Source organism: Streptomyces spirodelae, assembly GCF_017676385.1.
Classification (GTDB): domain Bacteria; phylum Actinomycetota; class Actinomycetes; order Streptomycetales; family Streptomycetaceae; genus Streptomyces; species Streptomyces spirodelae.
The window spans coordinates 1-115,343 of the sequence record NZ_JAFFZN010000003.1; the positions used below are offsets into that span (position 1 = coordinate 1).

The following is a 115,343-nucleotide window of genomic DNA, read 5'->3' on the forward strand; positions in this document are numbered from 1 at the left end:
GGATTGGCGGGCTGTGGCGCGCCAGTCGATGGAACGGGTGTCGTCGCCCGGCACATAGTCGCGGACGCTGTCGAACTCGGTTCCTTCCCCGCGGGTCAGGATGCTGGTGCGGCCATCGAGTTCTCGAAGACGTACCAGCTTTGCGGGCAGGTGCTTGCGGCTGGGAAAGGCGGGGAGGACGCGGACCGTCCAGGGAACGTGGTGGTGGCCTTGGCGGGCGGCGAGTCCGAGCGGCCCGAACGAGCGGACGGTGACGCGTTGGGCCTTGTGGTCGCCGCGCCGGGTGGGCTGGAGCGTGGTGGTGACACGGCGCCGCTCGCCGGGAGGGATGTGGAGCTCGTGCCGACCGGGGTGGGGTGCGGCATCGGACGGCCAGCTGCTCGGAGGCCAGGAATCTCTGAGATAGGCGCGCAAGGGGCGACGGGTGGGATTGCTGATCACAAGAGAGGCGAGCATACGTTCGCCAAGTCGAACTGAGGTATCACCGCTTCGAGTGAACAGAAGCCGATTCACTGGCGCCGCCAGCAGCAGGTCCACGACGATGGCAAGCAGCAACGGAAGTTCGACAGCGAGGAGACCGGTCCAACTGGGCAGCACGAGGCCCACGATGAGCGTTCCCAGTGCCGCTATGAGCGGTGTTCTGCCGGTGAAAGCCATGGAAGGGGTCCGGATCTCTCAGCGGGGAACCTGGGTGTGGGCCAGGATCGAGTTGAGGACGCTGTCGGCGGTGACGCCTTCCATCTCGGCTTCGGGCCGCAGTTGGATCCGGTGTCGCAGCGTGGGCAGGGCGAAGGCTTTGACGTCGTCGGGAATGACGTAGTCGCGGCCGGTGAGCCAGGCCCAGGCACGGGCTGTGGAAAGCAGAGCGGTAGCGCCTCGGGGGGAGACACCGAGGGAGAGTGAGGGGGATTCGCGAGTGGCACGGCAGATATCCACTATGTAGCCGGTGACCTCGGAAGACACCGACGTCTGCGTGACGGCTGCGCGCGCGGCTGCGATCTCGGCGGGGCCCGCGACAGGACGCACGCCCATCCCCGGAAGGTCTCGGGGGTCGAAACCTTCGGCATGGCGGGTGAGGACGTCGATCTCGGTCTCGCGTGAGGGCAGTGAGATGTTCAGCTTCAGCAGGAAGCGGTCGAGTTGTGCTTCTGGAAGCGGATAGGTGCCCTCGTACTCGACCGGGTTCTGGGTGGCGGCAACGAGAAAGGGCTCCGGAAGTGAGCGTGGCGCGCCGTCGACGGAGACCTGGTGTTCCTCCATGGCCTCCAGGAGCGCGGCCTGTGTCTTGGGTGGAGTGCGGTTGATCTCGTCGGCGAGAAGGAGGTTGGTGAATACCGGGCCGGGCTGGAAGGAGAACTCGGCGGTTCGGGAGTCGTAGACCAGCGATCCGGTGACGTCGCTGGGCATCAGGTCCGGGGTGAACTGCACACGTTTTGTGTCGAGTTCCAGAGCTGTGGCCAGTGTCCGCACGAGGAGGGTCTTGGCCACGCCGGGTACGCCCTCGAGCAGGACATGGCCCCGGCACAGCAGCGCGACGACGAGCCCGGTGACCGCTGCGTCCTGTCCTACGACGGCCTTGGAGATTTCCTGGCGCAGGGCTTCGAGGGCGCTGCGGGCGCTGTCAGAGGAGGGGGCGCTCACGAGGAGATGTCCTTGTCTCTCGGTGGTCGTGGCAAGTCTGAGGGGGAGGTGAAGTGCTGTTCGAGCTGGTCGAGGCGATTCGCGAGCTCCAGTAGCGTGGCGTCGTCCTGAGGAGGTGGCCCGAAGAGAAGCTCTCGCAGGATGGGCTCGTCGAGTGGAGGCCCGTCACCGAGGGGGGAGCGGCCTGATGCCTGGCCGACCAGGGCGGGGATCAGTACCTCGATGAGGTGGGCCTTGGTAAGGGGCACTCCGAGCAACGGCGCGAGGTGGGCGCGGGTGGCGGCGCGCAGGGCGTCGGCTGCGTGGCCGCGGTCGTTGGCCTTGCGGTAGAGGCGGGACCGGCCTTCGGTGGCCTCGGCTGCCGGAATGGTGACCGGCAGAGGTTCGGTGACGAGGGGGCCGAGGCGTCGGGCCCTCCATACGGCGGCGAGGACGGCCGCGAGGGCGAGCTGAATGGCGGCCCACGACCAGCCGCGGGGCAGGAGATCGAAGAAGCCGCGTTCCTGGCCGTCGGCGGGAGCGGCGTCGGTGGGCAGGTACCAGAGGAGGTGTGGGCGGGAGCCCAGGAGTTGGAGGCTGAGAGAAGCATTGCCGTGGTCGGCGAGGTGTTTGTTGCGGAGAGGGTCGGCGGCGCCCAGGAGAACGGTGTCGCGGCCGGCTGACGAGGGGAGGCGCAGCAGGTTGGCGCGGCCGTCGCTCAGATAACAGCTCTCGGCCCGGCCGGCGTTGGTGGTGTAGCCGTATCCGCCGAGGTCGGTGTCGCCCGCACGGCGGGCGGCGGGGAAGTCGCAGTCCGGCGGTGTCGGCCGGACGGGGGCCCGGCCGGTGGTGCGTATGCCGTGGGTGAGGGCGGCGGTTGCTGCGGGGCCGGGGGCGAGGAGGACGGTGCGGCCGGAGCGCCTGGTGGCTGCACGGATGTCGCTGAGCTGGCGCTCGGAGAGGGAGTTGGGGAAGGGAACGAGGAGAGTGGTGTCGGGTCCGGTCTGTCGGCGGGCGGCTGCGGAGGTGTTGAGGACTGTGGTGTGTACGCCACGGTCGGTGAGGAGCCTTGAGAGGGCCTTGCTGCCGTAGGGGGTGGCCGAGCGGGGGTCGAGTGAGCCGGTGTGTTCACTGGAGCGGAGGGCGGCGAGGGTTACTCCGGCCAGCGCGAGGACGGTTGCGGCCAGGAGCAGGCCGCGGGCCCGGCGCCACAGGTGGCGTGCTGTCGGTGACGTCCATGTAGGGGCGGTTGCCGAAGGGGAGTCAGGGGCTCGCGGGGTCGTGGTGGTGGGAGCCGTGGTCATCAAGCAGGCCCTCCGCGGTCGGCGGGGCCTGGGGAGGCGAGGGCCGTGGGCTGAGCGGGGATGGTGTGAAGGAGGGTGTGGTCGAGGTCGCGGAGGAGGGTGTAGGCGGTCTGGTCGGCGGCTCGGCCGGCGTAGGTGACCTCGTCGAAGGAGCGTGCTGCGGCGCGGGGTTGGTCGGTGTAGCCGGTGAGGACGGTGCCTGCCTCGGCGGCGGCTTCGTCGGCGGTGCGGCCCGGCCGTGGGTCGAGCAGCGCGCGTTCTTCCAGGGAGCGGACGAGGGCCCGCATCCGTTCCTGGACGGCCGCGCTCCAGTGGCCGGCGGCTGCGTGCGCCTCGGCAGCGGCCCGGTGGCCGGCTGCGTTGGCGGGGCGGTTGGTGAAGAGGGGAGTGGTGCCTGTGGTGGGTGCGGGGCGGAGCTTGCCCAGGCGTACGCGGAGGGCGATGAGAAGGAGGACGAGGAGGAGTGCGAGGGCGGTGAGTCCCACCCAGCCGCCCGGGGCGACTCCCGTCGCGGTGCTGAGCAGGTCGGTGAGGCGGTCCCACAGCCAGTCGAGGGCGCGCTGGAGGAAGCTGGGGTCGTGCTCGTGGTATTCGGGCCGGGACAGCTCACGTTCGGCGTCGTGGAGCGCCGGAAGCCGGGGGGTGGTGACGGGGGCGCCGTTCCCTTCACCGGTCGCCGCCCGGTGTAGGGCTGCGGTGTGGCGGGCGAGGGCGCCGACATGTCCCCCCGGCATGCCGTCAGCTTCCCGGGGCCGTGGGGCCGGGGTCCTGGTGGTCGAAGCCGGGGACGCCCGCCGCCCGGGCCAGTTCGAGGTCGAGAGCCTCGCGGCGGATGCGCTGGTCGAGGTAGAGGAGGGCGGTGATGCCCGCGCTCAGGGGGAGGGAGACGGCCGAGGCGAGGACGGAGCCGATGCCGCTGATGATCAGGGAGGTCCAGCCAGTGGCGGCGGCCGGGTCGGTGAGCGTGTCTCCACCGCTGACGAGGGCGGAGATGGCGGTGGCCGGCACCGAGACCACAAGGGAGATGGCGATGACGAGAAGGAGGGCGAGGAGCTGAATCCCCAGGATGCGCCACCAACTGCCGCGTACGAGCTTGACTGAGCGGCGCATGGAGGCGAAGAGGCCCTGCTTCTCCAGCATCAGGGCCGGGGGCGCGAGGCAGAGCCGGACCCAGACCCAGGCGGTGAGGGCGATGCCGGCCAGCAGCCCGAAGAAGAGAAGCAGCACCGCAGGACCGACCGGGCCGGCGGCGGCCACGAGGATGCCCGGAAGCAGGCAGCCCAGGAGGACGAGGCAGACCAGGAGGGGAATGAGAATCAGCAGGCCGAACAGGCGCAGGAGCTGAGGGCGGGCGTCACGCCAGGCTTCACCGAGAGTGACCTGGCGGCCCAGGACCGCGCGGCTGACGACCACGGTGAGCAGGGCAGTGGCGATCACGCTGCCGAGCATTCCGACGACCCCGGTCACGCCGACGGTGCCGAGCGTGCCGGAGAGGGCGTTGTTCAGGTCCTCGCTGGTCGGGTTGTCGTTGTTGGCGAGGGCTTCGAGTTCACTGGTGTCGCCGAACCAGAAGCGCAAGGTGATGACCGAGACCAGTTCGGTGAGGACGGCGACGGCCAGGGAGATGCCCAGGGCGGTGCGCCAGTGGGCGCGCATGGCGCTGACGGAGCCGTCGAGGATCTCACCGACGCCCAGCGGGCGGAGCGGTATGACGCCGGGTTTCGCGGCGGGCGGGGGCGGGGCCCAGCCGGAGTTCCAGCGGTGGGCAGGGCCGGGACCGGGGGGTGGGGCGGCTCCCCAGCCGCCGGTCGGGCCGCTCGCTCGGCCGGGGTGCTGCCTGGGGACCGGGCCGCGGCCCTTTCGCAGGCCCCTGCCTTCCTCCTGGGCGCCCAGCGGCCAGCCCTGGGGCGCGGCGGGGGGCTGGTCGGCGGCCCAGTTGCGGGGGCGGTCGTCCTCGGTGGGGCGGGGTGTCTCCTCGGATGTGGTGCGCTCCGTGCCGTCGCCCTGGGTTCCCTCGTCATCCTTTCCGGGCGTGCCGGAGGGTTGGGGGTCGGGCGAGGGGGATCCGGGCGAAGCCCAGCCCGGGGAGTCGTTCACGTGAGGTCACCTCGTATGGGTAGTCCCGTGCCTGGTGGGTTGCCATCGTGCCACGGGGCGGGGCCGGCGAGGCCAGCCGGGAGCGGGCGACGCTCTTCAAGCGACCTGCGCTGAGCAGGCAGACTGGACGGATGGCTGAAGAGTGTGTGCCCGTCATCCGTTATGAGGAGTTGCCGGAGGGGCCGGTTGTCGTGCTCCTTGACCAGACGCGGCTGCCCGCGGAAGAGGCCGAGCTGGTGTGCACGGACGTGCCTGCCCTGGTGGACGCGATCTGCTCGTTGGCGGTGCGGGGCGCACCGGTGCTGGGCATCGCAGGCGGGTACGGCGTCGCGCTGGCGGCGGCGCGCGGCTTCGACGTGGCGGACGCGGCGGAGCAGCTGGCACACGCTCGGCCGACGGCGGTGAATCTCGCGTACGGGGCACGGCGGGTGGAGGCCGCCTACCGGGAGGCGCTCGGTGCGGGCCGCGGGGAGGCGCACGCGGCCGCGCAGGCGCTGGCGGAGGCCAGGGCGCTGCACCGGGAGGACGCGGAGGCGAGCGACCGGATGGCGGAGCACGGGAGTGCGCTGCTGGCAGAGCTTGTGCCCGGCGGTGGGATGCGGGTGCTGACGCACTGCAACACCGGGCGGCTGGTCTCGGGCGGGAGCGGCACGGCGCTGGCCGTGCTCAAGGCGGTGCACCGGGCCGGTGAGCTGCGGCGGCTGTGGGTGGGGGAGACGCGGCCGCTGTTGCAGGGTGCGCGGCTGACGGCGTACGAGGCGGCCGAGGAGGGGATGGCGTACAGCGTGCTCGCGGACGGCGCGGCAGGGTCGCTGTTCGCGGCCGGTGAGGTGGACGCGGTGGTGGTGGGGGCCGACCGGATCGCGGCGGACGGTTCCGTGGCGAACAAGGTCGGGACGTATTCGCTGGCGGTGCTCGCAGGGCACCATGGGGTGCCGTTCGTGGTGGTGGCTCCGGTGACGACGATCGACCTGGACACGGCGTCGGGCAGCGAGATCGAGGTCGAGCAGCGGGCGGTGTATGAGGTGACCGAGGGGCCCTGGGCGAGACCGCTGGGTCCCGGGGCGGGCCCTGGCGGGGGGCCGGGGGGAGGTCCGGGCCTGGGCCCGGCGCTGGCTCCGGTGGGGGCGCACGCCTACAATCCTGCGTTCGATGTGACGCCGTCCGCGCTGGTCACTGCCGTGGTGACGGACGAGGGAGTGGCCTCCCCGGTGACGCCCGAAGGGATCGCGGAACTGTGTTCCACATCACGCATGAGGGCGTCGCGGTCGGCTGATGGGATGATGAAGTCATGAAGGGACGCGTCCTTGTCGTCGATGACGACACCGCACTGGCAGAGATGCTCGGCATTGTGCTGCGCGGAGAAGGCTTTGAACCGTCGTTCGTCGCGGACGGCGACAAGGCGCTTGCCGCCTTTCGGGAGACCAAGCCGGACCTGGTGCTGCTCGACCTGATGCTGCCGGGGAGGGACGGCATCGAGGTGTGCCGCCTGATCCGCGCGGAGTCCGGGGTGCCGGTGGTCATGCTCACGGCCAAGAGCGACACGGTTGATGTGGTGGTCGGGCTGGAGTCGGGGGCTGACGACTACATCGTCAAGCCGTTCAAGCCGAAGGAGCTGGTGGCACGTATCAGGGCTCGGCTGCGCCGGTCCGAGGAGCCGGCGCCCGAGCAGCTGGCCATCGGCGATCTGGTGATCGATGTGGCCGGGCACTCGGTCAAGCGGGACGGGCAGTCCATAGCACTGACCCCGCTCGAATTCGATCTTCTGGTGGCGCTGGCGCGCAAGCCGTGGCAGGTCTTCACCCGTGAGGTCCTGCTCGAGCAGGTGTGGGGCTATCGGCATGCCGCGGACACCCGCCTGGTGAACGTCCATGTGCAGCGGCTGCGCTCCAAGGTGGAGAAGGACCCGGAGCGGCCGGAGATCGTGGTGACCGTGCGCGGCGTGGGCTACAAGGCCGGGCCCAGCTGAGATGACCCGTAACACCGCACCGCATCGTGCCGGTGGGGGTCGGAGCACAGGCCGCGAGTCCGATATATCCAAATTCGGGCGTCTGTGGCGAAGTGGTGTTCTTTTCTCCGACGGCCTCCTCCCAGAGGGCGCGACCGGTCCTGGTGCGCGCCCCATGGTGCGTTTCTTTGTGCGGTGGGTACGCAGGCCGCTGCTGCCGGTGATGCGGCTGTGGCGGCGCAACATCCAGCTCCGGGTGGTGGTGGCCACCCTGCTGCTCTCCCTCGCGGTCGTGCTGCTGCTGGGGCTCGTGGTCATCGGGCAGGTCCGCAACGGCCTGCTGGAGGCCAAGGAGCAGACTGCGCAGAGCCAGGCATCGGGAGGGTTCGCCGCCGCCGAGCGGATGGCCGACAGCGCGGAAAGCGGGCCCAGCGGCGAGGACAGCATCCGCGGCAGCAGGAGCGCCCAGAACTCGGGCACCTGGCTGAACAACCTGGTCGAGCAGCTCGCCAGCAGCGGCCAGGGCGTCTATTCGGTGGTGGCGCTCGGCTCCGAGAACAGCGAGTCGCCGTTCCTGGGCAACAGCAGCCTGACCACGCGCGGGCCGCGGTTCTCCGGTGACATCCGCCCGGAGGAGAGCGTCCCAGCGGACCTGCGCAAGGCCCTGGACGACGAGCCAGGGCCGCACCGCCGCTACGCGCGGGTCTACCGGCAGGACCACAGCAGTGACCCGGCGCTGATCGTCGGAAAGCGGCTCAACGACGCGCGCGGCAATCCCTACCAGCTCTACTACGTCTTCCCCTTCACCCAGGAGGAGGAGTCGCTGAACCTGGTCAAGGGCACGCTGGCGACGGCCGGAGTGTTCGTCGTGGTGCTGCTGGGTGCGATCGCGTGGCTGGTGGTGCGGCAGGTGGTGACGCCCGTACGGATGGCGGCCGGGATCTCCGAGCGGCTGGCGGCCGGGCGGCTCCAGGAGCGGATGAAGGTCACCGGTGAGGACGACATCGCCCGTTTGGGGGAGTCCTTCAACAAGATGGCCCAGAACCTCCAGGGCAAGATCCAGCAGCTGGAGGAGCTGTCCCGGATGCAGCGCCGCTTCGTCTCGGACGTCTCGCACGAGCTGCGGACGCCGCTGACGACGGTGCGCATGGCCGCCGATGTGATCCACGAGGCGCGTGAGGACTTCGATCCGGCGACCGCGCGCTCGGCCGAGCTGCTGCTCGGACAGCTCGACAGGTTCGAATCGCTGCTGGCCGATCTGCTGGAGATCAGCAGGTTCGACGCGGGCGCCGCCAACCTGGAGGCCGCCCCGGTGGATCTGCGCGATGTGGTCCACCGCGTGGTCGAGGGCTGTGAGCCGCTCGCCGAGCGCAAGGGCGGCAGGATTCTGGTGCGGGGCGACGAGCAGCCCGTGATCGCGGAGGTGGACGGCCGCAGGATCGAGCGGGTGCTGCGCAACCTGGTCGACAACGCCGTCGAGCACGGTGAGGGCCGTGACGTCGTCGTGCGGCTGGCGACCGGGGGCGGCGCGGTGGCGGTGGCGGTACGGGACTACGGTGTCGGCCTCAAGGAGGGCGAGGCGGAGCGCGTCTTCAACCGCTTCTGGCGCGCCGACCCGGCGCGGGCCCGTACCACCGGGGGCACGGGGCTCGGGCTGTCGATCGCGCTGGAGGACGCGCGGCTGCACGGCGGCTGGCTGCGGGCCTGGGGCGCGCCGGGGGACGGTTCGCAGTTCCTGCTCGTCCTGCCCTGCACGGCCGGAGAGCCGCTGCGCGGGTCGCCGCTGCGGCTGGAGCCGGAGGACTCGCGCAGAAAGCGGCAGCAAGCACGCGAGCGGCAGCGGCCGGCCGCCGCGTCGGTGGGCGCCGCGTCGGTGTCGGCCGGACGGACCGGCGAGGGCGTACGGAACGACGAGCGAGTGAGACGGTCCGGAGAGGAGCGCGGATGACGGCCGCCGACGGGCGCACGAAGCGCGGGGGTGGCGCACGGCGGCGCCGCGCGCTGTTGGTGCTCGCCACGTGCGGAGCGCTGCTGGCCGGCTGCGCCTCGATGCCGGACGGGGGCAACGTCAAGCACGTCAGCTCCTCGCACGGCAACCAGGGCGACTCACAGGTGCGCGTCAACGGCGTCAGTCCGCAGAAGGGGCAGGTGCCGACCCAGATCGTGCGGGGCTTTCTGGAGGCGATCACCAGCGACGAGGCCAACTTTCCGACCGCCCGCGAATATCTGACGCGTCACCTGGCGCGCCGGTGGGACCCCTTCGCGTCGACGACGGTGCTCTCGGACGGGCCGAGCGCCGCCAAGGCACCGCGGCACAGCAGACGCGCCGAGGACGGCTACTCCGTCGAGGTCTCCGGCTCCCGGATGGCCGAGGTGGACGACAAGCACGCGTACTCGCCCTCCAAGGGCGACTACAGCGAGGTTTTCCACCTGGTCAAGGTGGACGGGGAATGGCGTATCGACGAGATGCCGGACGGCCTGGTCCTCGGTGAGTCCGACTTCCAGCGCATCTACCGCCCCATCAATACGTACTACTACGCGGAGCTCGGTCCGGACGCGGAATCGATCACGGACGGACAGAACGTGCTCGTAGCCGATCCGGTCTATCTGCGTCGGCGCATCGACCCGGTCACCAAAACTGTCTCCGCGCTGCTCCAGGGGCCCTCCGGCTGGCTCGACCCCGTGGTCGCCTCCGCGTTCCCGCGCGGCACCCGGCTGGCGCCCAAACAGCACCTGTCGGTGGACGACTCGGGGGTGCTGCGGGTACGGCTGAACGCCCGGGGAGCCAAAGCCGGGGGCAAGCGCTGCGTGCGCATGGCGGCGCAGTTGCTGTACTCGGTCCAGGACCAGGCATCGGCGAAGGTCAGCAAGGTCGAGCTGGCCGGCCCCGAGAACAACGACATGTGCGCACAGACGCGCGAACAGCTCACCGCCTTCCAGCCCGGTCGGCTCAACGGCAGCGCCAAGAGGGCGTACTTCATCGACGAGAACCACCGGGTCGCCGCCTTCCAGCGCAAGAACGAGTCACCGCGCCCGGTCCTGGGACCGCTGGGCAGCGGACAGGTGGAGATGGGCGCCGTCGCCGTCAACCGCATCGAGAGCGAGGGCGCCGCGGTGACGCGCGGCCGGCGCGGACTGTATGTCGCCTCCCTGGACGGAGGCAGCGCGAACACCGCGCTGGGCGCCCCGATCCTCATCAGCAAGGCCAAACGTGAGAACGACAGGCTGACGGCGCCCAGCTGGGACGGGCTCGGAGACCTGTGGGTCGCCGACCGCGACCCGGACAACCCACGGTTGCTGCGGCTGCGCACCGGCAAGGAGCACCCCGACGAGGTACAGGTACCGGACCTGGGCAAGGACGAGCGCATCGAGTCGTTGCGGATCTCCTCAGACGGGGTGCGGATCGCGCTGCGCGTGCGGGAGCGGGACGGGCACACCTCGCTCCAGCTCGGCCGCGTGGTACGCGGTGGCACGGTGAAGAAGCCCGTGGTGACGGTGGAACGGCTCCGGCCGGTGGCACCCCAGTTGGTGGATGTCTCGGCGGCATCCTGGGCGGGCGGCAGCCGGCTCGTGGTGGTGGGCCGGGAGTCCGGAAGCGTGCAGCAGCTGCTGTACATGGAGACCGACGGCTCCGTCTCGGACCAGCCGACGCTGCCCGGCATCACCGATGTGACCGGGGTCGCCGCCTCGGAGGACGAGAGCAAGCCGCTGCTCGCCGACTCCGAGGACGGGATCGTGCGGCTGCCGCCCGACGCGACCTGGAAGATGCTGACGGACAAGGGCTCGGCCCCCGCCTACCCGGGCTGATCCGGCAGGCTCTGCGTCGGGGTGGCTGCCAGACGCCGCTGAGCTGCGGCAATTCCGGCCCCGGGCTCGGGGATTCGAGCCGGGGCGGCGGCTGCTCGGGAAGTTGTCCACAGGGCTGGTGGCAGTCCGCGCCGGATGCCAGAGTGGGGTCATGCCGAAGTCCTGGCAGGGACTTCGGCGGGAAATCGCAGGTCTGGTGCTGCCCATGGGGTGCGCCGGTTGCGGTCGTCCGCTTGAGCGGGACCGCTTGTGCGACGAGTGCAGCAGCGTGCTGAATGGCGCGGTGCCGCGGCGGGTGTGGCCCTCGCGCGTACCGTCCGGACTGCCTCGGGTGTACGGAGCGCTCACGTACACCGACGAGGCCCGAGCCGCGCTGCTCGCTCACAAGGAGCGCGGTGCCCTCGGGCTGGCCGCGCCGCTGGGAGCGGTGCTCGCGGGCGCCGTTCTGCTGGCCTCGCACGCGCCGGAGACCCCCGTGCCTGCCTCCGTGCCCACCGCCCCCGCTCGGCGCGGGCCGCCCTCCCGGGACGGCGGCTCGTCCCCACGGCGCCAGGCGCCGGTCACCCTTGTGCCGGTGCCCTCCATGCGCCGGGCTGTCGCGGGGCGGGGGCACGACCCGGTGCGGCGCATGGCGCGGGAGGCCGCGCGGGTGCTCAGAGGGGAGGGTATGGCGGTGCGGGTGCTGCCCGTGCTGCGCCAACGACGCAGGGTCGTCGACCAGTCGGGGCTGACGGCGGCCCAGCGGACCGCGAATCTTGCCGGAGCCCTGGAGATGGTGCCAGGCGGCGCGCGGCTGCTGGACGCGGCCCGGGTCGTGCTGGTGGACGATGTGATGACAACAGGTGCGTCGCTCGCTGAGGCGGCGCGGGCGTTGGGAGGAGTGACCTCGGCCGCGGTGCTCGCGGTCCGCTCGGACGGGTGAACCCGGTATGCGGAAAGTTGCCCCGGGTGACCGGGCGGAACTATCGGATCGCCGGCATCGTTGCAGGTGGTACCAGGGATGTCTCCTCTGATCGGAGGTACGTGCCGGTAGGGGGTGCCGCGCCTCCCCCACTGGAGGTACGTTCGGATTGGGTGGCGATCTCTCCTCAGGGGGAGAAGGAGGTGAAACTCGCAAGCCGACCTCGAGCCGGAGAGCCAACGGCGTGAGGGCCGAGCCTCCGGCGTCAGTGCACCAAGGACGGTCAGCACTGGATGTGGGACCGTCCGGGAACGGAGTTCTGCGTGGACATCGTCGTCAAGGGCCGAAAGACAGAGGTGCCCGACCGGTTCCGCAAGCACGTGGCCGAGAAGCTGGAGAAGGTTCATAAACTCGACGGCAAGGTGATCAACCTCGAGGTCGAGGTGGCCAAGGAGCACAATCCCCGGCAGGCCGACCGTTCCGACAGGGTGGAGATCACCTTGCGTACGCGCGGACCGGTCATTCGTGCGGAGGCAGCGGCCTCCGACCCGTATGCGGCGCTCGACCTGGCCACCAGCAAGCTGGAGGCCCGGCTGCGGAAACAGGCCGACAAGCGCCGCGTCCACCGCGGTGGAGCCCGCACACCGATGAGTGTGGCGGCCGCAACCGCCCACCTCGCGTCGGAACTCAACGGAGAACTCGACGCGGCCGCCGGATCGGTGGCCGCTCCCCCCGAGGCCGACGGCCAGCCCGTGGTCACCCGGATGGGGCCGCTGGAGGTGCGTGGCGAAGGGCCGCTGGTGGTCCGGGAGAAGACGCACGCGGCCGCACCCATGACGCTGGACCAGGCGCTTTACGAGATGGAGTTGATCGGCCACGACTTCTATCTGTTCGTCGACTCCGAGACCAAGCAGCCCAGTGTCGTCTATCGGCGGCACGGCTACGACTACGGCGTGATTCATCTGGAGCCGGACCCGTTCGTCCAGGAGCCGCCACACGGAGCGGGCGGAGCGCTGGGCGGCTGACGCGGAACGGGCAGCAGCCCAGCACGGGCCCGGCGCACCCCCTGTGCGCCACAGGCTTGATGTTCACGCCCCCGGCCGGTATCGAAACCCGGCCGGGGGCGTCGGCATGAGTAACATCAAGACCCACGCCAATCGCCTTTGGTCGTAGCGGGGTTGGTGGCAGACCAGGGTGCAGGGGGAGGAACGATGGTGGACAGCTTCGGGCCCGTGATGCCCATGCCCGACGCACACCCGGGCCCGGGCGCTGATCAGGAGCCGCGCGAGCGGGAGCGGCGGCAGGAGCCGATCAGGGTGCTGGTCGTCGACGACCACGCGCTCTTCCGGCGCGGGCTGGAGATCGTCCTGGCCCAGGAGGAGGACATCCAGGTCGTCGGGGAGGCCGGGGACGGGGCCGAGGCGGTGGACAAGGCGGCGGACCTGCTGCCGGACATCGTGCTGATGGATGTCCGGATGCCGAAGCGGGGCGGGATCGAGGCGTGCACCTCCATCAAGGAGGTGGCCCCCAGTGCGAAGATCATCATGCTGACGATCAGCGACGAGGAGGCCGACCTCTACGACGCCATCAAGGCAGGCGCCACCGGATATCTGCTCAAGGAGATCTCCACGGACGAGGTCTCCACGGCGATCCGCGCGGTGGCCGACGGGCAGTCGCAGATCAGCCCGTCCATGGCGGCGAAGCTCCTCACCGAGTTCAAGTCCATGATCCAGCGCACCGACGAGAGCAAGCTGGTGCCCGCACCCAAGCTCACCGACCGGGAGCTGGAAGTGCTCAAGCTGGTGGCCACGGGCATGAACAACCGCGACATCGCCAAAGAGCTGTTCATCAGTGAGAACACCGTGAAGAACCATGTGCGCAACATCCTGGAGAAGCTCCAGCTCCACTCCAGGATGGAGGCGGTGGTCTACGCGATGCGGGAGAAGATCCTCGAAATCCGCTGAGGCGGACCGGTCAGCAGCCCAGGGCGTCCAGAGCGGCCCGCAGCCGGGGGCGCAGCTCCTCCGGGGCGCAGCGCTCCACCCGCACCGCGTCGCAGCCCACCCACTCCGCGGCCTCGCACAGCGCACGTGCCATCGGCTCCACGGCCTTGGCGCTGTCCAGTGAGAGCTGTCGGGCCACCAGCGTGGTCCCCTCCCTGGCCGGGTCGACACGGCCGATCAGCTTGCCGCCCGCCAGCAGGGGCATCGCGAAGTAGCCGTGCACCCGCTTCGGCTTGGGGACGTACGCCTCCAGGCGGTGGGTGAAGCCGAAGAGTCGCTCGGTGCGGGGCCGGTCCCAGATGAGGGAGTCGAAGGGGGAGAGCAGCGTGGTGCGGTGCCGCCCGCGCGGGGTGCTCTCCAGCGCCGCCGGGTCGGCCCAGGCGGTCCTGGGCCAGCCCCGCACCTCGACCGGGACCAGTCCGGTGTCCGGCAGCACCGCTTCGACCTGCTCGCCCTTGAGCCGGTGGTAGTCGGCCAGGTCGGCGCGGGTGGCGACGCCCAGCGCCGAACCCGCCTGCGCCACCAGGCGGCGGAGGCATTCGTGATCGTCCAGGGTGTCGTGCAGCAGCGCCTCGGGGACGGCGCGCTCCGCGAGGTCGTAGACGCGCTTCCAGCCGCGCCGCTCGGTGACCACCACCTCGCCGATGTCCAGCAGCCACTCCACCGCGATCTTGCTCTCGGACCAGTCCCACCACTCGCCGCCGTTGCGCCCGCCGCCGAGCTCCGCGGTGGTCAGCGGCCCCTCGGCGGCGAGCCGGTCGCGGACGGCGGCGCAGGAGCCCTCGCGGTCCTTCATCTGGTGCCAGCGGTGGCCCCGGGCGCGGAAGGCGCGGCGGCGGAAGGCGAAGTGCGGCCACTCCTCGACGGGGAGTACGCACGCGGCGTGCGACCAGTATTCGAAGCTGTGCGCGTCCGTCCAGTACGCCGACTCCACAGCCTGCCGTCCCACCGCGCCCAGGCGGGCGTAGGGCACCAGTTCGTGCGACCGGGCCAGCACCGAGATGGTGTCCAGCTGTACGGCGCCCAGCCGACGCAGCATTCCGCGCACTCCGGACCGCCGCTCCGGGGCGCCCAGCAGTCCCTGGGCCCGCAGGGCGATCCGCCGGGCCTCGTCGGCGGAGAGGGAGATCCGTGGCGTGGGGGAGGGGCCGGCGGTCGGAACGGTGGTGGTCGGCAGGCCAGTCGTCATGCGGCCCACCATAAGTGCGGCCACTGACAGTGGACTTCCCCGGCGTCAGGCCCTCGACGGCAGATAGGGCGTCTCCAGCCCGTACCCCCGGTCCGAGGGGAGCAGCGCGGCGATACGGGCGTCGCGCCGTGTCCCCCTGTGCACGATGCGTGCCCGCTGGATGCCCTCGTCCACGAATCCGAGCCGCAGCGCCACGGCGTGCGACCCCGCGTTCTCGACCTGGGCCACCCACTCCAGGCGCTCCACCCCCAGCGCGGTGAAGGCCCACTCGACGACCGCGTGCCCGGCCTCGGCCGTGTAGCCCTTGCGGCGGTGGTCGCGGGCTGTCCAGAAGCCCAGTTCGGCCTGGCGTTCGGCGGTGCGCAGCAGCTCGAGCCGGACCAGGCCCATGGAGCCGACCAGCTCGCCGCCGTGGGTGAAGAGGCCGAAGTTGTACATGGTGTCGTCCCGCCAGCCTGCCGGGCACGTGGTCCGGACGAACTCCTCGGCGTCCTTGCGCGTGTAGGGCTCGGGCACGGGGACGTAGCGCTGGATGTCCGGATCGTCACATGCTGCGGCGAGTGCTGCCTCGTCCCGCTCCTCGAAGGGGCGCAGCACGAGCCGCTCGGTGTGGAGTGTGAGGGGTTCCATAGCCTGATTGTGCCGTCGGGCTTCCCGGCACCTTCGGGCGCTCCGGCACGTTGGGGGTACAGGGGCAGTCGTCCCTCGCATACGATGGCCGGTGCGGTATTGGCCCTCGGCAAGGAGAGGACCTCGGTGATCACTCGCCGGATCCGGTGATCTTCGCCGAATCCGCAGCCACCATCCGCACTGACCGTGCAGACCGTGCCAGGCCCGACCGGCAAGGAGCCACCCTAAGTGTCCGTCTTCGGCAAGCTCATGCGTGCAGGTGAAGGGAAGATCCTGCGCAAGCTGGACCGCATCGCGCGGCAGGTGAATTCCATCGAAGAGGACTTCGTCGACCTGTCGGACGCCGAGCTGCGGGCACTCACGGACGAGTACAAGGAGCGGTACGCCGACGGCGAGAGCCTGGACGACCTGATGCCGGAGGCATTCGCGACCGTCCGCGAGGCCGCCAAGCGGGTGCTGGGCGAGCGGCACTACGACGTGCAGCTGATGGGTGGCGCGGCGCTGCACCTCGGGTACGTCGCCGAGATGAAGACCGGTGAGGGCAAGACGCTGGTCGGCACCCTGCCGGCGTATCTGAACGGGCTGTCCGGCGACGGCGTGCACATCGTCACGGTCAACGACTACCTGGCACAGCGCGACTCCGAGTGGATGGGCCGTGTGCACCGCTTCCTCGGACTGTCGGTCGGCTGCATCGTCGCCAACATGACCCCGGCCGAGCGCCGCGAGCAGTACGCGTGCGACATCACCTACGGCACCAACAACGAGTTCGGATTCGACTATCTGCGCGACAACATGGCGTGGTCGAAGGACGAACTGGTCCAGCGGGGACACAACTTCGCCATCGTCGACGAGGTGGACTCCATCCTCGTCGACGAGGCCCGTACTCCGCTGATCATCTCCGGCCCCGCCGACCAGGCCACGAAGTGGTACAGCGACTTCGCGAAGCTGGTCAAGCGCCTGGAGAAGGGCGAGCCCGGGGACCCGCGCACCCAGAAGCCGGAGACGGGTGACTACGAGGTCGACGAGAAGAAGCGCACGGTCGCCATCCACGAGTCCGGCGTCGCCAAGGTCGAGGACTGGCTGGGGATCGACAACCTCTACGAGTCGGTCAACACCCCGCTGGTCGGCTACCTCAACAACGCGATCAAGGCCAAGGAGCTCTACAAGAACGACAAGGACTACGTCGTTCTCGACGGCGAGGTCATGATCGTCGACGAGCACACCGGCCGTATCCTCGCCGGCCGCCGCTACAACGAGGGCATGCACCAGGCGATCGAGGCCAAGGAGGGGGTGGAGATCAAGGACGAGAACCAGACGCTCGCCACGATCACCCTCCAGAACTTCTTCCGCCTCTACAACACCCTCTCCGGCATGACCGGTACGGCGATGACCGAGGCCGCCGAGTTCCACCAGATCTACAAGCTCGGCGTGGTCCCCATCCCGACCAACCGGCCGCTGGCCCGCAAGGACCAGGCCGACCTGATCTACCGCACCGAGGTCGCCAAGTTCGACGCCGTCGTCGACGACATCGTGGAGAAGCACGAGCAGGGGCAGCCCATCCTGGTCGGCACCACCTCGGTGGAGAAGTCGGAGTACCTCTCCAAGCAGCTCACCAAGCGCGGCGTACCGCACCAGGTGCTCAACGCGAAGAACCACGAGCGCGAGGCGCTGATCGTCGCCGAGGCGGGCCGCAAGGGCGCCGTCACGGTCGCCACGAACATGGCGGGCCGCGGTACGGACATCAAGCTCGGTGGCAACGCCGAGGGCATGGCCGAGAACGAGCTGCGCGAGCGCGGACTGGACCCGAACGAGCACCCGGAGGAGTGGGCGGCCGCACTGCCCGCCGCGCTGGAGAAGGCCGAGAAGTCGGTGAAGTCCGCCGTGGACGAGGTCAAGGAGCTGGGCGGCCTCTACGTGCTGGGCACCGAGCGCCACGAGTCCCGCCGGATCGACAACCAGCTGCGCGGCCGCTCCGGCCGTCAGGGCGACCCGGGCGAGTCCCGCTTCTACCTGTCGCTGGGCGACGACCTGATGCGGCTGTTCAAGGCGCAGATGGTCGAGCGCGTGATGTCGATGGCGAACGTGCCCGACGACGTCCCGATCGAGAACAAGATGGTGACCCGCGCCATCGCCTCCGCGCAGTCCCAGGTCGAGCAGCAGAACTTCGAGATCCGCAAGAACGTCCTCAAGTACGACGAGGTGCTCAACCGGCAGCGCGAGGTCATCTACGGCGAGCGCCGCCGCGTCCTGGAGGGCGAGGACCTGCACGAGCAGGTGCGGCACTTCATGGACGACACGATCGAGGCATACGTCCAGGCCGAGACCGTCGAGGGCTTCGCCGAGGAGTGGGACCTGGAGCGGCTGTGGGGCGCCTTCAAGCAGCTCTACCCGGTGCAGGTGACCATCGAGGAGCTGGAGGACGCCGCGGGTGACCGCGAGGGGCTGACGGCCGACTTCATCGTCGACGCCATCAAGGACGACATCCACGAGCAGTACGACAAGCGCGAGAAGGAGCTCGGCTCCGAGATCATGCGTGAGCTGGAGCGGCGCGTGGTGCTGTCGGTGCTGGACCGCAAGTGGCGCGAGCACCTCTACGAGATGGACTACCTCCAGGAGGGCATCGGTCTGCGCGCGATGGCCCAGAAGGACCCGCTGGTCGAGTACCAGCGGGAGGGCTACGACATGTTCCAGGCCATGATGGACGGCATCAAGGAGGAGTCCGTCGGCTATCTGTTCAACCTGGAGGTCCAGGTCGAGCAGCAGGTCGAGGAGGTGCCGGTGGAGGAGGCGGCCCCGGCGCCGTCCCTGGAGAAGGAGGGCCCGAGCGACGCCGTGCCGGCCGGCGCGGGCGCCGGCCCGGCCCCCGCGATCCACGCCAAGGGACTGGACCAGCCGCAGCGCCCCGACCGGCTGCACTTCTCCGCTCCCACCGCCGAGGGCGGTGTGGTCGAGCGCGACCTCGACACCACGGACACCGGTGCCCCGGCCGACGGTGCGGGTGGCGGTCCTGTGCGGTCGCCTGCGGACGGGCTTACGCGGGCCGAGCGGCGGAAGGCGCAGAAGGGGCGCAAGAAGCGCAAGTAGCACGTAGCGCTGTTGGCGTTGATTGATGCGAGGGGCTGGGCACGTGGTGCCTGGCCCCTTGTCGCGTTTGTGGGTGCCCCTTGCTGCGGAGTGCGGGCTGCGGGGGCTTTGTGGGTGGGCGCGCCCACGCGGGGGAGCCGCACATGGACACAGCCCCGCGCCCCTGACGGGGCGCGTGTGGTCATGGCCTGGTGTCCAGTTCGATGGCTGTGCAGCGCCAGCGGTTGTCGGGGCACCATTCCAGGCGGAAGGCCATGGCGCGCTGATGGGCGCCGGTGGAGATGCGGGCGAATGCCTCGATGACACCGGCCCTGGGCTGGGTGCCGCGGGCCTCCAGTACGGCGGGGGCCGTGCGGTCCGCGCCCCGGGGCCGGAGCGGGGCCTGCGGCGCGAGCGCTGTCAGGCGGTCGTAGGCCGGGCCACGGGCGTAAGCGAGGAGCGTGTGGACGGGGCTCTGGCCGCTGAGCACCAGCAGCAGGCGGTGTGCGAACCAGAACGGGGGCCGGCGCTCCCGGGCGCGTTGCGCCGCGGCGCGCAGTGCCGCGTCCGCGGGGCGGCGGCTGTCGCGCCGGGTCGGGGGCCGGGACGGCGCGGTGCGCGGGGTGCGCCTGCGCGGCTGGCGTCCGGATGCCGACTCGGAGACGGGCGTCGTCATGGGTCCCCCGTGGAGGTGTGCCGGGCCCGGGCAGATCGATACCGGGCGGTAACTGGCTGGACGGCAACGGTTGTAGCGGTGCGGCGCTGCGTGCCGCAATGTGCGGGGGTGGGCGGGTCGGGGGGCCGGGAAAGTTCCCCTATCTGGGGGAGACGGGCGCTGTGTGTTGCCTTTGCGCGATCTCTACCTGCGGGTTTGTACGGCCGCTGGGGAGGGCGGCGGGGACGGTGGGCCCGTATGCTGACGGGGCATACGGTCCCCGGCGATACACGAAAGCGGCAGCCCATGCGTGTCTATGTCCCCCTGACCCTGCCCGCACTGAGCGAGGCACACGGCGCGGGCGAGCTGGGGCCGGCGCCCGTCGAGGCGTACGCGGTCACCCCCGGGCTGCGCGAGTGGTGGGGTGCGGAGGACGAGGAAGAGCTGGAGTACGCGGCGCTGCGGCAGGCGGCGGCCGCCTCCCTGCGGCTGCTGGCCGAGCAGTACGAGGCCGCGCGGCGCCGGGTGGTCGTGGTTGCCGAGGCCGCCGACGCGACCGTCTCCGTTGCCGAGGGGGAGACCGGCGCCGGGGAGGAGACCGGGCCCTGGAGCGGAGACGACGAGAGCGCTGTCGGCCGGGTGCGGCTGAGCGCCGCCGTCCCGCTGACCAAGGCGGCCGCGGTCCACCTCGACGCAGAGGACGCGGTCGAGGATGTGACGGCGGCCCTCGGCGCGCTGTCCCCGGCCCTGAGCGGGGATGAGAAGGCACAGCGGGTCCTGGAGCGTGCCGACGACCACGAACTGCTGTGGTTCGCGACTCAGGAGATCCCCGCTCTGGTCGGCTGACCAGCGGTTTCGCTCCGTTTCGCGGTCCGGGGCCGGTAAAAGCGGCTGTCGCGTTGTCAGTGCCTGCCCCTACGGTCTTGTGCATGGTCCTCGGGCGAAAACAGGAGTCCGCACACATCGTGTGGGACTGGAACGGCACACTTCTCCACGACATCCACACAGTCCTCGAAGCCACCAACGCGGCGTTCGACGAGCTCGGTCTTCCGGCCATCACGCTGGAGAGATACCGGGAGATGTACTGCGTCCCGGTGCCCCGTTTCTACGAGCGGCTGATCGGCCGGGCTCCCACCCGGAACGAGTGGCTGGTCATGGACGAGACCTTCCACCGGCACTACTGGGCCCGGATCGGCGACGCGGGCCTGGCCGAGGGCGCCGCCGAGCTGCTGGCGGCGCGGCAGGCGGCGGGCCACACCCAGTCGCTGTGCTCGCTGGCGCCGCATGAGCGGCTGCTGCCGCTGCTGCGTACATATGGCATCGACGGGCACTTCGTACGCGTCGACGGCTCGGTGGGTCCTTCCGGTGGCGGCAAGGCGGCCCAGATGGTGCGGCACCTTTCGGAGCTCGCCGGTGTCGAGCCCGGCCGGACGGTGGTGATCGGTGACGCCGTGGACGATGCCCTGGCGGCCGCGCACGCGGGCGCCAGAGCGGTGCTGTTCACCGGCGGCTCCCACAGCAGGACCAGCCTGGAGGAGGCCGGGGTCCCCGTGGTCGACACCCTGCACGAGGCCGTGGAGACGGCGGAGCGACTGGCGGCACGAGCGGATGAGGAGGCTGCCGGGGCTGAGGCGGCCGGGACCGAGGCGGCCGGCGCCGAGGCGTAGCGGACGGTACGGGGGCGGGTGCCGGGAAACGCAATGGGTCGGGCGCCGGGCTGCTCGGGGGGAGTGTGTCAGAGGTCTCCATGGCCGGCGGCCCCGGGCTGGAACCACAGACGATGCCGGTACCGTCTGTGTCGACGTGCCCCCTGATCGCCGCTTTGCCGAGAGTTTCCCCGGCCCTTCCCCCACTGGCCGGATCGGCGAAGATGATCTCGGTGCGCTCGCTTTCTGTACAAATGAGGCCCATGACGCGCCGGTGCCCATGGGCGATAGCCTTACCTACGTGATCAGCGCGATATCCACCGGAGGATCCGCCCTCGGGCGCCCCTCCGTACAGCGCCCCCCGCAGGACAGCGGGCGGGGCGCCGCTGGTCGTCTCTCCCGGCACAGCGGCGGACCCGAGCGGACACCCCGCGCCATTCCGGTGCCGTGCCTTCATTTTCCCGACGTCACGCAACGGCGCGCGACAGGAGCCAGAGGACATGCAGAGCAAGCTGGATGAAGCAAAAGCCGAGCGGCTGGCGGAAGCCGCTCGGGTGGCCGATCAAAGCCCGGCCCAGGGACGTCACCCGGTCCAGGGGCCCCGCGACGACGCCCTTGGCGCGTATCTCCAGCGGTACTACCTGCACACGGCGCCGGAGGACCTCGCCGACCGCGACCCGGTCGACATCCTCGGAGGCGCACTCGCCCACTACCGTCTCGCCGAGGAGCGGCCGCAGGGCACGGCCAATGTGCGCGTCTACTCGCCGTCGATCGACGAGAACGGCTGGTCGTGCACGCACTCGGTGGTCGAGATCGTCACCGACGACATGCCGTTCCTGGTCGACTCGGTCACCAACGAGCTCTCCCGGCAGGGCCGCGGTATCCATGTGGTGATCCACCCGCAGATGGTGGTCCGCCGGGATCTGGCCGGGAAGCTGCTGGAGGTGCTCTCCGTCGGCCGGGACGACATCGCGCAGATGCCGGACACCCAGCTGCCGGACACCCGGGCCACCGGGACCGAGAAGCCCATGGGCAGGAAGAAGGGCAAGGTCCGGAAGGCCGCGGAGGGTGAGCTGCCGCACGACGCGGTGGTCGAGTCCTGGATCCATGTGGAGATCGACCGCGAGACCGACCGCGAGGACCTCAAGCAGATCGCCGCCGACCTGCGCCGCATTCTCTCCGATGTGCGGGAGGCCGTCGAGGACTGGCAGAAGATGCGTGGCGCGGCCCTCCGGATCGCCGATGAGCTGCCCGGCGAGCCCACCGACGAGCTCCCCCAGGAGGAGATCGAGGAGGCCAGGGAGCTGCTGCGCTGGCTGGCCGACGACCACTTCACCTTCCTCGGCTACCGCGAGTACGAGCTGGACGTCGCGGGCGGGCGCGAGGGCGGCGACGGGAGTGAGGGAGGCGAGGAGCTGAGCCTCGCCCCGCTGCCCGGCACGGGTCTGGGCATCCTGCGCGCCGACCCGCAGCGCACCACGGAGGAGAGCCACCCGGTCTCGCCGTCCTTCAACCGGCTGCCCGCCGACGCGCGGGCCAAGGCGCGCGAGCACCGGCTGCTGGTGCTCACCAAGGCGAACAGCCGCGCGACTGTGCACCGCTCCTCGTACCTGGACTATGTGGGCGTCAAGAAGTTCGACGAGGCGGGGAACGTCATCGGGGAGCGCCGCTTCCTGGGCCTGTTCTCGTCGGCCGCCTACACCGAGTCGGTGCGCCGGGTCCCAGTCGTGCGGCGCAAGGTCGCCGACGTGCTGGAGAGCGCGGGCTTCACACCCGACAGCCACGCCGGGCGTGACCTGCTGCAGATCCTGGAGACCTACCCGCGCGACGAGCTGTTCCAGACCTCGGTCGAGGAGCTGCGGGCGATCGTCACCTCCGTGCTCTACCTCCAGGAGCGCCGCAAGCTGCGGCTCTTCCTGCGCAAGGAGGAGTACGGGCGGTACTACTCGGCGCTGGTCTACCTGCCCCGCGACCGCTACACGACCGCGGTGCGGCTGCGGCTGACCGAGATCCTCACCGAGGAGCTGGGCGGCACCAGCGTCGACTTCACCGCGTGGAACACCGAGTCGGTGCTCTCCCGGCTGCACTTCGTCATCCGGGTGCACCCCGGCGCCGAGCTCGCTGAGCTGACGGACGCCGAGGTCGAGCGGATCGAGTCCCGGCTGGCCGAGGCGGCCCGCTCGTGGGCGGACGGCTTCAACGAGGCGCTGATCGCCGAGTGCGGCGAGGAGAAGGCCGCGGAGCTCTCGCAGAAGTACGCGCGCGCCTTCCCCGAGGGCTACAAGGCCGACTTCCCGCCGCGCGCCGCGGTCGCCGACCTCCAGCGCCTGGAACAGCTCGTGCGCGGTGGCGAGGAGAACGACTTCGCGCTGAGCCTGTACGAGCCGGTCGGCGCGGGCCCCGGCGAGCGCCGGTTCAAGATGTACCGGACCGGCAGCCCGGTCTCGCTCTCGGCCGTGCTGCCGGGGCTGCAGGCGATGGGCGTCGAGGTGGTGGACGAGCGGCCGTACGAGCTGCGCTGCACCGACCGTTCGCACGCCTGGATCTACGACTTCGGGCTGCGGATGCCGGACGGGCAGCGCGGTCTGGAGGAGGAGACGCGGGAGCGCTTCCAGGAGGCGTTCGCCGCGGTGTGGACAGGGCGCGCGGAGAACGACGGGCTGAACGCGCTGGTGCTCTCCGCCGGGCTGACCTGGCGGCAGGCGATGGTGCTGCGCGCCTACGCGAAGTACCTGCGGCAGGCGGGCGCTCCCTTCAGCCAGTCCTACATCGAGGAGACGCTGCGCGGGAACGTGCACACCACGCGGCTGCTGGTCAACCTGTTCGAGGCCCGGCTGGACCCGGCGCGCAGGTGGGCAGGGCACGAGCTGACGGACGGCATCCTGGAGGAGCTGAACGGGGCGCTGGACCAGGTGGCGAGCCTGGACGAGGACCGCATCCTGCGCTCCTTCCTCACCGTCATCAACGCCACCCTGCGCACCAACTACTTCCAGCGTGACCCGGACGGCGAACCGCACACCTATGTCTCGATGAAGCTGGACCCGCAGGCCATCCCGGACCTGCCGGCGCCGCGCCCCAAGTACGAGATCTGGGTGTACTCGCCGCGGGTGGAGGGCGTCCACCTGCGGTTCGGCAAGGTGGCGCGCGGCGGTCTGCGCTGGTCCGACCGGCGCGAGGACTTCCGCACCGAGATCCTGGGGCTGGTCAAGGCGCAGGAGGTCAAGAACACCGTCATCGTCCCGGTGGGCGCCAAGGGCGGGTTCGTCGGCAAGCAGCTGCCCGACCCGGCCGGCAACCGCGACGCCTGGCTGGCCGAGGGCATCGCCTGCTACAAGACGTTCATCTCGGGCCTGCTGGACGTCACCGACAACCTCGTCTCCGGCGAGGTCGAGCACCCCAAGGACGTGGTGCGGCACGACGAGGACGACACCTACCTCGTCGTCGCAGCCGACAAGGGAACCGCCACCTTCTCCGACATCGCCAACGAGGTCGCCGTCTCCTACGGCTACTGGCTGGGCGACGCCTTCGCCTCCGGCGGTTCGGCGGGCTACGACCACAAGGGCATGGGCATCACCGCGCGCGGTGCCTGGGAGTCCGTCAAGCGGCACTTCCGGGAGCTGGGCCACGACACCCAGACCGAGGACTTCACCGTGGTCGGCGTCGGTGACATGTCCGGTGACGTGTTCGGCAACGGCATGCTGCTGTCCGAGCACATCCGGCTGGTGGCCGCCTTCGACCACCGGCACATCTTCCTGGACCCCGACCCGGACGCGGCCACCTCCTACGCGGAGCGCCGCCGGCTGTTCGAGCTGCCCCGCTCCTCCTGGGCGGACTACGACGCCAAGCTGATCTCGGCCGGCGGCGGCATCCACCCGCGCAGCGCCAAGTCGGTGCCGATCACCCCGCAGGTGCGCGAGGCGCTGGGTATCGAGTCGGGCATCACCAAGATGACCCCCGCCGAGCTGATGCGGGCCATCCTGAGCGCCCCGGTCGACCTGCTGTGGAACGGCGGCATCGGCACCTACGTCAAGGCGTCGACGGAGAGCGACGCGGACGTCGGCGACAAGGCCAACGACGCGATCCGGGTGGACGGCCAGGACCTGCGGGTCAAGGTCGTCGGCGAGGGCGGCAACCTCGGCTGCACCCAGCTCGGCCGGATCGAGTTCGCTTCCAACGGCGGACGGATCAACACCGACGCGATCGACAACAGCGCCGGCGTGGACACCTCCGACCACGAGGTGAACATCAAGATCCTGCTGAACTCCGTGGTGGCCGACGGCGACATGACCGTCAAGCAGCGCAACGCCCTGCTGGCCGAGATGACCGACGAGGTCGGCGAGCTGGTGCTGCGCAACAACTACGCGCAGAACGCGGCGCTGGCCAACTCGCTCGCCCAGGCCCCCAGCCTGCTGCTGGCCAGCCAGCGGCAGATGCGCAGGCTGTCCAAGGAGGGCAAGCTCGACCGGGCGCTGGAGTTCCTGCCCTCGGACCGGCAGATCCGGGAACGGCGCGGCAACGGCCAGGGGCTGACCCAGCCGGAGATCGCCGTGATGCTGGCCTACACGAAGATCAACATCACCGGCGAGCTGATCACCACCTCGCTGCCGGACGACCCGTACCTCGAACGGCTGCTGTACGCCTACTTCCCCAAGGCGCTGCGCGACCGGTTCGGGCAGCAGATCGCGGGCCACGCGCTGCGCCGCGAGATCATCACGACGCTGCTGGTCAACGACACGGTCAACACCTCCGGTTCGACCTTCGTGCACCGGATGAAGGAGGAGTCGGGCGCTTCCACGGAGGAGATCGTGCGGGCCCACACCGCCGCACGCGCCATCTTCCGGCTCGGCGACATCTGGGACGAGGCCGAGTCGCTGGACAACAAGGTCGCGGAAGGGGTCCTCACCGACATCCGGCTGCGCTCCCGGCAGCTCGTCGAGCGCGGCACGCGCTGGCTGCTCAACAACCGCCCGCAGCCGCTCGCGCTGGCCGACACCATCGAGCTGTTCTCCGACCGGGTCGAGGAGGTCTGGGCCCAGCTGCCCAAGCTGCTCAAGGGCGACGACCTCAAGTGGCACCAGCGGGTCTACGACAAGCTGTCGGGCGCCGGTGTCCCGGCGGACCTGGCGCTGCGTATCGCGGGCTCGGCGGCGGCGTTCTCCGCGCTGGACGTGGTGGCCGTCGCAGGCCGTACCGACAAGGACCTGATGGATGTGGCCGAGGTCTACTTCGATCTGTCCGACCGGCTGGGCATCACCCAGCTGCAGGGGCGCGTCAGCGAGCTGCCGCGCGCCGACCGGTGGCAGTCCATGGCCCGCTCGTCCATCCGTGAGGACCTGTACGCGGCGCACCAGCTGCTGACGGCCGATGTGCTGGCGGCGGCCGACGGCGGGGCAACTGCGGAGCAGCGGTACCAGGCGTGGGAGGAGAAGAACCACGCGATCCTCGTCCGCGCCCGGGCCACCCTGGACGAGATCCAGGCGTCGGAAACGTTCGACCTGGCGAACCTGTCGGTGGCAATGCGGACGATGCGCACTCTGCTGCGCAGCAACCGCTGAGGCAAGCTTCGCGGGGCAGCCATTCGGGGGCGCGGGGAACTGCGCGACCAGCCACGACGTAGCCGCACTCGGCTGACTGCACCGGCCCCAGCGGTGCTGGTCGCACGTTCGGCCGCGTACCCCGCGTGGGGGCTGCGCTTGCCCACCCTGCGCCCCTGGCGCAGACTGCCCAAGCTTCGCGACAAGCCACAGCGCGCCCGCAGAGGGGCGACGGGATCAGCCCCAGCGGCGGTGACACGTTCGGCCCTCGGCGGCGTGACGTGCCGCCGAGGTGCTGCCTACCGTCAAAGGGTGGGTGCGCTGGTGGACGACGTGTTGGGGCGTCAACGCCGTGCCGCACTGGTCCGCTCCCGGACCAGTGCGGCTGGTGCGCTGCTGCTGCTCGCGGTCGGCTACCTGCTCCAGGTGCTGGGCATCGCGGACCGGCACGTGCTCCTGGTCGTCGCAGGCGCAGCGCTGGGTCTGCTGACCGAGACGCTGCTGGCCTTCCGCGCGGGGCGGATGGCGTGGGAGCTGCGCAGGGCCCAGTTCACCCCGCCCGCACGGCAGCTGCTGCGGGACGGGCTGCTGCTCGGCGGACTGGCCAGGCTGGAGGTGCTGCCCCCGGGCGGGACGGGAGCGCTGTTGCTGGGCGGCGTGCTGCTGTGCTGGACGGCGCACTTCCTGTGCCAGTCGGTCGTCGGCGCGGTGTACACCAGGCGGCTGCTGCCGGTCGTCACCCGGAACATCGACGCCTCGGCCCTGCACCTGTCCCCCTCGCCGCCCGCCCTGTTCGCCCAGCGCGCTGCGCTGCGGCCGATGGCCGTCTCCACGCTGACGACCGCTGCCATGTGCGTCTCGGCCCTCACGGGCGACCTGGGGTGGGCGCCGGCCGTCGCCTGGTGCTGCGGCGTCGGGGTGCTGGCCGGTACCGGGTGGCTGGCCACCTGGCTGCTGCCCGGCAAGCGGGTCGCGGGGGAGGAGGAGGTGCTTGCCTGGCTGGACGGCTGGCTGGCCGAGTACCGGCCGACCGTCGGGATGTATTTCTCGGGTGGCGCGTCCTCCGCGTATCAGGCGAACATGTGGCTGAGCACGCTGGCCCAGCTGGACGGGCGGCCGGTGATCGTGCTGCGTGAGCGGTTCATGGTGCAGAAGATCGACGCCACCGACATCCCCATCGTCTGCATCCCCAAGGTCGCCCACCTGTTGCGGCTGGAGCACTCCACGCTCAAGGTGCTGCTGCACCCGGCCAACTCCGGCAAGACCGCGCAGGTGCTGCGCATCCCGACCCTCAAGCACGCCTTCATCAACCACGGCGAGTCCGACAAGTTCTCCTCCTGCAACCCCTACGCCAAGGCATACGACCAGGTCTGGGTCGCCGGAGAGGCCGCCCGCGAGCGCTACCGGCTCGCCGAGGTCGGGGTGGACGACAAGGACGTGGTCGAGGTCGGCCGCCCCCAGCTCGCCCCCATCGAACCGGCCGGTGCCCGCCCGGTGGGCAACCGCGCCGGATATCTGACCGTTCTCTACGCGCCCACCTGGGAAGGCTTCACCGACGACCCGGGGAACACCTCCGTGGTGGTGGCGGGCGAGAACATCGTCAAGGCGCTGCTCGCCGACCCGAAGGTGCGGCTGCTGTACAAGCCGCACCCGATGACCGGCACCATCGACCCGCGCGCCGGGGCCGCCGACCGGCGTATCCGTGCGCTGGTCGAGGAGGCCGACGAGCGGCGGGGCGGCGCGGCACCGGACCCGGAGGCCGTTGCGGCGCTGGAGGAGGCGGCCCGCGAGGTTCGGGCGCTCACCCGCGCCGACTTCGGGCCGCGCGCCGACGAGGTGGAGCGGATGCTGCGCCAGTCGGCGCCAGAGCCGGGCCGTGCCCGGGCGGCGGACGAGGCGATCCGGGCGTGGGAGGCGGCATACTGGGCGGCGCAGCACGGCGGGCGCCACCAGATCGTGGTGGGTCCGCGCCCGGGGCTGTTCAGCTGCTTCAACGAGGCGGACGTCCTGGTCTCGGACGTCTCGTCCGTCGTCTCCGACTACCTCAGCAGTGAGAAGCCCTACGCCGTCGCCAACACCAGCGGCATGGACGACGACAGCTTCCGCGCCGCCTGCCCCACCGTCCGCGCCGCCATCATCCTCGGCCCCGACGGCTCGGGGATTCCCCGACTGCTGCGCTCCGTGCGCCATCCGGAGGAGGACACGCTGGCCCCGGCGCGCGCCGCACTGAAGGTCCGGCTGCTCGGTCCGGCCGAGCCGCCCTCGATCGTCCGCTTCAATCGCGCGGTGCGTGAGCTGGAGCTGGCGGCCGAGGCGAGGGAACAGCGCTTGCGGTCGGCCGACTCCCGGGCGGAGCGGCGCGAGCGGGAGCCGGAGCCCGTGGGGGAGCCGGACGCGATGCAGGGGCCGGACCCGATCCAGGGGCCGGGCCCGATGCCGGAATCGGCTCTGACGCCAGGGCCGGAGGCGAGGCCGGACCCGGGCCCGATGCCGGAGCCGGCTCTGGCGCCGGGTCCGGGGACGACGCCGGGTCCGGGGACGACGCCGGAGCCGGATCAGGCGGTGACGCCGACGTCGACGCCGGATCAGGCTTCGGCCGAGGCGCTGGGGGAGGACGAGCGGCGCTGAGGGTGCTGCGCGTCGGCGGCGACGGGGCCTTCAGCGGCCCGCTCCCGCCCGTCCGCCACAAGCTGCGTCGCCGGAGCCGGAGCCGGAGCCGGAGCTGACGCTGACGCCGACGCCGACGCCGACGCAGTTTCCGGCTCCCGCTGTGGTGCTGCGGGCGGGGCGAGGGTCTTCAGCGCCAGGACGAGGTTGTTGTTGAGCGAGAAGTACAGCTGGACGGCCAGGTCGGTCCCCTCCAGCCGGACACGCGGGACGACATCCGTCTTCTTGCGGTCCGCGAGATCGCCCAGCAGCCTGCCCAGCCGTACTCGTTCGGGGCCCAGGCCCGGGCGCAGCCACAGGTCCCACACGCCCTCGGGGGAGCCGTCGGCGAACGCGGCAGGCAGCTCGAAGGGCAGCTCCAGGCGCACCATGCCGCTCTCGTCCCCGGTGCCCCGGCGGCCGGGGAACTCGAATGCCTGGCCCGGGTTGTCGCGCGGCACCGCCATCAGCACCGGCCCCCCGGAGAGCTCCACGGTACGCCGCGACAGCGCCGGGCCCTGGGTCTGTCCGTAGAGCCTCGCCGAGAGCATATAGCCGTGTTCGCCCAGCTCGATCGAGGTGACCTCCGCGTGCCGGGCGCGGCACCAGCTGCGCAGCGCGAGCCAGCCGTCGCCGGTGGCGTACGGAATCCACGGCTGGAGGGCGCCGTCCTGGGCGAGCGGCGGGGGGAGGGACAGCAGCCGTGCCGTCTCCACCATGAGCGCTTTGACCCGCTTGCTCCGGCCGTCCGAGACCCGCTCGACGAAGACGTCCCACCGCGCCTCGAACAGGTGCACCTCCTCGCGGGTCAGCCGGAGTGCGACCCAGCCGTCCCCGTCCGCGTGGCTGAGGGGCGGCAGCGGAACGCGTACCGGTGTTTCGCCGTCGTGGTGCCGGGGCCGCAACAGCAGTACCGCCGCCGACCGGGGGAGGGAGTCGGCGCGCAGCCGTACCAGCAGCGCCCCGTCCCCCTCGGCCCGTACGTGGGCCACCGGGCGCCGCAGCCCCTTGGCGGCGCTCTTCTGCCGGGTGGCCCCGTTTCCCCGCACGGCCCGCACGAGGGGGCGCAGGGCGGGCCGCAGCGCGCTCGGCACCAGACGGCGCGCCGCCCGTTCAAGCCGCGTACGCCGGGCGGTCGGCTTGGGCCGGGAGAGCTGGACGCTCGGCTCGTCCGGTGTGTTCGACTCGGCGCGCGTGTTTCGCCCGGCGTGCGTGCTCCGTGTGTCCGGGGCGCTCGGCGCGTCTTGTGCGCCGCCCCCACCCGGCACGCGCCCACCCCCGCGCGGGTCCGGACTCGTTCCCGTGCCGGACGGGGCAGCGGCCGCTCCGGCGCCCGGGCGGCCCGTCAGCAGGCGGGTCATCAGCTCCTCGTACTCGCCCGCGATGCGCTCCGGGCTGTAGCGGGCCGCCTTGCGCAGCGCTGCCTCGCCCATCCGGGAGCGGAGTGCCGGGTCCTCGACCAGGTGCAGGAGGGCGTCGGCGTAGGCGCGTACGGTCCTCTCCTCGCTCTCGCCCAGCGGGGCGAGCAGCCCGTCCACGCCGTTGGCGATGATCTCACCCGGACCGTACGGGCAGTCCGTGCTGACCACCGGGACCCCGCAGTGCATGGCTTCCACCAGGGTCATACCGAACGACTCCGCGTCCGAGGAGACGGCCGCGACGGCGCCCTTGGCCCACTCGGTCTCGATGGGCGAGTGGGCGCCCATCAGGAGCGCGCGGTCGTGGAGGCCGAGTTCGTCGAGGACGGTGCGCAGCGCTTCCTGTTGCGGACCCCGCCCGTACAACCGCAGCGACCAGTCCGGGTGCTTGTCCGCGACGAGCGCGAAGGCACGCAGCAGCCGGTCGTACCGCTTGACCTTGATGAGCCGGCCCGCGGCGACGACGAGCTTCGACTGCCCGTCGGAGGGTTCCACCTGCGGCACCGGTACCGCGTTGGGCACACAGACGATCTCGGCCCGCACGCCGGGAAGTGCCGCGCGGTAGTCGGCGGCATCCGCGTACGAGACGGTGACGAACGCGTCCAGGTGTGCGAGAGCGGCGTCCTGGTGGGTGCGGATGTGGTCGCTGTGCATCGCGTGGGTGAGATGTTCCTGCCCGATGCGCACATAGCGGTCGGTGCCGTACGCGGCGAGGTAGTCGTTGATCTTCGGCCGGGTGCCGATGACGACGTCCGCCTCCAGATTCTCCAGCAGCTCCTTGACCCGCAGGTCGCCCAGGCGTGTGGAGATGCCGCGCTCGAAGTGGTCGCCGCCCTCGGTGAACCGCTCGCTGTGCAGGCGGTAGGCCGGGTCGTCCCCGTCGTAGCGGGGAGAGGAGGGGCGCAGATCGATGAGCGAGGTGAGGGTGACGCGGGGGTCGAAGGTGAGTGCGGGCTCATGGCGTGACCGGCGGAGGCTTACCACCTCCACCTGGTGCCGCTCGGCAAGCGCTCCTGAGAGGTTCACCGTCGACCTGATCGTCCCGCCGATTCCATAGGCGTTGTCCAGCAGGAACACGATCTTCATCCGCGGCTTCCCCTTCTCTTTCCTGCTCGCTTCCGCGCTGCGCTGCTGCGCCGCGTGCGCGGAGTCAGCGTTTCCTCCGACTATTTGAGGGGTGGAAAGGGAGGGGATGCGTTCTTAACACTCGTATGTCCCTCGTTCGGCCCCCGCAGCGGCATGCCGCGATCGAATGAGGGCAGGCCGCGCCTACTGTCAGATCAATGGCCCCGAAGATCATCGACCCAGCCGACCCGGATGACACCGGGGCCTGCGGCGCGCCCGATGGGACCAGGGCTTCCGATGGGGCCAGGGCTCCCGATGGGGCCAGGGCTTCCGATGGGGCCAGGGCTCCCGATGGGGCCAGGGCTTGGGCGTCGGAGCCTGCGTACGGGGACACGTGCCAGGTCCGGCCTTACCGCAGCGATCGGGACCCGTTTCTCGACAACGCCAAATTCCTGCTGATCGTGCTCGTGGTCGTCGGCCACATCTGGCCGATGGGCCTCGTCGAGGGTTCCCGTACGGTCAAGGCCGCCTACCTGTGGATCTCCTCCTTCCACATGCCTGCCTTCATCCTGCTGAGCGGTTACTTCTCGCGCGGTTTCACCGGGCGGCCCGAGCAGATCCGCGGACTGCTCACCAAGGTGCTGGCGCCCTACCTGGTCTTCGAGGTGCTCTACACGGCGGTGGAGGCCGTCGCCTGGGGCAAGCCGTTCCAGCTGACGCTGACCGAACCGACGTTCGTGTGCTGGTTCCTTGCGGCGCTCTTCGTCTGGCGGCTGACCGCCCCCCTGTGGCGCGTGATCCCCTGGCCGCTGCCGGTCGCCGTGCTCGTCTCGCTGGTGGCGGGCACCTCCACCCTCGGGGACGACCTCGCACTGCCCCGGGTGCTGATGTTCTGGCCGTGGTTCGTCCTCGGACTGGCCCTGCGGCCCGCGCACTTCGCACGGCTGCGCGAGAGCCGCGTACTGCGGTACTGCGCCCCGCCGGTGCTGGTGGCGGGCGGCGTGGCGGCGTACGCGCTGGCGCCGGGCACCGATGTGCACTGGCTGTGGATGAGCTACGGGCAGGCGGACCTGGGCGTGAGCACCGCGGCCTATCTGCTGGTACGGCTCGGGCTGTTCGCGGTGACGGCGCTGATGACCGGCGCTTTCCTCGCCCTGGTGCCCCGGCGCGCCCTGTGGCTGACCGCGCTCGGGGCCGTGACGCTGTACCCGTATCTGCTGCACGGACTGCTGACCACTGCCGCGCACGCCTACGGCTGGGATGCGCCGCTGCGCCCGCTGGGCCCCTTCGGCGCGGCCCTGCTGACGGCCTGCGGAGCCGCCGTTGCCGTACTGCTGTCGACCGCGCCCGTACGGCGGCTGGCGCGGCCTCTCATCGAGCCACCGGTGCCGGGTCTGACCCGGCCGCGGCGCCGGGGGAACTCGCCCGGAACGAGTGAGCCAAGGACGGCGTGATGGCCTGGGACCCTTTCACCGACCCCTATGTGACGGACCCCTTCGCGGCGGCCCCCTCCACGGCCGACTCCGCCGCGCCCGACACCCCCACAGCGGCCACCTTCTCGGCGCCGACCGCCTCGACCGTGGGGCACCTGGCCCAGCCTGGGCACCGCACCGCGGCGACCGGCGCGGTGCCCAGGGCCGGGACGGACGTGGGCGCACCGGCGGCGGGCAGCGGCTTCGCTGAAGCGGGCGGTTTTGCCGAGCCGGGCGGTTTTGCCGAGCGGAGCGGCATGGCCGACCGGAGCGGTGTTGCCGAAGCGCCCCCGGGCGCGCTCCCGCCCCGCGCCGGGCTTCCCGCGCCCGCTGCCGCGCCGCCTTCCTCGGGCACCCGGCATCCGGCAGACCGTCGGGGAGCGCCCGACCTGCCGGAGGCGGCAGGCTCGCGGAGCAGGCGCAAGGCCGCGCGAACCGGCCCGGAGGCTCCGACGGAGGCGCGCACAGAGGCGCGCACCGAAGCGCGAACAGGGGCGGTCACCGGCGCGCGTGCGGGCGTCCGGGCGCGGCTGCGGCGGCCCCAGGGGGCCTCGGCGATGGGCCGGGCGGGCGCGCGCGACCCGTTCCTCGACAACGCGCGGTTCCTGCTCGTCGTCCTCGTCGTCCTCGGACACAACTGGGCGCCCGTCGCCGACGCGATGCGCGGCGTGGAGGCCGCCTCCCTGCTGCTGTACTCCTTCCACCTCCCCGCGCTCGCCCTGCTGTGCGGCCACCTCTCGCGGAGCTTCACCGGGCGGCCCGAACAGCTCCGCAGACTGCTCAGCCACGTGCTGGTGCCCTATCTCGTCTTCGAGGCGGCCTACGCGGGGATGGACACCCTCTTGTGGGACCGGCCGTTCACCGTCTCGCCGACCCGGCCGGCGTTCGTGTGCTGGTTCCTTGTGGCACTGTTCGTCTGGCGGCTGACCGCGCCCCTGTGGCGTGCCGTGCGCTGGCCGGTGTTCTTCGCGGCCGTGGTATCCGTCGGTGCCGGGTTCACGGACCTGGGGGAGGAGCTGGCGCTGCCCCGACTGCTGATGTATTGGCCGTGGTTCGTTCTCGGACTGCGGTTGAGCTCCGAGCAGCTGCGCCCGTTGCGGAGCCGCTCCGCGCGCAGATGGGCGCTGCCCGTGATGGCCGCCGCCGCGGCCGGTGCCTGGTGGGCCGCGCCCCTGGTGAGCCGCGAGTGGCTGCTGATGGAGGCGGGAGCGCAGGAGCTGGGTTTGCCGCCGATGCTGTATGTGGGCGTACGGCTGGGGCTGTTCGCTGTCGGTGCCGTGCTCGTCGCCGCGTTCCTCGCGCTCGTCCCCGCACGCCGCACCGGGTACACCGTGCTCGGCGCGTGCGCGCTCTACCCGTTCCTGCTGCACGGGCTCGTCGTCGAGGCCGTCGAGAAGGCAGGCGGGTACGAGGCGGTGCTCACCGGCGGACTGCTGGCGGTGGTGGGCACCACGGTGCTGGCCGGCGGGCTCGCCGTGCTGCTGGGGCTTCCGCATGTGCGGCAGGTGCTGTGGCCGCTGGTGGAGCCGCCCTTCCCCGGCTGGCTGCGCGGACGCCGGAGCGCGTCCGACGCGGCGGCGTCCGGCGCGGCGCCGGAGAGGGCGGAGCCGGACGCGACGGCGCGCGGGCGGCGGGCGCCGCAGGTGGGGGACGAGGGGCCCGCCTCCGACTGGCCGGTCTCCGATTGGCCCACGTCCGAACGGCCGGCCTCCGACTGGCTGACGGCGGACTGGCCGGTCTCCGACCGCCCCGGCTCCGACCGCTCCCGTGCCGACTGGCCGGCGGCGGACTGGTTCGGCGAGGACTGGCGCACGGACGACCGGCACCCGGCGGGCCCGCCCCCGGCAGGCCCGCCTCTGGCCGACCGTCCCGGAGCCGGGTGGGCCGCGGTCGGCGGCCGCCCCGCGGCGGCCCGGGCAGGCGGGGCTCCGAACGGGGGCTGAACGCCGGATGGCTGCCGAACGGCAGGGTGCCGAAGCTCTGCCGATCGGCGCCGCCGGGGCGTGCGACGGGTCGCCCCGGCGCTTTATACAGGGCCCAGGCCCCCCACGTACGTACCGTCCCAAGGAGATCCCCTCCCCATGACGACCACAGCCACGTCCGGTCAGGCTCCCCCCACCGAGACCGACGGTCTGCCCCGGCCCGGGACCTTCGACGAGGTGCCCGGCTGGTTCTACCGGACGGACCTCATCCTCTTCGACTGGTTCCTCAGCCGGCAGCGGGACCTGCGGCACCACGGCGACCTGCTGGAAATGGGCGCTTACATGGGCAAGAGCGCCGTGCTCATGGGGGCGTACCTGCAGGCGGGGGAGCGCTTCACCGTCTGCGACCTGTTCGACGACCCCGAGGCCGCGCCCGACGAGGCCAATGAGCGCGAGATGCAGCGCTCCTACTCGACCCTCACCCGGCGCGCCTTCGAGGCCAACTACCTCTCCTTCCACGACGAGTTGCCGCGGATCGTGCAGGCGCCGACAGCCGTGGTGCCCGGCGAGGTGGCCGACGGAAGCTGCCGCTTCGTCCATGTGGACGCCTCGCATCTGTACGCGCACGTGCACGGGGACATCGCGGCGGCGCGGGACGTCCTCGACCCCGAGGGAATCGTCGTCCTCGACGACTACCGCTCCGACCACACCCCCGGCGTCGCCTGCGCCACCTGGCAGGCCGTGCTGGAGGGCGGACTGCGGCCGGTGTGCGTCTCCAGCCACAAGTTCTACGGCACCTGGGGCGACCCGCGGCCCTGGCAGGACGCGCTCCACGCCGAGCTGAAGGAGCGCGGCAAATGCTGGCTGCAGTGGCAGCAGGTCGCCGGGCAGCGGCTGCTGCTGGTGGGAGCGCGCAAGGCCGCAGCGCCGAGCCTTCCCGTCTCACGGCACGCCCCCGCCCCGAGCCTCGTGCCCGGGAGGACCGCACCCCGTGCCGCCGCGGCCCGCCGCCTGGCCGCCGACCTTCTCCCACCACTCATGACCCGCGCCCTACGCCGCGCCCGCCGCTGAACCGGACCACCACTCCGTCTCCCTCTCTCCCCGGGCCGTCGGCAGCGAGCCGGCTCAACAGAGGTGGCGTTCCGCCTCCATCGGGTTCGGGGGGAGGCGCAGGTGGGTGCGGGACCAGGCGCCGGTGAGGTTGGTCCAGAAGCGGCCGGGGGTGAGCGGGGCGCGGACGGAGGCGAGCAGTTCGGGGACGGGGCCGCAGGTGAGGGCGTGCCGGGCGGCCGCGACATGGCGGGGGTCGACCCCGTCGGGGACCGGTGTGCCCGGTGCTGTCAGATCGGCGAGGACCCAGGCGCGGTCGAGCGGTTTCTCGTGCCCGGCCTTGGTGTGGGTGACCGGCTCGGTGTGGGCGCCCAGCGGGTTGCCGAGGCCGAGGAGGTCGACGACGTGACCGTCCAGGGGGAGGGCTGCCCCGGCCAGGCCGAGCCGTGCCTCCGCCGCCGCCACCGGTGCCTCGACCCGTGGCGCCAGCCGCACCCGTGGGAACCCGGCGTCGCGGGGCAGCCGCAGCACCAGTGCGTGCGTGCCCCGCCTCACGGTGCGCCGGGTCACCTGGGTGAAGTCGCGGGGTGCCGCGAGGTGGTCGTGCTGGCTCACGGGGTGCTGTGCGCCCAGGGCCTGCTGGTAGACGGTGTGGGAGTCGAAGATGATCCGCCCGTCGTCGGGGCTCTCCAGCGGTGGGCGGAGCGCGAGCAGGCAGACCAGGCCCCAGATGCCCACCCCTGAGGCCAGGGCCGCCGCGGTGCGTCCATACGGCAGCAGGAAGACCGGCAGCAGCACCAGGAAGAGCGCGGGCAGCACCATCCTGCCGTGCATGAAGTCGCCGCCGACCTTGACGACGAAGAGGGCCGACAGCAGCCCGGCCACCACGGGAGCCGCCACCAGGGCCGCGTCGGCGGTGCGCACCGGCCGCACGGGCCGGCCGGCGGTGCGCCGTACCACTTCGCGCAGTCCGAAGGCGGCGAGGAGGCCGAGCGGCACCCACAGCGCGTACGGGACGAGGGTGTTGACCAGGTAGGTCCAGCCGTATCCCCATTGGGTGCCGGAGGCTTCCTTGGCGATGGCCGGGAGCGGTACGAGCACGCCGTAGTACCCGGCGCGGAAGATCTCGTAGCCGAGGGGGAGTGCGGCGGCCGCGCCCGCCCAGCCGAGCGTGGTGCGCAGCGGGGGCCGCCACATCAGCCAGAGGGCGGCCAGGAAGACGACGCCGACGAGGGCGAGGTCCGGCCTGACGAGCGGGCCGAGGCCGAGGGCGAACGCGGTGGCGGTGAGCGCCGGTCCGGGTGCGGGGGCCGTGAGCGCCTGGGCGGGCGTGGCGGCGCTGGAAGCGCGCGGCGGCGCGGCGGCCCGGTCGAGAGCCGCGCGGGCGCGGACCAGCAGCCACCAGCAGCCGCCCAGGTAGCCGAGGGAGAGCCCGGTCTCCAGCCCTGAGGTCGCGTAGTCCCAGGTCGCGCACAGCGGCAGCAGCACCAGCACGCCGACGGGCAGCAGGGCGCCGGCGGGACGGCGGAGGCGGATCATCCGGCGGGTGCCGTCCAGGGCGAGCAGAAAGCCCGCCACGGTGAACAGCAGTCCGAGGACGACGGCGAGCCGGAGCGGGTCGTCCACTCCGGGGAGGGTGCTGCCGGCGGCGAGCAGCCACTGCCACAGCGTTCCGGTGGAGGTCTCGGCGCGCTCGCCGACGTTGTAGACGGGGCCGTTCCCGGCCAGGATCTGCCGAACGGTGCGGGTGTAGATCAGTGCGTCGTCGTTGGTCCAGCGGTGCCGGTACCCCATGACGAGGACCGTCGCGCCGCAGGCGGCGACAGCGAGCGCGTTCCAGCGCTGGGCCAGCGTGCCGGGCAGGCCGAAGGCCCGCGGCCCCTCGGCAGGCCGGGGGACGGGGATCTCATCGGAGCTGGACATGGGCCAACCATCCCTCCGGCTCCGCCGGGCCCCTCGGGTGCGGCGCGCCGCCGGGTGGCCGCTCACCCGGCTGGAGGAGCGCCGGAGACGGGAGAGGGGCGTGGCGGGGCACTGATGACCGGAGCAGAACCGGAGCAGAACCGGAGCAGAACCGGAGTGCACCGGACCGGAACCGGAGTAGAAAGCGAGCCCTTATGCCTGCCCCCGATGCCACCCCGCCCCCGTCCCCGACCCCGGCCACCCCCACCCCGCCGACCCCGACTCCGGCCACCCCGACCCCCACCCCGGCTTCCTCCTTCCGTCCCCCGCATCACACACGTGGCGGCTTCCGGGCGATGCCCGGGTCGCAGGTCTCCGAGGAGGCGGTCGTCGGTGACGGGAGCACCGTGTGGGAGCTGGCGCAGGTGCGCGAGGGCGCCCGGCTCGGTGCGGAGTGTGTGGTGGGCCGTGGTGCCTACATCGGCGCGGGCGTCCGGATCGGGGCGCGCTGCAAGCTGCAGAACCACGCCCTCGTCTATGAGCCCGCGGTGCTGGGTGACGGTGTCTTCGTGGGGCCGGCCGTCGTACTGACCAACGACCGGGCGCCGCGCGCGGTGGAGCCGGACGGTGCGCTCAAGCGGGCGGGGGACTGGGAGCCGGTGGGGGTCACGGTCGCCGACGGGGCGTCGCTCGGCGCGCGGTCGGTGTGTGTGGCGCCGGTGCGGATCGGCCGGTGGGCGATGGTGGCGGCCGGGGCCGTGGTGACGGCCGATGTGCCCGACTTCGGGCTGGTCGTGGGGGTGCCGGCGCGCCGTGTCGGCTGGGTGGGGCGGTCGGGGGTGCGGCTGCGTCCGGTGCCGGGGCGTGCCGGCGAGTGGGAGTGCCCGCGGACGGGCGAGCGGTACCGGGAGGAGGGCGCTCCCGAGGCTGCCGCGTCCCGCGCCGCGTCCTCCGATGCCGTCACGCTCCGCGAGATGACGCCTGTGGAGTGACGCTGCGTAGAGAATCGTGGGCCTTGCCCCAGGGAGTTGATAGGCAATACGGGTGATTTGTACGTAAATCATGCAATAAGGTGGCCGAATCCGGGACCACATAGGGGTGAATCTGCCGGGGGAACCGGAGGGCACATCCCGATGCAAGCGCTGCGAAAAGACATGATTCCGGCTGCCAAACCCGTGATCGGGGACGACGAGGTGGCCGCCGCCGTGCGGGTACTGCGTGACGGCCGCGTGGTGCAAGGCCCCGAAGTGGCCGCGTTCGAGGAGGAGTTCGCCGAACTGGTCGAGGGACGACCATGCGTCGCCGTGAACTCGGGCACCTCCGCGCTGCATCTGGCGCTGCTCGCGCTCGGCATCGGCCCTGGCGACGAGGTGGTGGTCCCCTCCTTCTCGTTCGCCGCGACGGCCAACGCGGTGCGGCTGGCCGGGGCCGAGCCGGTCTTCGCCGAGATCGACCCGGAGACCTACTGCCTGGATCCGGACGCGGCGGCCGAGGCCGTCGGGCCGCGCACGGCAGCGCTGATGCCGGTGCACCTGTACGGCCATCCGGCGCCGATGGGCCGGCTGACCCAGCTCGCGCAGCGGCACGGGCTGGCCGTCGTCGAGGACGCCTGTCAGGCGCACTCGGCCGCGCTGCACTCACACCCGGTGGGCGCCTTCGGGGACGCGGCGTGCTTCAGCTTCTACCCGACCAAGAACATGCACACCCTGGAGGGCGGCATGGTCGTCGTGCCCGACGGGGCACGCGCCCGCACCCTGCGCCTGCTGCGCAACCAGGGCATGGAGCAGCGGTACGAGAACGAGCTCGTCGGCGCCAACATGCGGATGACGGATGTGGCGGCTGCCATCGGCCGGGTGCAGCTCGAACGGCTGCCGGAGTGGACCCAGCAGCGCCGCACCAACGCCAAGGCCCTCGACGCGGGCCTGACCGGCGGCCTGATCACCCCGCAGGTGGCCGACGGCGCCCGGCACGTCTACCACCAGTACACCGTGCGGGTGCCGGGCGGCGCCGCCGTACGGGACGCGGTGCAGCGCGAGCTGCAGGCCGCCGGTGTGGGCTGCGCGGTCTACTACCCGACGCCGATCCACCGGCTGAAGCCGTACGCGCACCTGGGCGCCGAGCTACCGGTCACCGACCAGGCCGCGGCCGAGGTGCTCTCCCTCCCCGTACACCCCTCGCTCACCCCGGGCGACCTGGATCAGATCGTGGCGGCCGCCAACAGCGCGGCGAGCAAGGTGGGAGTGACCAGATGACACCGACGCGAGAGACGACCGCGGCCAACGCGGCCACCGCACCGATAGCCCCCACGGCCAACGCGGCCACCGCACCGATAGCCCCCACGGCCAACGCGCCCAAGACCGCCGACCCCGTGTCGGCGGCGACGGCGTACGGCCCCGAGCCGGGCGCGGCCGCGCCCGCACCGGGCGGACAGCCCGCCGAGCACCACGGCCGGCACCGGCGGTTGCGCGCCGGTCTGATCGGCCTCGGCGCGATGGGCCGCAACCACGCACGCATCCTCGCCTCGCTCGACGGCGTGGAGTTCGTCGGCGCGGTCGACCCGGCTGGCGACCCGCACGGCTGTGTGCCCGCCGTGCTCGGCGTGCCTGTGCTGTCCGAGGTCGCCGACCTGCTGGCGCTGGGCGTCGACTACGCGGTCCTGGCCTGTCCGACGGCGCTGCACGAGGAAATCGGACTGCAGCTCGCGGCACACGGGGTGTGCGCGCTGATCGAGAAGCCGCTGGCGCACACCCCGCAGGCGGCGCGGCGGCTGGTGCGGGCCTTCGAGGAGCGCGGGCTGGTCGCGGGGGTCGGTCATGTGGAGCGGTTCAACCCGGCGCTCCAGCAGCTGCGCACCCGGCTGGAGGCCGGCGAACTGGGGGAGGTCTTCCAGGTGGTCACCCGCCGCCAGGGGCCGTTCCCGCACCGCATAGCCGACGTCGGCGTGGTCAAGGACCTGGCCACCCACGACATAGACCTCACCAGCTGGATCACCGGGCGGGCCTACGCCTCGCTGTCGGCGCGCACCGTCTCCAAGAGCGGCCGGGAGCACGAGGACATGGTCGCCGTCGTCGGCTCGCTCACCGACGGCACGATGGTCAGCCACCTGGTCAACTGGCTCAGCCCGCTCAAGGAGCGCTTCACCGCCGTCACCGGGGAGCGCGGCTGCTTCGTCGCCGACACCCTCACCGCGGATCTGACCTTCCACGCCAACGGCGCGGTGGCCACCGAGTGGGAGGCCCTGCGCGCCTTCCGTGGCGTGGCCGAGGGCGACACGGTGCGGTACGCCTTCCCCAAGCGCGAGCCGCTGGTCGTCGAGCACGAGCGGTTCCGCGACGCGGTACGGGAGGGCACGGGTGAGGGCAGCGGCATCGTCACGGCCCGCGAGGGGCTGCGGACGGTGGAGGTCTCGGCCGCGGTGCTGGAGGCGGCCCGCGTGGCGGCCCCGCCGCGGGTTCCCGCGGAAGCCATGGCGCGCGTGGGACCTCTGGAACCCGCCGAACGCCTGGAACCCGCCGAACGCCTGGAACCGGCGGAACCCATGGAACCGGCAGCCGTGGAGCCCGTGCCGCCACTGGAGGTCTCCTCCTCCCTGCCCTCCACCCCGGCGTCGGGCGGCGTCACGACGGCACCCGGACGCGACTCGTCGGCACCCACCATCGCGGAGCACACGGTATGAAGCAGACGCACCGCATCATCCGGCGCGGGACGGCGCGCGGCAGCGTGGCGCGCGCCGGCAACACCGTCGAGGCCCCCGGCGCGGCCGAGGGACGTATGGGCGTAAGCAGCGCCCGCAAGGGTGACGAGCGCCCCCGGGGAAGGCCGCGGCTGGCGGTCGTCGTCGGCAACACCATCGCGGGCGACTCCCGGGTGCAGAAGACCGCGATCGCCGCGGCCAGGGCGGGCTGGGACGTGACGCTGGTGGGCCGCAGCCCCTCCAAGCGGCGCGAGGAGTCGGTGCTCGGCCCGGTCCGCGTCATCAAGGTGCCCGTCGGTGCCGATATGCGGGCCGTCGTCGCCGCCGCGCGCCGCCGCCCCCAGCTGCGCAGCCGCCTCACCCAGTTCGGGCTGCCCGACGACTCCGCGTGGGTACGGGCGCGTGCCGCGCACGCCGCCTGGGTGCGCGAGCAGACGGCGCGTGTGGGCTGGCTCAGCGTCCCCTCGGGAGGGCGGCCCGCACCCTGGGGGCTGCGCACCCCGGAGGTGCTGCCCGCCGCACTGGCCCGGCAGCTCGCCAGGGAGGCGCTCAAAGGATGGGTCCGGGTGCGCAGGTACGCGCACAAGGGCCGGGGGCGCGCCTACCGGTGGGAGCGGCGCCGGACCGCTGGACAGCCGCAGCCGACGGGTGACTGGCGCGTCGACTGGCCCGAACTGCTCGACATCGACCTGGCGTTCGGGCCGGTCATCGAGGAGATCGAGCCGGATGTCATCCACGCCAACGACCATCTGATGATCGCCGTCGGTGCGCGCAGCGCCGCCCGGCTGCGCGCCCGCGGCCGTCCCACCCGCTGGCTCTACGACGCGCACGAGTACATCCGCGGGGTCGAGTGGCCGGACGCCGTACGGGCGAGCGCCTTCCCCGGCGTGGAGGAGGAGTTCATCGGCAAGGCCGACGCCGTGGTCACCGTCTCCCAGGAACTGGCGGGCATCCTGCGCGAGGCGTACGCGCTGCCGGCTGATCCGCTGGTCGTCGCCAACGCGCCGGTGCGCGAGACGGTCAGCGCGGGTACCGACGAGTGCGTCTCCGTACGCGACGCCTGCGGGCTGAGCCCCGATGTGCCGCTGCTCGTCTACGCCGGGTGGATCGGCCCGGAACGCGGCCTGGACACCGCTGTCGAGGGCCTGGCCGAGCTGCCGCACGCGCACCTGGCACTGGTCGCCGGGAAGCAGAACGCCACCCTCCAGGGGCTGCTCGCCCGTGCCGAGGAGCTCGGTGTGCGCCAGCGGGTGCACGTGGTGCCCTACGTACGGCAGGAACAGGTACCCGACTACCTCTCGTCGGCCGACCTGGGCCTGATCTGCTTCCGGCACGTGCCCAACTGCGAGATCTCGCTGCCCACCAAGGCGGCCGAGTACCTGCACGCCGGGCTGCCGATGATCACCAGCGGAGTGCGCACACTGCGCAACTTCGTCGAACGCACCGGGATCGGCGAGGTCTTCGTCACCGAGGACGTCCCCTCCTTCGTCGCCGCCGTGCAGCGCGGCCTCGCGAAGCGCGGCACCCTCGCGGCACGGATCACCGAGCCACTGCTGCAGGAGCTGTCCTGGGAGCAGCAGTCGGCCGGACTGCTGAACCTCTACGAGCAGCTCGCGGGACCCGCGGCAGCCGCCCGGCTCGCACCCCGCAGCGTGCCCTGGTCGGCGTCCGAACAGCCCGGCCTCGGCGCCGCGCGGGCGCACGCCCAGGAGTCGGCGGCGCCCGGCGGGACGCCGGCCGGCTGGCGGACGCTCGGCAGCACCCCGGTGCGGCTGGGCATGGGCTGCGCCAACTCGGCAGGACAGCTCGCCGGATTCGCCCGGGCCCTGTGCGAGCGGCGCCAGGACCTGTCGGCCGAGGTCGTGATGCACACCCACGACCAGAGCGTGATCTACCCGGCCGACATCTACGCCATCGGGGAGCGCACCGGCGACCTGGGCTTCCAGCTCGACCGCGCCCGCCGCGTACTGGGCTCCTACACCCACTACCTCGCCGACTCCTTCACCCCGGCGCTGGGCAGGCTCAACGGCGGCCACATCCAGGACGACCTGCCCTCCCTCTCGGCGGCCGGGATCAAGGTGGCGCTGCTCGCACACGGCAGCGACGTGCGCGACCCGCAGCGGCACATGAGCCGCTACGAGCACTCCCTCTTCCACGCCGCCGACGAGCAGATCCTCAGGGCGCTGGCCAAGAAGAGCGCCCGCAACCGGCGGATGGCGGCGCAGAGCGGGCTGCCCCAGTTCGTGACCACCCCCGACCTGCTGGAGGAGTTGCCAGGGGCCCGCTGGGCGCCGCTGGTGGTGGACGTCGAAGGGTGGGCGAGTCAGCGGCCCGCGATGGAGCGGGCCCGCCCGGTGGTGGTGCACGCGCCCTCCAAGCGCTGGACGAAGGGCACCGAGCGGGTGGTGCCGGTGCTGGAGGAGATGGACCGGCGCGGACTGATCGAGTTCCGCATGGTGACGGGGGTGCCCTGGACCGAGGTGCGGGAGCTGGTCAAGGAGGCGGACATCGTCGTCGACCAGTTCGCGGTCGGCACCTACGGCACCTTCGCCTGCGAGGGGATGGCGGCCGGCCGGCCCGTCATCGCCTTCCTGGACGAGCGGCTGCACCGGTCGGTGGGCATCCGCCCGCCCATCGTCAACGCCACTCCGGGCACGCTGCGCGGCGCCCTGGAATCGCTGCTGGAGGACCGGGACTTCGCGATGCGGACGGCGCAGGAGTCCGCGGAATACGTCCGCACCTACCACGACGGCAGCTACACGGCCGATGTGCTGGACGGGTTCCTCCGCTAGCGCCTGGGACATCGGTGGCCGGACAACAGAGAGGGATGCCCGTGGAGTTCGACAGGGACCAGCCGATGCGGGGCCGGCAGACGCGGGGTCGGATCGTGATGCTGGTGTGCAACGGGGTGGTCGGGGACTCCCGGGTGCAGAAGACGGCCCGGTCGGCCGCCGAGGCCGGGTGGGAGGTGACGCTGCTGGGCCGTTCACCGGACGGGCGGCCCGCCTCCTGGCGGGTCGGTGAGGCCCAGGTGCGGCTGCTGCCCGTGCCCATGCCGCTCGCCCAGCCGCCGCGCGCCCTCCGCCGTCCGCTGCTGACCAGGCCGCTGGCGTACCGGCCGGGCACCGCCGCCTACCGCGTACAGCGCGTCAAGGCGTGGCGGGACGAATTGCGCACCCGCCGTGCCGCGTGCGCCCTCCAGACGGCCACGGCGCCGCGCACCGGCGCCGTACGGCTCGCCCTGCCGAGGGCCGCGGCGCGGCTCACCCAGCGCTGGGTCGCCTTCCGCAAGCGGCAGCTCGACCGGGGGCAGGCGCTGCGCGGCACCGGCACCCCGGTCAACCGGGCGGCCGTGGCCTTCTGGCAGCGCGCGCTCAAGGAGCGCTGCTGGCGCAGGCTGTGGCCGAGCCTGTACGACTTCGAGCTGGCCTACGGCCGCGTGGTGGACGAGCTGCGGCCCGACATCATCCACGCGCACGACTTCCGGATGCTCGGCGTCGGGGCGCGCGCCAAGATCCGCGCGATGGCCCAGGGGCGGCCGGTGAAGCTGGTGTGGGACGCACACGAGTACCTGCCCGGCGTCCGGCCCTGGCAGAACGATGTCCGCTGGCTGCCGGCGCATCTGGCGCACGAGCGCGAGTACGTGCCGTACGCGGACGCCGCCGTGACGGTCTCGTCCACGCTGGCGGCGCTGCTGCGCCGCACCCACGGGCTGGCCGAGGAGCCGGCCGTCGTACTCAACGCGCCGGAGGCCCACACCACGCGCGGCGGCGCCGACAGGAACGTACCGAGCCTGCGTGCCCTGTGCGGTATCGGCACCGGCACCCCACTGGTCGTCTACAGCGGCGCCGCCGCACCTCAGCGCGGTCTGGCCACGATGGTGGAGGCCCTGCCGGAGCTGCCCGGTGTGCACACCGCGCTTATCGTGCCCAGGCCCGCAGCGGGCTACCTGGGCGAGCTGCGCGCACGGGCGGCGGAACTGGGGGTCGCCGACCGGCTGCATGTGCTGCCGTATGTGCCCTACGACCAGGTGGTCCCCTTCCTCGCGGAGGCGGACGCGGGCGCCATCCCGCTGCACCACTGGACGAACCACGAGATCGCGCTGATCACCAAGTTCTTCGAGTACGCGCACGCGCGGCTGCCACTGGTGGTCAGCGATGTCGAGACGATGGCGGCGACCGTCCTGGAGACCGGTCAGGGCCAGGTCTTCCGGGCCGAGGACACCGCCGACTACGTACGCGCCCTACGGGCGGTGCTGGACGACCCTGAGCGCTACCGCGCGGCCTACGAACGCCCCGGCCTGCTGGAGCGCTGGACCTGGGAGACACAGGCGGCCGCGCTCGACCGGATCTACCGGGAGCTGTCACAGGCGGCGGCGCAGGAGCGAACGGACCATCACGACAAGCCAGGAGCAGCAGCAGAAGGAGACGGGAATGCGGATCTGTGTGGTGGCGCTCGGGAAGATCGGCCTGCCGCTGGCCGTCCAGTTCGCGGCCAAGGGACACCTCGTGACGGGCGCGGACACCGACGCGCGCGTGGTCGCGAGCGTCAACGCCGGGCAGGTGCCGTTCCCCGGTGAGGCGGGGCTGGAGGAACGGCTGGCCGAGTCGGTGGAGGCCGGGCGGCTGTCGGCGACGACGGACACCACCGAGGCCGTCTCCGGCGCGGAGGCCGTCGTGGTGGTCGTACCGCTGTTCGTCGACGAGCGCGGCACCCCGGACTTCCGTGCGATGGACGCCGCGACCCGCGCCGTGGCCGCCGGGCTGCGCGGTGGCGCCCTCGTCAGCTACGAGACGACCCTGCCGGTCGGCACCACCCGCGACCGCTTCGCACCGATGCTGGCCGAGGGCTCGGGGCTGCTGCCCGAACGCGACTTCTCCCTGGTCTTCTCGCCCGAGCGGGTCTTCACCGGGCGGGTCTTCACCGATCTGCGCCGCTACCCCAAGCTGGTCGGCGGCATCGGCCCGCACTCGGCCAAGGACGGGGTGCGCTTCTACGAGTCCGTACTCGACTTCGACGTACGCGAGGAGCTGCCGAAGCCCAACGGGGTGTGGGACCTCGGCTCGGCTGAGGCCGCCGAGCTGGCGAAGCTGGCCGAGACCACCTACCGGGACGTCAACATCGCGCTCGCCAACCAGTTCGCCCGGTTCGCCGACCGGTCGGGCGTCGACATCGAGGCCGTCATCGACGCCTGCAACACCCAGCCCTACAGCCATATCCACCGCCCCGGCATCGCGGTGGGCGGCCACTGCATCCCGGTCTACCCGCGGATGTACCTGTGGAACGACCCGGAAGCCGATGTCGTACGCGCAGCGCGGCAGACCAACGAGGCCATGCCCGAGCACGCCGTCGACCTCCTCGCCGACGCCTACGGCGACCTGAAGGGCGCCGAAGTCCTGGTGCTGGGCGCCGCCTACCGGGGCGGGGTGAAGGAGACCGCGTTCTCCGGTGTCTTCCCCACGGTCCGGGCGCTGCGCGAGCGCGGGGCGCGGCCGTACGTCTCCGACCCGCTGTTCGAGCCGCACGAGCTGGCCGACATGGGGCTGCGCCCGCACACGGGCCAGCCGGTCACCGCCGCCGTCGTGCACACCGACCACGCCGCCTACCGCGAGCTGTCCGCCGACCAGCTGCCCGGCGTACGGGTACTGGTCGACGGCCGCCGCATCACCGACCCGGCACTGTGGGCCGGGGTACGGCGGGTGGTCATCGGGGACGGCGCGGGACGAGGAGTGGTGCGCGCATGAGCACCGCGCCGGGTGCCCCTTCCGGGCGCCCTCCCACTCCTGACGTCAGCGTCGTCGTCGCCGTCCACAACACCATGCCCTACCTCACCCGCTGTCTGTCCTCCCTGGTCGAGCAGACCATCGGGCAGCGGCGGATGGAGGTGATCGTCGTCGATGACGGCTCCACGGACGGCAGCGCCGAGGAGATCGAACGCTTCGCCGCGCTCCACCCCGGCCTGTTCACCACCCTGCAGCAGGCCAACTCGGGCGGGCCCGCGGCCCCCAGCAACCGGGGTCTGGAGCGGGCCCGCGGACGCTATGTCTTCTTCCTCGGCGCCGACGACCATCTGTCCCCCGAGGCACTGGAGCGCATGGTGACCATGGCCGACAACTGCCGCTCCGACGTGCTGCTGTGCAAAATGGTGCCGATCGGCGAGCGTACGGTCCCTACCGGAGTGTTCAGCCGCACCGCGCCCGTCATCCGGCTGGTCGGCGACGGGCTGCCGTGGGCGCTGTCCAACACCAAGCTGTTCCGCCGCTCCCTGATCGAGGAGCACGGCATCCGCTACGACGAGTCGATGCCCGCCTTCAGCGACCAGCCGTTCGTCCTGGAGGCGTGCGTACGCGCTTCGCGGATCTCCGTACTGGCCGACAAACCGCACTACTTCGCCGTCCGCCGCGCCGACTCCGGCAACATCACCTTCCGGACCGACCCCCGGGTACGGCTCCGCTGCGCTGAGCGCCTCTTCGAGGCGACCTGCCGCCACTTCGCGCCGGGCCCGCTGCGGGACGCCTTCCACAAGCGGCACTTCCACGTCGAGCTGTTCCAGCTCTTCGGCGCGGACTTCCCCGCCCTCCCCGAGGCCGCCCGGGAGTCCGTCTGCACCGGCGCAGCGCGGCTGATCGGCGCCCACGGCGACGGCGTCCTCGAACGCCTCGACCCCCGCCGCCGCCGCACCCTGGAACTCGCCTGGCGCGGCGATGTCCCCGCCCTGCTCGCGGACATCGCCCACGATCCGCTGCGCACCCCGCCACCCCCGCGGGTCGGCCGCTTCCCCGCGGTACGCCGCCTGATGACGACCGTGCTGGGCTGAGGCCGGGCCCCCGGGGCGACATCCGCGGTGACGACGGCAGCGGCGAGGTTCACCGTGTTCCGAGGTCGTAGGCCGTGCGGTCGGCGACGGCTCGGAGCTTGTCCGGGTTGGCCACATTGTGGACGGCGGTGATACGGCCGTCGGCGTCGAAGTCGAAGGTGACGGTGGCGATCACGCGTCCCGGCGTGCTGAACAGGATGCCAGGGCCACCGTTGATCTCCACCAGCTCGGCCTTCATATCGGCAGGCTCGACGCCCTGGTAGGTGACGGTCCCGATGGCCGCGAACCAGGCAGCCACCGTCTCCGCGCCCACCACCGGGCGCAGGGCCTGGCGGACCTTGCCGCCGCCGTCGGTCCACAGGGTGACGTCCGGGGAGAGCAGTTCCATCAGCGCGTTGACGTCCCCGCCGGTCGCGGCGGAGAAGAACCGCTCGGTGGCCTCGCGCTGCCTCGACCGGTCGGTGGCGAAGCGCGGCCGTCGGGCCCGCACGTGCTCGCGGGCCCGGTGCGCGGCCTGCCGCACGGCGGCCTCGGAACGCTCCACCGCCTCGGCGATCTCGGCGTGGCTGAAGTCGAAGACCTCCTTCAGCACGAAGACGGCGCGCTCCAGCGGGCTGAGCGTCTCCAGCACCACCAGCATGGCCATCGACACCGACTCGGCGTCCATGACGACCTCGGAGGCGTCCCCGCCGGTGAGGACGGGCTCCGGCAGCCACGGCCCCACATAGGTCTCCCGCTTGTGACGGGTGGAGCGCAGACGTTCGAGCGCCAGGTTCGAGACGATCCGCGTCAGGTACGCCTTGGGGTCGGCCACCTGCGAACGGTCCGCGGCGGACCACTTGAGCCACGCGTCCTGCACCGCGTCCTCGGCATCGGCCGCACTGCCGAGGAGCCGGTAGGCCACGGAGAACAGCAGCCGCCGGTGCTCGTGGAAGACCTGCTGGTCGGGGGCGGACAGGCCGGTCACTTGGCCCTCCGGACGCGGGTGAAGCGGCCCCCGCGGGGCCAGAACGCGCCCGAGGCGGGCATCTTCTTCATACGGCCGTACGTCGGCCAGGGCGAGGCGGTCACCGTCTCCTTGTACCGCACGGCCGTACGACCGGTGAGGCAGAACCGGCGCGGACTGTCGTCGGGCCGCGTGAACTGCACCACGGCATCACCGCGGCCCAGGCTCACCGGCGTGTGGTAGTAACCGAAGCGGAACGGCTTGGGCCGCCTGCCCTTGAGTACGCGGTCGATCGAGAGCGCGGCATGCACCCCGGTCGGCATGCCGCCCTGGCAGGTACCGTGCATGACGCCGTAGCCCTGGCGAATCGCGGCCGCATCGCCGATCGCGTACACCTCTGGGTGGGACACCGAGCGCAGCGCGGCGTCGGTGACGATGCGTCCGCGCTCGTCGACGGTGAGCCCGGCGCGGGCCGCCAGTGGCGAGATCTGCGTGCCGCTGGTCCACAGGACCGCGTCGGCGGCGATGCTCTGACCGCCCGCCAGTTCCACCCCGTCGGGCAGCACCTTCACCACGTCGGCGCCGACGCGCACCCGGACGCCCAACCGGTCCAGCGCGGCGCGCACATGGGCCTTGGCCTTCGGGCTCATGGCCGCACCGGGCTCCTGCCGGCCCAGCAGTACGACGTTCAGCTCCGGGTGCCGCTCGGCAATCTCCGCGGCCGACTCGACGCCGGTCAGCCCGCTGCCGGCGACCACCACCGTGGGTTTGCTGCCGTTGCCGTTGCTGAGGCGTGCCAGCCGGTCGGCGAGCAGCTCGGCGTCCTGGGCGCTGCTCAAGGTGTACGCGTGGTCCTCGACCCCCGGCACCGCCGAGGTGCCGGCGACACCGCCCAGCCCGTACACCAGCGTGTCGTAGTGCAGCACCCGTTCGTCGTCGATCCGCACGGTTCTCGCGTCCGGGTCCACGGCCGTCACCCAGCCGCGCACGAACCGCGCGCCGGTGCCCTCCAGCAGCTCCGGGACGCTCAGCTCCGCGAGCTGTTGGCCGGTCGCCGTCATGTGCAGCCGCATGCGCTCGGTGAACCGCTCCTGCGCGTTCACCACGGTCACCCGCACCCCTTCGCGCCGCTTCACCCGGCCGGCGAGCTGGACGGCTGCCGCCATGCCTGCGTATCCCGCTCCCAGGATCACCACGCGGTGCGCGGCCTCTGTGCTGGTCTTGTGCCGTGCGTTCATCGTTACGTCCTCCTCGGCTCGCCTGCTGATGCCCACCAGATGGGAGCAGGCGGCCGGGACGTGACACGGGGCGTATGTGATGCAGGACACAGCCTGAATCGGCAGGCATCTGTGCTGCCCCCTGCTCCTTCGGCTGAGGCCCTTCAGGGCATGAGGAGCCGCTGGTAGGCGCCATGGATGTGGCCCGGCCCGCGTAGGCGACGCTCCCTGTACGGCTTGGAGATCAGGAGCAGCGAGTCGACCTCGACGGCGGCTTCACGGAGCACCTCGGGAACAGACCGGCGCGGTACAGGTCGGCTGAGGCGGCCGATGCCCCAGCTGGTGGTAGTCCCACAGCAGCCTGGTCACATACGCCGCGACCAGGTGTCCGCGAGGTGAGAGGGCGTCCCCTTTGTCGGAGCGGGACAAGCGTGATGCCCCGCTGCTCCTTCGTGGGGCTATGGGGCACCGCGTTGGTGTTCTGGGTCACGCGCGGCCGAGTGCGTCTCGCTGGACGGCCGTGACAAATGACGACCATGCGGAGGCCGTGAAGGTGAGCGCCGGGCCGTGGGGAGCCTTGCTGTCGCGGACGGGGACGGTGCCGGAGCTGATGTAAGCCGGCGCCCACTCGACGCAGTTGTAGCCCCCGTCACCGCTGTAGCTCGACTTCACCCACTCCGTGTGGGAGGGGTCAGGAGTTGTGTTCATGGTGCAGCTCCCCGCGCTTGACCGCAGATACGAAGTCGGCCCAGCCGTCGGCCGTGAAGGTGAGGGCAGGGCCGTGGGGTTCCTTGCTGTCCCGGACGGGGACTGTCCCGGAATTGATGTAAGCCGGTGCCCACTCGACGCAGCCTCCACCGTTGCCGTTGCTGTAGCTCGACTTGACCCACTCCGTTTCGGAGGGGTCAGGAGTTCTGCTCACGGTGCAGCTCCCCGTGCTTGACCGCAGTCACGAACTCGGCCCAGCCGTCGGGCGTGAAGGCGAGTGCCGGGCCGTGGGGGCTTTTGCTGTCGCGGACGGGGACGGTGCCGGAGCTGATGTAAGTCGGTGCCCACTCAACGCAGTTGGCGCCTCCGTTGCCGCTGTAGCTCGACTTGACCCACTCCGCGCTGGAGAGGTCAGGAGTGGTGCTCATGTCGGTAGTGCCTCCATCACGGACCGGACGAACGCCGCCGAATCCTCCGGCGACAAGGCGCGTGCCCTTACCCGATTGTAGGCGCGCTGGCGTTCGATGACGCTGTCCAAGTTCTCCATGAGCGTGCCCGTCGAGATGCCCTCCTCGTAAGCCACGCGTTCGCCGTTGTCCAAGGTCATCAGCGCCAGCGTGCCACCTACCAGGGCATGTCCCCCCTGTTCGAATGGGAGAACCTGCACCACGGTTGTCCGCGTAAGTGTCAGCTCTGCAACGCGCGCCAACTGCGCACGCATGATGGCCGGGTCGCCGAAGCTGCGTCGGATCGCCGCCTCATCGATCACGGCTGAGTAATCCAGCAGCGTGTCGGAACGCAGCAGCCTTTGACGGCTCAGCCGAGCAGCGACGAGCTCCTCGATCCTGTCCTGCGACTGCCAGGGATTGGCCTCCTTGAACTGGGCGCGTGCATAGTCCGCTGTCTGGATGAGCCCCGGCACAATCTGACCGCTGTATTCGTCCAGCACCTGCGCACGTGCTTCAAGCTCCATCCGACGCTGGAACTGATCCGGATGGATCTCCTTGCTCGCGAGCAGGAACAGCTCCTCGAAGATCCCGTCCGTGCCGAAGGCGGCGTCCAGCATCGGTGGCAGTGAAGGCGGTGGCATCACCTCGGCTGTCTCGATGCGGGACAGGTGGCTGCGGCTGATGTTCACCACGTCCGACAGGCCCTCAAGGCTCATGCCGGCCCGCTCGCGATGGGTGCGCATCTTGGCGCCGAAGAGGTGCCGGGCGCCTCGGTCGGGGGTCAGTTCTCGTGGTCGGGCTGGCATCGGGCGGCCTCCGTTCTCCCCGGGTGGGGCTGGGGAGATGAATTCCTCGCTCTCACCTGCAACCCAGGGCAACATTTGGATTACGCAAGGTAATTGATCCAGGTAAGGGAGCGCAGGTGAACGACTGGAGTGGTGTGGCCGAGGCGACGCCCGAGGAGGCGTGCGACGAGTTGAAGGACGCTCTTACGGCGGCGGGGGTGAAGTTGCCGTCGCTGTCGGTCGAGGTCGCTTCATATGCCGGGTGGTCCAAGCCCGCGCTGATCGAGTTGGGGCGCTGCAACGTGGCGACGGCCCGTGCGCTCGCCGCCGCGCTGCGGTCCGGGGCGGCGGGGGAGGGAGAGGGGTGAGCGGGGAGCTGGAGCGGCAGGAACGACGTCGCACCACGGCCGAGTTGAGCGAGCAGGCGGAGCGACTGGGCCGCCAGATCGATGAGCACCTGGAGGGTCTGGGCCGCCGCCCCCCTCCCCCGACCACCCCCGCAAAACGTCACCAGTCTGGCCGGTGACGAAACCAAACACCCCCCCGCAGCACCACAGTCGAGAGGAACACAGCCATGGGCAGGCACAGTGACGGCAAGGGCGGCCAGGAAGGGGATCAGCAGCAGTCCCCTCGTGAGTCGGACGGGCAGTGGGAACGGCCCGTTCCCCCGGCCGATGACGACGAGAAGTGACCCGGCCGTGAACGACTCGGAGTACGAGGAACTCGTCGCGTCCCTGGGTGAGTCCGGTGCTCTCGGAGCGGGCTGGCGGGGTGCCTTTCTGCGCACCCCGCGCAGTCTCTTCGTCCCGGAGCGGATCTGGCTCGCGGCAGGCCCCAGCGGGTACCGGCAGATCACCGAGCGGGACGACCCCGAAGCGTGGCGGGCGACCGTGAACGCGGACGCACCAGTGGTGACGCAGCTCGATGACGGGGAAGAGTCCGGTCCGGGCGTCGCGACAAGTTCGGTCAGCATGCCTTCGCTGGTCGGCCGGATGCTCGCGCACCTCGATGTGCGCGACGGGACCCGGTTGTCCGTGCTGGAGATCGGCTCGGGCTGGACGACAGGGCTCCTGTGCTCGCGCGTGGGCGCGCGACGCGTCGTGTCCGTGGAGATCGACCCGCAGGTGGCGGGACGTGCCCGTAAGGCGCTGGCGCTGGCCGGACACGCGCCCGTGCTCGTCGTCGGCGACGGAACGCGGGGGTTTCCCGAGCAGGCGCCGTACGACCGTGTGAGTTCCACAGCGGCGGTTCACCGCGTGCCCCCTGCCTGGGTGGCGCAGACGAAACCAGGCGGAGTGATCGTCACACCTTGGGGGACGCCCTTCTGCAACGCCGGTCTGTTGAAGCTGCACGTGCGTGAAGGGGAGGAAGCCGAGGGGCGGTTCGTGGACAGCGTGAGTTTCATGTGGGTACGGGGGCAGCGGCCAGGCGCCCCGGCGGATGCGCCGCCCAGCGGCGAGGCCCGTTACGGCCCCTCCGCGATCAATCCGGAATCAGTGCTCGAATCCGTGCACTCCGCGTTCGCCGTCGGGCTCCACCTCCCCACGGTGCGGTATCGCGTGGTGTGGGACGAGAGCGATCCGCGAACGACACGTCGGCTGGTGCTGTGGGACGGCGACGGCTCACGGGCCACCGTGTTCCTCCACGACTGGAAGGCCACCGACACGGTGCGGCAGACCGGCCCCCGGAATGTGTGGGACGAGGCCACCGCCGCTCGCGGTTGGTGGGAGAGCGAGGGAGAGCCGGAGCTGACGCGCTTCGGGGTCACGGCCACGGCTGACACCCAGCACGTATGGCTGGATCGGCCCAGCCGGGTCGTCAGCACGTGGCGGGTCAGCTGAGGGGTTCCGGGGCGGGGCCCGGCTCGACGGGGGCGGGCGGGGCTTCCCCTGCGGCTTCGGCTTCCTCCGGGGTGGGGACCCGGCGGCGTTCGGCCAGGGGGACGACGGGAGGGAGCGCGTCCAGGGGCTCCCCCAACAGCGCGTGGCGGACGACGCGTTCGGCGGCGCGGCCGTCGTCCCAGGGGCAGAAGCGGGCGCGGAAGGCGCTCCGCAGGGCGCGGGCTTCGGGTCCGCGCCAGGTACCGCTGCGGAAGACGGCCGTCAGCTCGTCCTCGGTGCGGGTGACGGGTCCAGGGGTCTCGCCGGGGCGGCCGGAGAGCAGGTCGAAGTAGACGCCCCGGGTGTCGCGGTAGCTCTCCCAGTCGGGTGCGTGGACGACCAGGGGCCGGTCGAGGTTGGCGTAGTCGAACATCAGGGACGAGTAGTCCGTGATCAGCGCGTCGGCGGCCAGGCACAGGTCTTCCACCGAGGGGTGGCGGGAGACGTCCCGCACCAGTCCACGTGCGTGAAGGTCGCGCAGTGCGCTGTCGCGTCCGTAGTAGTAGTGCGTACGCACCAGCAGCACGTACTCCTCGCCGAGCCCGGCGCTGAGCCGTTCCAGGTCGAGGCGGGGGACGAAGCCCTTGCGGTAGTCGCGGGCCGTGGGCGCGTACAGCAGGGCGGTCCGGCCGCGCGGGATGCCCAGCCGGGCGCGCACGGCGGCGATCTCCTCGGCGGTGGCGGTCGCGAACCGGTCGTTGCGCGGGTAGCCGGCCGGCAGGTCCGTGTAGCCGCAGGGGAAGACGCGGTCCCACACCTCGGCCGAGTGCGGGTTGGCGGTGACACTCACATCCCACCGGGCCACCCGGCGCAGCAGCTTGCCGAAGTCCATCTGGGCTGCGGCCGGGTAGGGCTGCTGGTCCAGGCCCATCGTCTTGAGCGGGGTGCCGTGGTGGGTCATCACATGCACCTGGCCCGGCCGATTGACCAGGTGGTCGGGGAAGTTGACGTTGTTGACGAAGTACCGGGCGCGGGCGAGCATCCGCCAGTAGCGCCGGGAGCCGGGCACAACGTGGTCGGTGCCCGGCGGCAGCGCGGGGACGGCGTCCTTGCGTACCACCCATACGCTGCGCACGTGCGGCGCCAGCTCGCGCGCCTTGGCCTCGATCGCCTGCGGATTGCAGGCCACCCCCCGGTGCCAGTACGCGGAGTAGAGGGCCACGTCCGGGTGGAGCGGCAGCAGCCGCTGGAGTGCGTAGTAGAGACCGTGGAAGGCGCGGGCCACATGGGGGCGGGCGGCGCGGGCGGAGCGCCGGGCGAGTCCGGCGGCGCGGCGTACCGTCTCCCGCGCGGCGAACAGCGTGTAGCTGTTGTGGGCGAGCAGCCGGCAGTCGCGGGCCCGGCGGCGCGGCGGGGTGAAGCCGGGGGGTATGTGGTCGCGGTAGAGGCGGGCCGCCTGCCGGAAGAAGGCGCGCCGGTCGGCGGGGCGCACCCGGTCCCGGCGCCGTATGCAGAAGATCAGGTGTGTCACCGCGCGTTCGAACAGCAGCGGGCGGTGTGCCGCCAGTTCGGGGCGGCGCTCCAGGAAGGCGAACAGGGAGGCGTACTGCGGGAAGATGTCGAAGTGCCGGCGCCCGGGGGAGCGGGTTATGGCGCCCTGGTGCCGCTGTCGGTAGTCGACGCAGACGCGCGGCAGGCAGCCGATGGACTCCGCGCACACCAGTGCCTCGTTCGACAGCGGTGCGTCCTCGTAGAGCCCGGGCTCGAAGCGCAGCCCCTCGCGCAGGTAGAACTCGCGGCGGTACGCCTTGTTCCAGGCGACGTGGAAGAGGGTGAGCAGTTCGGGGTTCTCCGCCACGGTGAAGGTCTGGGTGCCTACGGCGGCCAGTTGTCCGCCGTAGGAGCTGACCTCGGTGTGCCCGTCCCAGTAGGAGCGCTGGTGGTCGAAGATCAGTACGTCCGGGTGGCCGCAGGCGGTCAGTTGCCGGTCGATCGCGTCCAGCGCGCCGGGCAGATAACTGTCGTCGCTGTCGAGGAAGAGCAGGTAGTCGCCGTGCGCGTGCTCGACGCCGGTGTTGCGGGCCCGGCCCAGTCCCACGTTCTCGGGCAGATGCAGCACCCGTACGCGCGGGTCACGCGCCCCGTATTCGTCGAGTATCGCGCCGCTGTGGTCGGGTGAGCGGTCGTCGACGGCTATGAGCTCGAAGTCGGTGAAGGACTGGCCGAGCACCGAGTCGAGGCACTCGCGCAGGTAGCCCTGGACCTTGAACACCGGTACGACGACGCTGAAGCGGGGCATGACCACCAGTCCTTCACTGCGAGGGGGGCGGGAGTCGGGAGGGGCTCGGGGGTGCCGGACGGGCGGCCGGGCGCGGGCGCGGGCCGCCGCTCGGCGAGCGGGACGACAGGAGGGGACGCGGCCGCGACGACGGGACCGCCGCCGGTGGCAGGCGCCTCGCCGAGGAAGACGTGCCGCACCACGCGCTCGGCCGCGTGGCCGTCGTCCCAGGGGCAGAACCGCTGCCGGAAAGCGGCTCGCAGGGCGCGGGCGTGCTCGGTGGCGTAGGCGCCGGTTGCGAGGATGTCGATCAGTTCGTCGTCGCCGCGTGCCACGGGCCCCGGCGCCATGGTCGTCACATCGAAGTAGGTGCCGCGCGCCTCGCGGTAGGTCTCCCAGTCGGGTGCGTGGACGACCAGCGGACGGTCGAGGTTGGCGTAGTCGAACATCAGGGACGAGTAGTCGGTGACCAGCACGTCCGAGGCCAGGCACAGTTCCTCGACCGAGGGATGGGCGGTCACATCGATCAGCCCGCCGGGCGGCTCGCACGGCAACCCCTCGCCGGCGAGGAAGTAGTGCGAGCGGACGAGGACGACGAAGGACGGTCCCAGCGCCGCCACCAGCCGTGCCAGGTCGAGGCGGGGCTGCCTGCCGGGCTGGTGATCGCGGTGGGTGGGCGCGTACAGCACGGCCGTCACCCGGTCGGGGATGGCGAGTTCCGCGCGGACACGGGCGACGTCGGCGGCGGTGGCGGTGTGGAAGACGTCGTTGCGCGGGTGACCGAACTCCAGTGTGGTGTACGGGGAGGGGTAGGCGCGCTCCCACACCAGGGTGGAGTGCGGGTTGCCGGAGAGGCTGTAGTCCCAGCGGTCGGTGTGCTCCAGCAGCCGTGCGAAGTCCATGCCGTCCGCGGCGGCCGGGTAGGCCAGCAGATCGAGCCCCATGTGCTTGAGCGGGGTGCCGTGGTGGGTCTGCAGGAGCGTCTGGCCGTGCCGTTTGCGGTAGCGGTGCGGGAGGTTGACGTTGCTGACCAGGAACCGGGCGCGGGCCAGCGCGGTCCAGTACGCCGCCGAGTCCGGCCGCAGGTGCCGTACGCCGGGCGGCAGGGTGGGCGCGTACGCGGGGTCGCATATCCACGCCGTGCGGATGCCGGGGACCAACTCGCGCGCCTTCGCCTCGACGGCCGCCGGGTTGCAGGAGTAGCCGCGGCCCCAGTACGCGGAGAAGACGGCGAGGTCCGGGTCGAGGGGGCGGCACCGCTGAAGGCGGTAGTACGCGTGCAGCGCCGCCTTGCGCAGCAGGGAGCGCACCGGGCGCAGCCGGGCGCTCATCGCGCGGTGCGCCCGCCCGGCGTGCGAGAGCAGCCGGAAGACGCGGTGCGTGCCGCACCGCACCAGCAGCCGGCGCAGCCGCCGGGCGGACGTGTCGGGCGGCCCGGCCACGCCGGGTGCGGGCCGGTGGCGGCGGCAGGAGTCCCGTGCGCGGCGCATGAACTCCGCGCGGGCCGAGCGGGGCAGCCGTGCGGGGCTGCTGTGGATGGTCGCGAAGTGGTCGGTCATCCGCTGGTGCAGATGGGGGCGCCAGCGCTCCAGCTCGGGCCGGGCTGCCAGGAAGGCGAACAGCCTGTCGTACTGTTCGAAGACCTCGAAGTGGCCGTGCCCCGTCGTCGTCAGGATGCTGCCGCCGCGCCGCTGCCGGTAGTGCACGCACACCCGCGGCAGCGTGGCGAGGGTGCGCGCGGTGAGCAGCACGGGGAAGGACCAGGGGGTGTCCTCGTATCTGCCGGGCGGGAACGTCAGGTTCTCGCGGAGCAGGAAGTCGCGGCGGTAAGCCTTGGCCCACGCGAAGGCGGGCAGCCGCAGCAGCTCGGGGCGGTCGGCGATGGTGCCGACGGCGGGCCCGGTGCCGTCGGCCAGCAGGTCGGGGTGGGCCGCCGGGCCGAGGGAGCCGTCCCAGTAGGCGGGCGCGAAGTCGAACACCAGTACATCCGGATCGCTGGTCGCCGACAGTCGCTCGGCCAGCGCGCGCAGGGTGCCCGGGGCCATGGTGTCGTCGCTGTCGAGGTAGAGGACGTAGTCGCCGCGGGCGCGTGCGGTGCCGGTGTTGCGGGCCGGACCCAGTCCGCCGTTCTGCGCCAGATGGATGACGGTCACCCGTGGGTCGGCGGCGGCGTATGCGTCCAGGATCTCTCCGCAGGAGTCGGGGGAGTGGTCGTCGACGCCGATCAGCTCGAAGTCCCCGAAGCACTGGCCCAGTACGGAGTCGAGGCACTCGTGCAGGTACGCCTGCACCCGGTGGACGGGCACGATCACGCTGAAACGGGGCATTTGCGAGTCCCGGGTTCGACGGTTGGCTCCGCCTCGATTTATCCCATATGGGGCGCATCGCCACATCTTGGCGCCGCGTCCTCAGGGGCGCGGGGAACTGCGCGCGTAGCCACGCCGAACCCGCAGCCTGCGACGGAGAGAAAGGGGCAGCCCCTACCCAGCACGAACCGCCGGGCGAGCCCTCAACCCGGCAGGCGGCGGAAGAGGGCGCGCGGGAGATGGCGCAGCACGCTCATCACGGGCCCCAACGCCGCCGGCACCCACACCACCGGCGCCCGACGCCGCACCCCGTGCTCGATCGCCTCCGCGACAGCGCTCGGCGTCGTGGCCAGCGGGGCCGGCGCGCGCCCCGCCGTCATCCGGGTGTGCACGAAACCGGGCCGCACCACCAGCACCTGCACCCCGGTACCGCGCAGGGCCTCCCCCAGGCCCTGCGCAAAGGCGTCCAGCCCCGCCTTGCTGGAACCGTAGATGAAGTTCGCCCGCCGGGCCCGCTCGCCCGCGACCGACGAGAGCACCACCAGCGAGCCGTGCCCCTGGGCGCGCAGCCCCTTGGCGCACACCAGCCCGGAGGAGACGGCGCCGGTGTAGTTCGTCCGGGTGACGCGCACGGCGGCCATCGGGTCCTGTTCGTCGGCGTGCTGATCGCCCAGGACGCCGAAGGCGAGCAGGACGAGATCGATGTCGCCCTCGGCGAAGACCTTCTCCAGCACCTCCTCGTGCGTCTCGGGCGCGAGCGCGTCGAACGGGACCGTACGGACGGCGACCTCCGCGCCGTGTGCCGCCGCCTCGTCGCGCAGCCCGGCCGCGGCCGAGTCCAGCCGGGAGCCGGGACGCCCCGCGAGCCAGACGGTGCGGGCGCGACGGGCCATGAAACGGCGCACGGTCGCCAGCGCGATCTCGGAGGTGCCGCCCAGCACGAGCAGCGACTGCGGGGAACCGAAGGCGTCCTTCATGGGTGCTCCTGAAAGAGAAGGGTCACAGCGCCAGCCGCCGTGCCAGGTCCGAGGTGAAGACACCGCGCGGGTCCAGCCGCGCGCGCAGCGCCCGGAAGTCGTCCAGTCGCGGGTACATCGCGGGCACCAGTTCCGGCCGCATCCGCGCGTCCTTGGCCAGATACAGCCGCCCGCCCGCGACGGCGACCTCCTCGTCCAGCAGGTCGAGGAAGTCCCCGAGCCCCGGCAGCCCTGCCGGGATGTCCAGCGCCAGCGTCCAGCCCTCCGCGGGGAAGGAGAGCCAGCCCGGGTCCCCGGGGCCGAAGCGCTTGAGCACGGCGAGGAAGGAGGGGCAGGAGCGACGCGAGATCAGCCGCACGATGCGGCGCAGCGCGTCGTCGTGCTCGTGTCCCACCACGCACTGCCACTGCACGAAGCCCGCGCTGCCGTAGACCCGGTTCCAGTGCGGCACCCCGTCCAGCGGGTGGAAGAACGAGGCGAGCCGCTGGAGTTCGCCCCTGCGGCGGCGCGGGGCCTTGTGGTACCAGAGCTTGTTGAACGCCGTGACGGTACTGCCGCGCAGCAGCCCGCCCGGGACGGTACGGGGCGGGGGCGGCAGCCGTCCCGGACGGAAGGCCAGCGGGTCCCGCCGGGCCGCGCGCACCAGCCTGCCCCGGGCCGCCCGCCCCTCCAGTGCTTCCAGGGGCGCGTGGTCGCCGCGCGTGAGCACCGCGCGCCCGGCTGCCATACCGCGCGCCAGCAGGTCGATCCAGGCGACCGAGTAGCGGTAGCGGTCGTCGGTGGCGGCCAGCGTGGCCAGCAGCGAGTCCAGATCGGGCAGCCGCTCGGTGTCCACCGTCATCAGCGACGTCTCCACCGGCAGCAGCCGGATCGTGGCGCTCAGCACCAGTCCGGTCAGCCCCATACCGCCGGCCGTGGCGTCGAACAGTTCGCTGCCGGGCACCACCTCGCGCACCTGCCCGTCCGCCGTCAGCAGCTCCAGGGAGCGCACATGGCGGGTGAAGGAGCCGGAGACGTGGTGGTTCTTGCCGTGGATGTCGGCGCCGATCGCGCCGCCGACCGTCACATAGCGGGTCCCCGGCGTGACGGGGACGAACCAGCCCAGCGGCAGCAGCCCCGTCATCAGCCGGTGCAGGCTGACCCCGGCCTCACAGGTGACCGTCCCCTCCACCGCGTCGATCGACAGCACCCGGTCAAGACCGGTGGTCTCCACGACGGTGCCGCCCGCGTTCTGCGCCGCGTCCCCGTAGGCCCGTCCCAGCCCGCGCGCGATGCTGCCGCGCGCCCCGCACGCCAGTACGGCCTCGACCGCCTGCTGCCGGGTGCGCGGCCGCAGCACCCGGGCGCCGGTCGGTGCCGTCCTGCCCCAGCCGGTCAGCAGCCGGGCGGTCCGGTCGGGGGGCGCGGCCTGCGGTGCGGGCGCGTCGCGCCGGGTGTGCTGAGCGGGCATGAACGTGACGGTAAGGGCCGTGAGATGCAACGGAGGGGAAGCCGTGCCCGCGTGGTTCGTCCGTGTCGCTGAAAGGGTGAAAGGGCGGGTGTCGGATCGTATGTGGACCGGTGGCGGCAGGGGGCGCGGCAGAGTCGGACCGTGGCAGCGAGAACGGCCCGACGATGGGGGCAGTGGGAACGGCGGCTGTTGTGCGCCTTGGGCGACTGCGCGGCGGACGCCCGGGTGGCCGGTGCGGCACGCGCCCTGTCGTGGAGCGGAGAGCACGCCGCCGTCTGGCTCCTGGTCGGGCTCGCCGGCGCCGCCACCGACCGTACGCAGCGGGAGCGCTGGCTCAAGGGCACCGCGCTCGTAGGCGCCGCGCACCTGGCCAGCATGGGGCTCAAGCGGGTCGTGCGCCGCCCGCGCCCCAGCCTGGCCGGCCGCGCCCCGCTGGTACGGACGGCGGGTGCGCACTCCTTCCCCAGCTCGCACGCCGCCTCGGCGAGCGCGGCGGCACTGGTACTGGGCGGCCTGCGGCCGGGCTCGTCGGCCGGGCTGCGGCCGGGTTCTCCGGGTGGGCTGCGGCCGGGTTCTCCCGGCGGGCTGCCGCTGGGGACGCCGCTGGCCGCGCTGGCCGGGCTGATGTGCGTCTCCCGGCTGGTCGTCGGTGTCCACTACCCCTCGGACGTGCTCGCGGGTGCGGCGCTGGGCGCGCTGACCGCCCGGCTGGGCACCCGCGAGACGGGGAAGAGGGGGCGGCCGGATGGCTGACCGCTCCACGCTGACCGGCTCGCCCGGGCGGGAGTCGGCCGGGACGGCGGAGGGCGCCGCCGAGCAGCACCTTCTCGACCCCGCACCCTCTCAGGCCCCGGCACGCCCGGCCGGGTTCGCCGGGACCCTCGCCGGCGGGCTGCTGCTGACCGTACGGCCCCGGCAGTGGGTCAAGAACCTGCTCGTCGTCGCGGCCCCCGCGGCGGCCGGACAGCTCGCCACCGTGCACACAGTGCTCGAACTCGCACTCGTCTTCGTCCTGTTCACCGCCGCGGCGTCGGCCGTCTACCTGCTGAACGACGCACGCGACGCGGAGGCCGACCGGGCGCACCCCGACAAGTGCCGGCGCCCGGTCGCAGCCGGGACCGTCCCCGTGCCACTCGCCTACGCCCTCGGCGCGCTGCTCGCCCCGGCCTCCGCGGTGGCGGCCGCACTGCTGTGCAACGCCGCGACCGCGGCCCTGCTGACGGGGTATGTGGTGATGCAGATCGCCTACTGTCTGCGGCTCAAGCGCGTGCTGGTGGTCGACCTGGCCGTGGTGACCGCCGGGTTCGTGATGCGGGCGATGTCCGGAGGGCTGGCACTGGACATCCCGCTCTCCCGCTGGTTCCTGATCACGGCCGGGTTCGGCGCGCTGTTCATGGTGGCGGGCAAGCGCTATTCGGAGGCGCTGCTGATGGGCGAGGGCGAGGGCGGCACCCGGGCGCTGCTGCGCGAGTACACCGTCGGCTACCTGCGCTTCGTCTGGCAGCTCGCGGCGGGGGTGGCAGTGCTCGCGTACTGCCTTTGGGCGCTGGGGACCGACGCCGGCGCGGGGGTCTCACTCTGCCGGCAGCTGTCGATGGTCCCGCTGATCTGCGCGGTGCTGCGGTACGGGGTATTTGTCGACCGTGGCAGTGCTGGGTCCCCCGAAGATGTTCTGCTGCGGGACCGCCCTTTGGCCGTCACAGCTGTGTGCTGGGGCCTGCTGTACGGCCTGTCCGTCGCGGGGCTGTAGGGCATGTCCGATGAGGGGCTGCCCCTGCCTGCCCGCTGCGGTCTGCGGGCGCTCCCCCAGCCTTCGGCCGGGAGGTGCCCCCAGTGGCTGGTCGCGCAGTTCCCCGCGCCCCTGAATGCTCACCCTCTTGCGCTTGGGAGTCTGCTCCCCCGGACTCCGTCCGGGGGTACCCCCAGGGCGCAGGGTGGGCAAGCGCAGCCCCAATGCGGGGTGCGCAATGAGTAAGCCGCGCGCATTGGGCGCCGAATTCGCCGGGTTCGCCGCCGTCGGCGTCTTCGCTTTCCTCGCGGATGTCGGCAGCTTTCTGTGGCTGCGCGGTCCGATGGGGATGGACCCGATGTACGCCAAAGCCCTCTCGTTCATCGCGGGGGTGGCCGTCGCGTACACCGGCAACGCTCTGGGCCCCTACCGCGTGCGGGCCCGCAGAGTGACCACCGGATGGCGCCGCTTCGGCGTCTTCGCGCTGGTCAACGCCGCGGGCGGCGCCGTACAACTGGGCTGCCTGGGCGTGTCCCGTCACGTACTGGGGCTGACCTCCACCCTCGCCGACGTCATCTCCGGCGCCGGTATCGGCCTCGTCCTGGGCACCGCTGTCCGCTTCTGGGGTACGCGCACACTGGTGTTCGCCCAAGAGACCGCCCCCGCCCCAGTGGGACGGGGGCAGCCGCAGGCCCAGGCTCAGGCGGACGGCGAGGTCACTTGACCGAGCCCGCCATCACTCCGGAGACGAACTGCTTCTGGAAGGCGAAGAAGACCGCCAGCGGCACCAGCATCGAGATGAAGGCGCCGGGCGCCAGCACGTCGATGTTGTTGCCGAACTGCCGCATCTGCTGCTGGAGCGCCACCGTGATCGGCGGGTTCGTGGAGTCGGCGAAGATCAGCGCGACCAGCATGTCGTTCCACACCCACAGGAACTGGAAGATGCCCAGCGAGGCGATGGCGGGCCCGCCCAGCGGCAGCACCACCCGGGTGAACAGCCGGATCTCACCGGCGCCGTCCAGCCGTGCGGCCTCCAGCAGTTCGCGGGGGATCTCAGCGAAGAAGTTGCGCAGCAGGAAGATGGCGAACGGCAGGCCGAAGGCTGTGTGGAAGAGGACCACGCCTGCTGTCGTCTCGAAGATGCCCAGGGTGTTGAACAGCTTGGCGACGGGCACCAGCGCCACTTGCACCGGCACCACCAGCAGCCCCACGACCACCAGGAACCACCAGTCGCGGCCGGGGAACTCCATCCAGGCGAACGCGTAGCCGGCCAGCGCGCCGATCACCACCACCAGCACCGTGGCCGGAACGGTGATCAGCACGGTGGTCCACAGCGAGCTCATCACCTGGTCGTTGGCGAACAGCGCGTCGTAGTTCGCCGTGGTCAGCTGGTCCTTGTTGAGAATCCAGGGGAAACTGCCGTTCAGGTCGAAGATGTTCCACCAGCCGGATATGGAGACATCCGCCGGGTCGCGCAGCGACGAACTGAGCAGACCGGCCGTCGGCATCAGCCAGAACAGCCCGATGACGACGAGGGCGAAGCGCACTGCCCAGTGGCCGGTGAAGGCGGCCACCCGCGCGGCGGCCGAGGTCTTGGGGGCGGCGGTTTCCGGTGCCGGAGCCGCCGGCTGAGAGGACGCGCCCGTGGCGGTCAGCGTGGTCATCGGCGGGACTCCCTGCGCAGACGGCGGATGTTGAGGATCATGACCGGCACGACGAGCAGCAGCAGGACCACCGCGATCGCGCTGCCCGCGCCCTGGTCGGGGCTGCCACCGAAGGACTTGAGATACAGCTGGAGCGCGAGGACGTTGGCCTCCCGCTGGCTGGCCCCTGGCGCGATGACGTAGACCAGGTCGAAGATCTTGAGGACGTTGATCATCAGGGTGACGGTGACGACGCCGAGCACCGGGGCCAGCAGCGGCACCGTGACCTTGCGGAAGACCTTCCACTCGTTGCAGCCGTCCACCCGGGCCTGCTCCAGCAGCTCACGGGGGACTCCGGCCAGGCCGGCCGCGATCAGCACCATCGCGAAGCCCGCCCACATCCACACGTACGAGCCGATGATGGCCGGGGTGACGAGGGTGGGGCCGAGCCAGTCGACGCCGTTGTAGGGCGCCGCGAAGTTGGAGGCGGGCATCCGCAGCTTGGCGCCGTCGGCGGCGGCCGGGAGGGTGAAGGTGCCGTCCTCGCCCGTGGTGGCCTCGGCCACCTTGCGGCCGTCCTTCACTGCCTCCACCTTGATCCCGGCGAGTGCCTTCTCCTGCTGGTCGATGACGCCGTGCTCGCTGCGCCCGCCCTTGACGAAGTCCAGCCATACGGTGCCGGTGACCTTGCCGCCCTCCGCCCCGGCGGGCTTCTTGGCGGGTGCCGCCTCGCTCGCCTCCTTGGGCGGGATGCCCACCAGCGGGAGATGGGCCGGGCTGGAGGCGTCCACGGTCTGCTCGGTGGTGTAGGCGCCGTGGGAGATGGACAGCGGCGCGTCGGTGCGCGGCCGCGCACCCGGCCAGGGCGAGGTCTCGGCGAACGTGTCGTGGACGGTGGTCCACATCGCGTTGGCCACGCCGCGCTCCGGGTCCTGCTCGTAGACGAGCCGGAAGATGATGCCCGAGGCCAGCATGGAGATGGCCATCGGCATGAAGACCAGCAGCTTGAACGCCGTTCCCCAGCGCACCTTCTCGGTCAGTACGGCGAAGATGAGGCCGAGCGCCGTGCAGACGGCGGGCGCCACGATGACCCAGACGAGGTTGTTGCGGAAGGCGATCAGCGTGTTGTCGTCGGTGAACAGCTCCGTGAAGTTGTCCAGCCCGACGAAGCTGGAGCCGTCGGCGTTCATGAAGCTGCGGAAGAGCGAGAACGCGATCGGGTAGACGACCAGCGCGCCCAGCACCACCAGGGCGGGAAGCAGGAACAGCGCGGCGATCCAGGGGCGGCGGCGCAACGCCGTAGCTCCCTTGCCGAGCGCCGTCCCGGCGCCGGTGCGTTCGGCCGAGGTCTGCTCGGCGGGTGTCCCGGACGGCGTCGCTTCGGCGGCGGCCGTGGCTGTGCTCGCGGTCGTCGGCGCGGTCGCGGTCGCGCCCTCTGTCGTGCTGGAACTGGTGCTGGCAGCGGCTCCGGTGACCGGCGCGTCGGGTGCGCCGGCGTCGTCCGGTATGCCTCCGGTAGCGCCGCTTCCTGGCTGGCTCGGGGTCGGCATGACGGTGGTCTCCCCTGTCTGGTCCGTCAGTGAGGCGTGGAGGTGGCGAGAGCCGTACGAGGCGGGCGCGTCGTCCGGGACGTACGCGTCGTCCGGGACGTACGCGTCGTCTGGGACGTACGCGTCGTACGGGTCGCGGCGGATGTGGTCACGGCGCGGTTCACTTCTCGTACGCCTTGGCGGCGGCCTTCTCCAGTGCCCGCTGAGTGCCCTCGATGTCCTCGGGGTTCTTCAGGAAGTCCTGGAGGGCCTTCCACTCGCCCTCGCCCTTGGTGCCGCCGAACGCGGCGGGTGCCTGGTCGGACATGTCGAAGCGGAAGTCGTTCCCGGCGCCGACCAGCGCCTTGGCGATCTCGCGCTGCGGCTGGTTCGGGTAGGCGGACAGGTCGAGTTCCTTGTTGGGGGAGACATAGCCGCCCTCGGCCGCCCAGATCCCCGCGGCGTCCTCGGAGGCGAGGAAGGTCGCCAGCGCCTGCGCGCCCTTGCTGTTCTTCAGTACGGCCGCCGCGTCGCCCGCGGTGACCACCGGGGGCTTGGCGCCCACCTTCGGGAACGGGTAGACCTGCGCGTCCTTGCCGATCCGGGCCTTGGTGTCGCCCTCGATGTTGACGCCGACGAAGTCGGCCTCGAAGACGAGCGCCGCCTGCGGCGAGGCGAGGTTGCCGAAGGTCTGGGTCACCGACTTGGGGAAGTCCGTCTGCAGCGCGCCCTGGTTTCCCCCGGCCAGCAGGTGGCCCTTGCCCCAGAGCTCCTGGAGGGTCTTCAGCGCCCTGGTGACCGAAGGGTCCGTCCACTTGATCTTGTGCTCGGCGAGTTGGTCGTACTTCTCGGGACCGGCCTGGGAGAGATAGACGTTCTCGAACCAGTCGGTGAGCGTCCAGCCGTCGGCCCCGCCGACCGAAACCGGGTCGACCCCCGAGTCGGAGAGCGTCTCCGCGTCCTTGACGAAGGACTTCCAGTCCTTGGCCTCCTTGACGCCCGCGTCCTCGAACGCCTGGGTGTTGTACCAGATCAGGGACTTGTTGGCGGCCTTGTAGTAGATGCCGTACTGCTTGCCCTCGTAACTGCCCAGATCGCGCCAGCCCTTGGCGAAGTTCTTCCTGGACTCGGCCAGCGCCTGCTTGCCCAGCGGCTTGAGCCAGCCCTTCTTGGCGAACTCCCGCAACACACCGACCTGCGGCAGCATGGCCACGTCCGGCGGTGAGCCGCCCTCGATCTTGGAGCCTATGTAGGTGGCCACGTTGTCGCCGGTGGGCACGAACTCGACCTTGGCGCCGGTTCGTTTCTCGAACTCGTCGAGGACCTTGCGGAAGTTCTTCTGCTCGTCGCCCGTCCACACCGCGGCGACCTGGAGCTTCTCCCCCTTGAGCTGGGGGAGTTCCACGGTCGGCCGGTGTGCGGCCGCCCACTCGCTCCCCTCGTCCTCGGCGGCGCATCCCGCGGCGGTGAGCGTCAGGGCGGCTGCGGAGGCGAGCGCGAGAGCCGTGCGCGGAGCACGCGAGTTTCGCATGGTTGAGTGCCGTCCCTTTCCCCGTGTGCTCCCGTTTCATTGGATGAACGGGAGATGAGCAGACGCGGCTGCCCAGGGGCGGCACCGCGTCGTACCTGCTTGTGCGGAAGTTTGTACGCCTGGACGAGGCACTCTGGCAACAGTGTCCGGCCCGCCGTCGGCATCTTGATCACTCTGTGATCCGATGCGCAGCGCATATGTGCCCTCAACTGCGAACTCGTGGGTATAGAGGGGGAGTTGGGGCTGTCGGTGCGAGTCTCCCGAAGTACGGCTCACGAGGCGTACGGGGTGGCGTCGGATAGGTTCGCGAGCCCTTTTCGAGGGGCGCGCGAGCCGCCCATGAGGGTGCGCGGAACCTTCACGGGACGGTCACTCACGCCCCTCACGGATCGGACATTTCGCCACTCTTAGGGGTCGCCTCGCCCGACGGCATGCGTACAACTTATGAAGACAGCGCGCCCCGCCAGGGGCGCGGGGAACTGCGCGAGCAACCACAACGGTGCCGCGGACCGCAGGCATCGAGCCGGGGCACCCCCCTCCCGGACTCCTGGGGCCGGAGGAGGGCCGGGGGCCTACGACGACGCAGGTCTCACCTGCTGCGCCGCGCGCTCCATCGCGCTGGCCAACAGCGCGAGATCAGTGGGCCCGTTCCCCAACTCCCGCACCTGGCGCCGCGCGGGCGGGTCCCCCGCCCGCGCCCAGTCCAACGGCACCACCGTGGGCCGCAGCGTCGCCGTACGCGGAATACGGCCGGTGACCCGCCCAGCCTGGAAGGCGACCGGCACCCCGCCGACGACGGCGCCCTCCGGCCCCCGGCGCTGCCGCAGGGTGAGGGTCCCCCGGCCCCGTGGCGTACCGTCGGCGCCGCGCTCGCCGCCGGTCAGCTCCACATGCAGCGCCGCCGTCCTGGCCAGCTCCGTACGCACGGTCCGGTCCGCGCGGCCCGTCGCCGCGATCACATGCACACCCAGCCGCGTCCCGGTCCTGGCCACCGCCTCCAGCGCCCGGACGACCGAACCCGCAGCGGGGCGGCCGGGGTTGCCCAGCGCCGGGTCGACCAGCGTGTCGAAGTCGTCCACCAGCAGCACCAGCCTGGGCGGCACACCCGCGGACCCGAGGGAGGCGGCCGAGACCGCTCCCGACTCGCCGACGTCGCCTTCCCGCCCCCCGGAGCCGGCCGGCTCCTCGGTACGGCGCAGCCGCAAGGTGCGCTGGGTACGGTCCGGCTCGGCAGCGGCGCCGGTGGCGGGGGGCTCCCCGCCACTTCTGCCGCCGGCCAGGCCGCCCGTCCGGGGCGCGGACTGCGAAGGCAGCGTGTGCAGCCCGCCCCCGGAACCGCTCTCCCCTGCCGACCGGTTCTCGGCCGGACCGCCGCCGCGCCGCCCGGACGGCTGGGCCGCCACCGCAGCGCGCTCGTCCGGCGCCGGAGCGGGTGCCGGAAGCTGTACGCCCTCCCCGGTCCGCTCACTCGGCGCCTGCTCCCGCACCGGGGCGCGCTCGGGTGCGGGACGGGGCGCCACCACCCGGCCGCCGGGGCGGGCCGCCAGCCGTACGTACTCCTCGTAGCTGCTCTCGTCCCCGATCAACTCGGCGCGCCGCTTCAGCTCGGCGCTCAGCGCCTGTGCGAACTGCCGCATCCGTACCGGGTCGTCCGCCGTCAGCCGCGCCGTGACGTGCGGCAGCTCCGCGCACACCCGCAGCCCTTCCCCGGCCCCGGCGCCCGCGCCGTCCACCAGCACCAGCGCCAGCCGGTCGGGCCGCTCACCGGCGGCGAGGGAGGCAGCGAGCGAGCGGAGCAGTTCGGTCTTGCCGGAGCCGGGGCCGCCGCTGACGAAGGTGTGCCCCGGCAGGGCGCGGCCCGGCTCGTCGGCGTCGCCCTCGGCGGCAGCCGGTGCCATCCGGGCCGCCAGCTCCGACAGGTCGCCCAGATCGGCCTCCAGCGGCCCGTGCGGACCGGCTCCGAAGACGAGCGGCACCCGGCCGGAGCCGGCCGTCGCCCGCTCCGACCAGCGGGCGAGCAGCGCGGCCGGAGTCGCCCGCGCCAGCCCCAGCTCCTCCAGCAGCCGGCACTGCTCCGGCAGCGTCACGGTCGGCGCTGCGGAGGTGTCGGCCCCCGCGCCCTCCGGCTCGCGCAGCGGCGCGAGGGCGCGCGCGAACCGCTCCGCCCAGGCAGCCGACACCGCGTCGACCGTCGCCACCGGACCGCTCGCCACGCCGGACGCCGCAGCGGGGCCGCTCGCCACACCGGATGCCGCCATCGGGCCGCTCTGCACCCCGGACGTGCTGCTCCCCGCCGGGTCCCCCGCCGCTTGCCGGGGGTGCTGCGCCGGGTGCAGGACTCTGACCGCCGTGGCCACATCGCCGCTCAGCAGGGCGACCGTCCCGCACTCCGGGAAGGCGGCACAGGCGGCGTTCGCGGCCTCCAGGGTCGCGGCGACCGGTGAGGAGGGACTGGCGGGCGAGGTCTCGGCGAGGGCGAGCAGATGGATACCGGCCGCCGCGCCGTCCCGCGCCAGCCGCGCCACGCTCGCGCGCAGGTCGGCCGAGCCCGGGTCGCCGTCCACCACCACGACCACGGCGGGGCCGGGCGGCCCGCCGCGCCGGGGAGCCGTGCCCTGCGCCTCCAGCCGCCGTACGAGTTCCGCCGTCCGCGCGGTGGCCTGCTCGGGGTCGTAGGCGGTCAGCAGGGAGCAGTCCTGGCCGTGTGCGGGGCGCAGATGCGGCAGCCAGCCGAGCCAGGACCACTCCTGGTGGCGGGCCCGACTGCCGCGCGCCTTGTCCGCCGACAGCAGGACGACCTCCAGCGCACTCGGCCCGTGCAGCGCGGCGAGTTGCGCGAGCACAGCCCGCGCCAGCCCGGTCAGCCGGGAGCGCGGCCCGGCCAGCCCGAGGGAGCCTGCCCGCCGCAGGTCGACGGTGACCGGATCGCCGTGCCCGCCGCTGCGGTGTGCCACGCCGAGCCGTACGGTCAGCGCGTCGGGGTGGCCCGGATCGCGTTCCCACAGCCGGGGACCCGGGCCCAGGGCGCTCAGCAGCACGGCGGCCGGGTCCGGCCACCGCTGCCCGTGGCCGTGCGGCGCGTACGGCGGGCTCGCGGAGGCCGCCTCGGGGGGACTCGCCGCTCCCGGTCCTGCTCCCGCCGCCTCGCCTGCTGCGAAGCCCGCCGGGGGAGCCGCCGGGCTTCCGAAGCCCTCGGCGGGGTGTGCGGCGTAGCCCTCCGCCGTGCCGGCGCCGAACCGCGTCGGCCCGTGCGGGCCCTGCGGCCGGCCGTGCGGCCCCTGCGCCGGGCCGCCCGCAGGCTCGGCGCGGCCGCCCGTGAAGCGGCGCGCCCAGGCGCTCAGTCCCCGCCCTCTGCGGTGCGCCGCGTCCTCGCTGTCCGCGTCCTCTCCGCTCTCCCCGCCGGCTGTGGGCGGCAGCAGGCCGGCGCTGTGGGTGACATCACTGCCGGGGAACGGCCCGGAGGCCGACGCGTAGTCGTGGGCATGGTGGCCGGGGCCGTCTCCGGTGCCCCAGTGCTCGGCCGGGGAGCCGTCCTCGGGATGCCCCGGGCGCCCGGCGGGCGCCAGGGAGCGCTGACCGGTCTCCTGGCCGGAACCCGCGCCCGCCCTGCCCGCAGCGCCGGGGGAAGCGCCCGTCCCACCGGCGCCGCCCGCTCCGCCCGTCCCGGCGTCGCTCGGGCCCGCACCGCCCTGTTCCTCGCCCGCCTGCGCCGCGCGGACCAGGCGCAGGCGTCCCTCGCCGTCCGGCACGGTGGGCAGTGCCAGCCCGGGTGCCGGCGCTGTGGCGGGGGTGTGACCGCTCCCGGCCGCCGTTTCCGGGGCCGCGTGGGGCGTGGCGGCCTCCAGCCGGATGGTCGTCTCACCGATCCGCAGCGTCGCGCCGGGGCGGAAGAGCACGGGCCGCCCGCCGACCGGGGTGCCGTCGAGGGTGGTGCCGTTGGTGGAGCCGAGATCGGTGACGGTGACCGTGCCCCCGTCGGTGACGGTGACCGCGCAGTGCAGCCGGGAGACGTCCGGGTCGTCCAACGGGACGTCGGCCTCGGCCGAGCGCCCCAGGTGGACCTTGCCGCCCTGGAGGAGGTGGATGCCGCCCGCGTCGGGCCCCCCGGTGACATGCAGCCTGGCCTTGGCCGAGCCGTATGCCGTCAGCGCCGTCACGGCCGCTCCGTGTGCAGGCAGCGCGGCCGGGGCGACCGGGGCGTACAGCGAGATGAGCGCGCCGTCCAGCAGCGGGGGCTCGCCGATGATCTGGCGGTGCGGATCGAGCCGCCGCGTTCCCGCGTAGACGACCACCGGCTCCTGCGGGGCTTCCTCCTGGCCTCCCGCCTCACGTCCTGGCCCGGACGAGCCCCGCCCGGACCCCGAGCCGGGTCCGGACACCGATCCGGGCCCGGACCCCGAGCCCGGCGCCGGGCCGGAGGCCGCTTCCGGCTCCGCGGGCGCTGTCGCCAGCGCGGCCGCCGCCGAGGCCGCCAGGGCGTTCGTCACAGCGGAGAGCACGGTGCCTGCGGGGGCTGTGACCAGCACGTTCGCCTGTCCGACCGGCTGGGGCGAGGGGGAGCGGGTGGGAGAGCGCGCTGCCGATCCCGCGCCGCCGGCCTCGCCCGCGCCCGCGTCCGCCGCGCCGCGGGCGCCGCGCGGCGCCAGAGCGACAGTCAGCCGGATCTGCATCTGCGCCTCCAGGTCCCGTCCGCTCCGTGTGCCGGGCGGGCTGGCCACCCACCGCGCTCGCGCGCCGACACATCGTCCGTACCACTGCATGCATACTCGCACCCGCGACCGACAACGGGGCCCGTCCTGGCCATCCGCACGATCTTGCCGCGCGAATGATCTTGTCCGGGCAGCGGCGCCACCGCAACCATCGCCACCCGGTGTGCGTCTTCCCGGGGAACCCGTCAGCCGCGCCGCTGGAGGCGGGCGTGCCCAGGAGCACCCTCGCGGGACCGGCAACCCCTTGCGCGGCGGCACTATTGTGGGCGGGATTGCAGTACGAGACCAGGGAGCGCATGACGTGCGGCCGGTAGGCAGCAAGTATCTGCTCGAGGAGCCGCTGGGACGCGGCGCCACGGGCACCGTCTGGCGTGCCCGCCAGCGTGAGACCGCGGGCTCCGAGGCGGCGGTGGCCGGGCAGCCCGGCGAGACCGTCGCGATCAAGGTCCTCAAGGAGGAGCTGGCGAACGACCCCGACGTGGTGATGCGCTTCCTGCGGGAGCGCTCCGTGCTGCTGCGGCTGACGCACCACAACATCGTCAGAACGCGCGACCTCGTGGTCGAAGGCGATCTGCTGGCCCTTGTGATGGATCTCGTCGAGGGCCCGGACCTGCATCGCTATCTGCGCGAGAACGGCCCGTTCTCGCCCATCGCGGCGTGTCTGGTCACCGCACAGGTGGCCGACGCGCTGGCGGCCAGCCACGCCGACGGTGTGGTGCACCGGGACCTGAAGCCGGCGAACGTGCTGCTGACCGAGGACGAGAACGGCATGCGGCCGATGCTCACCGACTTCGGTATCGCGCGCCTCGCCGACTCGCCGGGGCTGACCCGTACCCAGGAGTTCGTCGGTACCCCGGCCTATGTCGCACCCGAGTCGGCCGAGGGACGCCCGCAGACCTCGGCTGTGGACATCTACGGGGCGGGCATTCTGCTGTACGAGCTGGTCAGCGGCTATCCGCCGTTCAGCGGTGACAGCGCGCTCGCCGTACTGCACCAGCACCTTGCGCAGGAGCCCGAGCGCCCGGCCGGTGTTCCCGACCCGCTGTGGACGGTCATCGAGCACTGTCTGCGCAAGAACCCCGACGAGCGCCCCAGCGCCGTCAACCTCGCGCGCGGGCTGCGTACGGTCGCCGACGGCATCGGCGCGCAGGCCACACCGCAGGCCGCCGGTGCGGCGCTCGGGGTGGCCGCGCTGCTGGCGCCGGACCCGGCGCCGGCCCCCGTCCCGAGCTCCGGCGCACCCGGCGGCACGGCCCCGGGCGCGAGCGCGGGTGACTCGGACCCGACGCAGGTGCTGCCGCACAGCGGTGCGGCGGGCGCGGGCGGCCAGTACGACCCGTCGGCCGAGACAAACGTTCTTCCGCAGACCGGCGGCCCCCAGGGCGGTTACGGCGGCCAGGGAGGCCAGGGCGGCAACGCCGACCCCACCCAGGTGATGCCGCCCGTCCCCGGTGGCCCTCCGGACGGCGGCCAGGGCGGCCCTCCGCAGCAGGACGGGCCCCACCCGTGGCAGAGCCAGCTGCGCGCGGCCCGGGACCGCAACGAGCAGACCCAGTTCCAGCCGCTGGACCCCAGCATGGACCCGCTGCGCCGGCGCCCTCAGCGGCGCGCGGCCCCACCGCCGCCGCAGCAGTCCCCGCAGGGTCAGCCCTACGGTCAGCAGCAGTACGGTCAACAGCAGTACGGGGAGCAGTACGGCCAGCAGCAGCGGCCCGCGCAGCCGCCGCCGCAGCGCTACGAGCCGCAGCCGCCCCGGGGCCGGGAGCCGAGGCCGCAGCGGGAGCCCAGGCAGCGGGAGCCCAGACAGCAGCGTGAGCCCAGGCCGCGCCGTGAGCCGAGGCAGCGCAGCGCCAACCCGATGCGCATCCCGGGGCTGGGCTGTCTCAAGGGCTGCCTGTTCATGGTCGTCATCCTCGTGGTGGCGGGCGTGCTGGTGTGGAACCTCACGGACGCGCCGCAGTGGTGGGCCGAGGGCAAGAGCTTCTGGCAGTCGACGAAGGACGTCTTCAACGAGATAGGGGATTTCTTCGGCCAGTTCAACAACTGACGGGCCGACGGTGACCGATGACGGGCCATCGGTGGCCTGGGTGACGGGCCGTCGGTCACCGGTCGCCGCGCGCCGAGTCACCTGCCACTACGGTGATTTGTCGACTTGTGAGAGGGGATTTCCCCCACAGAAGTGACAGTTACCGGCATCCGGGGCTCCCAAGCCGGGTCCCGCCGCGTAGTTTTGTCGCCATGGCACGGAAGATCGGCAGTCGCTACACGGCACACCGGATCCTCGGGCGAGGCAGTGCCGGAACGGTGTGGCTCGGTGACGGACCCGAGGGTCCCGTCGCCATCAAGCTGCTGCGTGAGGACCTGGCCTCCGATCAGGATCTGGTCGAGCGGTTCGTGCAGGAGCGCAGCGCCCTGCTCTGCCTCGACCACCCGCGCGTCGTCGGCGTCCGGGACCTGGTGGTGGACGGCAACGAGCTGGCCCTCGTGATGGACCTGGTGCGCGGCACCGATCTGCGCACCCGGCTGGAGCGGGACCGCCGCCTGGCGCCCGCGGCGGCTGTCGCCATCGCCGCCGACGTCGCCGACGCACTGGCCGCCGCGCACGCCGCCGGACTGGTGCACCGCGATGTGAAGCCGGAGAACGTCCTGCTCGACGCCCTCTCGATGGAGGGCCCCGGCGGGGCGCCGCCCGCGCTGCTGACCGACTTCGGGGTGGCCAAGCTCATCGACTCGCCCAGCCGCACCCGCGCCACCTCGATCATCGGCACCCCGGACTATCTGGCGCCCGAGATCGTCGAAGGGCTGCCGCCGCGCGCAGCCGTCGACATCTACGCGCTGGCCACCGTGGTCTACGAGCTGCTGGCGGGTTTCACCCCGTTCGGCGGCGGCCACCCCGGCGCGGTGCTGCGCCGGCACGTGACCGAGACGGTGGCGCCGCTGCCGGGCATCCCTGACGAGCTGTGGCAGCTCATCCACCAGTGCCTCGCCAAGGCGCCCGCCTCCAGGCTGCGCGCCGCGGAGCTGGCGGCCCGGCTGCGCGAGCTGCTGCCCGCGCTGGAGGGACTGCCGTCGCTCGACATCGACGAGCAGGGCGAGGAGGGCTACGCCGAGTACGAGCACCCGGACGCGGGCAGCCCGGACGGCGGCGAGGGCACGGAGGCCGAGCACTCCCTCTCCGGCACCGGTGCGGTACCGGCCGCGGGCGGCGCCGTGCCGCTCGTCCACTCGCGGGTCGGCCCGGACGCCAACCGGGACACCCATACGAGCATGCGGGTGCCAGGGGAGGACGAGCTCGCGGGGGGAGCGCACGGCACGGCACGCGCGCCGCGTCCGGTGGGTGAGGCGCGGGCCGGGTCCGCACGGCACCGGACAGCCGTTCGCCGTCGACGGCTGAAAATAGGCGTCGCGGCCGCACTGGTGGCAGCGGCGCTCGCGGTGGGCGGCTGGCTGGCCACCGCGGACGAGGACACCGGTTCGTTGCCCGCGCCCGCTCATGGGTACTCGGTCGACGACTGACCGCCGTGGCCGTCGGCGGCGGGCGCGTGCCAGGCCCGCCCGCCGGGAGCCGACCGCGTGAGCCGATCGCGTGAGCCGACCGAACGGGAGCACACCGTATGACGGCGATCCCGGACCTCGTCCGCCCCACCAGCCCCACCCTGCCCACCGCGCGCGGCCCGCTCTCGGCGGCCGTGCTCACCGCGCTGACCGCCGGGAACTCCGAGGCGACCGCCGCGCTCGTCCGTGAGGCCGGGACGGAGGCCGCAGGCGCCGATCCGTACGGCGAGGACCTGCAACTGGCTCTCTACGCCCTCTACGAGCTGCACTACCGGGGTTTCGCCGGGGTGCCGGAGCGCTGCGAATGGGACCCCGACCTGCTGCGGCTGCGTGGCGTGCTCGAGGACCGCTTCCTTTCGGCGCTGCGCAGTCACGTCCCGGCGGACCGCACGGTGCGCGACGCCATCGGGGGGCTCCTGGCCGAACCCGTCGCGCAGCGCGGCGCCGACCAGCCGCAGAGCGTGACCGCACACCTCCAGTACCGGGGGGAACTGTGGCAGTTCCGCGAGTACGCGGCCCTGCGCTCGCTCTATCACCTGAAAGAGGCCGACCCGCACGCCTGGGCGATCCCGCGGCTCACGGGGCGGGCCAAGGCCGCGATGGCCGCCGTCGAGTACGACGAGTTCGGCGCCGGGCGGGCCGAGGACGTACACGCCCGGCTCTTCGCCGAGCTGATGCGCGACCTGGACCTGGAGACCACCTACGGGCACTACCTGGACGCGGCGCCGGGACCCGCGCTCCCGCCCGTCAACCTGATGTCGCTCTTCGGGCTGCACCGGTCGCTGCGCGGCGCCCTGGTCGGCCACTTCGCCTGTGTGGAGATCACCTCCTCGCCCGGCTCCCGCCGGCTGGCCGCAGCACTGCGCCGCCTGGGTGCCGGGCCCGCAGCGCAGCGCTTCTACGACGAGCACGTGGAGGCCGACGCCGTGCACGAGCAGGTGGTGCGCCACGAGGTGATCGGCGGACTTCTGGAGGACGAGCCCGCGCTGGAGTCCGACGTGGCCTTCGGCGCGGACGCCACGGTCTTCCTGGAGGACCGGCTGGGCGCGGCACTGCTGGAGTGCTGGCGGGTCGGTGCGTCGGCGCTGCGGGAGCCTCTCCAGCCGCCCGTGCCACCCGAGCCTTCCGGCGCCTGGTCCCAGCCCCCGGATGCGGACCCGGACGGCGCGTAGGAGCCTGGGGAGGGACGCCTGGGGAGGGCGCGCGGAGAGGCTGAGCGAGCCGACGAGCGGTAGGGAGGAATTGCCGCATGGAGGACATGGCGGGCGGCTCGACGCTGCGGAGCGCGGGTGAGATCGCCGAGGCCCGGCAGGCGCTGCTCTCCCGGCACGCCCATCTGATGGATCCTGACGCCGTCTCCCGGTGCGTCGGCGTGGAGCCGGCCGACTGGCGCCGGTTCGCCATCCACTGGGAGGACCTGGCCCCTGACTACTACGCGGCACGCGAGGGCACTTACCGACTGCGCCGGTACGGGCACTTCTCGCTGGACCGCACCGGGGCGCTGCGCCCCATGCCGCACCTGGCCTTCGCGCAGCCCGAGGACACCAATCCGCTCTACGTCGGCGAGGAACGCCACTTCGAGCCGCTGACCGACGTCTTCGTCGCCGACCCGCTGTTCAAGTCGCTGATGCGGATGCTGGGCGGGATCGCGAGCTGTCTGCAGGACGCCGACAGCTGGAGTGTGAAGGTCCATCCGTTCCGGGTCGTCGCCTCGGCCGACGGTGTCGGGCTGCCCACCCCCGAGGGCCGGCACCGCGACGGAGTCACCCTGGTGACCTCCCTGATGATCGGCCGGGAGAACGCCGTCGGCGGGCAGAGCACCGTCTACCTGCCCGACGGCACCCGTGTGCTGACCGCCACCCTGCACGAGCCGGGCGCCCTGCTGCTCGGCGACGACCGCGCCACCCTGCACGAGGTGGCCCCCATCAGCCCGGCCGACGCCACCAGGCCGGCCCGCCGCGATGTCCTGGTGACCACGCTGACCGCACGGCACAGCGCGGAGCGTGACGCCCAACTGGGCTAGGGCTGGGGGTGGCGGCTTGCGGTTAGGGTGGGGAGCGTGGCAGTCGTCGATGTATCCGAAGAGCTGAAGTCCCTCTCCTCCACCATGGAGTCGATCGAGGCCGTCCTTGACCTGGGCAAGCTGCGGTCAGACATCGCCGCGCTCGAGGAGCAGGCGGCGGCCCCGGATCTGTGGGACGACGTGGAGAACGCACAGAAGGTGACCAGCCGGCTCTCCTACCTCCAGGGGCAGCTGCGGAAGGTCGAGGAGCTGCGCGGGCGTATCGACGACGTCGGGGTGCTCTTCGAGCTGGCCGAGAGCGAGGACGACGCGGACGCGCGCGCCGAGGCCGAGAACGAGCTGGCGGCCGTCCGCAAGACGGTGGACGAGCTGGAGGTCCGCACGCTGCTGTCCGGTGAGTACGACCCGCGTGAGGCGGTCGTCAGCGTCCGGGCCGAGGCCGGCGGTGTGGACGCCGCCGACTTCGCCGAGCAGCTGATGCGGATGTATCTGCGCTGGGCCGAGCGCCGCGGCTACCCCACGGAGGTGTTCGACATCTCCTACGCGGAGGAGGCGGGCATCAAATCCGCGACCTTCACCGTGAAGGCGCCGTACGCCTACGGCACGCTCTCCGTCGAGCAGGGCACGCACCGGATGGTGCGCATCTCCCCGTTCGACAACCAGGGCCGCCGCCAGACCTCGTTCGCCGGGGTCGAGGTGCTGCCCGTCGTGGAGCAGGTCGACCACATCGACATCCCGGAGAACGAACTGCGGATCGATGTCTTCCGCTCCTCCGGGCCCGGTGGCCAGTCGGTCAACACCACCGACTCGGCGGTCCGGATGACGCACCTGCCGACCGGCATCGTCGTCTCCTGTCAGAACGAGAAGTCGCAGATCCAGAACCGCGCCGCCGCGATGCGCGTCATGCAGGCGCGCCTGCTGGCCCACCGCCGCCAGGAGGAGCAGGCCAAGATGGACGCCCTCAAGGGCGACGGCGGCAACTCCTGGGGCAGCCAGATGCGTTCGTATGTGCTGCACCCCTACCAGATGGTCAAGGACCTGCGCACCGAGTACGAGGTGGGCAACCCGCAGGGCGTGCTCGACGGCGACATCGACAGCTTCCTGGAAGCCGGTATTCGCTGGCGCAAGCAGCAGGAGCAGATCGAGAGCTGACGCTGCATCAGCTCCATCGGGCCGTGTTCAACGGGTCCTCGCTTGACGGGCGTGTGAGAGCTGGGGAAAGCTGTTCGCTCGGCATGCCTGTGTCAGGGGCGCACGGACGGGGTGGAGAGAGTGCCCCGGTGAGCAAACGGCGGCAGTCCGGGGTGGGGGCAGACATCGCCTCGACGGGAAGCCCGGTGCGGATCGCGCTCCATACGCAGCTGCCCCATCCACGAGTACAGCTACTGGGGGTAGTTGGAACATGAGCAAATCGAAGACGCGGCTGCGGGTCGCGCGGATTGCCGCTGCGGCAGTGTTCGCCGCCGGCGCCTCGCTGACCGCCGCGGGCGCGGCGCAGGCCGCGGATGCGCCCGGCGACAGCGGCTCCGGGGGCATCCTCGGCGGCCTGTTCGGCGGCGGGGACAACGGTGGCAGCAACGGCAACAGCGGTGGCAGCGACGGCGGTGCCGACGGCGGCGGTGACGACGGCGGCATCAGCGGCACCGTCACCATCGGCGGCGGTGACGGCGACGGTGGCAACGACGGCGGTGCGGCCGACAACGGTGGCAACGGCAACGGTGGCAACGACGGTGGCGCGGCCGACAACGGCGGCAACGGCGACGGTGGCAACGATGGCGGTGCGGCCGACAACGGCGGCAACGGCAACGGTGGCAACGATGGCGGTGCGGCCGACAACGGCGGCAACGGCAACGGCGGGAACGGCAACGGCGGGAACGGCGGCAACGGCGGTAACGGCGGTAACGGTGGTGGCGGCGAAGAGCCGGCCACCACGGGCGGTACCGGCGGTGGCGACGACGACACCTGCGAGCTCGACGGCGACAAGGTGAACTGCGAGGGCGGCGGCACCAACCCCGACAGCGCGGGCAGCCAGCCGGTCCAGGACAGCAAGCCGGCTGCTCCGGGCAAGAAGCAGGACGAACTGGCCGAGACCGGTTCCACCGAGACCACGTTCCTGCTCGTGGGCGCGGCGACGATGATCGCCGGTGGCATCGGCTTCCGCCTGATGCCCCGCCTGGCCACGCGGCGTACCGCGGCCTAGTCCGCTTCGCGGAGTGCCGCGACGTAAGGGCTAGGCCGACGTAGAGCCAGGCTCAGCAGCGCGCCGGGTTCCGGTGGTCACATGACCGCCGGACCCGGCGCGTTGTGGTTGCGTAGCCGCTGCGGCGGGGAAGGCGGGCGCCCTCAGGGCAGCCTCGTCAGGCCGTGGCCACCCGCTGCGCCACCAGCGCGACAGCTATCAGCGTCACCAGCAGGGCGATCAGCGCCGTGGGCGACAGATGTGCGAGCGGCGCTTCCCGGTGCAGCCGCTCCCGGTGGGCACGGCACACCGCGCAGCGCCCCTCGCTCACGGGTGCCGCGCAGTTGGCACACACCAGTCGGTCGCATGTCATGCGAACTCCTCCTCAGTAGCGCCAACGCCACCCGTGAGTGATTCGTTCCCCAGGGGTGCTCTTCACCACTCTGCCAGGTGAGGCGGCCATCCGCAGAAAGCAGCAGTTCGCGGCAGCGGACCTGCAAAAACCCCGCGGCGACAGGCAGGAAGGGATCAGAAGCGGAGAGTACACACCGGTGCCGCGTGCGCAGCACACCACGCTTCGCGTATGGTCGCCCACACCGCTCCCCAGCACTCGCTGGGAGGTGCCCAGGGGGCCGCACCGCGGCTTCCGTTGTCCCTACCCAGGTCGACGTGGTGTATCCGTGATCCGATTCGACAGCGTCTCCAAGTCCTATCCCAAGCAGAACCGCCCGGCGCTCCGCGACGTCTCGCTGGACATCGAGCGCGGCGAGTTCGTGTTCCTGGTGGGCTCCTCCGGTTCCGGCAAATCCACCTTCCTGCGGCTGATCCTGCGCGAGGAGCGCGCCAGCTCAGGGCAGGTCCATGTGCTCGGCAAGGATCTGGCCCGGCTGTCGAACTGGAAGGTGCCGCACATGCGCCGCCAGCTCGGCACCGTCTTCCAGGACTTCAGGCTGCTCGGCAACAAGACCGTCGGCGAGAACGTCGCCTTCGCGCTGGAGGTCATCGGCAAGTCCCGGGGCCAGATCCGCAAGACGGTGCCCGAGGTGCTCGATCTCGTCGGCCTGGGCGGCAAGGAGGACCGGATGCCAGGCGAGCTGTCCGGCGGTGAGCAGCAGCGCGTCGCCATCGCCCGGGCCTTCGCCAACCGGCCCATGCTGCTGATCGCCGACGAGCCGACCGGCAACCTCGACCCGCAGACCTCGGTCGGCATCATGAAGCTGCTCGACCGCATCAACCGCACAGGCACCACCGTGGTGATGGCCACCCACGACCAGCAGATCGTCGACCAGATGCGCAAGCGCGTCATCGAACTCGAGATGGGCCGCCTCGTGCGCGACCAGTCGCGCGGCGTCTACGGATACCAGCACTGAGGCAGCACTAGCACTGAAGAAGGGACGCCATGCGCGCCCAGTTCGTCCTGTCGGAGATCGGCGTCGGTCTCCGTCGCAATCTCACGATGACCTTCGCGGTGATCGTCTCCGTCGCACTGTCGCTCGCCCTGGCGGGCGGTTCGCTGCTCGCGCGCGAGCAGGTGAGCACGATGAAGGGGTACTGGTACGACAAGGTCCAGGTCTCCATCTACCTGTGCAACAAGAACGACGCCTCCACGGACCCGAACTGCGCCAAGGGTGCGGTGACCGGGCAGCAGAAGAGGGCGATCAAGTCCGACCTCGGGAAGCTCGACGTGGTCGAGAAGATCTACCACGAGTCGGCCGACGACGCGTACAAGCACTACAAGGAGCAGTTCAAGGACTCGCCGCTGGCCGACTCGCTGACGCCGGACCAGATGCAGGAGTCCTACCGGGTCAAACTCAAGGACCCGACCAAGTACAAGGTGCTGCAGACGGCGTTCTCCGGCAGACAGGGAGTGCAGGAGGTGCAGGACCAGCGCGGCACGCTGGAGCCCCTCTTCAACCTCCTCAACGGCATGAACATCGCTGCCCTGTGTGTGATGGCGATGATGCTGATCGTCGCGCTGCTGCTGATCGTCAACACCGTGCGGGTCTCGGCGTTCAGCAGGCGCCGGGAGACCGGGATCATGCGGCTGGTGGGCGCTTCCAGCTTCTACATCCAGATGCCGTTCATCCTGGAGGCCGCCATCGCGGGGCTGATCGGCGCCGGGTTCGCCTGCGTGCTGCTCGTCCTGGGCAAGTACTTCCTGATCAACAACTGGCTCCAGCAGAAGATCGTCCTGATCAACTTCATCGGCTGGGACGCGGTCATCAAGGTGCTGCCGCTTATCCTCGCCGTGGGAGTGCTGATGCCCGCTGTGGCAGCGTTCTTCACATTGCGCAAGTACCTGAAGGTGTGACACAGGACGCGGGGCGCCATGGGGCCAACGCCCCGTGCGGCGCCCCGCACTGGCCTACACTCCGGACCATGCCAGGCTCGTGGTTCCTCGACACGCGTCCGCGCCGGCCCCGGCGCGGGACCCTGACACTGGTCTTCGCCGGCGTGCTGGCCACCGGCGCGGCCACCGGAGCCTTCGGCGGGGAGCTGGCCGCGTTCGGCTCCGCCGGGCCCGGCGGAGCGGCACACGGCACGAGCCGCGCCGCGCTCGGCGGCCCGCAGGGCACGGCCGACGGCAAGGGCACCCCGGCCGACACCCGCGAAGCCCGCGAGCGTGCCGGGAGCGCGGACGCCGACGCCGTCGTCAGCCGCAGCGGCGACCGTTGGTCGGCCGCGTACTCGGCCCGCGAGTACGAGGGACTGCGGCAGGCACTGGACGGCTCGTACGTGGGCGTCGGCATCTCCGTACGCCAGACCCGCGCCGGGGGGACGGACCCGGGCGGTGACACGGCCGCCGCGGCGGGCTCGGACCGGGAGAGCGCCACCGACCGCGGGGGCGCCACCGGGCACCGGCCCGCGCGCGCGACCGCCGTCGTGGTGGACCGGGTGCAGCCCGGCAGCCCCGCGGACCGCGCCGGCATCCGGACCGGGGACCGGCTGCGCTCGGTGGCCGGCCACCGGGTGACCGGCAAGCCGGTGACCGCCGTCGTGGCGCTGCTGCGCGGCTCCGACCCCGAGGCCCCCGCCGAGGCCGCCGAGCCCGGCTCCCGGGTCCGGCTCCACCTCACCCGCGGCAGTGGTACGGACCTGACCCGCACCCTGCGCCGGGAGCGGCTGACGACCGACTCGGTGCGGGTGGACCGGGTCGGCGGGGGCGTCACCCGTGTCAAGATCAGCTCGTTCACCAAGGGCTCCGGCGAGCAGGTGCGCGAAGCGCTCACCGAGCGGGTGCCCGAGGACGGGCCGGTCCTGCTCGACCTGCGGGGCAACTCGGGCGGCCTGGTCGACGAGGCGGTCACCGCGGCGGGCGCCTTCCTCGACGGCGGCCTGGTCGCCACCTACGACGACAACGGCACCCGGCGCGCGCTGTACGCCGAGGACCGCTCCCGCGCCGTCGAGCGGCGGCCGCTGGTCGTCCTGGTGGACGGTGGGACGATGAGCGCGGCCGAGATGCTGACCGGGGCGCTCCAGGACCGGGGGCGCGCCGTCGTGGTCGGCTCCCGCACCTTCGGCAAGGCGTCGGTGCAGATGCCCCGGCCCCAGTCGGACGGCTCGGTCGCCGAGCTGACGGTCGGTCATTACACGACTCCGTCGGGTCGCGATGTGGAGGGGCACGGCATCGCGCCGGACCTCCCGGTACCCAGCAGGAGCGAGGCGGTGGACCGGGCCAGAACAGTATTGAGTGGCCTGGAAGCCCGGTCGTAGTGGGAGAATGGCCTGGCTATGGCGAAGATGAAGACGACACGCAAGAAGGCTGCCAAGGCCAAGGACGACAAGGACGCCCGGAAGCTCGTCGCGCAGAACAAGAAGGCGCGCCACGACTATCTCGTGCTGGACACGTACGAGTGCGGCATCGCGCTGACGGGCACCGAGGTGAAGTCCCTGCGCCAGGGCCGCGCCTCGCTCGTCGACGGCTTCGCCCAGATCGACGGCGGCGAGGTGTGGCTGCACAACGTGCACATCCCCGAGTACGCGCAGGGCACCTGGACCAACCACGCGGCCCGGCGCAAGCGGAAGCTGCTGCTCCATCGGGCCGAGATCGACAAGCTGACCGGCAAGCTCCAGGAGACGGGCCTCACCCTCGTCCCTCTCCAGCTCTACTTCTACCGGGGCCGGGCGAAGGTCGAGATCGCGCTGGCCAAGGGCAAGAAGGAGTACGACAAGCGGCAGACCCTCCGCGAGAAGCAGGACCGCCGGGAGGCGGAGCGCGCCGTGTCGGCGGCTCGGCGCCGCCAGCGCGCCCACGCGTGACCCTGCCGGGGGCGGGCGCCGCTGTGCTGCGGGAGCCCTGCCGCTGGGGGTGCTGCTGCCCCGGGAACAGCCCGGCGTGGTAAATGGTTGGCACAGGTGCGACCTGGTCCCGTATCATGGTCGGCAGCATGACAGCACCGCCCGCAAGGGTGCCTGTGCAGATTGTCAACTCAACATGGGGATGATCGGTTTCGACAGCGAACGTCGAAGCAGGGGAAGCGAGCCGAGGAACGCGGCAATGATCTCGTTAACCATGTGCCGCAAAAAAATAATCGCCAACACCAAGCGCGATTCCTTCGCCCTCGCTGCCTGAGCAGCGACCTGCGAAGTGTCAGCCCGGGGTAGTTCCCGCCCCGGTTCCTGGCATCAGCTAAGGGAACTCACCGCGTAGGTCCGGTCACGGGACCTACCGGGACATCACACAGTGACTGGGCCCGTCGGAGACTTGTCCGCGTGATCTCCGGGGCCGAGAAAATCGCAGCGGACTGCGCTCGGAGAAGCCCTGTTTCCACTTCGTTGGACGCGGGTTCGATTCCCGCCATCTCCACGAAGGCGAAAGGCGAGGTGTGCCCACGGAAAGCGTGGGCCGCCTCGCCTTCGTCGTTTCTGCGCGACGAAGGGCTGGGGCCTTGGCAAGGGAGGGATTAACCTGCCCGCATGGGCGACGGCGACACCGAGTCGGGGCCTGTACCACTGGGCCCGGCCTCATTGACCTGGAGGTACTTCGGGGACTGGCGCGGGGTGCTGCTGGCTCCATGGGCGGGGGCCATGCAGAACATGCACCCGCACCTGGGCGCGGGTGTCGCCGAGCACTCCCGGTTCTTCGAGGAGCGCTGGCAGCGCCTCTTCCGTTCGCTCTACCCCATCGGGGGCGTCGTCTACGACGGCCCCCGCGCCGCCGAGACGGCACGCCAGGTGCGCGGCTACCACCGCACCATCAAGGGCACCGACCGGGAGGGCCGCCCGTACCACGCGCTCGACCCGGACACGTTCTACTGGGCGCACGCCACCTTCTTCGTCCTCACCCTGCTGGTCGCCGACCGGCTGGGGCCGGGGCTGACGGAGGCGGAGAAGCGGCGGCTGTTCGACGAGCACGTGCAGTGGTGGCGGCTGTACGGCATGAGCATGCGTCCCGTACCGGCCGACTGGGAGGCGTTCCAGCGCTACTGGACGTATATGGCCGAGAACGTGCTGGAGGACAACCGGCCCACCCGGGATGTCCTGGATCTGACGCTGATCGCGAAGCCGCCCGCGCTGCGGCTGCTGCCGGAGGCGGTGTGGCGACTGGTGCGGGGCCCTCAGGCGCGGGCTTCGGTGTGGTTCACCGTCGGCTTCTTCCCGCCCGCCGTCCGGCGCCGTCTCGGCTACGAGTGGACCGCACGGGACGAGCGGCGGCTGCGCAGGGTCGGGTGGCTCATCCACTGGGGCTGGAAGCTGGTCCCGCCGTCGCGCCGCTACCACCCCAGGGCGCGGGCGGGCTGGGAGCGCGAGCGAGGCGTGCGTGACCAGGACGCGCCACCGGTGGAGACCCCGGCGCGCAACCTGCCGCTGCCGGAAGAGCGCGACTGGCCGCAGCACTACTCGCCCAAGCTGTGAAGCGCCGCGCGCGGGGGGAGGAGGAGAGAGGGGGCCTCTCGTGTCACCCGTGTGCGACGGGCCGTGCGGCCGGCAGGGTGGCGAGGGCGGCCGCCGATGCCGCCGCCAGTAGGGGGACGGTGTAGGCCCACCCGGCCGATCCCAGCGCCTCCACGGCCCAGCCACCGCTCGCCGATCCGGCGGCTATGCCGCCGAGCAGCGCGGTGACGGCGAGCGTCATGCCCTCGTTGAGGCGCCCGGCCGGGGTGAGCCGCTGGACGAGTGCCATGCCGGTGACCATCGTCGGCGCGGTCGCCATCCCGGCCACCAGGAGCGCCCCCGCCAGCAGTGGCAGCGGTGCCGTCAGTGAGACGAGCAGGGGCAGGGTCATCAGCGCGGCCATGGCGCCCACGCAGCCGGCCAGTCGTCGCCGGTCCGAGCGGGCGGGCGGCAGGGCGCCGAAGGCGAGCCCGGCGAGGGCCGAGCCGGCCGCCTGGCAGGCGAGGACGGCACCGGCCGCAGCTCGGTGCCCCTCCCCGTCGGCATGGGCCAGGGTGACGACCTCCAGTGCGCCGAACACCGCGCCCGTGGCGAGGAAGACCAGCAGCAGCGCGGGCATTCCGGGCCGTCGCAGTGGTGCGGGACCGGCCTGGGCACGGCCCGGCGCGCGTGGCGGCTCCGTCGAGCGCTGTGCGAGGAACAGCAGCATACCGACCAGCAGCAGCCCGCACCCGGCGAGCGTTCCGGCCTGGGGGAAGAGCGCGGTGCACAGCAGGGTGGCGAGAACGGGACCGATCATGAAGCACAGTTCGTCGACGGCCTGTTCGAAGGAGTTGGCCGTGTGCCGTGCGGCCGCGTCGTCGCGCAGCAGGTGTGCCCAGCGGGCGCGTGCCATGCCTCCCGTGTTGGGCGTGGTCGCGGTTGCGGCGTAGGCGGCGAACAGCGTCCAGTCGGGCGCGTGTGTGCGTACGCACACCGCCAGCGCGAGCGAGCCGAGCAGCGCGAGCACGGTGGCGGGCAGGGCAGCGCGTGCCTGTCCGTATCGGTCGACGAGCCGTGCGACCAGCGGCCCGGCCAGCGCGGTTGCCGCCAGACCGGTCGCTGTGACGCTTCCGGCGAGCGCGTAACTGCCGCGCTCGGCCGCGATCATCAGTACGGCGCTGACGGTGAACATGCCCATCGGCAGCCGGGCGAGCAGCCCGCCGAGGGTGAAGGCGACGGTGCCGGGACGGGCGAACAGCCGCGCGTAGGGGTTGCGCGGCGGACGCTCGCGAGGCGGCCTGGGCGATGTGTGCCCGGCGGGGGCGTGCCCGGCTGTGGCGGGGCGCGCTGTGGCAGACCGTGCCGTGGCGGGCCGGGCCAGGACGAGGGTGCTGCCGTGGACGGCGTACGACGGGTGGCCGGGGCCGGGGCCGGGGCCGGGGTGGGACGGGCGGCGGTAGACAGGCATGCCGTACAGCGTTGCCGCAGGTGGGGAGCGGGGTCCAACACTTGTTGCCGACCCACTGACACAACTGTGTTGTGAATCGCGCGGCCCGCGCTTACCGTCTCCGGGTGTCCTGGGATCTGTCCCCGCGCCTGCTGCGGGCGTTCGTGGCCGTCGCGGAGGAGTTGCACTTCACCCGCGCCGCCGCCCGGCTGTATGTGGCGCAGCAGGCGCTCAGCCGCGACATCCGCTCGCTGGAGCGGGAGTTGGAGGTCGTGCTGTTCGTACGGAGCACCCGGCAGGTGGCGCTCACGGCGGAGGGCGAGCGGCTGCTGCCGTACGCACGGCGGGTGTTGGCGGCGCACGAGGAGCTGGCCGCCGCCTTCGGCCGGGGCGCCGCGCCCCAGGAGCGGCCGCTGGCTGTCGATGTGGCCGCGCCCGTCTCCACGGGTGAGCGGGTGCTGGAGGCCGCGCGGGATGCGGCACCCGGCATCGAGTTCGTCGCCCGCTACTACAGCGGTCTGACAGCGTCGGCGGCCGACATCCTCGCGGGCCGTATCGATGTCTCCTTCGGCCGTGCGGCCGGGCTGCCGCGCGAGACGCTGGCCGGGCTCGAGCACGAGCTGGTGCGCTACGAGCACGTCGCCGTACTGCTGCCCGAGCAGCACGGCGCAGCGGGCCCGCGCGAGGTGCCGCTGGCGGCGCTGGAGGGGGAGACCCTGTACGCCGGTGCCGGGAACCCCGACACCGCCGAGTGGACCTCCTACGCACGTGCCCTGTTCGCGGGGCGCGGCATCCAACTGGCCGCGCCGTTCCCCAAGATCGAGGGAGAGCGCGAGTTCCGCCGGGTGGTACGGGCCAAGGGCTGGTCGGTGCTGGCGACCGAGGTCTTCATCGGCATGGAGGGCATGGTGCTCAGCCCGCTGACCGATCCGGTGCCGCTCTCCCCGGTCTCGATGGTGTGGCGGCGGGGGCTGCGGCATCCGGGCCTTGCCGCGCTGCGGGAGGCCGCACGCGAGTTGGGCGACGCCGGCGGGTGGCTGCGCCGCCCTCCGGGAAGCTGGCTCCCCTCCCCGGACGAGGCGCTGCACCGCTGAGGGCTCTGGGGGCTCTGGGAGCTCTGGGGGCTGAGGGCTGAGGGCCGATCGCGGAGCCCTACGATGCCCCGATGCGCCGGTCCGACCTCCAGCCGTACTGGAACACCAACGTCGCCCGCCACCCGGGCATCCTGCGTGCGGCTCCCGAAGGGTGCGGTGACGCGCTGGACGTCGGGTGCGGGGACGGGCTGCTGGCCCGGAAGCTGACCTCACGGGCGGAGCGGGTCACCGGGATCGACAGCTCGACCCGGATGATCTCCCGCGCCCGTGACCTCGCCGGGGATCATCCGGGCCTCACCTTCGTCCAAGGGGACTTCCTCGCCGCCGGCCTCCCGGCCGAGGGCTTCGACTTCGTCTGCTCCGTCTCCACCGTCCACCACATGCATTTCGAGGCGGCACTGACCCGTATGCGCGAGCTGCTCCGGCCCGGCGGGACGCTGGTGGTGGTCGGTCTCGCCAGGGACGCGACGTGGGCCGACTGGGCGGCGAGGATCGCGGCCCTGCCTCTCGTACGGATCACCAAGGTGGTGCGCCGGGCCCGGTCCGGTCCGGAAGGGATGCCGACCGCCGACCCGTGCATGAGCTACGGGCAGGTGCGGGGCGCTGCACGGCAGTTGCTGCCCGGGGTGCGGTATCGCCGGCACGTGCTCCGCCGGTACTCGTTGGTCTGGCGGAAGCCCGTCGTTTGAGCTTCCCCGCGCCCCTTCGGGGCCCCTGTCCGCCGCCGATCAGGCGTTGGTGCCCGCGTCCACGGTGAAGGTGGAGCCCGTGGTGCCCGAGCCGTCGGGGCCGACCAGGTGGGCGACCATGGCGGCGATGCCCTCGGGCGTGCCGTAGCGGCCGAGGGCGGTCAGCGCACGCTGCGCGTCGGCGGGTGCACCGCTGTCGGCGGGGTTCATCTCCGTGTCCGTGGAGCCGGGCTGGACGAGGTTGGCGGTGATGCCCTGGGCGCCCAGGTCACGGGCGAGTCCCCGGGTGAGGCCGCTGAGCGCGGACTTGGAGGCGGCGTAGAGCGTGATGCCGGGGCCGGGGACGCGGTCGGCCAGGTTGCTGCCGATCGTGACGATGCGTCCGCCCTCCCGCATGTGTCCGACCGCCGCCTGAGCGCCGAGCAGCGCGGCGCGCACATGGATGGCCAGAGTGCGGTCGATCTCCTCCAGGGTGAGGTCCGCCAGCGGGCCGTTGGGGAAGATGCCCGCGTTGTTGACCAGGATGTCGAGGCGGCCGAACTCGCGCGCCGTACGGTGCACGGCCTCCACCGGGTCGGTGGCCGACGCGCTGTCCGCCTGGACGACCAGCGCCCGCCGTCCGGTGGCGCGGACGTCCTCGGCGACCTCCTTGGCCCGGCCCTCGGCGCTGACGTATGTCAGCGCGACATCGGCGCCCTCGGCGGCGAGCCGCCTGGCGATGGCCGCGCCTATCCCCCTGCTTCCGCCGGTGACCAGCGCCGCCTTGCCGCTGAGCGGGAGTGTCGATGTCGATGTCATGGGTGTCCTCGTTCCTGTCGCATGGGGACGTGGGTTGTGCAGGCCATTTTCTGTAGCGAGCGCTCAATAATTAAGCCAGCGAGTATCCTCGGGCGTCAAGGGCTTTCAGTAGCGATCGCTCAAGAAACGCCGACAGGAGTGGCAGCGGCAGAAGGGAGCCGGGGATGGCGGCACGCGGACGGCCACGCGCCTTCGACCGGGACGCCGCACTCGAACGGGCGATGCACATCTTCTGGGAACGCGGCTACGAGGCGACCACACTGACCGACCTCACCGAGGCCATGGGCATCCGGCCGCCCAGCCTCTACGCCGCGTTCGGCTCCAAGGAGGGACTCTTCCGTGAGGCGGTCGAGCTGTACGGCCGGACCGACGGCACGGTCAGCCGCGAGGCGCTGGCCGAGGCGCCCACCGCCCGCGAGGGCGTGCACGGGGCGCTGCGCTGCAACGTCATCGGCTACACCGACCCGGCCAAGCCGCGCGGCTGCATGATCGTCCTCGCGGCCACCAACTGCACCCCGGAGAACGAGGGCGTCCGCACCCTGCTCGCCGAGAGTCGCCGGGCCACGGAGCGGATGTTCCGCGAGCGCCTGGAGCGGGGCATCGCGGAGGGCGACGTACCGGCCGGCACCGACAGCGGCACGCTGGCCGCCTTCTACGCGACCGTCCTCTTCGGCCTTTCGGTCCAGGCCAAGGACGGTGTCTCCCGCGACGAACTGCTCGGCGTCGTGGAGGCGGCGCTGGCCGCCTGGGACACCCTCACGGCGTCACCGGGCCGGTGACACGGCGTCTTCGGGCCGGTGACACGGCGTCTTCGGGCCGGTGGGGAAGGGCCGCGGGAGTGGGTGGTCAGCGCTGGTAGAGGCCGACGATGTTGCCGCTCGCCAGGGCCTCCTCGTCCACCGCGCGGTGGACGTCCTCGGCGGAGGGCCTGTCCGGCAGCCGCACCGCGTCGGGCAGCGCGTACAGCCGGAAGAAGTACCGGTGCGCGTTGTCACCCGCGGGGGGCTGCGGGCCGCCCCAGCCGGTGCCGCCGAAGCCGTTGGTGAGCGGGGTGCCGCCCTGAGGCGTCGCCCCCGTCTCCACCGACCGGGAACCCGGGTCGATCCCGGCGACCAGCCAGTGCACGAAGGTGCCCGAGGGTGCGTCCGGGTCCTCGCACAGCAGCAGCAGTTCGGCGGTGTCCGCCGGCACTCCGGACCACTCCAGGGGCGGGGAGACGTCCTCGCCGTCACGCGTGTACCGGCGGGGGATCAGGGCGTGGTCGCTGAATGCCGAGGTGCTGAGTTCGATACCGGCCATACGCGCACGGGTAACCCGCTCCCGGCCCCGCGTACCGTGCGGTGGGCCAAGTGGCCGACCAACACCAACTGGCGGGGTGCCACCTCCCCCCCGCCCGTCATGCGGTGACCGCCTCCCTCGTGCGCCCCGCCCACCACCCCGTGGCCGGCACCACGAGCAGGGCCGCCGCACCGCCGACCGCCAGTACCGCGGACGGCGCCGAGCGGTCCAGGAGCGCGCCGCCCGCCAGCGCACCGGCCGAAATGGTGGCTTGGAAGGAGGCGGTGAACAGCGTGGACGAGGTCTCCTCGGCCCCGGGGGCGGCGGCCCGCGCGAACAAGGTCTGGGAGCAGACCGGCACCGCTCCGTACCCCAGCCCCCACACCAGCAGCAGCGCGAACGCACCGGCCTCGGACGACCGGCCGAGGACCGGCAGCAGCAGCGTCGCACCGGCGATCGCCGCCGCAGCCGCAGCGAATGTTCCGTACGGCCGACGGGCGGCGGCCGGGCCGCCCGCGAAGTTGCCGAGCATCCCGGCGGCGCCGTACGCCAGCAGCGCGACGGTGATCAGTCCGAGGCCCGCCTCGGTGACCTGCTCCAGGAACGGGGTCACGTACGTATAGGTGCCGAAGTGCGCCAGCACGATCAGGAACGTGACCAGCAGCGCGAACCGCGTGCCGGGCCGGCCCAGCTGCTGTCCGAGCGTACGCAGCCGGGTGACCTGCTCCGGCGGGAGCGGCGGCAGCACCGACCAGAGCGCGGCGACGACCGCCAGCGACACCGCCCCCAGCACGGCGAACGCCGTGCGCCACCCGGCCACGTGCCCCACGAACGTGCCCAACGGCACCCCCAGCACCGAACCGAGCGGCACCGCCGCGAAGATCACCGCTTTCGCCCGTCCCACGGCGGCCGCCGGCACCAGCCGGGGCGCCAGCCCGGCCGCGATCGACCAGAACCCGCCGATCGTGACCCCGACCGCAGCGCGCGAGGCCAGAATCCATCCGTAGTCCTGCGCCCAGGCCGCGACCAAGTTGGCCAGCGCCAGCAGCAGCATGAAAGCGCCCAGCATCCGCCGCCGGTCCGCCCGCGCGGTCGCCGCCGTCACCAGCGGCGCCGAGAGCGCCGCCAGAAAACCGGGCATCGTCATCATCAGTCCGGCCATCCCGTCGGAGACGGTGAAGTCGCCGCCTATCGAGGTGAGCAGCCCGATGGGCAGGATCTCCGTGGTGACGAGGGCGAACAGTCCCGCCGTCACCGAAACCACGGCAAGCCATGGCCGTCGTGTCGTTTCCATGCACCCGAGTCCAGCAATGCCGCTGCCCCGGTGCTGGCGGGATCACGTCCTCAACAGGACGGCGGGCGACGGCTTCGAGACACCACCTTGCAAACGTCACCTGCCAAGGAGGTGACGCGCAGATGGATGTGCCGGTGCGAGGATGATGGCGACAGCAGCCGAGAGGGACGGGGGCGACCGATGAGTTCTGCCGTCGCCCCCGGTCAGTACATATGACTGATTCGAACCGCCCCCGAGATACCGAGGAACCCCAGATGCGTACTCTGATCAGCAGTGCCTTCGTCTCGCTCGACGGTGTTGTGGAAGCCCCCGGCGGCGAGCCCGGCTACCGGAACTCCGGGTGGACCTTCAAGGACATCGAGTTCCTTCCCGAGGCGTACGAGATCAAGGGCCGGGAGCAGAAGGAAGCCACCGCCATGCTGCTGGGCCGGACCAGCTATGAGTCGTTCAGCGCGGTGTGGCCCGACATGGAGGACTTCGCGGACTACAAGGTGATGCCGAAGTACGTCGTCTCCACCACCCTCACCGAGGACAAGCTGGTCTCGAACTGGGGTGAGACGACGATCCTGCGCTCCCTCGACGACGTCGCCGCGCTGAAGGAGACGGAGGGCGGCCCGATCATCGTCCACGGCAGCGCCTCCCTGAACCGGTCCCTCTCGGACGCCGGCCTGATCGACCGCTACCACCTGCTCGTCTTCCCGCTGCTGCTCGGCGCGGGCAAGCGGCTGTTCAGCGCCGCCGACAAGGACACCCAGAAGCTGAAGCTCGTCGAGCACGAGGCCTACGCCAACGGCCTCCAGCTGAACGTCTTCGACGTGGTCCGCTGACGAGGTGCGCTGCGAAGCCGGGACAGACCGCTTCCGTTGCTGAGATGCGCTCCTAGCCGACCTGCTGCAATGCCCAGTAGTGCGGCTCGATGGGGGCCTGCTTCACCACGAGTCGACCGATGACGTCGGGACTGTCCACCAGCTTCCCCCACGACTGGGACCGGTCGCCGGGGGTGTGCTCGATGTCGGCCCACACCACGCTGCCGGGCCCGGCGGAGCCGTAGGAGACGGTCCACTCGGCGTACTTGTCAGCACAGTTGTCGCTGACCATCACCTTGTGGTCCGTCGTCAGCCTCAGGCAGGTGCGCGGGTTCGAGCCAGGCAAGGAGACGTCCATCGTTCCGTTGGGGCGTTGTTGTACCTGCCAGTTCGCCGAGGTTGACGCGGTGTCCGTGCAGGCACCCAGCGACACCGCGCCGGTGTGTCCGCTCAGTTTGGGCCAGACCAGGCACTTGCCGTCCTTGAGAGCCGAGAACCGGTAGACCCCGTCGAGGAGCGGGGCGGCGTGGGCGGGCTGCGCGAGTGCCGCAGCGGCCGCAACCGTGGCGGCCATGACGGCGATGACACGTGAACGCATGGGACGGAACTCCTCGAACAGCCGTGGCCGAGCCGATCGCACGGCACAGACCTGGTCGACGCGCGTTCCGCCGGGACGGCGGCGCCAATGAATCCTGGACCACCTGTCCACCCGGTAGCAGCTGGTGGCACCGCCGTCACCCGCCGGGGTTAACCCCATCACCCAATAGCGTGGCGGCTCGGAGCCGGCCTCGCCCGATGAGCGGTCCTCCTCCTAGCGGCGTTCGGCGGCGTATGCCGTGAAGGCTGCCCAGGTGGTGGGGGAGAGGGTAAGGGTGGGTCCGGTGGGGTTCTTGGAGTCGCGGACGTGGACCTGGGCGTCGGGGCAGGTGGCGACCTCCACGCAGTTGCCACCTTCCTCGCCGCTGTAGCTGGACTTGTGCCAGTCGTATGCGACTTCGAGGCAGGCGCCGCCCTCTTCGCCGCTGTAGCTGGACTTGAACCACGCCAGGGCTGCGGGCCTGGTGTTCTTCGTGATCATGACTCTCCTAGCAGGCTGTCCAGCAGGTCCCATGTCTCTTCAGGCGTGAGGGCCTGCGTTCGCAGCATCGCATACTTCTGCCGCAGGATGCTGACCTGATCAGGGTCGGAAACCAGCTGACTTCCGAGGGGTGTTTCCACATACGCCAAGTGCTCGTAGTCGGGGGTCTCCAGCAGGACGAACGGGCCGGTGAGGCTCCCGTGGGTGGGTCGGTCGAAAGGCATGATCTGGACGGCGATCCCCGGCATAGCAGCGCACTGGCGCACATGGCGTAGTTGTTCGCGCCAGATGCCGTGGTTCCCGAGCTGGGTGCGTACCAGTCCCTCGGACAGGATGAAGCTGCTGGTGGGCGGGACCTTCCGTTGGAGGAGGATGTCCTGTCGCTCCATTCGGCCAGCGACCTTCTGCGCGATCTCGTCTTCATGGAACCGCGGCACCCTAGACGTGAAGACCGCCCTGGCATAGCGCTCGGTCTGCAAGAGGCCGGGGATCACCTGGTTCTCGTACGAAGAGATCACGATGGCCTCCTTCTCCCGGTCGATGAACTCCTCCGCCCACAGTGGGTACTTGTCCATCTCCGGCATATGCGCGACGGCGACAGCCAGCGCCCCCTTCGTATCGAGGAGCTCGTCCAACTGTTCGGCGAGGTCGCTCTTCAGGACGCGGCGGCCCTGTTCGATGGAGGCGATGGTCTCCTCATCCGCGCACACCTGGGCGGCAAGGGATCGCTGCGTGTAGCCCGCCGCACGGCGATAGTTGGCCAGGACCTGCCCCACCATCCGCATTGCCGACGCATTCTTCGTACGCTTCTTGGGTTGTGGCATAACCGTGTCTCTCCCCCAACCGGCCCGGGGTCGACCGGAATTGAACCCGTACAACGGATCTGTACGAGTGGAACCGGTGTTGAGCGTAGTCAGGGGACGCGACCGTTTTCCCATGGACCGTGAAACTCATCTGCCTCAATTCCGGGAGCACTTCTACCGGCGGGAGCGGCGCTCGGTTCCGCATGCGCGGGCCTTCGTGAGGGCGGCGCTCAGTGCTTGGGGCGTCAGCGAGCGCAGCGACGACGTACTGCTGTGCGTCAGCGAGCTGGCGACGAACGCGCTGCTGCACGGGGTGCCGCCGGGGCGCGGATTCCGCATCATGCTTTGGCTGGAGCATGACGGACTGTTGCGAATTGAGGTGCACGACAGCGGGGAGGGAACTCCCCGCCTGTCCTGTGCCGACAATGCGTCGGAAACGGGGCGCGGGCTGCTGCTCGTCGAAACGCTGGCGGACAAATGGGGAGTGGGGGAGCGGAACCCCGGCAAGGTGGTGTGGGCCGAATTCGCGGGGTGCTACTTTCGCGATTCCGCGAAAGGTGAGCAGAACCGTTCGGCGGCGTTCCAGAGTTCCCGTTCGCGCTGCGGGTCATAGGACTCCGGCGACGACCGGGCCACGCGGTCGCGGTCGACGTAGGACCCGGTCGGTGCCTCGATGGTGCCGAGGGCGAGATCGGCGAGGTACCGCCCTGCGGCGGCGCGACTGGTCGCGAAGGGAGTGCGGGCCAGCACCGGCAGCAGCCGGCGCATCGCGAACCGGGAGACCGGGTCCGCGTTGCGGGCGAGGTCGGTGCCGGGCACGAACCCCGGGTTGTAGGCGACGGCGTCGATCCCGGTCGGCAGGCGGCGCGCGTACTCGTGCACGAGGTAGAGGGCGGCGAGCTTGCTCGTGGAGTACGCGGTGCGGCCGCCGGCCGTGGTGTCCGGCCGGGGGAAGGCAGCGGGGCGGGCGAGGACTTCCGGGGAGCGCCAGACGGGGCCTGGCACCATGCCCATGTTGTGCCTGAAGTCGCCGAAGTGCGTGTCGCTGACGGTGATCACGATGCGGGCCGGTGTGGTGAAGCGGCCCTTGAGTGCGAACCGGTCTTCGAGCAGGCGGACGAAGAGGTGGTTGGCGAGCACGTTGACGGCGAACGTCGCCTCGAAGCCTTCGGGCCCCTCGGTGAGCGCGTTGGTGTACTGGACACCCGCGTTGCCCACGAAGCCGCGCAGGGGCGGCAGGTCACCGCTGTCGAGCCGGTCGCGGATCTCGACGGCGGCCGCCCGTACGCTCGCCGGCGAGCCGAGGTCGGCCGCCACATGCGAGACCGCCTGGCCGGGCCCGGCGGATTCGCGGAGCTCGGCGGTCGCCCGTACGCCGGAGGACGCACGGGCGACGACGACGAGGTGCGCGTCCTGCGAAGCGCGCAGGACGCGTTCCGCGGCCACGCGGCCGATGCCGCGGCTCGCGCCTGTCATCACGACGGTGGACGGCATGGAAGGTGTGGGCTGCATGGTGGGCTCCGGAAGTCGTCAGGGGTTCACCACGCTCGCCGCCGTCGCCACAGCCGACCAGTGCCGTACCCGTCACCAGGACCAGCAGTACCCAGGCTCATGGGCGGTGAGGCGGCCAGAATGTGCTCATGGCTGTCTCCGGCTCCGGCTTCGGCGCACTCCTGCACACCTGGCGCGACCGCCTCTCCCCGGCAGACGCGGGCTTCACCGCATCGGCCCGCCGCCGCGCCCCGGGGCTGCGCCGCGAGGAACTCGCGCAACTGGCCGGGCTGTCGGTCGACTACGTGCTGCGCCTGGAGCAGGGGCGCGCGAAGAACCCGTCTTCCCAGGTCGTCGCCGCCCTCGCGCGGGCCCTCCAGCTCTCCCGGGCCGAGCGCGACCAGCTGTACCGCAGCGCCGGGCTGCTGCCGCCGCAGGACGGGACGGTCAGCGGCCATGTGCCGCCCGGCATCCAACGGCTCACCGCGCGGCTCGGCGACGTCCCGATCGGGGTGTTCGCCGCCGACTGGAGCCTGGTGTGGTGGAACGTCCTCTGGTGTGCCCTGCACGGCGACCCTTCCCTGGCCCCGCCCGCCGAACGGAACCTCGCGCGCGCGCTCTTCGGCAACGGCCTCGCGCACGCCTCGATGCGCCCCACCCGCTCCGAGCAGGGGGAAGAGGCTTTCGCGGCGTCGATCGTCGCCGACCTCCGGGACGCCGCGTCCCGCTATACGGCGGACGCCCGGCTCGCCCGTCTCGTACACGACCTCCGGGAGACCTCCGAGGCCTTCGCCCGCTTCTGGTCGACAGGGGCAGCGGCTCAGCACACCACCGACCGGAAGACGATCCGGCACCCGGAGGTCGGCGACATCGCGCTCGACTGCGACGTCCTCCTCGTCCCCGGCGCCGACCTGCGCCTGGTGACCTACACGGCAGCGGCCGGAAGCGAGGACGCGGCAAAGCTCGACCTCCTGCGCACCACCGGAGGCCGCACCGCCACCGCGGCCCTGTAGCGCCCACCCGCCCCCTCCGCGTACCCGCCACGGCTACCACCTCGGCGTCCGATACCCGCCGGTACCGCTCCGCCGCCAGGCGCACCCTGGGACACATGGGCAACGCTTTTGACGGCATCGTCGACCGCTTCCTCCTCTCCAGTTCGGAGTTCGAGCGCAGGCTGCGAGCAGTTCGGGCCGAACAGTGGTGCTGGCCGACTCCCTGCACCGAGTGGAACGTGCGGCAACTGGTGAACCACGTGACGCGGGGCAACCTCAACTACGTCGCGCTGGTGCACGGTGGCAGCGCCGCCGACTTCCTGCGGCTACGGGATGCCGACGCACTGGGTTCGGACCCGGTGGCCGCGTACGCCGACTCGGTGCGGCAGTGCGCGGAGGCGTTCAGCCGTCCCGGTGCCCTCCTGGAGCTGCTGGACTACCCCCTGGGCCGGGTGACCGGCGAACAGGCCCTGGCCGTACGCACCACGGACAACACCGTGCACGCCTGGGACCTCGCACGGGCCGTCGACGGGGACGAGACGCTCGACAGCGACCTGGTGACGTGGGTCAACGCGAGCCTGACCGATATCTACGCGGACCTGTCGGAGACCCCCACGGCCCCCGACACCACCCACCGCTTCTTCGCCGCACCGGACACCTCCGCCCTCGCCCGAGCAGCGTCCGCCCAGACACAACTGCTGCACCGCATGGGAAGGTCACCCGCAGCCGCGACGTAATCGTCGCGACAGCCCGCTGGGCAGCGGACCGCTCCTGGGTGCTGTGCACCGACTTCGACCTGTGGGCGACGAAGGTGGTCGGGCCGGAGGTGCTGGTGGAGGCACTGCTGAGTGACGGGGAGATTCGAGGCAGTAAGGCCGCCGTGGGCTTCCTGAGCCGGCTCCGCACGTTCCGTGTCCCCTCCCATGGGGCGACCACTGCGCGCCGTACCGTCCAGCGCGCTCCGGCAAGTGGAATCGCGTACGGTTGACGGCTGCCCTAGGGAACGCAGAAGGGGGCCGCCGCGTTGAACGCGCAGCACAGAGCGGAGCCAGAGACCGTCCGTGACCGTGAGGTCGACGCGGAGCAACAGCATCTCGACCGGGTGTACCGGAGGCTGGAGGAGAAGATCCATGAGGCGGAGTTCCTCATGGACGACGCCTCCAAGCGCGCCCAGGTGGGTACGCCCGGTGCGCTGGCCGAGCGTGACGCGCAGGTGTTCCGGGCCGGGGTCCACCTCAATCGGCTCAACAGCGAGTTCGAGGACTTTCTGTTCGGGCGGATCGATCTGCTGGAGGGGAAGACGGGCGAGAGGGGTCCCGATGGGGCCTACACCTCCGTCGAGCCGGCCGAGGGCGCCATCCGGCACGAGGGCGGTCAGCAGCTCGCCGACATCGCCGAGACGCTGCACATCGGGCGGCTCGGAGTGCTGGACGCCGACTACGCGCCGCTGGTCATCGACTGGCGGGCCCCCGCCGCCGCACCGTTCTACCGCTCCACTCCCGTGGCCCCCGGCCGGGTCGTACGGCGACGTGTCATCCGCAGCAAGGGGCGGCGGGTGCTCAGCGTCGAGGACGATCTGCTGCGCCCCGAGCTGAAGGCGCGGCTGGACGGGGAAGAGCTGGCGGTGGTCGGGGACGGGGCGCTGATGGCCGCGCTCGGGCAGGCCCGCAGCCACACCATGCGGGACATCGTGGCCTCCATCCAGGCCGAGCAGGACGAGGTGATCCGCGCCCCCGCCGCCTCCGTCACCGAGGTGGAGGGCGGCCCGGGGACCGGCAAGACGGCCGTGGCGCTGCACCGTGCGGCCTATCTGCTCTACCAGGACCGGCGCCGGTACGCGGGCGGGATTCTCATCGTCTCGCCGACCCCGCTGCTCGTCTCGTACACCGAAGGCGTGCTGCCGTCCCTGGGTGAGGAGGGGCAGGTGGCCATCCGGGCGCTCGGCTCGCTGGCCGAGGAGACGACGGGCGCCGAGGCGACGACGTACGACGAACAGAGCGTCGCCCGTATCAAGGGCTCGGCACGGATGGTGAAGGTACTGCGCAAGGCGGCGCGCGGGGCGCTCGACCTGGGGCTGCGTACGCCGGTGCCGGAGCGGCTGCGGGTCGTCGCCTTCGGGGCGCGGGTGGAGCTGGACGCCGGCGAACTCGCCGCCGTACGGCAGCAGGTGCTCGCCGGAACCACGCCGGTCAACCTGATGCGGCCCCGGGCGCGGAAGCTGCTGCTGGACGCGCTGTGGGAGAAGTCCGGCGCGCGCCGCCGGTACGAGGACCCGGAGCTGGCCGCCGAGGCGCGGCAGGGCTTCGACGAGGACATCGCGGGTGAGGAGGAGTTCCTCGCCTTTCTCGACGCGTGGTGGCCGGAGCTCACCCCGCGCCAGGCGCTGGGCGCCATGGCGGACGAGGGGCTGCTGGCCCGCTGGTCGCGGCGGGTCCTGCGGCCGGGTGAGGTGCGGACGCTGGCGCGCGCCTTGGCCGCGCGCCTCACTCCGCAGGGCGAAGGCCCGCTGTCGGTGCACGACATCGCGCTCCTGGACGAGCTGCGCACCCTGCTGGGCGCCCCCGCGCGCCCCAAGAAGCGCGAGGTGGACCCGCTGGACCAGCTCACCGGGCTGGAGGAGCTGACAACGGCCGCCGACCGGAACGGCGGCGGGCGCCGCGAGCGCACCGCCGAACGGCAGGCGGCGCAGGAGCGTACCGAGTACGCGCACGTCATCGTCGACGAGGCGCAGGACCTCACGCCGATGCAGTGGCGGATGGTCGGCCGCCGCGGCCGGCACGCCACCTGGACCATCGTCGGCGACCCGGCCCAGTCCTCGTGGACCGACCCGGACGAGGCGGCAGCGGCGCGGGACGAGGCGCTGGGCAAGCGGCCCAGGCGCCGGTTCGAGCTGACGGTCAACTACCGCAACCCTGCCGAACTGGCCGTCCTCGCCGACCGGGTGCTGGCGCTGGCCATGCCGGGGGTCGAACCGCCCCGCGCGGTCCGCTCCACCGGCGTCGAGCCGTCCTTCGCCGTCGCGGCCGGGGGCGCGCACGAGGGCGAGCGCGCGGGCGAAGGCGCGGGGCTGGGGGTCTCGGTACGGGAGAGCGCGGCCCGGCTGCTGACGGAGGTCGAGGGGACGGTCGGCGTCGTGGTGGCCATGCGGCGGCGTGAGGAAGCCCGCGCGTGGCTCTCCGGACTGGGGGAGCGGGTCGTCACGCTCGGCAGCCTGGAGGCCAAGGGCCTGGAGTACGACGCGGCGCTCGTCGTCTCGCCTGCGGAGATCGCGGACGAGTCCCCCGCGGGGCTGCGGGTGCTCTACGTGGCGCTGACGCGGGCGACACAGCGCCTGGAGGTGCTGAGTGCCGCACCGGATCTGCCGGACGAGGACGGGGTGCCCGACCTGTTGCGGGACTGAGTGCTCGGCAGGGCGCACCGCAGGCCGGAAGAGCCGGTGTTCCGCAGGGGGTGGCCCAGGCCGGAAGAGCCGGTGTTCCGCAGGGGAATCGTGGGCGAGGGCGGTTTGTTAGCCTGGGTGTGGCACCGGCCCGATCCATGCCCCCGGGCCCAACCATAGGCGCTTCGAGCGCCCACTTGCCGCGAGGCGAGCTGGCGGGTCGGTGTCACCAAAGGCGCAAACGAGAGGGCTCCTGCCGGCGTCGGCGGGAGCCCTCTCGATGTTCGTCCGGAGGGTCAGCCGACCACCCGGACGCCGTCGGCCTGCGGGCCCTTGCGGCCCTGGGTGATCTCGAACTCGACGCGCTGTGCGTCCTCCAGGCTGCGGTATCCCTCACTGTCGATCGAGCTGTAGTGCACGAAGACGTCCGGCCCGCCGCCTTCCTGTGCGATGAAGCCGTAGCCCTTCTCGGCGTTGAACCACTTGACCGTGCCCTGAGCCATGTTGCGGGTCTCCTGTGATGCAGAGGCAGTGTGCGGGGTGATCTTAAGTCGTATTCATGCAGTTTCAGGGGAATTGAGGCTGGTTTCTTCCGGGTGACAGTCTCTCGGAATGTGGAATACGCTTTCCATAAACGCGGACGCGTTACCACGTACCGGGGGGTAGGTGGGACGATCTGTTGACGTGACACGTTGTGGGCCGTAAGAACTGCGGCCACGCGTGCGCACGTGCACAACGTGACAAGGGAAAGCAGAGGGAAGTCGGCAATGGCGCCAAGCGTCTCCTACTCGATGACGGTCCGCCTGGAGGTCCCGGCAGGCGGGACGGCGGTCAGTCAGCTCACCACGGTCGTGGAGTCGTCCGGCGGCTCTGTCACGGGCCTCGACGTGACGGCGTCGGGCCACGAACGGCTGCGGATCGACGTGACGATCGCGGCCAGCTCCACCGCGCACGCCGACGAGATCGTGGACCAGCTCCGCACCATCGAGGGCGTCACCATCGGCAAGGTCTCCGACCGGACCTTCCTGATGCACCTGGGCGGCAAGATCGAGATGTCCGCCAAACACCCCATTCGCAACCGCGACGACCTGTCGATGATCTACACGCCCGGTGTGGCGCGCGTCTGCACGCAGATCGCCGAACACCCCGAGGACGCGCGCCGCCTGACGATCAAGCGCAACAGCGTCGCCGTCGTCACCGACGGCTCCGCCGTCCTGGGCCTGGGCAACATCGGCCCGCAGGCCGCACTGCCCGTCATGGAGGGCAAGGCGGCCCTCTTCAAGCGCTTCGCCGGGATCGACGCCTGGCCGATCTGCCTGGACACCCAGGACACCGACACCATCGTCGAGGTCGTCAAGGCGCTGGCGCCCGGCTTCGCCGGCATCAATCTGGAGGACATCTCCGCACCCCGCTGCTTCGAGATCGAGGCCCGGCTGCGGGAGGCCGTCGACATCCCCGTCTTCCACGACGACCAGCACGGAACCGCCATCGTCGTGCTCTCGGCGCTCTACAACGCGCTGCGCGTGGTGGACAAGCGGATCGAGGACGTCCGCGTGGTGATGTCCGGGGCCGGCGCCGCCGGTACGGCCATCCTCAAGCTGCTGCTGGAAGCCGGTGTCAAGCACGCCGTCGTCGCCGACATCCATGGCGTCGTCCACGCGGGCCGAAAGGACCTCGCCGACGCCGACGAGGACTCCCCGATGCGGTGGGTCGCCGACAACACCAACCCCGAAGGCCACACCGGCACCCTCAAGGAGGTCGTGGTCGGCGCCGACGTGTTCATCGGCGTCTCCGCGCCCAACGTGCTGGACGGCAGCGACATCGCGAAGATGGCCGAGGGCGCCATCGTGTTCGCGCTCGCCAACCCCGACCCCGAGGTCGACCCCGCCGCGGCCCGCGAATCGGCGTCGGTGGTGGCCACCGGACGGTCCGACTTCCCGAACCAGATCAACAACGTGTTGGTCTTCCCCGGCGTCTTCCGGGGGCTCCTGGACGCGCAGTCGCGGACGGTGGACGACGCGATGATGCTGGCCGCTGCGCGGGCGCTGGCCGATGTGGTGGGGGAGGACGAGTTGAACCCGAACTACATCATCCCGTCGGTCTTCAACGAGAAGGTCTCCGGCGCTGTTGCTGGTGCGGTCCGCAATGCGGCGCTCGCCGAAGGCGAGGGCAAAGCCGCCACCAAGGAGCCGGCCGCCCAAGCGTGAGGGGCCGCGCCCCCTGGCCCGTGCTTGGGGCTGCGTCCCCTGTTGCGCTTGGGCAGTCTGCTCCCCCGGCCTCCGGCCGGGAGGTACCCCCACGCCTGCGGAACGATTGCCCACGAGCGGCGCAAGCAGGCGCGGGCCGTACGCGCGGCAGGGGTGCCGGGGCTCCGCCCCGGCGAGTCGGGTGGGGGTTCACTCGGGCGGGCCCTCTAGTGTTGCGGGCAGCACCGCGCGAGGACGCCGGATGACGCCGGATTGGCTTTCCCGCCGCAGGTAGGGGCAGGATGCATCCCCAAGGACTTTGTCCGAGGGGGCGACCCCGATCCGGACCTTGTCCAGGGGATATCCCCACGGGGCGCGCGGGCCCGAAGGCGGACCCGGGTCCGGGGACTGTCGGAGGGCCCTGGCAGCATCGGCTTCGCTGTGTCTGATATGCGGCTCTGCCGCGTGGCACGCCTCATCGGCAAGAAGAACACGGGAGTACGAATTATGAACCGCAGTGAGCTGGTGGCCGCTCTGTCCGAGCGTGCCGAGGTGACCCGCAAGGACGCCGACGCGATCCTGTCGGCGTTCGCCGAGACCGTCGGCGAGGTCGTCGCCAAGGGCGACGAGAAGGTCACCATCCCCGGCTTCCTCACCTTCGAGCGCACCCACCGGGCGGCGCGCACCGCGCGCAACCCGCAGACCGGTGACCCGATCCAGATCCCGGCCGGGTACAGCGTCAAGGTTTCGGCGGGCTCCAAGCTCAAGGAAGCGGCGAAGGGCAAGTAAGCAAGCCCTGGAGACCTGAAGCTCTGAAGCAGCAGAAGCTCTGAAGCAGCAGAAGAGGGGCGGCCCCACAAGCAGGGGCCGCCCCTCTTCGTCTGCGTGCCCGCACGCGGGCGCCGCGGGCGGTGGGATGAGAATGGCTGCCCATGAGCATCGAACCCCAGCACCCGCAGCACTCCCCGCCCAGCGCCACGGTCCTGCGTCTCGGCCGCAGCAAGCTGTGGACGGCAGTGTGGGGGGCGACCGTCCTGCTCTCCGTCTTCGCCCTTCTCCTGTTCGGCACAGTCTTTCTCCTGGCCAGGACAGGAGGGCAGGGTGCCGAGCCCGGCCACTTCGTCCTCCTCGCCCTGGAGCTGCTCATCGGGCCGTTCGGGGTGTACGTGTTCGTGAACGGGTGGCGGGCCCGTCATCAGGTGCTGGTGGTGGACGCGGCGGGTGTGTGGTGGCGCGACGAACCGGGTTCGGTCCTCATACCGTGGCAGTCACTGGCCGCGGCCGGGATCTGGCACAGCAAGAGCGGCCGGGCGCACGCCTACACCCTGGAGCTCCTCCCCCGGGACGCCATCGACCGCGACCACCCGCTGCTGTGGCCCCTCGTCCGCGAGGAAGCCCCCGTCGTGCACGCCGCGATGCACCTTCCGCCCGGGCTGCCCCCGATGCGCTACCGGATACCCCTCACCTGGCGGCACAGTGAGGTGAGCAGCGCCGTGAGGACGTACGCGCCGCACCTGTGGTTCGGCGAGGTCAGGCGCCCCCCGGGCCATTTGGACAACCCGGACCGCCGAGGTCACCGGCGCCGCACCCGCAGCCGAGGCCCAGCGGACTAGGTCGCGCCCTCGAAGGACAGCGGGAGTGCCCGCAGATCGACGTCCCTCAGGGAGCGCAGCAGGAGGGTGCCCGGGGCCTCCTGGATGCCGTCCACGGTGGGTACGGCGACCACCCGGCAGCCCGCGGCACGTGCCGAGGCGGCGCCGGTGGGGGTGTCCTCCAGGGCCAGGCACGCCGTCGCGGGGACGCCCAGGAGGCGTGCAGCGGCCAGGTACGGGTCCGGGTGCGGTTTGCCGCGCGGGGTCTCGCCGTGGGCGACCGAGCAGGTGAAGCGGTGCGGCCCCAGGGTGGCCAGTACCAGGTCGGCGATGGGCCGCTCGGAGGCCGTGACAAGTGCCACAGGGACGCCCAGCCGCCGCGCGCTGTCGAGCAGCGCGAGCGCCCCGGGCTGCACCGTCACCCCGGCGCGGACCCGCGCCGTGAAGGAGGCGTCCAGCCGGTCCCTGGCCGCGTGGGCGGCCAGCCCGGACCTGCGGGCTACCAGCTCGGCCGCGCCGTCCAGCGGCAGCCCGGCGAAGGGCGCGAGCGCGGTCTCGTCGGCGGCCGCGCCGTGCTCGGCCAGCAGCTCGGCCAGCGTCGCCAGCCAGTCGCGTTCGGTGTCGACCAGGGTGCCGTCCATGTCGCAGAGCAGCGCGGCGGGCAGCGAGGACGCGCCCTCGGGCCGGATGCCGGGCGTCGGCGAGGGGGTCGGGGCCGACGAGGGCGACGGCGACGGTGAGGGGGACGAGGGCGAGGGCAGGGGGGTGGGCAATGCGGGCTCGTACTTTCGTCGGTGGGTGGGTGCAGCGCGGGCGGCGGCCGCTCACGCGCGGGTGCGCGCCAGCGGGTTGGTCTGGGTGGAGTTGCGGACGGTGAAGACGACGGAGCCGGGCCGGTAGCGGTCGTCGGAGGTCTCCACGGGGCGGCCGTCGGCCGTGGTGGTCGTACGCCGTACGCGCAGCAGCGGGCTGCCCCGGCGTACCCGCAGGTGCTCGGCGTCGGCCGTACCGGCGGCCACGGCGTCGATGTGGTGCTCGCCGTGTGCGAAGACGAGCCCGGTGTCGTCGTAGAGCCGCTGGGTGACGGACTCGCAGTCGGCCGGCAGCGCCTCGACGGCGGTCCCGATCCACTCGGCGTAGACGGTGCGCTCCAGCAGCACCGGCTCCTCGTCGAGGGTGCGCACCCGCAGCACCCGCAGCACCGGGGAGCCGTGCCGCACCTGCAGCAGTCCGGCCTCCTCGGCGCGCGCCGGGTCCCAGGATGCCGAGACCACCAGTCCGCCCGCCGTACGGCCGCCCGCGCGGGCCCACTGGGCGAAGCTGCGCAGCTCGGTGAAGCTCTGGCTGGGCGTGGTCGACAGGACGACGCGGCGTGCGCCCTGCCGGGAGCCGATGAGGCCCTCGGCCAGCAGCGCGGAGACGGCCTGTCGCACGGTGCCGCGTGAGGCGCCGTGCGCGGTGGCGAGTTCGGCCTCGGAGGGGAGGGTGGCCCCGACCGGATAGTGCCCCTCGGCGATGGCGCGGCGCAGCTCGTCGGCGATCCGCTCGTGGCGGGCGGGCTCGGGCATGGGGCGGCTCCTCGAAGTGCTGCGCTACGGCTGCGCGGGCTCCGCCCGATCATGCCATCTGTGCGCAGCGGTGCGCACACTCGGCAGCCCGGTCGGTTACTTGTATCCACGGTGAACATCGCTAAACCTGTTCGCAAATAACGCTTTGAGCTGGGCATTTGAGCGGTCTCCCGGCTTTGCGGCACCGGCTGGGTGCTGTTAGCTTGCCCTGGCTCAATGAATCGAGCTTGTCCATACAGGTGACGGGCGCGAACCCCAGGAGTAGACACGTGAAGGCAGACCATCACAGCCGTCGGAGCCGCCGGAGTCACCGGAGTCACCGGAGCCGCCTGCTGGCCGCGGCAGCAGCGGCCGTCACCCTCTCCGCCGTGGCCACCGGCTGCGGTTCCGCCCCCGCACAGGGCTCCGACAGCAAGGCCGGCAAGGCCCGCTCGGCCGCGGACCTCGGCGGTATGGACAAGCTGGTGGCGGCGGCGAAGAAGGAGGGCGAGCTCAACGTCTACGCCCTCGCGCCGACCTGGGCCAACTACGGCCAGATGATCAAAACCTTCGAGAAGAAGTACGGCATCGAGGTCCACAACGAGGACCCCGGCGGCAGCAGCCAGGGCGCGCTGAACGCCGCCGCCAAGCGCAAGGGCCAGGACCGCGCCGTCGACGCCCTCGACCTGGGCACCGCGTTCATGCAGCAGGCCAAGGCCAAGAAGCTGCTCGCGCCCTACAAGGTCAAGGGCTGGGACGCGATCCCCGACACGCAGAAGCAGCCCGACGGCTCCTTCATGAACAACTACGGCGGCTACATCTCCATCGGCTGCGACGCCAAGGCCGTCAAGGTGTGTCCCAAGTCCTTCAAGGACCTGCTCGATCCGCGGTACAAGAACAAGGTCGCCCTCAACGGCAACCCCACCGAGTCCTCCTCGGCCTTCTCCTCCGTCATCGCCGCCTCGCTCGCCAACGGCGGCGGCTTCGACGACGTCAAGCCGGGCCTCGACTTCTTCAAGAAGCTGAAGAAGGCCGGCAACTACGTGCCCGTCGAGTCCACCAAGGCCACGATCCAGAAGGGCGAGACGCCCATCTCGATCGACTGGGACTACCTCAACCTCGGCTATGGCGAGGAACTGAAGTCCAAGGGCGTCGACTGGAAGGTCAACGTGCCCGAGGACGGCCAGTACTCGCAGTACTACAACCAGGGCGTCAACAAGTACGCCCCCCACCCGGCCGCGGCCCGGCTGTGGCTGGAGTTCCTCTACAGCCCCGAAGGCCAGAACATCTGGCTCAAGGGCTACTCGCGACCCGCGCTGCTGGAGAAGATGACCAAGGACGGCACCGCCGACAAGAAGGCGGCGGCCAAGCTCCCCGAGGTCGACGGCACCCCGAAGTTCCCCACCCCGGCGCAGGAGGCCAAGGCACAGAAGGTCATCAGCGAGGGCTGGGGCGCGGCGGTCAGCTGATGGCTGTGACGTCCCAAGCGCCGGCCCGGGACGGCGCCACCGCAACGGAAGAACAGCCGCAGCCCGCGCCGTCGGTGACCCGGCGCCGCGCGGGCCGCGGCGCGCCGCGCCGGCACTGGCCCGCCGTCGTACCGTTCTTCGCCTTCATGGCCGTCTGCTTCGGCCTGCCCGCCTGCACGCTGGCCTACAACGCGTTCACCGTCATCGACCCCGCGACCGGCGCGAGCCACTACAGCATCGACAACGTGCGGCACTCGCTCACCGGCGCATACGCCACAGGGCTGGCGGGCAGCGTGAAACTCTCGCTGCTCAGCGCCGTACTGGCCACCGTCCTGGGCACCGTCATCGCGCAGGCGCTGCTGGGAGCGCGGAGCGGCGCGCTGCGCAAGGCCGTCGTCTCCGCCTCCGGCGTCTTCGCCAACTTCAGCGGCGCACCGCTCGCCTTCGCCTTCATCGCCACCCTCGGCACGACGGGAACGGTGACGCGGCTGCTGCACCTCAAGAGCACCGGCTTCAGCCTCTACACCTTCACCGGACTGGTGCTGGCCTACCTCTACTTCATGGTGCCGCTGATGGTCGTCACCATCCTGCCCGCGCTGGACGGCATCCGGGCACAGTGGCGGGAGGCCGCCGCCTCCTGCGGTGCGACCAAGGCGCAGTTCTGGCGCCATGTGGGACTGCCCGTGCTGATGCCCTCGCTGCTGGGCGGCGCTGTGCTGATGTTCGGCACCGCCTTCGCCTCGCACGCCACCGCCGCTGTGATGACCGGCAGTTCGGTGCCGCTGATCACCATCCAGATCGCCAACGCGCTGTCCGGCAACGTCCTGGTCGGCCAGGAGAACCTGGCCCTGGCCATGAGCCTCAACATGGTGGTGATCGCGCTGCTCGTGATGGCCGTACAGATCCCGCTGCAACGACGGAGCAACCGATGGCTGGGCTGACCGCTGTTTCGCGTACCGCTGTGCCGCGTACCGCGCGCAAGCGGCCGTACGGCAGCATCCTCGTGCTGCTGCTGGCCGCGCTCTACTTCCTCGTCCCCGTCGCCGCCTCGCTCTGGTTCACCGTCGACGACCCCGCCAAGGGCCTCACCTTCGGCGCCTACGCCAAGGGGCTGCGCGACGACGGCATGGCCACCAGCCTCGGCCTGTCCGTACGGCTCGGCCTGGCCACCGTCGCACTCGGCCTGGCACTGATGGTGCCGACCATGGTCGTGGTCACCCTGCGGCTGCCCAGGCTGCGCCGGGTGGTCGAAGTGCTGTGCATGGTGCCGCTCATCGTGCCGCCGATCGCCCTCGTCGCGGGCGTCAGCACGGTGCTCTCCTGGGAGGACGACCTGCGCACCACCCCGCTGTGGGGCACCTTCCAGGCGCTGCACGACAAGAGCTTCCCGCTCGTGCTCGTCCTCGTCTACACCGTCATGTCGCTGCCGTTCCTCTACCGCTCGCTGGACGGCGGACTGCGCGCCGTCGACCTGAAGACCCTGGTGGAAGCCTCCCGCAGCCTCGGCGCCACCCGGCGGACCACGCTGTGCCGCGTGGTGGTGCCCAACCTGCGGCCCGCCATCGTCAGCGGCTCCGTACTGAGCCTGGCGATGGTGCTGGGGGAGTTCACCGTGGCGAACGTGCTCGGCTTCGAACCGTTCTCCGTGTGGATGGTGCACGTGGGCGAGTACGAGGCCCAACTGTCCGTCGCCGCAGCCATGCTCAGCCTGCTCATCACCTGGGGGCTGCTGCTCCTGCTCACCAACCTCGCCGGCGGGCGGACGCGCGCCCGCGCCGACAGGAGGAAGCCGACCGTATGACCACCACCGCTACGACCGCGAAGCAGGCGGGGACCACCTCCGTGGAACCGGCGTCAGCAGGCCCCGGCGCGGAAGGCGGCGTCGGGCTGCGGCTGCGCGGACTGCGGCGCTCCTTCGGCGCCACCACCGCGCTCGACGGGCTCGACCTGGACATCGCCCCCGGCGAACTGGTCGCCTTGCTCGGCCCGTCCGGGTGCGGCAAGACGACGGCGCTGCGCATCATCGCCGGATTCGAGACGGCCGATACGGGAGAACTCCTCATCGGCGGCGAGGACCTGACCGCCGTACCCGCCAACCGGCGCGACATCGGCATGGTCTTCCAGTCCTACAGCCTCTTCCCCACCATGACAGCGGCCGAGAACGTCGCCTACGGGCTGCGCGTGCGCAAGGTGCCCAAGGCGGAACGGGCGGCACGCGCCACCGAACTGCTGGAGCTGGTGGGGCTGCCCGGGCGCGAGAAGCACTACCCGCACCAGCTCTCCGGCGGCCAGCAGCAGCGCGTGGCGCTCGCCCGCGCGCTGGCCATCCGCCCCCGCATCCTGCTGCTGGACGAGCCGCTCTCAGCGCTCGACGCCAAGGTGCGGCTGCAACTCCGTGAGGAGATCCGCCGCCTCCAGCTGGAGCTGGGCATCACCACCGTCTTCGTCACCCACGACCAGGAAGAGGCCCTCTCGATGGCCGACCGCGTCGCGGTGATGAAGGAGGGCCGCCTGGAGCAGTGCGCCTCTCCCAGCGAGCTCTACGAGCGGCCCGCGACGCCGTTCGTCGCGGAGTTCGTCGGCACGATGAACCGGCTGCCGGGTGTCGTGTGTGAGGGCGGGACCGTCGAGGTGCTGGGGCGGCGGGTGCCGGTGCACGGGGAGTGCCCTGGTGTCGGTTGCGAGGTCGATGTGCTGGTGCGGCCGGAGGGCCTGAGGGTGCGTACCGGTACGGACGGGGAGGGCGAGGCGGCGACCGTCCGCGTGGCCACCTTCCTGGGTGGCACCACCCGCCTCCTGGTGACCACCGACTCGGGCGCCGAGGCCAAGGTCGACCTGCCGAGTTGGGAGGCGGAGGCTCTGACGCCGGGAGCGCGCTGCACGCTCACCCCGCAAGAGCAGCCCGTACTGGTGGAGGACTGATCCCACGGGCCCGGGGAGGGGGCCGGCAAGCGCAGCCCCCTCCCCGGCCCTACGGACGGTCCCTCCCCGGCCCTACGGGCGGTCCACCTTCGCGCCGAGGTCGACCAGCTTCTGCTGGAAGTTCTCATAGCCCCGGTTGATCAGATCGATGCCGTGCACCCGGGACGTGCCCTGCGCGGCCAGCGCGGCGATCAGATACGAGAAGCCGCCGCGCAGGTCCGGAATGACCAGGTCGCTGCCCTGGAGCCTGGTCGGCCCGGAAACCACCGCCGAGTGCAGGAAGTTGCGCTGCCCGAAGCGGCACGGCATGCCGCCCAGGCACTCGCGGTAGAGCTGGATGTGCGCACCCATCTGGTTGAGCGCCGAGGTGAAACCGAGGCGCGACTCGTACACCGTCTCGTGCACGATCGACAGCCCCGACGCCTGCGTCAGCGCCACCACCAGCGGCTGCTGCCAGTCCGTCTGGAAGCCGGGGTGGACGTCCGTCTCCAGCGCGATGGCGTTCAGCGGGCCGCCCGGGTGCCAGAAGCGGATGCCCTCGTCGCCGATCTCGAACGCGCCCCCCACCTTCCGGAAGGTGTTCAGGAACGCGATCATCGACTTCTGCTCGGCGCCGCGTACGAAAACGCTGCCCTCGGTGGCCAGCGCCGCGCTCGCCCAGGACGCGGCCTCCAGCCGGTCGGGCAGCGCACGGTGGGTGTAGCCGCCAAGCTTGTCGACGCCGGTGATGCGGATCGTACGGTCGGTGTCCATCGAGATGATCGCGCCCATTTTCTGCAGGACGCAGATCAGGTCCTCGATCTCCGGTTCGACCGCGGCGTTCGACAGCTCGGTCACGCCCTCGGCCAGCACCGCCGTCAGCAGCACCTGCTCCGTCGAGCCGACCGACGGGTACGGCAGCCGTATCTTGGTGCCACGCAGCCGCTGCGGGGCCTCCAGGTACTGCCCGTCGGCGCGCTTCTCGATCGTCGCGCCGAACTTCCGCAGCACGTCGAAGTGGAAGTCCACCGGACGGCCGCCGATGTCACAGCCGCCCAGACCCGGGATGAAGGCGTGCCCGAGCCGGTGCAGCAGCGGCCCGCAGAACAGGATCGGGATACGCGAAGAACCCGCGTGCGCGTCGATGTCCGCGACGTTGGCGCTCTCCACGTGGGAGGGATCGAGCACCAGCTCGCCGGACTCGTCCCCGGTACGCACCGTGACGCCGTGCAGTTGGAGCAGCCCGCGGACGACGCGGACATCGCGGATGTCCGGCACGTTGCGCAGTCGGCTCGGTTCACTGCCCAGCAGCGCGGCGACCATGGCCTTGGGGACGAGGTTCTTCGCACCCCGGACACGGATCTCGCCCTCGAGCGGGGCGCCACCGTGGACGAGGAGTACGTCGGCTGGGCTGTCGGTCATGGATCTCCGCGATTCCGCGAGACGGGATGGGACAACAGGCAAGCGTAATGGCCCCGTCCGGTGCCTACCCAAGCCCGAGGGGGGTCGGTGACTGTCACAGGTCAGCAATAACACAGAGGGTGACTCGGATATCACCAGTCGTGGGGTGATAAGGGCCGGTTTCGCCCTGGGCGCCGTGCGATGGGTCACCGGTGGGAGGGCGCCGGGAGGTCGGTGGGCTGCTGATGGGCTGCCGGTGGCCTGCCGATGGGGCACCAGGGGGCCCGCGACCCGGTCAGCGGTGCCCTCGATCCGGCCATTGGGTCCCGTAAACGGCGCAGGTGCGGGATCATTGGCGTATGACCGAGGTGTCCTCGCTCACCGGACGACTGCTCGTCGCCACACCGGTGCTGGCCGATCCGAACTTCGACCGCGCTGTGGTGCTCCTCCTCGACCATGACGAGGAGGGCTCACTGGGCGTGGTCCTCAACCGTCCCACCCCGGTGGACGTCAGCGACATCCTGGAGCCGTGGGCCGCGCTCACCGGCGAGCCCGGCGTCGTCTTCCAGGGTGGCCCCGTCTCGCTGGACGCCGCACTGGGCGTCGCCGTGGTCCCCTCCGGCAGAGGTGACCGCACCGACGGTGACACCAGCCGTACCCCAGGCCGCGGATCCGGACATACGCCCGGCCAACCATCCGGGCCTGCGTCCGGCCGGAAGAGAACTCCCCCGGCCGATGGCCCGACGGAGCCGACGGGGCGGGGTGAGGAGCGCGCCGAGGATGAGGAGCGCGCCGGGCGTGAGGGGCGCGCGGAACGCGCCGGCCGGGGCGAGCCCGGGGATGCTTCGCGGGGCGCCCGATCGGAAGCCCGGACGAGCGGCGACGAGGGAGCCGGTGCCCCGGCCGCCGAGCCGGGAGTCGGGGGCGCCACGGGAGCCGCTGGCACCACCGGCGCCACTGGCACCGCCGGAACGACGGGAACGACCGGAACGACGGGAACGACCGGGGCTCCGGGACAGGGCGGTGCGGAGGCGGCCGGGCCGGACGCCGCCCGGCGCGGGAGCGCCCCGGGCCGGAAGGACGGCCCGGGGGAGGGCGCGGCCGTCGGTGACGCCGAGGCGGCCGCCGACAGCGGCGACGCGGACGCCGGTGCCGAGTCCGACGCCGACCTGGGAACCGACACCGTCCTCGACACGGACGGCCCACTGGGCTGGCGCCGGGTGCACGGGGCCATCGGCCTTGTCGACCTGGAGGCCCCGCCCGAACTGCTCGCCGCCGAGCTGGGTTCGCTCCGGATCTTCGCCGGGTACTCGGGCTGGGGTCCGGGGCAGCTGGAGAAAGAGCTGTCGGAGGGCGCGTGGTACGTCGTCGACTCGGAGCCCGGCGACGTCTCCTCCCCGGCACCGGAGCGTCTGTGGCGGTCCGTACTGCGTCGGCAGCGCAGTGAGTTGGCGCTGGTCGCGACGTACCCGGACGACCCCTCGCTGAACTGAGGGCCGTACGGCCCCGCACTGCGGGGCGTCGGCGGGTCCGAACACGGTTGCGCACGGGGCCGCCGACGGGTGACGCGGGCCACGGCCCATGCCTGACGTGTTCCGGTCGCATGAGTACCCTTGGACTGCATGAGCACTCTTGAGCCCGAGCGCGGGGCGGGCACCGGCACACTCGTCGAACCGACCCCGCAGACGTCGCACGGTGATGGCGATCACGAGCGGTTCGCCCACTATGTCCAGAAGGACAAGATCATGGCGAGCGCGATGGACGGCACGCCCGTCGTCGCGCTCTGCGGGAAGGTCTGGGTCCCGGGTCGCGACCCGAAGAAGTACCCGGTCTGCCCGATGTGCAAGGAGATCTACGAGACGATGGGTCCCGGCGGGGACAAGAACGGCAAGGACGGCAAGGGCGGCGACAAGAAGTAGCCCCCACGCGTTCGAGCTCAGCGCCCCCGCGCACGCGCGACCGGCGCGTATGACGTGCACCACGCGCCGCGCCTGTCACCACACCGCCGCCTCACCCGTACTCCGTACGGGTGAGGCGGCGGTGTGCTGTGTGTTGCCCTCTCGTCTCGCACCTCTCCCTTCTCTACTGAACTTGCTCGATGGGGTGTTGGGGGCGCTGCTACCGTCAGGTGCACGACAGTCACCTGACGCTACTGGGAGCTCGCCGTGCACCTCACCCGCCGCCCCGCCGTCTCGTTGGCCGCCGCCACGGTTGCCGCTGCGCTGCTTCTCGCCGGGTGCGGTGGTGGTGATGACGGTGATGGGAAGAGCGGCAAGATCGAGGGCGCGGACGATGCGGGCAAGAAGTCGTCCTCTGGCCCGGAGAAGAGTGGGTCGGGCTCCGAGAAGAAGGAGCCCGACTTCCGCACGTCGGACATCAAGCTGCCGGATGACGTGAAGCTCGTCTTCGACTGGGACCAGCCGTCGGACCCCGAGAAGGCAGCAGCGCTGGATGGTGCTGCGGACTACATGCGGGCCCTTGTGCACGGCACGGTGAAGCAAGACTCGAAGGATCCGGTGCTGGCTAAGCATGTGGTGCCGCTGCAATCCGCGCAGGAATTCGCAACCACGGTTGTCAAGATGGACGTCAAGGACGGCGTTACGGCGACCGGAAAGCAACGCTACTACCGAGAAGACATTGGGCAGGTAGTAGATGGGAAGCTCGTCGAAGTGGCCTTCTGTGTGGATCAGTCCGAGTTCTTCGACCGGAAAGTCAAGAGCGGGAAGGTCCTGCGCACCGAAGAGAGCGCTTCGAGCTACATGCGCTACACCCTGGTCATGCAGAAACCTGATCAGGGAGACCGTCCCTGGAAGGCGCGCACCTTCGAGTTCGAGGGCAAGGCGGTGAAGCAGTGCAAAGGCTGACGACGAGGACGGCGCTGATCTCAGGGCTATGCCTGCTGGCCCTCCTAGGGGACGCTACATCGGCATGGGCTGACCGGGGAAACCCCAATGAGGCGGGAGCGAAGTTCCAAAAGGGAGCGTGGAAGGACAACGAAGCGATTGCTGGGGCCGGAGGTAGCCGCAAAATCAGCTACTCCGGCAGCGGTTCTGGTGGGAGCAAT

The 115,343-nt window shown here is 71.8% G+C and carries 92 protein-coding genes, 1 other RNA gene and 3 pseudogenes; 58 read left to right on the top strand and 38 right to left on the bottom strand.

Going from position 1 to position 115,343, the window contains the following annotated elements; all coding sequences use genetic code 11:
* From JW592_RS04220 to JW592_RS33300, 5 genes are all read right to left on the bottom strand, one after another.
* On the bottom strand, window positions 1–657 hold a 657-nt coding region (locus tag JW592_RS04220; RefSeq protein WP_209263511.1), incomplete at its 3' end, for a DUF58 domain-containing protein.
* Window positions 658–675: 18 nt separating this feature from the next.
* Complete coding sequence (locus JW592_RS04225) at window positions 676–1,641, bottom strand: AAA family ATPase (protein ID WP_209263512.1); 966 nt, start codon at window positions 1,639–1,641, stop codon at window positions 676–678.
* A complete protein-coding gene (locus JW592_RS04230) occupies window positions 1,638–2,924 on the bottom strand; it encodes a DUF4350 domain-containing protein (RefSeq protein ID WP_209263513.1) in 1,287 nt (428 codons plus the stop codon). The genes JW592_RS04225 and JW592_RS04230 overlap by 4 nt, the downstream gene beginning before the upstream one ends.
* Window positions 2,924–3,658 carry a DUF4129 domain-containing protein gene (locus JW592_RS04235; RefSeq protein ID WP_209263514.1) on the bottom strand — a complete coding sequence of 245 codons (735 nt, stop codon included), beginning with the start codon at window positions 3,656–3,658 and terminating at the stop codon, window positions 2,924–2,926. Before JW592_RS04235 ends, JW592_RS04230 begins: the two co-directional genes overlap by 1 nt.
* 4 nt (window positions 3,659–3,662) lie before the next feature.
* Window positions 3,663–5,021 (bottom strand): DUF7847 domain-containing protein, encoded by a 1,359-nt coding sequence (locus JW592_RS33300; protein WP_209263515.1) that lies wholly within the window; start codon window positions 5,019–5,021, stop codon window positions 3,663–3,665.
* Between the two features lie 131 nt (window positions 5,022–5,152).
* On the opposite strand from JW592_RS33300, the gene mtnA reads away from it, so the two are divergent.
* From mtnA to JW592_RS04275, 7 genes are all read left to right on the top strand, one after another.
* Window positions 5,153–6,316: an S-methyl-5-thioribose-1-phosphate isomerase gene (gene mtnA, locus JW592_RS04245; protein ID WP_209263516.1), complete on the top strand. Its 1,164-nt coding sequence runs from the start codon at window positions 5,153–5,155 to the stop codon at window positions 6,314–6,316.
* Complete coding sequence (mtrA, locus tag JW592_RS04250; RefSeq protein WP_016469303.1) at window positions 6,313–6,990, top strand: two-component system response regulator MtrA; 678 nt, start codon at window positions 6,313–6,315, stop codon at window positions 6,988–6,990. Before mtnA ends, mtrA begins: the two co-directional genes overlap by 4 nt.
* Window position 6,991: 1 nt before the next feature.
* Entirely contained in the window at window positions 6,992–8,917 is a 1,926-nt protein-coding gene (gene mtrB, locus JW592_RS04255; protein ID WP_209263517.1) for an MtrAB system histidine kinase MtrB, read from the top strand.
* Window positions 8,914–10,776, top strand: coding sequence for an LpqB family beta-propeller domain-containing protein (locus JW592_RS04260; RefSeq protein WP_209263518.1), 1,863 nt, complete (start codon window positions 8,914–8,916; stop codon window positions 10,774–10,776). The genes mtrB and JW592_RS04260 overlap by 4 nt, the downstream gene beginning before the upstream one ends.
* Window positions 10,777–11,107: 331 nt before the next feature.
* The gene (locus JW592_RS04265; protein ID WP_307805285.1) at window positions 11,108–11,698 is read left to right on the top strand and encodes a ComF family protein; all 591 of its coding nucleotides are present in this window, start codon (window positions 11,108–11,110) and stop codon (window positions 11,696–11,698) included.
* Between the two features lie 302 nt (window positions 11,699–12,000).
* Window positions 12,001–12,702: a ribosome hibernation-promoting factor, HPF/YfiA family gene (gene hpf / locus JW592_RS04270; RefSeq protein ID WP_209263789.1), complete on the top strand. Its 702-nt coding sequence runs from the start codon at window positions 12,001–12,003 to the stop codon at window positions 12,700–12,702.
* A 186-nt stretch (window positions 12,703–12,888) separates the two neighbouring features.
* Complete coding sequence (locus JW592_RS04275; RefSeq protein WP_209263520.1) at window positions 12,889–13,641, top strand: response regulator; 753 nt, start codon at window positions 12,889–12,891, stop codon at window positions 13,639–13,641.
* Window positions 13,642–13,651: 10 nt separating this feature from the next.
* Here the strand turns inward: JW592_RS04275 and JW592_RS04280 are convergent, their stop codons facing one another.
* Window positions 13,652–14,869 carry a winged helix-turn-helix domain-containing protein gene (locus JW592_RS04280; RefSeq protein ID WP_209263521.1) on the bottom strand — a complete coding sequence of 406 codons (1,218 nt, stop codon included), beginning with the start codon at window positions 14,867–14,869 and terminating at the stop codon, window positions 13,652–13,654.
* 45 nt (window positions 14,870–14,914) lie between these two features.
* Window positions 14,915–15,499: a GNAT family N-acetyltransferase gene (locus tag JW592_RS04285; RefSeq protein WP_209263522.1), complete on the bottom strand. Its 585-nt coding sequence runs from the start codon at window positions 15,497–15,499 to the stop codon at window positions 14,915–14,917.
* A 228-nt stretch (window positions 15,500–15,727) separates the two neighbouring features.
* On the opposite strand from JW592_RS04285, the gene secA reads away from it, so the two are divergent.
* Window positions 15,728–18,583 carry a preprotein translocase subunit SecA gene (secA, locus tag JW592_RS04290; RefSeq protein ID WP_209263523.1) on the top strand — a complete coding sequence of 952 codons (2,856 nt, stop codon included), beginning with the start codon at window positions 15,728–15,730 and terminating at the stop codon, window positions 18,581–18,583.
* Window positions 18,584–18,764: 181 nt separating this feature from the next.
* Here the strand turns inward: secA and JW592_RS04295 are convergent, their stop codons facing one another.
* Window positions 18,765–19,238 (bottom strand): Rv3235 family protein, encoded by a 474-nt coding sequence (locus tag JW592_RS04295; RefSeq protein WP_229375193.1) that lies wholly within the window; start codon window positions 19,236–19,238, stop codon window positions 18,765–18,767.
* Window positions 19,239–19,523: 285 nt separating this feature from the next.
* Between JW592_RS04295 and JW592_RS04300 the strand changes: the two genes are divergently transcribed.
* The 4 genes from JW592_RS04300 (at window position 19,524) to JW592_RS04315 (ending at window position 29,025) form a co-directional block, all read left to right on the top strand.
* Entirely contained in the window at window positions 19,524–20,063 is a 540-nt protein-coding gene (locus JW592_RS04300; RefSeq protein ID WP_209263524.1) for a DUF6912 family protein, read from the top strand.
* Window positions 20,064–20,146: 83 nt separating this feature from the next.
* Window positions 20,147–20,884 (top strand): HAD family hydrolase, encoded by a 738-nt coding sequence (locus JW592_RS04305; protein ID WP_209263525.1) that lies wholly within the window; start codon window positions 20,147–20,149, stop codon window positions 20,882–20,884.
* Between the two features lie 479 nt (window positions 20,885–21,363).
* Window positions 21,364–26,418 (top strand): NAD-glutamate dehydrogenase, encoded by a 5,055-nt coding sequence (locus JW592_RS04310; protein ID WP_209263526.1) that lies wholly within the window; start codon window positions 21,364–21,366, stop codon window positions 26,416–26,418.
* 291 nt (window positions 26,419–26,709) lie between these two features.
* Window positions 26,710–29,025, top strand: a complete 2,316-nt coding sequence (locus tag JW592_RS04315; protein ID WP_307805286.1) for a hypothetical protein — start codon at window positions 26,710–26,712, stop codon at window positions 29,023–29,025.
* Here JW592_RS04315 and JW592_RS04320 read toward each other — a convergent pair.
* A complete protein-coding gene (locus tag JW592_RS04320; protein WP_209263527.1) occupies window positions 28,983–31,547 on the bottom strand; it encodes a glycosyltransferase family 4 protein in 2,565 nt (854 codons plus the stop codon). The two genes, JW592_RS04315 and JW592_RS04320, sit on opposite strands and share 43 nt — an antisense overlap.
* Before the next feature lie 197 nt (window positions 31,548–31,744).
* On the opposite strand from JW592_RS04320, the gene JW592_RS04325 reads away from it, so the two are divergent.
* The 3 genes from JW592_RS04325 (at window position 31,745) to JW592_RS04335 (ending at window position 35,991) form a co-directional block, all read left to right on the top strand.
* Entirely contained in the window at window positions 31,745–32,980 is a 1,236-nt protein-coding gene (locus JW592_RS04325) for an acyltransferase family protein (protein ID WP_209263528.1), read from the top strand.
* The gene (locus JW592_RS04330; protein WP_209263529.1) at window positions 32,980–34,941 is read left to right on the top strand and encodes a hypothetical protein; all 1,962 of its coding nucleotides are present in this window, start codon (window positions 32,980–32,982) and stop codon (window positions 34,939–34,941) included. Before JW592_RS04325 ends, JW592_RS04330 begins: the two co-directional genes overlap by 1 nt.
* Window positions 34,942–35,079: 138 nt before the next feature.
* Window positions 35,080–35,991 carry a class I SAM-dependent methyltransferase gene (locus JW592_RS04335; protein WP_209263530.1) on the top strand — a complete coding sequence of 304 codons (912 nt, stop codon included), beginning with the start codon at window positions 35,080–35,082 and terminating at the stop codon, window positions 35,989–35,991.
* A gap of 54 nt (window positions 35,992–36,045) precedes the next feature.
* Here JW592_RS04335 and JW592_RS04340 read toward each other — a convergent pair whose 3' ends face one another.
* A complete protein-coding gene (locus JW592_RS04340) occupies window positions 36,046–37,893 on the bottom strand; it encodes an arabinofuranosyltransferase AftB family protein (RefSeq protein WP_209263531.1) in 1,848 nt (615 codons plus the stop codon).
* A gap of 335 nt (window positions 37,894–38,228) precedes the next feature.
* Between JW592_RS04340 and JW592_RS04345 the strand changes: the two genes are divergently transcribed.
* From JW592_RS04345 to JW592_RS04375, 7 genes and pseudogenes are all read left to right on the top strand, one after another.
* Window positions 38,229–38,864 carry an acyltransferase gene (locus JW592_RS04345; protein WP_229375194.1) on the top strand — a complete coding sequence of 212 codons (636 nt, stop codon included), beginning with the start codon at window positions 38,229–38,231 and terminating at the stop codon, window positions 38,862–38,864.
* A gap of 141 nt (window positions 38,865–39,005) precedes the next feature.
* On the top strand, window positions 39,006–40,124 hold the full coding sequence (locus JW592_RS04350; RefSeq protein WP_209263533.1) for a DegT/DnrJ/EryC1/StrS family aminotransferase: 1,119 nt from the start codon (window positions 39,006–39,008) through the stop codon (window positions 40,122–40,124).
* A 239-nt stretch (window positions 40,125–40,363) separates the two neighbouring features.
* A pseudogene (locus JW592_RS04355) lies at window positions 40,364–41,308 on the top strand (Gfo/Idh/MocA family oxidoreductase); the annotation flags it as partial.
* A 236-nt stretch (window positions 41,309–41,544) separates the two neighbouring features.
* Entirely contained in the window at window positions 41,545–44,358 is a 2,814-nt protein-coding gene (locus JW592_RS04360; protein ID WP_209263534.1) for a glycosyltransferase family 4 protein, read from the top strand.
* A gap of 35 nt (window positions 44,359–44,393) precedes the next feature.
* The gene (locus JW592_RS04365) at window positions 44,394–46,145 is read left to right on the top strand and encodes a glycosyltransferase family 4 protein (RefSeq protein ID WP_372446448.1); all 1,752 of its coding nucleotides are present in this window, start codon (window positions 44,394–44,396) and stop codon (window positions 46,143–46,145) included.
* The gene (locus tag JW592_RS04370) at window positions 46,042–47,310 is read left to right on the top strand and encodes a nucleotide sugar dehydrogenase (protein ID WP_229375224.1); all 1,269 of its coding nucleotides are present in this window, start codon (window positions 46,042–46,044) and stop codon (window positions 47,308–47,310) included. Before JW592_RS04365 ends, JW592_RS04370 begins: the two co-directional genes overlap by 104 nt.
* Window positions 47,307–48,383: a glycosyltransferase family 2 protein gene (locus JW592_RS04375; RefSeq protein WP_209263536.1), complete on the top strand. Its 1,077-nt coding sequence runs from the start codon at window positions 47,307–47,309 to the stop codon at window positions 48,381–48,383. Before JW592_RS04370 ends, JW592_RS04375 begins: the two co-directional genes overlap by 4 nt.
* 49 nt (window positions 48,384–48,432) lie before the next feature.
* Here the strand turns inward: JW592_RS04375 and JW592_RS04380 are convergent, their stop codons facing one another.
* From JW592_RS04380 to JW592_RS04405, 7 genes are all read right to left on the bottom strand, one after another.
* Window positions 48,433–49,350 carry an RNA polymerase sigma-70 factor gene (locus tag JW592_RS04380; RefSeq protein WP_209263537.1) on the bottom strand — a complete coding sequence of 306 codons (918 nt, stop codon included), beginning with the start codon at window positions 49,348–49,350 and terminating at the stop codon, window positions 48,433–48,435.
* Complete coding sequence (locus JW592_RS04385; protein ID WP_209263538.1) at window positions 49,347–50,567, bottom strand: NAD(P)/FAD-dependent oxidoreductase; 1,221 nt, start codon at window positions 50,565–50,567, stop codon at window positions 49,347–49,349. Before JW592_RS04385 ends, JW592_RS04380 begins: the two co-directional genes overlap by 4 nt.
* Window positions 50,568–50,710: 143 nt before the next feature.
* Window positions 50,711–50,833, bottom strand: coding sequence for a hypothetical protein (locus JW592_RS33130; protein WP_267877966.1), 123 nt, complete (start codon window positions 50,831–50,833; stop codon window positions 50,711–50,713).
* Between the two features lie 199 nt (window positions 50,834–51,032).
* Complete coding sequence (locus tag JW592_RS04390) at window positions 51,033–51,254, bottom strand: DUF397 domain-containing protein (protein WP_209263539.1); 222 nt, start codon at window positions 51,252–51,254, stop codon at window positions 51,033–51,035.
* Entirely contained in the window at window positions 51,238–51,468 is a 231-nt protein-coding gene (locus JW592_RS04395) for a DUF397 domain-containing protein (RefSeq protein WP_209263540.1), read from the bottom strand. The genes JW592_RS04390 and JW592_RS04395 overlap by 17 nt, the downstream gene beginning before the upstream one ends.
* Window positions 51,452–51,682, bottom strand: a complete 231-nt coding sequence (locus JW592_RS04400; RefSeq protein WP_209263541.1) for a DUF397 domain-containing protein — start codon at window positions 51,680–51,682, stop codon at window positions 51,452–51,454. Before JW592_RS04400 ends, JW592_RS04395 begins: the two co-directional genes overlap by 17 nt.
* Complete coding sequence (locus JW592_RS04405) at window positions 51,679–52,509, bottom strand: helix-turn-helix domain-containing protein (protein ID WP_209263542.1); 831 nt, start codon at window positions 52,507–52,509, stop codon at window positions 51,679–51,681. The genes JW592_RS04400 and JW592_RS04405 overlap by 4 nt, the downstream gene beginning before the upstream one ends.
* Window positions 52,510–52,625: 116 nt before the next feature.
* On the opposite strand from JW592_RS04405, the gene JW592_RS04410 reads away from it, so the two are divergent.
* Window positions 52,626–52,856: a hypothetical protein gene (locus tag JW592_RS04410; protein ID WP_229375275.1), complete on the top strand. Its 231-nt coding sequence runs from the start codon at window positions 52,626–52,628 to the stop codon at window positions 52,854–52,856.
* 330 nt (window positions 52,857–53,186) lie between these two features.
* On the top strand, window positions 53,187–54,329 hold the full coding sequence (locus tag JW592_RS04415) for a methyltransferase domain-containing protein (RefSeq protein WP_209263543.1): 1,143 nt from the start codon (window positions 53,187–53,189) through the stop codon (window positions 54,327–54,329).
* Here JW592_RS04415 and JW592_RS04420 read toward each other — a convergent pair.
* From JW592_RS04420 to dprE1, 4 genes are all read right to left on the bottom strand, one after another.
* On the bottom strand, window positions 54,322–56,607 hold the full coding sequence (locus JW592_RS04420) for a bifunctional glycosyltransferase/CDP-glycerol:glycerophosphate glycerophosphotransferase (RefSeq protein WP_209263544.1): 2,286 nt from the start codon (window positions 56,605–56,607) through the stop codon (window positions 54,322–54,324). The two genes, JW592_RS04415 and JW592_RS04420, sit on opposite strands and share 8 nt — an antisense overlap.
* Window positions 56,502–58,913, bottom strand: a complete 2,412-nt coding sequence (locus JW592_RS04425; protein ID WP_209263545.1) for a bifunctional glycosyltransferase/CDP-glycerol:glycerophosphate glycerophosphotransferase — start codon at window positions 58,911–58,913, stop codon at window positions 56,502–56,504. The genes JW592_RS04420 and JW592_RS04425 overlap by 106 nt, the downstream gene beginning before the upstream one ends.
* Window positions 58,914–59,095: 182 nt before the next feature.
* The gene (gene dprE2 / locus JW592_RS04430; protein WP_209263546.1) at window positions 59,096–59,869 is read right to left on the bottom strand and encodes a decaprenylphospho-beta-D-erythro-pentofuranosid-2-ulose 2-reductase; all 774 of its coding nucleotides are present in this window, start codon (window positions 59,867–59,869) and stop codon (window positions 59,096–59,098) included.
* 22 nt (window positions 59,870–59,891) lie between these two features.
* Window positions 59,892–61,319, bottom strand: a complete 1,428-nt coding sequence (dprE1, locus tag JW592_RS04435; protein WP_209263547.1) for a decaprenylphosphoryl-beta-D-ribose oxidase — start codon at window positions 61,317–61,319, stop codon at window positions 59,892–59,894.
* Window positions 61,320–61,460: 141 nt separating this feature from the next.
* Here dprE1 and JW592_RS04440 point away from each other — a divergent pair, with 141 nt between their 5' ends.
* From JW592_RS04440 to JW592_RS04450, 3 genes are all read left to right on the top strand, one after another.
* Window positions 61,461–62,072, top strand: a complete 612-nt coding sequence (locus tag JW592_RS04440) for a phosphatase PAP2 family protein (RefSeq protein ID WP_209263548.1) — start codon at window positions 61,461–61,463, stop codon at window positions 62,070–62,072.
* Entirely contained in the window at window positions 62,065–63,069 is a 1,005-nt protein-coding gene (locus tag JW592_RS04445) for a decaprenyl-phosphate phosphoribosyltransferase (RefSeq protein ID WP_209263549.1), read from the top strand. Before JW592_RS04440 ends, JW592_RS04445 begins: the two co-directional genes overlap by 8 nt.
* Before the next feature lie 217 nt (window positions 63,070–63,286).
* On the top strand, window positions 63,287–63,772 hold the full coding sequence (locus tag JW592_RS04450; RefSeq protein WP_209263550.1) for a GtrA family protein: 486 nt from the start codon (window positions 63,287–63,289) through the stop codon (window positions 63,770–63,772).
* Here the strand turns inward: JW592_RS04450 and JW592_RS04455 are convergent.
* From JW592_RS04455 to JW592_RS04470, 4 genes are all read right to left on the bottom strand, one after another.
* Window positions 63,765–64,712, bottom strand: a complete 948-nt coding sequence (locus tag JW592_RS04455) for a carbohydrate ABC transporter permease (protein WP_209263551.1) — start codon at window positions 64,710–64,712, stop codon at window positions 63,765–63,767. The two genes, JW592_RS04450 and JW592_RS04455, sit on opposite strands and share 8 nt — an antisense overlap.
* Window positions 64,709–66,241 carry a carbohydrate ABC transporter permease gene (locus JW592_RS04460; protein WP_209263552.1) on the bottom strand — a complete coding sequence of 511 codons (1,533 nt, stop codon included), beginning with the start codon at window positions 66,239–66,241 and terminating at the stop codon, window positions 64,709–64,711. The genes JW592_RS04455 and JW592_RS04460 overlap by 4 nt, the downstream gene beginning before the upstream one ends.
* A 160-nt stretch (window positions 66,242–66,401) precedes the next feature.
* A complete protein-coding gene (locus tag JW592_RS04465) occupies window positions 66,402–67,751 on the bottom strand; it encodes an ABC transporter substrate-binding protein (RefSeq protein WP_209263553.1) in 1,350 nt (449 codons plus the stop codon).
* A 572-nt stretch (window positions 67,752–68,323) separates the two neighbouring features.
* Complete coding sequence (locus JW592_RS04470) at window positions 68,324–72,421, bottom strand: FHA domain-containing protein (protein WP_209263554.1); 4,098 nt, start codon at window positions 72,419–72,421, stop codon at window positions 68,324–68,326.
* 340 nt (window positions 72,422–72,761) lie between these two features.
* On the opposite strand from JW592_RS04470, the gene JW592_RS04475 reads away from it, so the two are divergent.
* The 6 genes from JW592_RS04475 (at window position 72,762) to JW592_RS04500 (ending at window position 80,238) form a co-directional block, all read left to right on the top strand.
* A complete protein-coding gene (locus tag JW592_RS04475; protein WP_209263555.1) occupies window positions 72,762–74,507 on the top strand; it encodes a serine/threonine-protein kinase in 1,746 nt (581 codons plus the stop codon).
* Window positions 74,508–74,698: 191 nt separating this feature from the next.
* On the top strand, window positions 74,699–75,976 hold the full coding sequence (locus tag JW592_RS04480) for a serine/threonine-protein kinase (RefSeq protein ID WP_209263556.1): 1,278 nt from the start codon (window positions 74,699–74,701) through the stop codon (window positions 75,974–75,976).
* A 98-nt stretch (window positions 75,977–76,074) separates the two neighbouring features.
* A complete protein-coding gene (locus JW592_RS04485; RefSeq protein WP_209263557.1) occupies window positions 76,075–77,187 on the top strand; it encodes an iron-containing redox enzyme family protein in 1,113 nt (370 codons plus the stop codon).
* Window positions 77,188–77,264: 77 nt separating this feature from the next.
* Window positions 77,265–78,038 (top strand): 2OG-Fe dioxygenase family protein, encoded by a 774-nt coding sequence (locus JW592_RS04490; protein ID WP_209263558.1) that lies wholly within the window; start codon window positions 77,265–77,267, stop codon window positions 78,036–78,038.
* Window positions 78,039–78,074: 36 nt separating this feature from the next.
* Window positions 78,075–79,190 carry a peptide chain release factor 2 gene (prfB, locus tag JW592_RS04495; protein WP_209263559.1) on the top strand — a complete coding sequence of 372 codons (1,116 nt, stop codon included), beginning with the start codon at window positions 78,075–78,077 and terminating at the stop codon, window positions 79,188–79,190.
* A 250-nt stretch (window positions 79,191–79,440) separates the two neighbouring features.
* Window positions 79,441–80,238, top strand: coding sequence for an LPXTG cell wall anchor domain-containing protein (locus tag JW592_RS04500; protein WP_209263560.1), 798 nt, complete (start codon window positions 79,441–79,443; stop codon window positions 80,236–80,238).
* Between the two features lie 157 nt (window positions 80,239–80,395).
* Here the strand turns inward: JW592_RS04500 and JW592_RS04505 are convergent, their stop codons facing one another.
* A complete protein-coding gene (locus JW592_RS04505) occupies window positions 80,396–80,590 on the bottom strand; it encodes a hypothetical protein (protein WP_209263561.1) in 195 nt (64 codons plus the stop codon).
* A 307-nt stretch (window positions 80,591–80,897) separates the two neighbouring features.
* Between JW592_RS04505 and ftsE the strand changes: the two genes are divergently transcribed.
* From ftsE to JW592_RS04535, 6 genes are all read left to right on the top strand, one after another.
* Window positions 80,898–81,587, top strand: coding sequence for a cell division ATP-binding protein FtsE (gene ftsE, locus JW592_RS04510; RefSeq protein ID WP_209263562.1), 690 nt, complete (start codon window positions 80,898–80,900; stop codon window positions 81,585–81,587).
* A 29-nt stretch (window positions 81,588–81,616) separates the two neighbouring features.
* On the top strand, window positions 81,617–82,528 hold the full coding sequence (ftsX, locus tag JW592_RS04515) for a permease-like cell division protein FtsX (RefSeq protein WP_209263563.1): 912 nt from the start codon (window positions 81,617–81,619) through the stop codon (window positions 82,526–82,528).
* Window positions 82,529–82,596: 68 nt separating this feature from the next.
* Complete coding sequence (locus tag JW592_RS04520; RefSeq protein WP_209263564.1) at window positions 82,597–83,931, top strand: S41 family peptidase; 1,335 nt, start codon at window positions 82,597–82,599, stop codon at window positions 83,929–83,931.
* A gap of 18 nt (window positions 83,932–83,949) precedes the next feature.
* Entirely contained in the window at window positions 83,950–84,477 is a 528-nt protein-coding gene (gene smpB, locus JW592_RS04525; protein WP_209263565.1) for an SsrA-binding protein SmpB, read from the top strand.
* 177 nt (window positions 84,478–84,654) lie between these two features.
* Window positions 84,655–85,027: a transfer-messenger RNA gene (ssrA, locus tag JW592_RS04530) on the top strand.
* 107 nt (window positions 85,028–85,134) lie between these two features.
* On the top strand, window positions 85,135–86,073 hold the full coding sequence (locus JW592_RS04535) for an oxygenase MpaB family protein (RefSeq protein WP_209263566.1): 939 nt from the start codon (window positions 85,135–85,137) through the stop codon (window positions 86,071–86,073).
* 43 nt (window positions 86,074–86,116) lie between these two features.
* Here JW592_RS04535 and JW592_RS04540 read toward each other — a convergent pair whose 3' ends face one another.
* Window positions 86,117–87,502, bottom strand: coding sequence for an MFS transporter (locus JW592_RS04540; RefSeq protein WP_209263567.1), 1,386 nt, complete (start codon window positions 87,500–87,502; stop codon window positions 86,117–86,119).
* 104 nt (window positions 87,503–87,606) lie between these two features.
* On the opposite strand from JW592_RS04540, the gene JW592_RS04545 reads away from it, so the two are divergent.
* Window positions 87,607–88,575, top strand: a complete 969-nt coding sequence (locus JW592_RS04545) for a LysR family transcriptional regulator (RefSeq protein ID WP_209263568.1) — start codon at window positions 87,607–87,609, stop codon at window positions 88,573–88,575.
* A gap of 71 nt (window positions 88,576–88,646) precedes the next feature.
* A complete protein-coding gene (locus tag JW592_RS04550) occupies window positions 88,647–89,264 on the top strand; it encodes a class I SAM-dependent methyltransferase (protein WP_209263569.1) in 618 nt (205 codons plus the stop codon).
* Between the two features lie 39 nt (window positions 89,265–89,303).
* Here JW592_RS04550 and JW592_RS04555 read toward each other — a convergent pair whose 3' ends face one another.
* Complete coding sequence (locus JW592_RS04555) at window positions 89,304–90,062, bottom strand: SDR family NAD(P)-dependent oxidoreductase (protein ID WP_209263570.1); 759 nt, start codon at window positions 90,060–90,062, stop codon at window positions 89,304–89,306.
* A gap of 164 nt (window positions 90,063–90,226) precedes the next feature.
* On the opposite strand from JW592_RS04555, the gene JW592_RS04560 reads away from it, so the two are divergent.
* Window positions 90,227–90,841, top strand: a complete 615-nt coding sequence (locus JW592_RS04560; protein WP_209263571.1) for a TetR/AcrR family transcriptional regulator — start codon at window positions 90,227–90,229, stop codon at window positions 90,839–90,841.
* Window positions 90,842–90,908: 67 nt separating this feature from the next.
* Here JW592_RS04560 and JW592_RS04565 read toward each other — a convergent pair whose 3' ends face one another.
* Window positions 90,909–91,361, bottom strand: coding sequence for a YbhB/YbcL family Raf kinase inhibitor-like protein (locus tag JW592_RS04565; RefSeq protein WP_209263572.1), 453 nt, complete (start codon window positions 91,359–91,361; stop codon window positions 90,909–90,911).
* A gap of 97 nt (window positions 91,362–91,458) precedes the next feature.
* Window positions 91,459–92,634, bottom strand: coding sequence for an MFS transporter (locus tag JW592_RS04570; protein WP_209263573.1), 1,176 nt, complete (start codon window positions 92,632–92,634; stop codon window positions 91,459–91,461).
* Between the two features lie 254 nt (window positions 92,635–92,888).
* Here JW592_RS04570 and JW592_RS04575 point away from each other — a divergent pair, with 254 nt between their 5' ends.
* Window positions 92,889–93,461, top strand: coding sequence for a dihydrofolate reductase family protein (locus tag JW592_RS04575; RefSeq protein WP_209263574.1), 573 nt, complete (start codon window positions 92,889–92,891; stop codon window positions 93,459–93,461).
* Window positions 93,462–93,513: 52 nt separating this feature from the next.
* Here the strand turns inward: JW592_RS04575 and JW592_RS04580 are convergent, their stop codons facing one another.
* The 3 genes from JW592_RS04580 to JW592_RS04590 all read right to left on the bottom strand — a co-directional run bounded on the left by JW592_RS04580 (window position 93,514) and on the right by JW592_RS04590 (window position 95,342).
* Window positions 93,514–94,038, bottom strand: coding sequence for a hypothetical protein (locus JW592_RS04580; RefSeq protein ID WP_209263575.1), 525 nt, complete (start codon window positions 94,036–94,038; stop codon window positions 93,514–93,516).
* A 213-nt stretch (window positions 94,039–94,251) separates the two neighbouring features.
* Entirely contained in the window at window positions 94,252–94,518 is a 267-nt protein-coding gene (locus tag JW592_RS04585) for a DUF397 domain-containing protein (protein ID WP_209263576.1), read from the bottom strand.
* Window positions 94,515–95,342 (bottom strand): helix-turn-helix domain-containing protein, encoded by an 828-nt coding sequence (locus tag JW592_RS04590; protein ID WP_229375196.1) that lies wholly within the window; start codon window positions 95,340–95,342, stop codon window positions 94,515–94,517. The genes JW592_RS04585 and JW592_RS04590 overlap by 4 nt, the downstream gene beginning before the upstream one ends.
* Before the next feature lie 112 nt (window positions 95,343–95,454).
* Here JW592_RS04590 and JW592_RS04595 point away from each other — a divergent pair, with 112 nt between their 5' ends.
* Window positions 95,455–95,934, top strand: coding sequence for an ATP-binding protein (locus JW592_RS04595; protein WP_209263577.1), 480 nt, complete (start codon window positions 95,455–95,457; stop codon window positions 95,932–95,934).
* On the opposite strand, the gene JW592_RS04600 is transcribed toward JW592_RS04595, so the two are convergent.
* On the bottom strand, window positions 95,856–96,833 hold the full coding sequence (locus JW592_RS04600; protein ID WP_229375197.1) for an SDR family NAD(P)-dependent oxidoreductase: 978 nt from the start codon (window positions 96,831–96,833) through the stop codon (window positions 95,856–95,858). The genes JW592_RS04595 and JW592_RS04600 overlap by 79 nt on opposite strands.
* Before the next feature lie 128 nt (window positions 96,834–96,961).
* Here JW592_RS04600 and JW592_RS04605 point away from each other — a divergent pair, with 128 nt between their 5' ends.
* From JW592_RS04605 to JW592_RS04615, 3 genes are all read left to right on the top strand, one after another.
* A complete protein-coding gene (locus JW592_RS04605) occupies window positions 96,962–97,825 on the top strand; it encodes a helix-turn-helix transcriptional regulator (protein ID WP_209263578.1) in 864 nt (287 codons plus the stop codon).
* A 95-nt stretch (window positions 97,826–97,920) separates the two neighbouring features.
* Window positions 97,921–98,541: a TIGR03086 family metal-binding protein gene (locus JW592_RS04610; protein WP_209263579.1), complete on the top strand. Its 621-nt coding sequence runs from the start codon at window positions 97,921–97,923 to the stop codon at window positions 98,539–98,541.
* 287 nt (window positions 98,542–98,828) lie between these two features.
* Entirely contained in the window at window positions 98,829–101,204 is a 2,376-nt protein-coding gene (locus JW592_RS04615; protein ID WP_209263580.1) for a HelD family protein, read from the top strand.
* Window positions 101,205–101,479: 275 nt separating this feature from the next.
* On the opposite strand, the gene JW592_RS04620 is transcribed toward JW592_RS04615, so the two are convergent.
* Window positions 101,480–101,686: a cold-shock protein gene (locus JW592_RS04620; RefSeq protein ID WP_019354305.1), complete on the bottom strand. Its 207-nt coding sequence runs from the start codon at window positions 101,684–101,686 to the stop codon at window positions 101,480–101,482.
* A 264-nt stretch (window positions 101,687–101,950) separates the two neighbouring features.
* On the opposite strand from JW592_RS04620, the gene JW592_RS04625 reads away from it, so the two are divergent.
* The 3 genes from JW592_RS04625 to JW592_RS04635 all read left to right on the top strand — a co-directional run bounded on the left by JW592_RS04625 (window position 101,951) and on the right by JW592_RS04635 (window position 104,982).
* Window positions 101,951–103,390 (top strand): NAD-dependent malic enzyme, encoded by a 1,440-nt coding sequence (locus tag JW592_RS04625; RefSeq protein ID WP_209263581.1) that lies wholly within the window; start codon window positions 101,951–101,953, stop codon window positions 103,388–103,390.
* A 486-nt stretch (window positions 103,391–103,876) separates the two neighbouring features.
* A complete protein-coding gene (locus JW592_RS04630; RefSeq protein ID WP_016469244.1) occupies window positions 103,877–104,158 on the top strand; it encodes an HU family DNA-binding protein in 282 nt (93 codons plus the stop codon).
* A 143-nt stretch (window positions 104,159–104,301) separates the two neighbouring features.
* The gene (locus JW592_RS04635; RefSeq protein WP_209263582.1) at window positions 104,302–104,982 is read left to right on the top strand and encodes a hypothetical protein; all 681 of its coding nucleotides are present in this window, start codon (window positions 104,302–104,304) and stop codon (window positions 104,980–104,982) included.
* Here the strand turns inward: JW592_RS04635 and JW592_RS04640 are convergent.
* Both JW592_RS04640 and JW592_RS04645 read right to left on the bottom strand, forming a co-directional pair.
* Window positions 104,979–105,734, bottom strand: coding sequence for an HAD family hydrolase (locus tag JW592_RS04640; protein ID WP_229375198.1), 756 nt, complete (start codon window positions 105,732–105,734; stop codon window positions 104,979–104,981). The two genes, JW592_RS04635 and JW592_RS04640, sit on opposite strands and share 4 nt — an antisense overlap.
* Window positions 105,735–105,785: 51 nt before the next feature.
* Window positions 105,786–106,529 carry a GntR family transcriptional regulator gene (locus tag JW592_RS04645; RefSeq protein ID WP_209263583.1) on the bottom strand — a complete coding sequence of 248 codons (744 nt, stop codon included), beginning with the start codon at window positions 106,527–106,529 and terminating at the stop codon, window positions 105,786–105,788.
* Between the two features lie 332 nt (window positions 106,530–106,861).
* Here JW592_RS04645 and JW592_RS04650 point away from each other — a divergent pair, with 332 nt between their 5' ends.
* The 4 genes from JW592_RS04650 to JW592_RS04665 are packed head-to-tail and all read left to right on the top strand — an operon-like array spanning window position 106,862 to window position 110,899.
* Window positions 106,862–107,977 (top strand): ABC transporter substrate-binding protein, encoded by a 1,116-nt coding sequence (locus JW592_RS04650; RefSeq protein WP_209263795.1) that lies wholly within the window; start codon window positions 106,862–106,864, stop codon window positions 107,975–107,977.
* Window positions 107,977–108,918, top strand: a complete 942-nt coding sequence (locus JW592_RS04655; RefSeq protein WP_209263584.1) for an ABC transporter permease — start codon at window positions 107,977–107,979, stop codon at window positions 108,916–108,918. The genes JW592_RS04650 and JW592_RS04655 overlap by 1 nt, the downstream gene beginning before the upstream one ends.
* Window positions 108,906–109,778, top strand: a complete 873-nt coding sequence (locus JW592_RS04660) for an ABC transporter permease (RefSeq protein WP_209263585.1) — start codon at window positions 108,906–108,908, stop codon at window positions 109,776–109,778. Before JW592_RS04655 ends, JW592_RS04660 begins: the two co-directional genes overlap by 13 nt.
* Window positions 109,775–110,899 (top strand): ABC transporter ATP-binding protein, encoded by a 1,125-nt coding sequence (locus JW592_RS04665; protein WP_209263586.1) that lies wholly within the window; start codon window positions 109,775–109,777, stop codon window positions 110,897–110,899. Before JW592_RS04660 ends, JW592_RS04665 begins: the two co-directional genes overlap by 4 nt.
* Before the next feature lie 72 nt (window positions 110,900–110,971).
* On the opposite strand, the gene murA is transcribed toward JW592_RS04665, so the two are convergent.
* A complete protein-coding gene (gene murA, locus JW592_RS04670) occupies window positions 110,972–112,300 on the bottom strand; it encodes a UDP-N-acetylglucosamine 1-carboxyvinyltransferase (RefSeq protein WP_209263587.1) in 1,329 nt (442 codons plus the stop codon).
* A gap of 338 nt (window positions 112,301–112,638) precedes the next feature.
* Here murA and JW592_RS33675 point away from each other — a divergent pair.
* From JW592_RS33675 to JW592_RS04685, 4 genes and pseudogenes are all read left to right on the top strand, one after another.
* Window positions 112,639–112,917: pseudogene (locus JW592_RS33675) on the top strand (YqgE/AlgH family protein); the annotation flags it as partial.
* Window positions 112,918–113,475: 558 nt separating this feature from the next.
* Window positions 113,476–113,772, top strand: a pseudogene (locus tag JW592_RS32490) (YqgE/AlgH family protein); the annotation flags it as partial.
* A gap of 129 nt (window positions 113,773–113,901) precedes the next feature.
* Window positions 113,902–114,198 carry a DUF3039 domain-containing protein gene (locus JW592_RS04680; protein WP_099881383.1) on the top strand — a complete coding sequence of 99 codons (297 nt, stop codon included), beginning with the start codon at window positions 113,902–113,904 and terminating at the stop codon, window positions 114,196–114,198.
* Between the two features lie 246 nt (window positions 114,199–114,444).
* Window positions 114,445–115,143: a hypothetical protein gene (locus JW592_RS04685; RefSeq protein WP_209263589.1), complete on the top strand. Its 699-nt coding sequence runs from the start codon at window positions 114,445–114,447 to the stop codon at window positions 115,141–115,143.
* The last annotated feature ends 200 nt before the right edge of the window (window positions 115,144–115,343 follow it).

Bases quoted from the DNA above. Each gene is read 5' to 3' on its own strand.
- JW592_RS04230 (WP_209263513.1), bottom strand. From the start codon at position 2,924: ATGACCACGGCTCCCACCACCACGACCCCGCGAGCCCCTGACTCCCCT.
- JW592_RS04235 (WP_209263514.1), bottom strand. From the start codon at position 3,658: ATGCCGGGGGGACATGTCGGCGCCCTCGCCCGCCACACCGCAGCCCTA.
- mtnA (WP_209263516.1), top strand. From the start codon at position 5,153: ATGGCTGAAGAGTGTGTGCCCGTCATCCGTTATGAGGAGTTGCCGGAG.
- mtrA (WP_016469303.1), top strand. From the start codon at position 6,313: ATGAAGGGACGCGTCCTTGTCGTCGATGACGACACCGCACTGGCAGAG.
- mtrB (WP_209263517.1), top strand. From the start codon at position 6,992: ATGACCCGTAACACCGCACCGCATCGTGCCGGTGGGGGTCGGAGCACA.
- JW592_RS04260 (WP_209263518.1), top strand. From the start codon at position 8,914: ATGACGGCCGCCGACGGGCGCACGAAGCGCGGGGGTGGCGCACGGCGG.
- JW592_RS04275 (WP_209263520.1), top strand. From the start codon at position 12,889: ATGGTGGACAGCTTCGGGCCCGTGATGCCCATGCCCGACGCACACCCG.
- JW592_RS04280 (WP_209263521.1), bottom strand. From the start codon at position 14,869: ATGACGACTGGCCTGCCGACCACCACCGTTCCGACCGCCGGCCCCTCC.
- JW592_RS04285 (WP_209263522.1), bottom strand. From the start codon at position 15,499: ATGGAACCCCTCACACTCCACACCGAGCGGCTCGTGCTGCGCCCCTTC.
- JW592_RS04295 (WP_229375193.1), bottom strand. From the start codon at position 19,238: ATGACGACGCCCGTCTCCGAGTCGGCATCCGGACGCCAGCCGCGCAGG.
- JW592_RS04300 (WP_209263524.1), top strand. From the start codon at position 19,524: ATGCGTGTCTATGTCCCCCTGACCCTGCCCGCACTGAGCGAGGCACAC.
- JW592_RS04305 (WP_209263525.1), top strand. From the start codon at position 20,147: ATGGTCCTCGGGCGAAAACAGGAGTCCGCACACATCGTGTGGGACTGG.
- JW592_RS04310 (WP_209263526.1), top strand. From the start codon at position 21,364: ATGCAGAGCAAGCTGGATGAAGCAAAAGCCGAGCGGCTGGCGGAAGCC.
- JW592_RS04320 (WP_209263527.1), bottom strand. From the start codon at position 31,547: ATGAAGATCGTGTTCCTGCTGGACAACGCCTATGGAATCGGCGGGACG.
- JW592_RS04325 (WP_209263528.1), top strand. From the start codon at position 31,745: ATGGCCCCGAAGATCATCGACCCAGCCGACCCGGATGACACCGGGGCC.
- JW592_RS04330 (WP_209263529.1), top strand. From the start codon at position 32,980: ATGGCCTGGGACCCTTTCACCGACCCCTATGTGACGGACCCCTTCGCG.
- JW592_RS04335 (WP_209263530.1), top strand. From the start codon at position 35,080: ATGACGACCACAGCCACGTCCGGTCAGGCTCCCCCCACCGAGACCGAC.
- JW592_RS04340 (WP_209263531.1), bottom strand. From the start codon at position 37,893: ATGTCCAGCTCCGATGAGATCCCCGTCCCCCGGCCTGCCGAGGGGCCG.
- JW592_RS04345 (WP_229375194.1), top strand. From the start codon at position 38,229: ATGCCCGGGTCGCAGGTCTCCGAGGAGGCGGTCGTCGGTGACGGGAGC.
- JW592_RS04350 (WP_209263533.1), top strand. From the start codon at position 39,006: ATGCAAGCGCTGCGAAAAGACATGATTCCGGCTGCCAAACCCGTGATC.
- JW592_RS04360 (WP_209263534.1), top strand. From the start codon at position 41,545: ATGAAGCAGACGCACCGCATCATCCGGCGCGGGACGGCGCGCGGCAGC.
- JW592_RS04365 (WP_372446448.1), top strand. From the start codon at position 44,394: ATGCCCGTGGAGTTCGACAGGGACCAGCCGATGCGGGGCCGGCAGACG.
- JW592_RS04375 (WP_209263536.1), top strand. From the start codon at position 47,307: ATGAGCACCGCGCCGGGTGCCCCTTCCGGGCGCCCTCCCACTCCTGAC.
- JW592_RS04385 (WP_209263538.1), bottom strand. From the start codon at position 50,567: ATGAACGCACGGCACAAGACCAGCACAGAGGCCGCGCACCGCGTGGTG.
- JW592_RS04390 (WP_209263539.1), bottom strand. From the start codon at position 51,254: ATGAACACAACTCCTGACCCCTCCCACACGGAGTGGGTGAAGTCGAGC.
- JW592_RS04400 (WP_209263541.1), bottom strand. From the start codon at position 51,682: ATGAGCACCACTCCTGACCTCTCCAGCGCGGAGTGGGTCAAGTCGAGC.
- JW592_RS04405 (WP_209263542.1), bottom strand. From the start codon at position 52,509: ATGCCAGCCCGACCACGAGAACTGACCCCCGACCGAGGCGCCCGGCAC.
- JW592_RS04420 (WP_209263544.1), bottom strand. From the start codon at position 56,607: ATGCCCCGCTTCAGCGTCGTCGTACCGGTGTTCAAGGTCCAGGGCTAC.
- JW592_RS04425 (WP_209263545.1), bottom strand. From the start codon at position 58,913: ATGCCCCGTTTCAGCGTGATCGTGCCCGTCCACCGGGTGCAGGCGTAC.
- dprE2 (WP_209263546.1), bottom strand. From the start codon at position 59,869: ATGAAGGACGCCTTCGGTTCCCCGCAGTCGCTGCTCGTGCTGGGCGGC.
- dprE1 (WP_209263547.1), bottom strand. From the start codon at position 61,319: ATGCCCGCTCAGCACACCCGGCGCGACGCGCCCGCACCGCAGGCCGCG.
- JW592_RS04445 (WP_209263549.1), top strand. From the start codon at position 62,065: ATGGCTGACCGCTCCACGCTGACCGGCTCGCCCGGGCGGGAGTCGGCC.
- JW592_RS04450 (WP_209263550.1), top strand. From the start codon at position 63,287: ATGAGTAAGCCGCGCGCATTGGGCGCCGAATTCGCCGGGTTCGCCGCC.
- JW592_RS04455 (WP_209263551.1), bottom strand. From the start codon at position 64,712: ATGACCACGCTGACCGCCACGGGCGCGTCCTCTCAGCCGGCGGCTCCG.
- JW592_RS04460 (WP_209263552.1), bottom strand. From the start codon at position 66,241: ATGCCGACCCCGAGCCAGCCAGGAAGCGGCGCTACCGGAGGCATACCG.
- JW592_RS04465 (WP_209263553.1), bottom strand. From the start codon at position 67,751: ATGCGAAACTCGCGTGCTCCGCGCACGGCTCTCGCGCTCGCCTCCGCA.
- JW592_RS04470 (WP_209263554.1), bottom strand. From the start codon at position 72,421: ATGCAGATCCGGCTGACTGTCGCTCTGGCGCCGCGCGGCGCCCGCGGC.
- JW592_RS04480 (WP_209263556.1), top strand. From the start codon at position 74,699: ATGGCACGGAAGATCGGCAGTCGCTACACGGCACACCGGATCCTCGGG.
- JW592_RS04485 (WP_209263557.1), top strand. From the start codon at position 76,075: ATGACGGCGATCCCGGACCTCGTCCGCCCCACCAGCCCCACCCTGCCC.
- JW592_RS04490 (WP_209263558.1), top strand. From the start codon at position 77,265: ATGGAGGACATGGCGGGCGGCTCGACGCTGCGGAGCGCGGGTGAGATC.
- JW592_RS04500 (WP_209263560.1), top strand. From the start codon at position 79,441: ATGAGCAAATCGAAGACGCGGCTGCGGGTCGCGCGGATTGCCGCTGCG.
- JW592_RS04505 (WP_209263561.1), bottom strand. From the start codon at position 80,590: ATGACATGCGACCGACTGGTGTGTGCCAACTGCGCGGCACCCGTGAGC.
- ftsX (WP_209263563.1), top strand. From the start codon at position 81,617: ATGCGCGCCCAGTTCGTCCTGTCGGAGATCGGCGTCGGTCTCCGTCGC.
- JW592_RS04520 (WP_209263564.1), top strand. From the start codon at position 82,597: ATGCCAGGCTCGTGGTTCCTCGACACGCGTCCGCGCCGGCCCCGGCGC.
- smpB (WP_209263565.1), top strand. From the start codon at position 83,950: ATGGCGAAGATGAAGACGACACGCAAGAAGGCTGCCAAGGCCAAGGAC.
- JW592_RS04535 (WP_209263566.1), top strand. From the start codon at position 85,135: ATGGGCGACGGCGACACCGAGTCGGGGCCTGTACCACTGGGCCCGGCC.
- JW592_RS04540 (WP_209263567.1), bottom strand. From the start codon at position 87,502: ATGCCTGTCTACCGCCGCCCGTCCCACCCCGGCCCCGGCCCCGGCCCC.
- JW592_RS04550 (WP_209263569.1), top strand. From the start codon at position 88,647: ATGCGCCGGTCCGACCTCCAGCCGTACTGGAACACCAACGTCGCCCGC.
- JW592_RS04555 (WP_209263570.1), bottom strand. From the start codon at position 90,062: ATGACATCGACATCGACACTCCCGCTCAGCGGCAAGGCGGCGCTGGTC.
- JW592_RS04560 (WP_209263571.1), top strand. From the start codon at position 90,227: ATGGCGGCACGCGGACGGCCACGCGCCTTCGACCGGGACGCCGCACTC.
- JW592_RS04565 (WP_209263572.1), bottom strand. From the start codon at position 91,361: ATGGCCGGTATCGAACTCAGCACCTCGGCATTCAGCGACCACGCCCTG.
- JW592_RS04570 (WP_209263573.1), bottom strand. From the start codon at position 92,634: ATGGAAACGACACGACGGCCATGGCTTGCCGTGGTTTCGGTGACGGCG.
- JW592_RS04575 (WP_209263574.1), top strand. From the start codon at position 92,889: ATGCGTACTCTGATCAGCAGTGCCTTCGTCTCGCTCGACGGTGTTGTG.
- JW592_RS04580 (WP_209263575.1), bottom strand. From the start codon at position 94,038: ATGCGTTCACGTGTCATCGCCGTCATGGCCGCCACGGTTGCGGCCGCT.
- JW592_RS04585 (WP_209263576.1), bottom strand. From the start codon at position 94,518: ATGATCACGAAGAACACCAGGCCCGCAGCCCTGGCGTGGTTCAAGTCC.
- JW592_RS04590 (WP_229375196.1), bottom strand. From the start codon at position 95,342: ATGCCACAACCCAAGAAGCGTACGAAGAATGCGTCGGCAATGCGGATG.
- JW592_RS04595 (WP_209263577.1), top strand. From the start codon at position 95,455: ATGGACCGTGAAACTCATCTGCCTCAATTCCGGGAGCACTTCTACCGG.
- JW592_RS04600 (WP_229375197.1), bottom strand. From the start codon at position 96,833: ATGCAGCCCACACCTTCCATGCCGTCCACCGTCGTGATGACAGGCGCG.
- JW592_RS04605 (WP_209263578.1), top strand. From the start codon at position 96,962: ATGGCTGTCTCCGGCTCCGGCTTCGGCGCACTCCTGCACACCTGGCGC.
- JW592_RS04610 (WP_209263579.1), top strand. From the start codon at position 97,921: ATGGGCAACGCTTTTGACGGCATCGTCGACCGCTTCCTCCTCTCCAGT.
- JW592_RS04620 (WP_019354305.1), bottom strand. From the start codon at position 101,686: ATGGCTCAGGGCACGGTCAAGTGGTTCAACGCCGAGAAGGGCTACGGC.
- JW592_RS04625 (WP_209263581.1), top strand. From the start codon at position 101,951: ATGGCGCCAAGCGTCTCCTACTCGATGACGGTCCGCCTGGAGGTCCCG.
- JW592_RS04630 (WP_016469244.1), top strand. From the start codon at position 103,877: ATGAACCGCAGTGAGCTGGTGGCCGCTCTGTCCGAGCGTGCCGAGGTG.
- JW592_RS04635 (WP_209263582.1), top strand. From the start codon at position 104,302: ATGAGCATCGAACCCCAGCACCCGCAGCACTCCCCGCCCAGCGCCACG.
- JW592_RS04645 (WP_209263583.1), bottom strand. From the start codon at position 106,529: ATGCCCGAGCCCGCCCGCCACGAGCGGATCGCCGACGAGCTGCGCCGC.
- JW592_RS04655 (WP_209263584.1), top strand. From the start codon at position 107,977: ATGGCTGTGACGTCCCAAGCGCCGGCCCGGGACGGCGCCACCGCAACG.
- JW592_RS04660 (WP_209263585.1), top strand. From the start codon at position 108,906: ATGGCTGGGCTGACCGCTGTTTCGCGTACCGCTGTGCCGCGTACCGCG.
- JW592_RS04665 (WP_209263586.1), top strand. From the start codon at position 109,775: ATGACCACCACCGCTACGACCGCGAAGCAGGCGGGGACCACCTCCGTG.
- murA (WP_209263587.1), bottom strand. From the start codon at position 112,300: ATGACCGACAGCCCAGCCGACGTACTCCTCGTCCACGGTGGCGCCCCG.
- JW592_RS04680 (WP_099881383.1), top strand. From the start codon at position 113,902: ATGAGCACTCTTGAGCCCGAGCGCGGGGCGGGCACCGGCACACTCGTC.